This window comes from Pelomonas lactea (assembly GCF_043555885.1).
GTDB classification, from domain to species: Bacteria; Pseudomonadota; Gammaproteobacteria; order Burkholderiales; family Burkholderiaceae_C; genus Pelomonas; species Pelomonas lactea.
This window is the reverse complement of sequence record NZ_JBIGHX010000009.1, coordinates 55,537-168,989: the sequence shown is the minus strand read 5'-3', so window position 1 is coordinate 168,989 and position 113,453 is coordinate 55,537. Positions and strand designations below refer to the sequence as shown.

The 113,453-nt window shown below is 67.8% G+C and carries 96 protein-coding genes, 2 pseudogenes and 1 riboswitch (2 of these 99 only partly in view); of the genes and pseudogenes, 47 read left to right on the top strand and 51 right to left on the bottom strand.

Annotation, left to right across the window (positions count from 1 at the left end; genetic code table 11):
- Positions 1–456: the 5' portion of a PEP-CTERM sorting domain-containing protein gene (locus tag ACG04Q_RS21845; RefSeq protein ID WP_394513583.1), read on the bottom strand. Its footprint begins 390 nt before the window's first position; only the first 456 of its 846 coding nucleotides appear in the window; the start codon lies at positions 454–456; its stop codon lies off the left edge, out of view.
- 160 nt (positions 457–616) lie between these two features.
- Positions 617–1,609, bottom strand: a complete 993-nt coding sequence (locus ACG04Q_RS21840; protein ID WP_394513582.1) for a helix-turn-helix transcriptional regulator — start codon at positions 1,607–1,609, stop codon at positions 617–619.
- 62 nt (positions 1,610–1,671) lie between these two features.
- Here ACG04Q_RS21840 and ACG04Q_RS21835 point away from each other — a divergent pair, with 62 nt between their 5' ends.
- The 3 genes from ACG04Q_RS21835 to ACG04Q_RS21825 all read left to right on the top strand — a co-directional run bounded on the left by ACG04Q_RS21835 (position 1,672) and on the right by ACG04Q_RS21825 (position 3,970).
- Positions 1,672–2,388, top strand: coding sequence for an AzlC family ABC transporter permease (locus ACG04Q_RS21835; RefSeq protein ID WP_394513580.1), 717 nt, complete (start codon positions 1,672–1,674; stop codon positions 2,386–2,388).
- On the top strand, positions 2,385–2,714 hold the full coding sequence (locus ACG04Q_RS21830) for an AzlD domain-containing protein (RefSeq protein WP_394513579.1): 330 nt from the start codon (positions 2,385–2,387) through the stop codon (positions 2,712–2,714). Before ACG04Q_RS21835 ends, ACG04Q_RS21830 begins: the two co-directional genes overlap by 4 nt.
- Before the next feature lie 62 nt (positions 2,715–2,776).
- The gene (locus ACG04Q_RS21825) at positions 2,777–3,970 is read left to right on the top strand and encodes a phosphoglycerate kinase (RefSeq protein ID WP_394513578.1); all 1,194 of its coding nucleotides are present in this window, start codon (positions 2,777–2,779) and stop codon (positions 3,968–3,970) included.
- 90 nt (positions 3,971–4,060) lie between these two features.
- Here ACG04Q_RS21825 and ACG04Q_RS21820 read toward each other — a convergent pair whose 3' ends face one another.
- Together ACG04Q_RS21820 and ACG04Q_RS21815 are read right to left on the bottom strand one after the other, a co-directional pair.
- Positions 4,061–4,681, bottom strand: coding sequence for a hypothetical protein (locus ACG04Q_RS21820; protein WP_394513576.1), 621 nt, complete (start codon positions 4,679–4,681; stop codon positions 4,061–4,063).
- Entirely contained in the window at positions 4,668–5,438 is a 771-nt protein-coding gene (locus tag ACG04Q_RS21815; protein ID WP_394513574.1) for an N-acetylmuramidase family protein, read from the bottom strand. The genes ACG04Q_RS21820 and ACG04Q_RS21815 overlap by 14 nt, the downstream gene beginning before the upstream one ends.
- 117 nt (positions 5,439–5,555) lie before the next feature.
- On the opposite strand from ACG04Q_RS21815, the gene ACG04Q_RS21810 reads away from it, so the two are divergent.
- The 4 genes from ACG04Q_RS21810 to ACG04Q_RS21795 all read left to right on the top strand — a co-directional run bounded on the left by ACG04Q_RS21810 (position 5,556) and on the right by ACG04Q_RS21795 (position 11,506).
- A complete protein-coding gene (locus ACG04Q_RS21810) occupies positions 5,556–6,812 on the top strand; it encodes a GGDEF domain-containing protein (RefSeq protein ID WP_394513572.1) in 1,257 nt (418 codons plus the stop codon).
- A 76-nt stretch (positions 6,813–6,888) separates the two neighbouring features.
- Positions 6,889–9,207 (top strand): NADP-dependent malic enzyme, encoded by a 2,319-nt coding sequence (locus ACG04Q_RS21805; protein WP_394513571.1) that lies wholly within the window; start codon positions 6,889–6,891, stop codon positions 9,205–9,207.
- Between the two features lie 84 nt (positions 9,208–9,291).
- On the top strand, positions 9,292–10,680 hold the full coding sequence (locus tag ACG04Q_RS21800) for a M20/M25/M40 family metallo-hydrolase (RefSeq protein ID WP_394513569.1): 1,389 nt from the start codon (positions 9,292–9,294) through the stop codon (positions 10,678–10,680).
- Between the two features lie 85 nt (positions 10,681–10,765).
- The gene (locus tag ACG04Q_RS21795) at positions 10,766–11,506 is read left to right on the top strand and encodes a hypothetical protein (RefSeq protein WP_394513567.1); all 741 of its coding nucleotides are present in this window, start codon (positions 10,766–10,768) and stop codon (positions 11,504–11,506) included.
- On the opposite strand, the gene ACG04Q_RS21790 is transcribed toward ACG04Q_RS21795, so the two are convergent.
- Positions 11,503–12,435 carry a DMT family transporter gene (locus ACG04Q_RS21790; RefSeq protein ID WP_394513565.1) on the bottom strand — a complete coding sequence of 311 codons (933 nt, stop codon included), beginning with the start codon at positions 12,433–12,435 and terminating at the stop codon, positions 11,503–11,505. The two genes, ACG04Q_RS21795 and ACG04Q_RS21790, sit on opposite strands and share 4 nt — an antisense overlap.
- 40 nt (positions 12,436–12,475) lie before the next feature.
- Between ACG04Q_RS21790 and ACG04Q_RS21785 the strand changes: the two genes are divergently transcribed.
- The 3 genes from ACG04Q_RS21785 (at position 12,476) to pyk (ending at position 15,050) form a co-directional block, all read left to right on the top strand.
- Positions 12,476–13,048, top strand: coding sequence for a helix-turn-helix domain-containing protein (locus ACG04Q_RS21785; protein WP_394513564.1), 573 nt, complete (start codon positions 12,476–12,478; stop codon positions 13,046–13,048).
- A 16-nt stretch (positions 13,049–13,064) separates the two neighbouring features.
- Complete coding sequence (locus tag ACG04Q_RS21780) at positions 13,065–13,535, top strand: GNAT family N-acetyltransferase (protein WP_394513562.1); 471 nt, start codon at positions 13,065–13,067, stop codon at positions 13,533–13,535.
- A gap of 84 nt (positions 13,536–13,619) precedes the next feature.
- Positions 13,620–15,050 carry a pyruvate kinase gene (gene pyk / locus ACG04Q_RS21775; RefSeq protein ID WP_394513560.1) on the top strand — a complete coding sequence of 477 codons (1,431 nt, stop codon included), beginning with the start codon at positions 13,620–13,622 and terminating at the stop codon, positions 15,048–15,050.
- A gap of 32 nt (positions 15,051–15,082) precedes the next feature.
- Here the strand turns inward: pyk and ACG04Q_RS21770 are convergent, their stop codons facing one another.
- The 6 genes from ACG04Q_RS21770 to ACG04Q_RS21745 are packed head-to-tail and all read right to left on the bottom strand — an operon-like array spanning position 15,083 to position 23,107.
- Positions 15,083–15,505 (bottom strand): Cd(II)/Pb(II)-responsive transcriptional regulator, encoded by a 423-nt coding sequence (locus ACG04Q_RS21770; RefSeq protein WP_394513558.1) that lies wholly within the window; start codon positions 15,503–15,505, stop codon positions 15,083–15,085.
- Between the two features lie 31 nt (positions 15,506–15,536).
- Entirely contained in the window at positions 15,537–16,787 is a 1,251-nt protein-coding gene (locus ACG04Q_RS21765; protein WP_394513556.1) for an Nramp family divalent metal transporter, read from the bottom strand.
- A gap of 59 nt (positions 16,788–16,846) precedes the next feature.
- Positions 16,847–17,848, bottom strand: a complete 1,002-nt coding sequence (locus ACG04Q_RS21760) for an MBL fold metallo-hydrolase (protein ID WP_394513554.1) — start codon at positions 17,846–17,848, stop codon at positions 16,847–16,849.
- Positions 17,845–18,312: a group I truncated hemoglobin gene (locus ACG04Q_RS21755; protein WP_394513552.1), complete on the bottom strand. Its 468-nt coding sequence runs from the start codon at positions 18,310–18,312 to the stop codon at positions 17,845–17,847. The genes ACG04Q_RS21760 and ACG04Q_RS21755 overlap by 4 nt, the downstream gene beginning before the upstream one ends.
- 46 nt (positions 18,313–18,358) lie before the next feature.
- Complete coding sequence (cphA, locus tag ACG04Q_RS21750; RefSeq protein ID WP_394513550.1) at positions 18,359–20,920, bottom strand: cyanophycin synthetase; 2,562 nt, start codon at positions 20,918–20,920, stop codon at positions 18,359–18,361.
- A gap of 12 nt (positions 20,921–20,932) precedes the next feature.
- Positions 20,933–23,107: a cyanophycin synthetase gene (locus ACG04Q_RS21745; RefSeq protein ID WP_394513549.1), complete on the bottom strand. Its 2,175-nt coding sequence runs from the start codon at positions 23,105–23,107 to the stop codon at positions 20,933–20,935.
- 89 nt (positions 23,108–23,196) lie between these two features.
- On the opposite strand from ACG04Q_RS21745, the gene ACG04Q_RS21740 reads away from it, so the two are divergent.
- The 5 genes from ACG04Q_RS21740 (at position 23,197) to ACG04Q_RS21720 (ending at position 28,363) form a co-directional block, all read left to right on the top strand.
- A complete protein-coding gene (locus tag ACG04Q_RS21740) occupies positions 23,197–25,440 on the top strand; it encodes a cyanophycin metabolism-associated ABC transporter (RefSeq protein ID WP_394513547.1) in 2,244 nt (747 codons plus the stop codon).
- Positions 25,437–25,910: a cyanophycin metabolism-associated DUF1854 family protein gene (locus ACG04Q_RS21735; RefSeq protein ID WP_394513546.1), complete on the top strand. Its 474-nt coding sequence runs from the start codon at positions 25,437–25,439 to the stop codon at positions 25,908–25,910. Before ACG04Q_RS21740 ends, ACG04Q_RS21735 begins: the two co-directional genes overlap by 4 nt.
- A 28-nt stretch (positions 25,911–25,938) precedes the next feature.
- Complete coding sequence (locus ACG04Q_RS21730) at positions 25,939–26,724, top strand: MliC family protein (protein WP_394513545.1); 786 nt, start codon at positions 25,939–25,941, stop codon at positions 26,722–26,724.
- Between the two features lie 90 nt (positions 26,725–26,814).
- Positions 26,815–27,168: a carboxymuconolactone decarboxylase family protein gene (locus ACG04Q_RS21725; protein ID WP_394513543.1), complete on the top strand. Its 354-nt coding sequence runs from the start codon at positions 26,815–26,817 to the stop codon at positions 27,166–27,168.
- Positions 27,169–27,217: 49 nt separating this feature from the next.
- Positions 27,218–28,363 (top strand): methionine aminotransferase, encoded by a 1,146-nt coding sequence (locus tag ACG04Q_RS21720; RefSeq protein WP_394513541.1) that lies wholly within the window; start codon positions 27,218–27,220, stop codon positions 28,361–28,363.
- On the opposite strand, the gene ACG04Q_RS21715 is transcribed toward ACG04Q_RS21720, so the two are convergent.
- Positions 28,360–29,673, bottom strand: coding sequence for an alpha/beta hydrolase family protein (locus ACG04Q_RS21715; RefSeq protein ID WP_394513539.1), 1,314 nt, complete (start codon positions 29,671–29,673; stop codon positions 28,360–28,362). The genes ACG04Q_RS21720 and ACG04Q_RS21715 overlap by 4 nt on opposite strands.
- 220 nt (positions 29,674–29,893) lie before the next feature.
- On the opposite strand from ACG04Q_RS21715, the gene ACG04Q_RS21710 reads away from it, so the two are divergent.
- Positions 29,894–30,580: a type IV pili methyl-accepting chemotaxis transducer N-terminal domain-containing protein gene (locus ACG04Q_RS21710; RefSeq protein WP_394513538.1), complete on the top strand. Its 687-nt coding sequence runs from the start codon at positions 29,894–29,896 to the stop codon at positions 30,578–30,580.
- A gap of 6 nt (positions 30,581–30,586) precedes the next feature.
- Here the strand turns inward: ACG04Q_RS21710 and ACG04Q_RS21705 are convergent, their stop codons facing one another.
- Positions 30,587–30,961, bottom strand: a complete 375-nt coding sequence (locus tag ACG04Q_RS21705) for a MerR family transcriptional regulator (protein WP_394513536.1) — start codon at positions 30,959–30,961, stop codon at positions 30,587–30,589.
- 78 nt (positions 30,962–31,039) lie between these two features.
- On the opposite strand from ACG04Q_RS21705, the gene ACG04Q_RS21700 reads away from it, so the two are divergent.
- The 4 genes from ACG04Q_RS21700 to ACG04Q_RS21685 all read left to right on the top strand — a co-directional run bounded on the left by ACG04Q_RS21700 (position 31,040) and on the right by ACG04Q_RS21685 (position 34,798).
- Positions 31,040–31,486, top strand: coding sequence for a hypothetical protein (locus ACG04Q_RS21700; protein WP_394513535.1), 447 nt, complete (start codon positions 31,040–31,042; stop codon positions 31,484–31,486).
- A 59-nt stretch (positions 31,487–31,545) separates the two neighbouring features.
- Positions 31,546–33,408, top strand: a complete 1,863-nt coding sequence (gene ilvD, locus ACG04Q_RS21695) for a dihydroxy-acid dehydratase (RefSeq protein WP_394513533.1) — start codon at positions 31,546–31,548, stop codon at positions 33,406–33,408.
- 36 nt (positions 33,409–33,444) lie between these two features.
- Positions 33,445–33,894 (top strand): hypothetical protein, encoded by a 450-nt coding sequence (locus ACG04Q_RS21690; RefSeq protein WP_394513531.1) that lies wholly within the window; start codon positions 33,445–33,447, stop codon positions 33,892–33,894.
- 118 nt (positions 33,895–34,012) lie between these two features.
- Positions 34,013–34,798, top strand: coding sequence for a S1C family serine protease (locus ACG04Q_RS21685; RefSeq protein WP_394513529.1), 786 nt, complete (start codon positions 34,013–34,015; stop codon positions 34,796–34,798).
- A gap of 21 nt (positions 34,799–34,819) precedes the next feature.
- Here the strand turns inward: ACG04Q_RS21685 and ACG04Q_RS21680 are convergent, their stop codons facing one another.
- The 8 genes from ACG04Q_RS21680 to ACG04Q_RS21645 all read right to left on the bottom strand — a co-directional run bounded on the left by ACG04Q_RS21680 (position 34,820) and on the right by ACG04Q_RS21645 (position 44,611).
- The gene (locus ACG04Q_RS21680; RefSeq protein ID WP_394513527.1) at positions 34,820–35,653 is read right to left on the bottom strand and encodes an AraC family transcriptional regulator; all 834 of its coding nucleotides are present in this window, start codon (positions 35,651–35,653) and stop codon (positions 34,820–34,822) included.
- Positions 35,654–35,669: 16 nt separating this feature from the next.
- The gene (locus tag ACG04Q_RS21675; RefSeq protein WP_394513525.1) at positions 35,670–36,146 is read right to left on the bottom strand and encodes a cupin domain-containing protein; all 477 of its coding nucleotides are present in this window, start codon (positions 36,144–36,146) and stop codon (positions 35,670–35,672) included.
- 107 nt (positions 36,147–36,253) lie between these two features.
- The gene (locus ACG04Q_RS21670; RefSeq protein ID WP_394513734.1) at positions 36,254–37,513 is read right to left on the bottom strand and encodes a Zn-dependent hydrolase; all 1,260 of its coding nucleotides are present in this window, start codon (positions 37,511–37,513) and stop codon (positions 36,254–36,256) included.
- 17 nt (positions 37,514–37,530) lie between these two features.
- Positions 37,531–38,982, bottom strand: coding sequence for a dihydropyrimidinase (gene hydA, locus ACG04Q_RS21665; RefSeq protein ID WP_394513522.1), 1,452 nt, complete (start codon positions 38,980–38,982; stop codon positions 37,531–37,533).
- A complete protein-coding gene (locus ACG04Q_RS21660; RefSeq protein WP_394513520.1) occupies positions 38,979–40,409 on the bottom strand; it encodes an NCS1 family nucleobase:cation symporter-1 in 1,431 nt (476 codons plus the stop codon). Before ACG04Q_RS21660 ends, hydA begins: the two co-directional genes overlap by 4 nt.
- 18 nt (positions 40,410–40,427) lie before the next feature.
- Positions 40,428–41,927: a CoA-acylating methylmalonate-semialdehyde dehydrogenase gene (locus ACG04Q_RS21655; protein ID WP_394513518.1), complete on the bottom strand. Its 1,500-nt coding sequence runs from the start codon at positions 41,925–41,927 to the stop codon at positions 40,428–40,430.
- Positions 41,928–41,937: 10 nt separating this feature from the next.
- Positions 41,938–43,245: an NAD-dependent dihydropyrimidine dehydrogenase subunit PreA gene (gene preA, locus ACG04Q_RS21650; RefSeq protein WP_394513516.1), complete on the bottom strand. Its 1,308-nt coding sequence runs from the start codon at positions 43,243–43,245 to the stop codon at positions 41,938–41,940.
- Entirely contained in the window at positions 43,238–44,611 is a 1,374-nt protein-coding gene (locus tag ACG04Q_RS21645; RefSeq protein WP_394513514.1) for an NAD(P)-dependent oxidoreductase, read from the bottom strand. Before ACG04Q_RS21645 ends, preA begins: the two co-directional genes overlap by 8 nt.
- A 106-nt stretch (positions 44,612–44,717) precedes the next feature.
- On the opposite strand from ACG04Q_RS21645, the gene ACG04Q_RS21640 reads away from it, so the two are divergent.
- The 3 genes from ACG04Q_RS21640 (at position 44,718) to ACG04Q_RS21630 (ending at position 46,582) form a co-directional block, all read left to right on the top strand.
- The gene (locus tag ACG04Q_RS21640; protein ID WP_394513512.1) at positions 44,718–45,356 is read left to right on the top strand and encodes a TetR/AcrR family transcriptional regulator; all 639 of its coding nucleotides are present in this window, start codon (positions 44,718–44,720) and stop codon (positions 45,354–45,356) included.
- Between the two features lie 36 nt (positions 45,357–45,392).
- Entirely contained in the window at positions 45,393–45,686 is a 294-nt protein-coding gene (locus ACG04Q_RS21635) for an antibiotic biosynthesis monooxygenase family protein (RefSeq protein WP_394513510.1), read from the top strand.
- Between the two features lie 149 nt (positions 45,687–45,835).
- On the top strand, positions 45,836–46,582 hold the full coding sequence (locus tag ACG04Q_RS21630) for a hypothetical protein (RefSeq protein WP_394513508.1): 747 nt from the start codon (positions 45,836–45,838) through the stop codon (positions 46,580–46,582).
- Position 46,583: 1 nt separating this feature from the next.
- Here the strand turns inward: ACG04Q_RS21630 and ACG04Q_RS21625 are convergent, their stop codons facing one another.
- Genes ACG04Q_RS21625 through ACG04Q_RS21605 form a run of 5 tightly spaced genes read right to left on the bottom strand, consistent with a single transcriptional unit; the run spans position 46,584 to position 51,365 of the window.
- Entirely contained in the window at positions 46,584–47,363 is a 780-nt protein-coding gene (locus ACG04Q_RS21625) for an ABC transporter permease (RefSeq protein WP_394513506.1), read from the bottom strand.
- Complete coding sequence (locus tag ACG04Q_RS21620; RefSeq protein WP_394513504.1) at positions 47,360–49,459, bottom strand: ATP-binding cassette domain-containing protein; 2,100 nt, start codon at positions 49,457–49,459, stop codon at positions 47,360–47,362. The genes ACG04Q_RS21625 and ACG04Q_RS21620 overlap by 4 nt, the downstream gene beginning before the upstream one ends.
- A gap of 12 nt (positions 49,460–49,471) precedes the next feature.
- Positions 49,472–50,140, bottom strand: coding sequence for an ABC transporter permease (locus tag ACG04Q_RS21615; RefSeq protein WP_394513502.1), 669 nt, complete (start codon positions 50,138–50,140; stop codon positions 49,472–49,474).
- Positions 50,137–51,021: an ABC transporter ATP-binding protein gene (locus tag ACG04Q_RS21610; protein ID WP_394513500.1), complete on the bottom strand. Its 885-nt coding sequence runs from the start codon at positions 51,019–51,021 to the stop codon at positions 50,137–50,139. Before ACG04Q_RS21610 ends, ACG04Q_RS21615 begins: the two co-directional genes overlap by 4 nt.
- Positions 51,018–51,365 (bottom strand): GntR family transcriptional regulator, encoded by a 348-nt coding sequence (locus ACG04Q_RS21605; protein WP_394513498.1) that lies wholly within the window; start codon positions 51,363–51,365, stop codon positions 51,018–51,020. The genes ACG04Q_RS21610 and ACG04Q_RS21605 overlap by 4 nt, the downstream gene beginning before the upstream one ends.
- A 113-nt stretch (positions 51,366–51,478) precedes the next feature.
- On the opposite strand from ACG04Q_RS21605, the gene ACG04Q_RS21600 reads away from it, so the two are divergent.
- Positions 51,479–52,012 carry a DUF2262 domain-containing protein gene (locus ACG04Q_RS21600; protein ID WP_394513496.1) on the top strand — a complete coding sequence of 178 codons (534 nt, stop codon included), beginning with the start codon at positions 51,479–51,481 and terminating at the stop codon, positions 52,010–52,012.
- On the opposite strand, the gene ACG04Q_RS21595 is transcribed toward ACG04Q_RS21600, so the two are convergent.
- Complete coding sequence (locus ACG04Q_RS21595) at positions 52,009–53,211, bottom strand: HD-GYP domain-containing protein (protein ID WP_394513494.1); 1,203 nt, start codon at positions 53,209–53,211, stop codon at positions 52,009–52,011. The genes ACG04Q_RS21600 and ACG04Q_RS21595 overlap by 4 nt on opposite strands.
- Before the next feature lie 85 nt (positions 53,212–53,296).
- Positions 53,297–53,367, top strand: a riboswitch (S-adenosyl-L-homocysteine riboswitch).
- An 18-nt stretch (positions 53,368–53,385) separates the two neighbouring features.
- Here ACG04Q_RS21595 and metH point away from each other — a divergent pair.
- Together metH and ACG04Q_RS21585 are read left to right on the top strand one after the other, a co-directional pair.
- On the top strand, positions 53,386–56,079 hold the full coding sequence (metH, locus tag ACG04Q_RS21590; protein WP_394513492.1) for a methionine synthase: 2,694 nt from the start codon (positions 53,386–53,388) through the stop codon (positions 56,077–56,079).
- 114 nt (positions 56,080–56,193) lie between these two features.
- A complete protein-coding gene (locus tag ACG04Q_RS21585; protein ID WP_394513490.1) occupies positions 56,194–56,772 on the top strand; it encodes a glycine zipper 2TM domain-containing protein in 579 nt (192 codons plus the stop codon).
- A gap of 7 nt (positions 56,773–56,779) precedes the next feature.
- On the opposite strand, the gene ACG04Q_RS21580 is transcribed toward ACG04Q_RS21585, so the two are convergent.
- The 3 genes and pseudogenes from ACG04Q_RS21580 to ACG04Q_RS21570 form a co-directional block, all read right to left on the bottom strand.
- On the bottom strand, positions 56,780–57,436 hold the full coding sequence (locus ACG04Q_RS21580; protein ID WP_394513488.1) for a pyridoxamine 5'-phosphate oxidase family protein: 657 nt from the start codon (positions 57,434–57,436) through the stop codon (positions 56,780–56,782).
- Between the two features lie 90 nt (positions 57,437–57,526).
- Positions 57,527–58,126, bottom strand: a pseudogene (locus ACG04Q_RS21575) (ATP-binding protein); the annotation flags it as partial.
- Positions 58,127–58,128: 2 nt separating this feature from the next.
- Positions 58,129–58,557, bottom strand: a complete 429-nt coding sequence (locus ACG04Q_RS21570; RefSeq protein WP_394513740.1) for a hypothetical protein — start codon at positions 58,555–58,557, stop codon at positions 58,129–58,131.
- Here ACG04Q_RS21570 and ACG04Q_RS21565 point away from each other — a divergent pair.
- From ACG04Q_RS21565 to ACG04Q_RS21555, 3 genes are read left to right on the top strand one after another with little or no spacing between them, the layout of a single operon-like run.
- Positions 58,441–59,385: a tyrosine-type recombinase/integrase gene (locus ACG04Q_RS21565; RefSeq protein ID WP_394513733.1), complete on the top strand. Its 945-nt coding sequence runs from the start codon at positions 58,441–58,443 to the stop codon at positions 59,383–59,385. The two genes, ACG04Q_RS21570 and ACG04Q_RS21565, sit on opposite strands and share 117 nt — an antisense overlap.
- The gene (locus tag ACG04Q_RS21560; RefSeq protein ID WP_394513487.1) at positions 59,382–61,070 is read left to right on the top strand and encodes a hypothetical protein; all 1,689 of its coding nucleotides are present in this window, start codon (positions 59,382–59,384) and stop codon (positions 61,068–61,070) included. The genes ACG04Q_RS21565 and ACG04Q_RS21560 overlap by 4 nt, the downstream gene beginning before the upstream one ends.
- Before the next feature lie 3 nt (positions 61,071–61,073).
- Entirely contained in the window at positions 61,074–62,888 is a 1,815-nt protein-coding gene (locus ACG04Q_RS21555; protein WP_394513485.1) for a site-specific integrase, read from the top strand.
- 810 nt (positions 62,889–63,698) lie between these two features.
- Here ACG04Q_RS21555 and ACG04Q_RS21550 read toward each other — a convergent pair.
- Entirely contained in the window at positions 63,699–64,085 is a 387-nt protein-coding gene (locus ACG04Q_RS21550) for a DUF2946 domain-containing protein (RefSeq protein ID WP_394513483.1), read from the bottom strand.
- Positions 64,086–64,352: 267 nt separating this feature from the next.
- Here ACG04Q_RS21550 and ACG04Q_RS21545 point away from each other — a divergent pair, with 267 nt between their 5' ends.
- Positions 64,353–65,513, top strand: coding sequence for an IS30 family transposase (locus ACG04Q_RS21545; RefSeq protein ID WP_394513481.1), 1,161 nt, complete (start codon positions 64,353–64,355; stop codon positions 65,511–65,513).
- Between the two features lie 64 nt (positions 65,514–65,577).
- Here ACG04Q_RS21545 and ACG04Q_RS21540 read toward each other — a convergent pair whose 3' ends face one another.
- The 4 genes from ACG04Q_RS21540 to ACG04Q_RS21525 all read right to left on the bottom strand — a co-directional run bounded on the left by ACG04Q_RS21540 (position 65,578) and on the right by ACG04Q_RS21525 (position 68,624).
- A complete protein-coding gene (locus ACG04Q_RS21540) occupies positions 65,578–66,000 on the bottom strand; it encodes a hypothetical protein (RefSeq protein WP_394513479.1) in 423 nt (140 codons plus the stop codon).
- A 62-nt stretch (positions 66,001–66,062) separates the two neighbouring features.
- A complete protein-coding gene (locus ACG04Q_RS21535; protein WP_394513477.1) occupies positions 66,063–67,016 on the bottom strand; it encodes a hypothetical protein in 954 nt (317 codons plus the stop codon).
- A gap of 124 nt (positions 67,017–67,140) precedes the next feature.
- Positions 67,141–68,049, bottom strand: a complete 909-nt coding sequence (locus ACG04Q_RS21530; protein ID WP_394513475.1) for a DUF4407 domain-containing protein — start codon at positions 68,047–68,049, stop codon at positions 67,141–67,143.
- A 17-nt stretch (positions 68,050–68,066) separates the two neighbouring features.
- On the bottom strand, positions 68,067–68,624 hold the full coding sequence (locus ACG04Q_RS21525; protein WP_394513739.1) for a hypothetical protein: 558 nt from the start codon (positions 68,622–68,624) through the stop codon (positions 68,067–68,069).
- Between ACG04Q_RS21525 and ACG04Q_RS21520 the strand changes: the two genes are divergently transcribed.
- The 3 genes from ACG04Q_RS21520 (at position 68,557) to ACG04Q_RS21510 (ending at position 74,446) form a co-directional block, all read left to right on the top strand.
- Positions 68,557–70,119, top strand: a complete 1,563-nt coding sequence (locus ACG04Q_RS21520; protein ID WP_394513732.1) for a type IV secretory system conjugative DNA transfer family protein — start codon at positions 68,557–68,559, stop codon at positions 70,117–70,119. The genes ACG04Q_RS21525 and ACG04Q_RS21520 overlap by 68 nt on opposite strands.
- Positions 70,120–70,187: 68 nt before the next feature.
- Entirely contained in the window at positions 70,188–71,177 is a 990-nt protein-coding gene (locus ACG04Q_RS21515) for a hypothetical protein (protein ID WP_394513473.1), read from the top strand.
- The gene (locus ACG04Q_RS21510; protein WP_394513472.1) at positions 71,174–74,446 is read left to right on the top strand and encodes a CHAT domain-containing protein; all 3,273 of its coding nucleotides are present in this window, start codon (positions 71,174–71,176) and stop codon (positions 74,444–74,446) included. The genes ACG04Q_RS21515 and ACG04Q_RS21510 overlap by 4 nt, the downstream gene beginning before the upstream one ends.
- Positions 74,447–74,474: 28 nt before the next feature.
- On the opposite strand, the gene ACG04Q_RS21505 is transcribed toward ACG04Q_RS21510, so the two are convergent.
- The 5 genes from ACG04Q_RS21505 to ACG04Q_RS21485 all read right to left on the bottom strand — a co-directional run bounded on the left by ACG04Q_RS21505 (position 74,475) and on the right by ACG04Q_RS21485 (position 77,886).
- On the bottom strand, positions 74,475–75,239 hold the full coding sequence (locus ACG04Q_RS21505; RefSeq protein ID WP_394513471.1) for a hypothetical protein: 765 nt from the start codon (positions 75,237–75,239) through the stop codon (positions 74,475–74,477).
- Positions 75,226–75,696, bottom strand: a complete 471-nt coding sequence (locus tag ACG04Q_RS21500; protein WP_394513470.1) for a hypothetical protein — start codon at positions 75,694–75,696, stop codon at positions 75,226–75,228. The genes ACG04Q_RS21505 and ACG04Q_RS21500 overlap by 14 nt, the downstream gene beginning before the upstream one ends.
- A gap of 1,019 nt (positions 75,697–76,715) precedes the next feature.
- Complete coding sequence (locus ACG04Q_RS21495; RefSeq protein ID WP_394513468.1) at positions 76,716–76,844, bottom strand: hypothetical protein; 129 nt, start codon at positions 76,842–76,844, stop codon at positions 76,716–76,718.
- A 326-nt stretch (positions 76,845–77,170) separates the two neighbouring features.
- A complete protein-coding gene (locus tag ACG04Q_RS21490) occupies positions 77,171–77,518 on the bottom strand; it encodes a hypothetical protein (RefSeq protein WP_394513466.1) in 348 nt (115 codons plus the stop codon).
- Positions 77,515–77,886: a hypothetical protein gene (locus tag ACG04Q_RS21485; RefSeq protein WP_394513464.1), complete on the bottom strand. Its 372-nt coding sequence runs from the start codon at positions 77,884–77,886 to the stop codon at positions 77,515–77,517. The genes ACG04Q_RS21490 and ACG04Q_RS21485 overlap by 4 nt, the downstream gene beginning before the upstream one ends.
- A gap of 50 nt (positions 77,887–77,936) precedes the next feature.
- Here ACG04Q_RS21485 and ACG04Q_RS21480 point away from each other — a divergent pair, with 50 nt between their 5' ends.
- The 3 genes from ACG04Q_RS21480 to ACG04Q_RS21470 all read left to right on the top strand — a co-directional run bounded on the left by ACG04Q_RS21480 (position 77,937) and on the right by ACG04Q_RS21470 (position 81,991).
- Positions 77,937–78,275, top strand: a complete 339-nt coding sequence (locus tag ACG04Q_RS21480; RefSeq protein WP_394513462.1) for a S1/P1 nuclease — start codon at positions 77,937–77,939, stop codon at positions 78,273–78,275.
- A gap of 290 nt (positions 78,276–78,565) precedes the next feature.
- On the top strand, positions 78,566–78,916 hold the full coding sequence (locus ACG04Q_RS21475; RefSeq protein ID WP_394513460.1) for a hypothetical protein: 351 nt from the start codon (positions 78,566–78,568) through the stop codon (positions 78,914–78,916).
- Positions 78,917–79,048: 132 nt separating this feature from the next.
- Positions 79,049–81,991, top strand: coding sequence for a hypothetical protein (locus ACG04Q_RS21470; protein WP_394513458.1), 2,943 nt, complete (start codon positions 79,049–79,051; stop codon positions 81,989–81,991).
- Here ACG04Q_RS21470 and ACG04Q_RS21465 read toward each other — a convergent pair.
- The 10 genes from ACG04Q_RS21465 to imuA all read right to left on the bottom strand — a co-directional run bounded on the left by ACG04Q_RS21465 (position 81,976) and on the right by imuA (position 95,166).
- Positions 81,976–83,430 carry a pyridoxal phosphate-dependent aminotransferase gene (locus tag ACG04Q_RS21465; protein WP_394513457.1) on the bottom strand — a complete coding sequence of 485 codons (1,455 nt, stop codon included), beginning with the start codon at positions 83,428–83,430 and terminating at the stop codon, positions 81,976–81,978. The two genes, ACG04Q_RS21470 and ACG04Q_RS21465, sit on opposite strands and share 16 nt — an antisense overlap.
- Positions 83,427–83,984: an NADPH-dependent FMN reductase gene (locus ACG04Q_RS21460; RefSeq protein WP_394513455.1), complete on the bottom strand. Its 558-nt coding sequence runs from the start codon at positions 83,982–83,984 to the stop codon at positions 83,427–83,429. Before ACG04Q_RS21460 ends, ACG04Q_RS21465 begins: the two co-directional genes overlap by 4 nt.
- A gap of 11 nt (positions 83,985–83,995) precedes the next feature.
- Entirely contained in the window at positions 83,996–85,072 is a 1,077-nt protein-coding gene (locus ACG04Q_RS21455) for a PLP-dependent cysteine synthase family protein (protein ID WP_394513454.1), read from the bottom strand.
- On the bottom strand, positions 85,069–86,061 hold the full coding sequence (locus ACG04Q_RS21450; RefSeq protein WP_394513453.1) for a formylglycine-generating enzyme family protein: 993 nt from the start codon (positions 86,059–86,061) through the stop codon (positions 85,069–85,071). The genes ACG04Q_RS21455 and ACG04Q_RS21450 overlap by 4 nt, the downstream gene beginning before the upstream one ends.
- Positions 86,045–87,799, bottom strand: a complete 1,755-nt coding sequence (locus tag ACG04Q_RS21445; RefSeq protein WP_394513452.1) for a WD40 repeat domain-containing protein — start codon at positions 87,797–87,799, stop codon at positions 86,045–86,047. Before ACG04Q_RS21445 ends, ACG04Q_RS21450 begins: the two co-directional genes overlap by 17 nt.
- Before the next feature lie 72 nt (positions 87,800–87,871).
- Positions 87,872–88,468: a GTP cyclohydrolase II RibA gene (gene ribA / locus ACG04Q_RS21440; protein WP_394513731.1), complete on the bottom strand. Its 597-nt coding sequence runs from the start codon at positions 88,466–88,468 to the stop codon at positions 87,872–87,874.
- A gap of 470 nt (positions 88,469–88,938) precedes the next feature.
- Positions 88,939–89,703 (bottom strand): S1/P1 nuclease, encoded by a 765-nt coding sequence (locus ACG04Q_RS21435; protein ID WP_394513451.1) that lies wholly within the window; start codon positions 89,701–89,703, stop codon positions 88,939–88,941.
- 278 nt (positions 89,704–89,981) lie between these two features.
- Positions 89,982–93,071: an error-prone DNA polymerase gene (locus ACG04Q_RS21430; protein WP_394513449.1), complete on the bottom strand. Its 3,090-nt coding sequence runs from the start codon at positions 93,069–93,071 to the stop codon at positions 89,982–89,984.
- Positions 93,072–93,080: 9 nt separating this feature from the next.
- Positions 93,081–94,397 carry a Y-family DNA polymerase gene (locus ACG04Q_RS21425; protein ID WP_394513448.1) on the bottom strand — a complete coding sequence of 439 codons (1,317 nt, stop codon included), beginning with the start codon at positions 94,395–94,397 and terminating at the stop codon, positions 93,081–93,083.
- Complete coding sequence (imuA, locus tag ACG04Q_RS21420) at positions 94,327–95,166, bottom strand: translesion DNA synthesis-associated protein ImuA (RefSeq protein ID WP_394513446.1); 840 nt, start codon at positions 95,164–95,166, stop codon at positions 94,327–94,329. Before imuA ends, ACG04Q_RS21425 begins: the two co-directional genes overlap by 71 nt.
- A gap of 157 nt (positions 95,167–95,323) precedes the next feature.
- Here imuA and ACG04Q_RS21415 point away from each other — a divergent pair, with 157 nt between their 5' ends.
- The 3 genes from ACG04Q_RS21415 (at position 95,324) to ACG04Q_RS21405 (ending at position 101,637) form a co-directional block, all read left to right on the top strand.
- Entirely contained in the window at positions 95,324–96,283 is a 960-nt protein-coding gene (locus tag ACG04Q_RS21415; protein WP_394513444.1) for an SOS response-associated peptidase family protein, read from the top strand.
- 20 nt (positions 96,284–96,303) lie between these two features.
- A complete protein-coding gene (locus tag ACG04Q_RS21410) occupies positions 96,304–96,957 on the top strand; it encodes a zinc-finger-containing protein (RefSeq protein WP_394513442.1) in 654 nt (217 codons plus the stop codon).
- Positions 96,958–97,239: 282 nt separating this feature from the next.
- Positions 97,240–101,637, top strand: coding sequence for an NACHT domain-containing protein (locus ACG04Q_RS21405; RefSeq protein ID WP_394513441.1), 4,398 nt, complete (start codon positions 97,240–97,242; stop codon positions 101,635–101,637).
- 524 nt (positions 101,638–102,161) lie between these two features.
- On the opposite strand, the pseudogene ACG04Q_RS21400 reads toward ACG04Q_RS21405, so the two are convergent.
- Positions 102,162–103,079 (bottom strand): annotated as a pseudogene (locus ACG04Q_RS21400) (YifB family Mg chelatase-like AAA ATPase); the annotation flags it as partial.
- Positions 103,080–103,365: 286 nt separating this feature from the next.
- Here ACG04Q_RS21400 and ACG04Q_RS21395 point away from each other — a divergent pair.
- From ACG04Q_RS21395 to ACG04Q_RS21360, 8 genes are all read left to right on the top strand, one after another.
- Positions 103,366–104,094: a TorF family putative porin gene (locus ACG04Q_RS21395; RefSeq protein WP_394513439.1), complete on the top strand. Its 729-nt coding sequence runs from the start codon at positions 103,366–103,368 to the stop codon at positions 104,092–104,094.
- 19 nt (positions 104,095–104,113) lie between these two features.
- Positions 104,114–104,452 (top strand): P-II family nitrogen regulator, encoded by a 339-nt coding sequence (glnK, locus tag ACG04Q_RS21390; protein ID WP_056192325.1) that lies wholly within the window; start codon positions 104,114–104,116, stop codon positions 104,450–104,452.
- 35 nt (positions 104,453–104,487) lie between these two features.
- Positions 104,488–106,011 (top strand): ammonium transporter, encoded by a 1,524-nt coding sequence (gene amt, locus ACG04Q_RS21385; protein WP_394513437.1) that lies wholly within the window; start codon positions 104,488–104,490, stop codon positions 106,009–106,011.
- 127 nt (positions 106,012–106,138) lie between these two features.
- Entirely contained in the window at positions 106,139–107,275 is a 1,137-nt protein-coding gene (locus tag ACG04Q_RS21380) for a GGDEF domain-containing protein (protein WP_394513435.1), read from the top strand.
- A gap of 55 nt (positions 107,276–107,330) precedes the next feature.
- Positions 107,331–108,599 (top strand): glutamate--cysteine ligase, encoded by a 1,269-nt coding sequence (gene gshA, locus ACG04Q_RS21375; RefSeq protein ID WP_394513433.1) that lies wholly within the window; start codon positions 107,331–107,333, stop codon positions 108,597–108,599.
- Between the two features lie 203 nt (positions 108,600–108,802).
- Complete coding sequence (locus tag ACG04Q_RS21370) at positions 108,803–110,650, top strand: potassium transporter Kup (protein WP_394513730.1); 1,848 nt, start codon at positions 108,803–108,805, stop codon at positions 110,648–110,650.
- A gap of 266 nt (positions 110,651–110,916) precedes the next feature.
- Positions 110,917–112,275: a GH1 family beta-glucosidase gene (locus ACG04Q_RS21365; protein ID WP_394513431.1), complete on the top strand. Its 1,359-nt coding sequence runs from the start codon at positions 110,917–110,919 to the stop codon at positions 112,273–112,275.
- A 247-nt stretch (positions 112,276–112,522) separates the two neighbouring features.
- Positions 112,523–113,453, top strand: partial view of an HD-GYP domain-containing protein gene (locus ACG04Q_RS21360; protein WP_394513430.1) — the 5' portion only. 365 nt of this gene lie beyond the right edge of the window; the window shows 931 of its 1,296 coding nt (coding positions 1–931); it begins with the start codon at positions 112,523–112,525; its stop codon lies off the right edge, out of view.

Genomic DNA, 113,453 nt, shown 5'->3' with positions numbered 1-113,453 from the left:
CGGCGCATAAGGCTGCTCCGGGCTGCTCGCGAAGAAGTAGCTCTTGAGTTGCGCCTTCGTGTCGATGCCGTAGCCCGGGTCGTTGTCGCCGAGCACGCTGTAGAGGTGGATCTGCGTGACCGCTGGCGTGCTGCCGTTGACGAACATGGCCGGCGCTGCGCTGAAGCTGCCGCCCGAGTAGGTCGCGCCGGCGGCGCCGCCCCGCCGGGCGAGCTCCCAGCCGACGGTGTTGCCGCTCAGGAAGTTCGACGCGGTCGGCCCCGTCGCGCTGCCCTGGCCCGTCCAGGTCATGGCACCGGCGGATTCGCCGTTGAAGAACTCGTAGTCGACACCCAGGTCGGACGACCAGTCCGCGCGGGCCGACAGGAAGCTGCTCGGATAGCCCCCGGCGACCGTCCAGCCGTAGAAGCGGCTCTGCGCCGACGCACTGCCGATGGCGACGACGGCGCTCAGCATGCCGGCCAGGACGGCAGGGCCGCGACGGGAAGGTTGCCGACCTTGCGGCGAGAAGGATCTGGACATCGGGCGCGCTCCCAGCTGGCTGCGGATGGCGGCGAGTGTCCGAGGCGCGGCCGGCCCACGCATGATGCAACTGCACCAGGGCGCACCCCCGGCATCAGGGGTGTTCGCGCAAAGCGGTGATGAGGCCGGCCCGGTGGCTGACCTGCAGCTTGGTGTAGACGTGGCTCAGGTGGTTGCGCACGGTCGCCGGGGCGATGTCCAGCGCCTGCGCGATGGCCGTGTTGGACTCGCCGGCCGCGAAGCGCCGCGCGATCTCGCGCTCGCGCGGGCTCAGCGCGTCCGTCTCGCGGCGGGTGGCCAGGCGCAGCAGCCAGCCGTAGCCGTCGGGGTCAGGCTCCGCGTGCAGCGTGAGGGGGCGGCCGGGCAGGGGCCAGGCTTCGCCGCGGGCGAGCGCGCGCAGCGCCTGCGGCGGCACGTGCGTGTTCTGCGGTGCGGCGCCCGCCCACATGCGCGCGCAGTATGACGGCGTGGTCTGCACGTAGCCGCCTTGCGCATTGATGCGGGCCATGCAGAGCCGGTCCAGCCCGGCGGCCGGCAGGCGCAGCAGGGCCATGCGGCGGCAGGCGGCATAGGTTTCGGCGACGCAGGGGCCCAGACGTTGCAGCCGCGCGAGTTCCTCGGGCGTGCCGCGCTGCCCGGGCGTGCTGCGCACGAGGATGATGACGGTCAGGAACTGCGGGTCGTCACCCGGCAGGGCGATGCACAGCGTGTGCTGGATGCCGAAGCGCTGGAGGTGGGCATGCAGCGGCGCGAAGTCCGGCCCGGCGAGCAGCGGGTCGTCCTTGTCATGGCAGCGCGCCACACCCGGCGCGGCGACCAGGCGCGGTGCGAGCAGATCCAGGTGGGCGACGCGTTGCCAGCTGGCCATCAGGGCGGGCAGGTCGGCGAAGCCCGTGAAATGCGCATCCAGGAAGGCGGGCTCCGCCACATGCGACGTGACCAGCATGCCGGCATCGAAGGCGAAGTGCTCGTGCAGCCACGCGAAGGCGCTGCGGGCATAGGCCACCGGATCGCCCAGCAGGCCCTGCCGGTACAGCGGCAGCGGCGAGGCGGGATCGTCGACCGGCAATGGGTGGAGGCGGGCCATGGCGGCCGATTGTGCAAGCCCGGTTCTCCGGCGGGGTGGCCGGCCGCGCGGAGAATGGGGGCATGCAGTTTCTCGAACGAGGGCGCGCGCTGGCGGCCGATGCCGATTTCCGCCAGGGCGCGCGCGACATGGCCTCACCCTCCCTGGGGCTGGCCGCCTGGGGGCTGGTGACCGGCGTCACCATGGTGAAGAGCGGGCTCAGCGTGCCGCTGGCCATGGGCATGTCGCTGCTGGTGTTCGCCGGCAGCGCGCAGCTCTCCGCCCTGCCGCTGATCGCCGCCGGCGCGCCGCTGTGGGTGCTGCTGGCCACGGCGTTCTGCGTGAACCTGCGCTTCGTCATCTTCAGCGCGCAGTGGCGCCACTACTTCGGCCACCTGCCGCGCGCGCGCCGGTTGATGACGACCTATTTCGCGGCCGACCTGAACTTCGTCTACTTCGTGAAGCGCTACCCGGACCCGGTGCCCACGCCTGCCCAGCAGCGCTACTTCTGGGGCGGCGTGGCGGTCAACTGGCCCACCTGGCAGCTCACCGCCTTCACCGGCATCCTGCTGGCCGACCGCATCCCGCCGCACTGGGGCATCGGCTTTGCCGGCGTCATGGCGCTGCTGGGGCTGTCGTACTCGCTGTTGACCGAGAAGTCGCTGTGGTGGGTGGCGATCACCGCGGGCGCGGTGTCCATCGCCACCTATTCGCTGCCGCTGAAGCTGAACATCCTGTGCGCCATCGTCGCGGCGGGCGCCGTCGGCTGGTGGCTGGACAGTCGCAGGAGCCGGCCATGAGCGAAGCCATGACCTGGGTGGCGCTGCTGGGGCTGGGCGCCGTGACGCTGGTGACGCGCGGCTTCTTCATGATCAGCGACAAGCCGCTGCCCATCCCCGGCTGGCTGCGCGAACTGCTGAAGGTGGCCCCGCTGGCGGCGCTGATGGCCGTGGTGGCGCCCGAGATCTTCATGACGCAGGGCCATGCCATCACCACCTGGCAGGACGCCCGCTGGCCCGCCGCGCTGGCCGCGACGGCCTACTACTTCTGGCGCCGCGACATCCTCGGCACCATCCTCGTCGGCATGGCGGTCATGCTGCCTTTGAAGCTGGGCCTCGGCTGGTAACCGCGCCGGAACGCGGGGCGGAGAGAATGCCGGCAGTTTTTCACCAACTGCACCGCCCGACCATGAACGTCATCCGCTTCTCCGACCTGATCGCCGCCGGCAAGGTGGCCGGCCAGCGCGTCTTCATCCGCGCCGACCTGAACGTGCCGCAGGACGACCACGGCAAGATCACCGAGGACACCCGCATCCGCGCGTCGCTGCCCGCCATCAAGGCCGCGCTGGACGCCGGCGCCGCCGTCATGGTCACGTCCCACCTGGGCCGCCCGACCGAGGGTGAGTTCAAGCCCGAAGACTCGCTGGCCCCGGTGGCCGAGCGCATGGCCGAGCTGCTGGGCCGCCCGGTGCCGTTGAAGGCGAACTGGGTGGACGGCGTGGACGTCGCCCCGGGCGAGCTGGTGCTGCTGGAGAACTGCCGCGTCAACAAGGGCGAGAAGAAGTGCGACGAGGCCCTGTCGAAGAAGCTGGCCGCGCTGTGCGACATCTTTGTGCACGACGCCTTCGGCACCGCCCACCGCGCCGAGGCCACGACGTACGGCATCGCCAAGTTCGCCAAGATCGCTTGCGCCGGCCCGCTGCTGGCTGCCGAGATCGACGCCATCTCCAAGGCACTGGCCAACCCGAAGCGCCCGCTGGTGGCCATCGTCGCCGGCTCCAAGGTGTCCACCAAGCTGACCATCCTGCAGTCGCTGTCCAAGAACGTCGACGGCCTTATCGTCGGCGGCGGCATCGCCAACACCTTCATGCTGGCCGCCGGTCTCAAGATCGGCAAGTCGCTGGCCGAGCCGGACCTGGTGGGCGACGCCAAGGCCGTCATCGACGCCATGGCTGCCCGCGGCGCCGCGGTGCCGATTCCTGAAGACGTCGTCACCGCCAAGCGCTTTGCCGCCGATGCCGAAGCCACCGTCAAGGCCGCCGCCGATGTGGCCGACGACGACCTGATCCTGGACATCGGCCCCAAGACTGCCGCCAAGCTGGCCGAGCAGCTGAAGGCCGCCGGCACCATCGTCTGGAACGGCCCGGTGGGCGTGTTCGAGTTCGACGCCTTCGCCCAGGGCACCGAGACGCTGGCCCGCGCCATCGCCGACAGCAGCGCCTTCAGCATCGCCGGCGGTGGCGACACGCTGGCGGCCATCGCCAAGTACGGCATCGAGAAGGACGTGGGCTACATCTCCACCGGCGGCGGCGCCTTCCTGGAAGTGCTGGAAGGCAAGACGCTGCCGGCGTTCGAGATCCTCAGCCAGCGCGCAGCAGGCTGATCCAGGGCTGGCCAGCGCGCAGCGGGCTGATACAGGGCCGGCCAGCGCGCAGCGGGCTGATACAGGGCCGGCCAGCGGGCTGCTGGCTGATCAGCGCGGCGCCGCCAGCGCCGCCGTCGTGCCGGGCTGCAGCCAGCCCGCGACGCGCTTGCCCTTGACTGGGTACTCCACGCGTACCCAGCCGTCCTGCTCGGCCAGCACGCCCACGACGTCGCCCTTGACGACGTAGGCGCGGCGCGGCTTGGCGGACTGGGGCGTGTCGAAGAACGGCGCCTTGTCCGCGGTGATGCGGTGCAACGCCGTCCAGCCGGCCGGCGCCACCAGGTCCAGCGCCAGCCCGGTGGCGATCTGCGGCATCAGCACCAGCCCGCAGCCGTCGTGCTGCGTGCCCTCGGGCAGCGTCAGCGTGACGCCCTCCTTGTCGAACTTCAGCCGCCCGGGCAGCTGCACGCTGCTCCAGCTGCGGATGGCCGCCTCGCCGCCGGCCGACAGCTGGCCGCTGAGCGAGAACGCGCAGCGCTTGACGACGCCCTCACCCTGCTCCTCGACGTAGTGCCCCGTCACCGCGCCCTGCGGTGAGACGGCCACCATCAGGCCTTCGTACTGGCCGGCCACGGGTTTGCCGGCCTGGGCCGCGCCCAGCAGCGGCAGCAGTGCCAGGCCCAGCGCGAGCGCGCCGCGGCGTAGCCGCCCGGGCTCAGGTGCCGCCATGCTTGCGGTAGGCCTTCTCGATGCGTTTGTCGTAGTCACCATAGTCCTTGCCGTTGTAGCGGCTCGCCATGCCGGCGTAGTCCTTGTCCAGCATGGCCTTCACCATGCCCGGGCTCTTCTTGCAGTAGCCGACGAAGGCCATCAGCTGGCCCTTCTCGCCGGCCTTCATGGCCGCGACGAAGGCCTCGGCCGACGCATAGCCGCAACTCTTGTAGTTGAAGCCCATGACCTGGAACATGCCCCAGGAGCAGGCCTGCAGGGCGGCGTCGCGGTCCAGCGCGATGGCGGCCTCCAGCGTGGCCCAGGCGGTGGCCTGGTCCTTGTTGTTCTGCTGCCATTCGGGGCCGGCCTTCTTCACGTACTTGTAGGACAGCAGCGGGTGGTCCGCGTCGTAGGCCTTGTTCGTCAGCTTGCGGAACACATGCCCCTCGTAGGCGATGACGGGCAGGCCCGCCGGGCCCATGCCGCTGCGGCCGCCCGACTCCACGTCGGCGAACGCGTGCACCAGCGCGACGGAGATGTCCGCGCCCAGCAGCTTGGCGGCCGCTTCGAAGTCCTGCGCCGTCAGCGTCGACTTGCGGGCCGGCTGGGCCTTGACCTTGGGGCGGTGTGCCTTGTGGCGCTTGGGCGCCTGGGCCGGGCGCGCGTTGTTCGCGGGCCCGGGGGGCTTGGTGGCGCCCAGGCACAGCGTGCCGGTGTCGATCTTGAAGCTGCCCAGCACGGTGCACAGCGGGCCGGGAAGGCGATATTCAGCCATCGCGTTTCTCCTCAGGGGCCTCAGTATCCGCGCAGCGGCCCGCCGTGTGATGAAGTTCCCGGTGCGCGCCTGGCGCCGGCATGGACGCCCGGCCAAGGCGGCGTCCACAATGACCGCATGGTTCTGCGCTGGCTGCTCGCCCTGCTCGTCGTCGTGACGCTGCTGGGCCTGTTCGCGAACGAGCACTGGATGACGCGCCGCCTCGTGCTGGACGGCCGTGGCCCCGACCAGCGGCTGGAGGTGGTGGACGACAGCGGCAGCGGCGGCGCCAGCCACGCGCAGCTGAGCACCGCGCCCGACGGCACGCACACGCTGCGCTGCGAGATCAAGCCGGGCTTCGAATGGCCGTTCTGCGATCTGCAGATCGAGTCCGTCGGCGGCGACCTGAACCTGACCCGCTTCAGCAGCCTGCGGCTGTGGGTGAGCGTTGCGGGCCCGCAGAAGGACGGGGTGCCGGCGCAGCTGCGCATCTTTCTGCGCAGCTTCCACCCGGACTATCCGGGCAGCGGTGGCGGCGAGGATCTCAAGCCGCACGAGGTCATCTTCGCGCCGGCCGGGCTGGCCATGCCGGTGGAGCTGCGGCTGTCGCAGTTCATGGTCAGTTCCTGGTGGGCGCAGACCCACCCGCTGCCCGTGCCGCTGATGGGGCCGCAGCTGGACCGCGTGCGCGCCATCAGCTTCAGCACCGGCGGGCAGGTGTTGCCGGGGGCGCACGTCATCCGGCTGCAGCGGGCCGAGCTCATCGGCAACTGGGTGGCGCCCGAGACCTTCCGGCTCGGGCTGGTGGGGCTGTGGATGTTCAGCCTGCTGGGCTATCTGGTGTGGGAGAGCTGGGCGGTGAGGGCGCGTCTGCGTCGGTCCATGCGGCGCTCCAAGGCGCTGGAGAAGATGGCGCTGCGCGACCCGCTGACGCAGGTGGCCAACCGGGAGGGCCTGAGCCGTGCGCTGGAGTTGCTGACGCGGGCCCAGGGCGAGCTGGGCTTTCCGATGTCCGTCGTGTTCGTCGACGCGGACCACTTCAAGCGCATCAACGACCAGCATGGCCACGACGTCGGCGACCAGGTGCTGGCGCTGCTCGCGCAGACGCTGCGCGCCAATCTGCCGCGCGACGACCTCGTGGCGCGCTGGGGCGGTGAGGAATTCGTGCTGGTCATGCCGCAGACGCCGGCCGAGGAGGCGGTGGCCGTGGCCGAGCGGCTGCGCGCGGTGCTGGCCCGCACGCCTTGGCCGGCGGGTCTGGCAGTGACCGCCAGCTGGGGCGTGGCCGAGGCGCGCGACGAGGCGGGCCTGGAGGCGGCCATGCGCGACGCGGACCAGGCCATGTACCGCGCCAAGCACGCCGGGCGCGACCGGGTGATATCGGCTTCGGCATAGATCGCCAAGAAACCGGCATCAAGTGGCGTTGAAACGCGGCGTAACCTCATGGGTTCCCTCCGCGAAACACACCGCCATGGAAAAGAACAACGCTCCCTTGTCGCCTGCCGAAGCCGCGCTGCGCGACGCCGCCCGTGAGTACCACCGCGCCCCGACGCGCGGCAAGATCTCGGTCACCCCGACCAAGGCCTTGAGCAACCAGCGCGACCTGTCGCTGGCCTACTCGCCGGGCGTGGCCTATCCCTGCCTGGACATCGAGCAAGACCCGGCGCTGGCCGCCGACTTCACGTCGCGCGGCAACCTCGTCGGCGTCATCACCAACGGCACCGCCGTGCTGGGCCTGGGTGACATCGGCCCGCTGGCCGCCAAGCCGGTCATGGAAGGCAAGGGCTGCCTGTTCAAGAAGTTCGCCGGCATCGACGTCTTCGACATCGAACTGGCCGAGCGCGATCCCGACAAGCTCATCGACATCATCGCGGCGATGGAGCCCACGCTGGGCGGCATCAACCTCGAGGACATCAAGGCGCCCGAGTGCTTCTACATCGAGCGCGAGCTGTCCAAGCGGATGAACATCCCCGTCTTCCACGACGACCAGCACGGCACGGCCATCATCTCGTCGGCCGCGCTGCTGAACGGGCTGGAGCTGGTGGGCAAGGACATCGGCGCGGTCAAGGTGGCCGTGTCGGGCGCCGGCGCGGCGGCCATCGCCTGCCTGGACGTGATGGTGGGCCTGGGCGTGAAGCGCGAGCACGTGTTCGTCTGTGACTCGCGCGGCGTCATCCAGAGCGAGCGTGAGGACGCCCGGAGCGGCAAGCTGGACGAGTCCAAGCAGCGCTACTGCCAGGTCACCACCGCGCGCACGCTGGCGGATGTCGTCAGCGGCGCCGACGTGTTCCTGGGCTGCTCGGCGGCCGGTGTGCTGACGGCCGAGATGGTCAAGACCATGGGCACGCAGCCCATCATCCTGGCGCTGGCCAACCCCGAACCCGAGATCCGCCCCGAGCTGGCCAAGGCCGTGCGGCCGGACTGCATCGTGGCCACCGGCCGGTCGGACTACCCCAACCAGGTCAACAACGTCCTGTGCTTCCCCTACATCTTCCGCGGCGCGCTGGACTGCGGCGCCACCAAGATCACCGAGGGCATGAAGCTGGCCTGCGTGCGCGAGATCGCCGCACTCGCCAAGGCCGAGACCTCGGATGAGGTGGCCGCCGCCTACGCCGGCCAGGAGCTGGCGTTCGGCCCCGACTACCTGATCCCCAAGCCCTTCGACGCGCGCCTGATCCTGCGCATCGCGCCCGCCGTGGCTGCCGCCGCCGCGGCCGATGGCGTGGCCACGCGCCCGGTGGAAGACCTGGCCGCCTACCGCCAGTCGCTGGAGCGCTTCGTCTACCAGACCGGCATGTTCATGCGGCCGGTGTTCTCGGCTGCCAAGGCCGCGCCGGCCCGCGTCATTTATGCCGAGGGCGAAGACGAGCGCGTGCTGCGCGCGGTGCAGGTGGCGCTGGACGAGGGCCTGGCCAAGCCCACGCTGATCGGCCGCCCCGCGGTGCTGGCAGCGCGCATCCAGCGCGCCGGCCTGCGCCTGAAGCTGGGTGACGACGTGGCCGTCATCGACCCCGAGGACGATCCGCGCTTCCGCCAGTACTGGGAGGCCTACCACGCCCGCATGAAGCGCAACGGCGTGACGCCGGAGATGGCCAAGTCCGCCGTGCGGCGCAGCAACACCGCCATCGGCGCGCTGGCCATCGAGCTGGGCGACGCCGACGCGATGATCTGCGGCCTGGTCGGCAAGTTCGACCGCCACCTGGAGCAGGTGCGTGACCTCGTCGGCCTGGCACCAGGTGCGCGCCAGTTCGCCGCGATGAACGCGCTCATCCTCGACCAGATGACGCTGTTCATCACCGACACCTTCGTCAACGACTCGCCCGACGCCGAGGAGCTGGCCGACATCGCCGCGATGGCCGCCGAGGAGGTGCGTCGTTTCGGCCTGCCGCCCAAGCTGGCGTTCGTCAGCCACTCGATGTTCGGCTCCAGCACGCGGCCGTCGGCCGTGAAGATGCGGCGCGCGCACGAGCTGTTCAGCGCCGCCCACCCCGAGGTGGAATGCGACGGCGAGATGCACGGCGACGCGGCGTTGTCGGAGAGCGTGCGCCAGGCCTTCCTGCCGGACAGCAAGCTCACCGGCGCGGCCAACCTGCTGGTGCTGCCGACGCTGGATGCCGCCAACATCCTGTTCAACGTGCTGAAGATCAGCGCCAGCCAGGGCGTCACCATCGGCCCCATGCTGCTGGGCGCCGCCAAGCCGGTGCACATCCTGACGCCGTCGGCCACGGTGCGCCGCATCGTCAACATGACGGCGCTGGCGGTGGCGGACGTGCGCGAGGCGCGCGGGTAGTCCCGGCTGGCGAGCGCTCCCGCGCTGCGCCAGCATGCGGGGCCGCCGGCGCAGACCGGCGATCTGCTCACGCAGGGAGTGCCCATGAAACGATTCGCCCTCGCGCTGCTGTCGGCGCTTCACGTCGCGGCCTGGGCCCAGGCCGACGAGCCGCTGCTGCGCAGCGTCTACCGGGAGCTGGTGGAGATCAACACCACGCCGTCGGCGGGCGACTGCACGGTGGCCGCCCGGGCCATGGCCGCACGGCTCAAGGCCGGCGGCTTTCGCGATGACGAGATGCAGCTCATCGTGCCGCCGGGCGGCGAGAAGCACGGCAACCTCGTCGCGCGGCTCAAGGGCACCGGCGCGCAGCGGCCGCTGCTGCAGCTGGCGCATGTCGACGTGGTGGAGGCGCGGCGCGAGGACTGGACGCGCGACCCCTTCAAGCTCGTGGAGGAGGGCGGCTACTTCTACGCCCGCGGCAGCTCGGACGACAAGTCCATGGCGGCCATCTACGTGGCCAACATGGTGCGCTTTCGCCAGGAGGGATTCCGGCCCGCGCGCGACCTCATCCTCGCGCTCACCTGCGGCGAGGAGACGGTGCCGGGGCCCTTCAACGGCGTCGAGTACCTGCTGCAGCATCACCGCGCGCTGATCGATGCGGAGCTGGCGCTCAACGAAGGCGGCGGCGGCGCGCTGACCGCCGAGGGGCGCCCGCTGTTCCACCGTGTGCAGGCCGGCGAGAAGGTGTTCCAGAGCTTCCAGCTGGAGGTCGTCAACAAGGGTGGCCACAGCTCGGTGCCCGAGCCCGACAACGCCATCTACCGCCTCGCCGACGGGCTGGCGCGGCTGGCGCGCTTCAGCTTTCCGTTCAAGCTGTCGCCGGTGACGCGGGCCTATTTCGAGCACCTGTCAAAGACCGAGAAACCCGAGGTGGCCGCCGACATCCGCGCCATCCTGCGCGACCCGCCCGACCCCGACGCGCAGGCGCGGCTGTGGCAGTTCAGCGCCAGCTACAACGCCAGCGTGCGCACCACCTGCGTCGCCACGCAGCTGGACGCCGGGCATGCCGTCAACGCGCTGCCGCAGCGCGCCAAGGCGATGGTGAACTGCCGCATCCTGCCTGGCGAGCGTGTCGACGAGGTGCAGGCGACGCTGGAACGCGTGGTGGCCGATGCGCGCATCCGCATCACGCCCGTCGGCCAGGCCACGGAGGCGCCGATGCCGCCGATGAAGGAGTCGCTGCTGGCGGCCATCCAGGCCGTCAACGAGGAGCTCTGGCCCGGCGTGCCGGTGGTGCTGAGCCTGACGGCCGGCGCCACGGACGGCCGCTTCCTGAACCAGAGCGGCATCTGGACCTACGGCGTCACGGGCCTGTTCCACCCGCCGGGCGGCTCCAACGCCCATGGCCTCAACGAGCGGCTGCGCGTGCAGTCGCTGCTGGAGGGGGCGGAGTTCCAGTACCGGCTGGTCAAGCGCCTCGCGGCGCCTTGAGGTCGGCCGCGCGGGCGGTCCCGTGGGAGGCGGCGGGCGATCAGCGACCGGCCGTGAACCGGCGCCTTCCTGATACCGTGTCGGCGTGAGCACCGTCGCCCCTTTCATCCGCTGTCTGCTGACGGCCTTGTTGGCCGTCTGCCCGGCCCTCCGGGCGGGTGCCGCCGACCTGGTGCTGTACTACGAGGAGCGGCCGCCGCTGATGAGCCGGCACGACCAGCGGCTCACCGGCTTGCAGGGAGCGCCAGCCATGGCCGTGCTGCAGCGCGCCGGCCTGGCGGTTGAACTGCGCGAGGCGCCGGTGGCGCGGCAGGTGGCCATGATCACGCGCAACCTTGAGCCGGCCTGCGCACTGGGCCTGTACCGCACAGCGGAGCGGGAGAAGCTCGGCAAGTACGCCAGGCTGCCGGTCTACAGCAGCCCACCGCAGAGCCTGATGATCCGCAAGGATGGCCGGCTCAAGGACGTGCAGCGCTTCGCGGCGCTCGTCCAGTCGCCGGGCGTCTCGCTGGTGCTGCGCCTGGGCTATTCCTACGGCGCCGAAACCGACAAGGCGCTGGCCGAGAGCAGCGCCAGGATCGTCCGCTCGTCGGACCACAGCCTGGCCCGTGCCCGGCTGGTGTTGCTGGGCATGGCCGACGCCACCCTCTTCACCGAGGAGGAGGGCGAGGCCCTGATCAAGCAGCTGGGCGAGGCCGGCGCTGCACTGGAACTGCGCCGCCTGCCCGACGCGCCACCCGGGGAGGGCCGCTTCTTCTTCTGCAGCAAGTCCGTGCCGGACCGGCAGCTGCGGGCCATCGACGAGGCGATGGGCGCGCCGCGTTAGCCGGGCGTCTGGTGGCCCAGCGGCGGGCGTCGCGGCCACAGCGGGGTCGCGCCGAATTGCGCGAGCGCCACGCCGGCCAGGATGAGCACCGCCGCCAGGATCTTGTGCAGCGTGAAGCTCTCACCACCCCACAGCCAGGCCGCCAGCCCCGCCACCAGCGGCATCAGGTAGATCAGCGGCGCCGTGCGCGCCACGCCGCGCCGCTCGTTGGCCCAGCCCCAGGCCAGCCAGCCGATGAAGCCGCCACCGGCGACCTGCCAGACCGTGCCCGTCCAGACCCAGGCGGGCTGCGCGGCCCAGTCCAGCGCGAGCAGCGCCGGGGCGCACCAGGCCAGCATGGGCAGCGTGCACACCAGGCTGCCGTAGCCCAGCACGGTGACGCCGCCGTGGTGCTGGATCAGCGGCTTGCTGGCCACCGTGTAGTAGCTGAAGAGCGCCGCGGCGGCCAGCAGCATCAGGTCGCCCAGGCCAGCGTGCCAGTCGGCGGCCAGCAGCTTGTCGGCCATGAACAGCAGCGCCCCCGCCGCCGCGGCGGCGACCCCGGCCACCTGGCCCGGCGACAGCCGCTCCACGCCGCTGAACCGCAGGATCAGCAGCGTGAACACCGGCCCGCAGGCCAGCAGCACGCTGGCGCTGAAGGCGGTGGAGCCCTGCATGCCGTAGTTCGACAGCATCAGGTGCAGGCCCTGGCCTAGCAGCGTTAGGCGCACCAGCGGCCACACCTCGTCGCGGTCCAGCCGCGGCCAGCGGGTGCCGAACCGCCAGCAGAGCAGCGCGACCGCGCACAGCGGCACCAGCAGGTAGCGCAGGCCCAGGAAGCCGGCGGGTCCGACCTGCTGGAACAAGGCCTTGGACAGCGGAAAGTTCAGGCCCCAGACCAGCACGACGGCCAGCGCGGCGGCGAAGGGGGCGGTCTGGCGGTCGGTCATTGCGGTAGCATCTTCTCATATGAGAGAAGAATTCTCTGAAGTGAGCGAAGAAGGCCAGTTCGAGCGCCAGCTGGCCGAGCGCCTGGCCGCGCTGCGCACGGCGGCCGGCTGGTCGCTGGACGAGCTGGCCACGCGCAGCGGCGTCAGCCGCGCGACGCTGTCGCGGCTGGAGCGGGCCGAGACCAGCCCGACCGCGACGCTGCTGTCGCGCCTGGCGCGCGCGCACGGGCTGCCGTTGAGCCGTCTGCTGGCCGAGGCCGAGGCGCTGCCGGTGAGGCTGCTGCGCGCGGCGGACCAGCCGCGCTGGCACGACCAGCAGAGCGGCTTCGAGCGCCGCATGCGCTGCCCGCCGCTGGCCGGCTTCGCGACCGAGGTCATCGAGGCGGTGCTCGCGCCCGGCGCCGAGCTGGCCTACGACGAGCCCACCGTCGCGCGGCTGGAGCACCACCTGTGCCTGCAGGACGGGCAGCTGCGGCTGACGCTGCAGGGCCAGGTGTTCGAGCTGGGCGCCGGCGACTCGCTGAGCTTCCGCTGCCTGGGGCGCAGCGTCTTCACCAACCCCGGGGCCGGGTCAGCGCGCTATCTGCTCGCGATGACGGTGCCCGCGCTGTAACTGGTCTCTAACCCTCATGACGTCAGACCCATCCCTGCGCCTGGTCCCGCTGGATCCCGGCCACCCCGGCGCGCAGGCGCTGATCGCGCAATCAGAAGCGCTGATGAGCGCGCTGTACCCGGCCGAGAGCAACCATTTCGAGCCGGCCGACGGCCTGCGCCCGCCGCATGGCAGCTTCATCGGTGCCTGGCGCGGCGAGCGGCTCGTCGGCTGCGGCGGCGTGAAGCGCTTCCCGGCCGACGGGTATGGGGAGATCAAGCGCCTGTTCGTGCTGGACAGCGAACGCGGCCGCGGTGTCGCGCGGCAGCTGATGGCGCGGTTAGAGGCCGAGCTGGTGGGGCATGGCCTGCGCCTGGCGCGGCTGGAGACCGGCATCCACCAGCCCGAGGCGCTGGGCCTGTACCGGCGGCTGGGCTATGCCGAGCGCGGGCCGTTCGGCGGCTACGCGCTCGACCCGCTGAGTGTTTTCTTCGAGAAGTCGCTGTAGCCCACTTCGCACCGAAACACGGCGAAACTTCCCGCAGGTCCTGCGGCCCATAATTCCGCGCCCCCTGACAAGTTGAGACAAGCCATGACCCGCGCCACCAAGATCGTCGCCACCCTCGGCCCCGCTTCCAACACGCCGGAGGTGCTGGAGAAGATGATCCGCGCCGGCGTCGACGTCGTGCGGTTGAACTTCTCGCACGGCAAGGCGCAGGACCACATTGATCGCGCAAACATGGTCCGCGCCGCGGCCGAGCGTGTTGGCAAGTCGGTGGCCATCATGGCCGACCTGCAGGGCCCCAAGATCCGCGTCGGCAAGTTCGAGAACGGCAAGATCGAGCTGGTGCCCGGTGCCAAGTTCGTGCTCGACGCCGACCGCACCGAACTCGGCAACCAGGACATCGCCAGCCTGGACTACAAGGAACTGCCGCGCGACGTGAAGCCCGGCGACACGCTGCTGCTGAACGACGGCCTGCTGGTGCTGACCGTGGACCACGTGCGCGGCGCGCAGGTGCACACCACCGTCAAGCTGGGCGGCGAGCTGTCCAACAACAAGGGCATCAACAAGCAGGGTGGCGGCCTGACCGCCCCGGCGCTGACGGGCAAGGACATGGAGGACATCAAGACCGCGATGTCCTTCCAGTGCGAGTACCTGGCTGTCAGCTTCCCGAAGAACGCCACCGACATGGAGATGGCGCGCCAGCTGGCCAACGTGGCCGGCGAGCCCTACCGCCACAAGCCGGCCATGATCGCCAAGATCGAGCGCTATGAGGCCATCCCCCACCTGGAGGCCATCCTGAAGGCGTCCGACGGCATCATGGTCGCCCGCGGCGACCTGGCCGTGGAGGTGGGCAACGCCGCGGTGCCGGCGCTGCAGAAGCGCATGATCAAGATGGCCCGCGAGCTGGACAAGGTGTCCATCACGGCCACGCAGATGATGGAGTCCATGATCGTGAACCCGGTGCCCACGCGCGCCGAGGTCAGCGACGTGGCCAACGCCGTGCTGGACGGCACCGACGCCGTCATGCTGTCCGCCGAGACGGCCGCCGGCAAGTTCCCGATCGAGACCGTCGAGCAGATGGCCGCCATCGCGCTGGAGGCCGAGCGCGCCGAGTTCGTCACGCTGGACACCGACTTCGCCGGCCGCCAGTTCGGCCGCATCGACCAGTCCATCGCGATGGGCGCGCTGTTCACGGCGCACCACCTGGGCTGCAAGGCCATCCTGGCGCTGACGGAGTCGGGCTCCACCGCGCTGTGGATGAGCCGCCACCGCATCAACGTGCCCATCTTCGGTCTGACCAGCCAGCTCGTCAGCCAGCGTCGCATGGGCCTGTACCGCAACGTCACGCCGCTGCTGATGCCCGAGTTCGAGGACCGCGACGAGGCGCTGGCCGCGGCCGAGAAGATCCTCGTCGAGCGCGGCGTGCTGATGCCCGGCGACACCTATGCCATCACCTGCGGCGAGCCCATGGGCTACCCCGGCGGCACCAACATGCTGAAGGTCTGCAGGGTGGGTTGACCCCCGGCGCCCACGCCGTTGTCGCGTGGGCTTCAGTGGCTGTGGCCGATGTGGCTCTTGGCGGGCAGCCCGGCACCGGGTTCGGCCAGGCCCTCGAGGATGGCGCAGGCCGGCTCGTCGCCCTGGCAGCGGGCGCGCAGCGCGCGCAGCTCCCTCTCCAGATCCTGCAGGGCCGCGATGCGCGCGGCGACATGACCGATGTGCTCGTCCAGCAGTGCGTGCGCTTCGGCGCCATGCGCGCCGCCCTGCAGCGCCAGCAGCACGCGCACCTCGGCCAGGTTCATGTCCAGCGAGCGGCAGCGGCGGATGAAGTGCAGCCGCTCAACGTCCGCCGGGCCGTAGATGCGGTAGCCGGCGTCCGTGCGCGGTGGCGCCGCGAGCAGGCCCTCGCGCTCGTAGTGGCGGATGGTGTCGACGGCCGTGCCGGTCAGGCGGGCGAGTTCCCCGATGCGCATGCGGGCATTGTGGCCTCTGCGTGCGGGGGCCTCAGGCGATGATCAGCGCCAGCACCGTCAGCGCCATGACGGCGGTGGCCAGCCAGCCCATCAGGCGCAGCCGCAGGCCGATGGCATGCCCGCCCATGATGGCGGGGCGCGATGCCAGCACCATCATCGCCACCATGATGGGCACGGCCGTCACGCCGTTGAACACGGCGGACCAGAACAGCTCCTTGACCGGGTCCATGGGCGTGAAGCACAGCGCCACGCCGCCCAGCGTCGCCGCGGCGATGACGCCGTAGAAGCCGCGCCCCTCGCCACGCTCCAGCTTCAGGCTCAGCGAGCCGCGCCAGCCGGCCACCTCGGCCACCGCGTAGGCGGCCGAGCCCGCCAGCACCGGCACGGCCAGCATGCCCGTGCCGATGATGCCCAGCGCGAACAGCAGCGCGGCGTGCTCGCCGGCCACCGGCCGCAGCGCCTCCACGGCCTGGGCCGAGGTCTGGATGTCCGTCACGCCGGCCGCGTGCAGCGTCGCGGCGGTGGACAGCATGATGAAGAAGGCGATGAGGTTGGAGAACGCCATGCCGATGTTGGTGTCGATCTTGATGCGGCGCAGGTGCTGCCTCACCTCCTGCGGTGTGTGCGCCTCGCCGGCGCCGGTCGCACGGTCTTCCACTTCCTGGCTGGCCTGCCAGAAGAACAGGTAGGGGCTGATGGTGGTGCCGAACACGGCCACCAGCATCAGCAGCGTGTCGCGATTCCATTGCAGGTCGGGGTGCAGCGTGCGCGCCAGCACCTCGCCCCAGTCCAGCCCGATGACGACGATGACACCCACGTAGGCCAGCAGTGCCAGCGTCAGCCACTTGAGCCAGCGCACATAGCTCTGGTAGGGCAGGAACACCTGCATGACCGCGCTGGCCAGGCCGAAGCTCAGCGCGTAGACATGGGCCGAGCCGCCCAGCAGCAGCTTCACGGCCTCGGCCATGGCGGCGATGTCGGCGGCGATGTTCAGCGTGTTGGCCGCCAGCAGCAGGCCCACCAGCGCCAGCAGCAGCGGCCGCGGGAAGGCGCGCTTGAAGTTGGCGGCCAGCCCCTGGCCGGTCACGTAGCCGATGCGCGCGCTGACGATCTGGATCGCCGTCATCAGCGGCAGCGTGATGACCAGGCTCCACAGCATGGAGAAGCCGAACTGCGCGCCGGCCTGCGAGTAGGTGGCGATGCCGCTGGGGTCGTCGTCCGCCGCGCCGGTGATGAGGCCGGGGCCGAGCTGGCGCAGGTAGAGGCGGAGGCGGTTGAGCATGCCGACAGCCTAGCCGTGCCGCGCGGCCGCAGGTGTCGGACGGCTTGCCGCGAGCTGAGTCAGGGCCCGCGGCGTGGCGCGATGGGGTGCGTCTCGCCGATGGCGAGCGTGAAGAACTCGTCCTCCGCCAGCCCCAGCGCGGCGCGCTGGCGGGCCAGCTGGCGCGGCGGCTCGTCCAGCGCTTCGTCGGTCAGCTCGAAGGTGCCCCAGTGCACGCCCAGCGAGCGCCGGGCGCCCAGGTCGGCGTGGATCTTCAGCGCCTCCTCGACGTTGATGTGCTGCTCCTTCATGAACCAGCGCGGCTCGTAGGCGCCGATCGGGATCAGCGCGATGTCGAAGCCGCCGTCGCGCTGCCGCTCGGCGAAGCGCTCGCGGATGTCGGCGAAGTCGCGTGAGTAGCCGGTGTCGCCGGCGAAGAACAGCTGGCAGTCCGGCGCGAACACGGCGAAGCCGCCCCACAGCGTCTTCATGCGGTCGGCCAGGCCGCGCGCCGACCAGTGCTGCGCCGGCACCAGCGCGATGTCCACGCCGTCCAGCCTGTGTTGCTGCCACCAGTCCAGCTCGACGACCCGTTCCACGCCGCGACGGCGGAACCAGTCGGCCAGCCCCAGCGGCACGACGAACAGCGGGCTGCCGCCGGGCTGCACCGCCAGCGCGCGGCAGGAGGCGAGGTCCAGGTGGTCGTAGTGGTTGTGCGACACCAGCACGGCGTCGACGCGCGGCAGGTCCGCCAGCGCGACGCCGGGCGGCTGCTCGCGCCGCGGGCCGGCAAACGAGAACGGCGACGCGCGCTCCGAGAAGATCGGGTCGGTCAGCAGGTTCAGGCCGCCCAGCCGCGCCAGCACGGTCGCATGGCCTATCCATGTGACGGCCGGTGCGGTGCCGGTGTGGAGGGCGGCAAGGTCGGCCGGCTGCGTGGGGATGGGATCGACCGGCCGCCGCGGCAGGCCCTGGCGCGCGGCGTTCCAGCGCCAGCGCAGCACGTCGGCCAGCGACTTGGGCTCGAAGTCGCCGTGGTTGTTCTGGAAGCCGCCGTCGCGGTGGTGGGCGGGGCGGCTCACCGGGTGACGATGTCGCGGTGCGACGGTGCCAGGCGCGCCAGCAGGCGGTTCTGCGTTGCGAAAGGCACGCCGGCCCGGTCCATGGCGCGCTGCAGGTGCTCCACCAGCGCGTTGAAGTCGCCCTTGCCGACACCCAGGTGCGCGTGCGCGTCCTTCATGCCGACACCGTCGTAGACGCAGGGGCCGCCGGCCACCACGCAGAAGTAGTCGGCCAGCACGCGCTGCAGGTGCTTCGCGTTGATGCCGTCGAAGAAGGGCGCCAGGCGCGGGTCGGCCAGCATGCTGGCATAGAAGTCGTTCGTGAAGGCCTGGATGGCGTCGCGGCCGCCCAGCGCCTGGTAGAGCTTGTCGTCGGCCGGCACCGCAGCGGCGCCGGCCACCACCACGGTGGGGCCGGTCTGCGCGCCTGCCAGTGGCGTCAGCAGCCCCAGCATCAGGGCGGCGGGCAGGAGGTGGCGCTTCATGCGGCCAGTCTAGTGCCGGCTAGCCACCCCTGCAGACACGGGCTCTTCAGCCCTCGGCGATGCGCCTGGCCAGGTGGGCCAGCGCTTCCTCGACCTGGTCCACCAGCACCAGGCACAGGTCGCCCGGCTGCAGACGCCCCAACGCCCGGTCGATGGCCGTGAACTCGCCGACGATCTCCTCGACGTGCGTCGTGCGCGACGCGCCTTCCAGGCCGGCGCGCAGGAGTGCCACGACCTCGCCGGCCGCGCGGCCGCGTTGGCAGGCGTCTTCGTAGAGGATGACGTCGTCGAAGGCGGCGCCGAGGATCTCGGTCTGCACGCGGATGTCCTCGTCACGCCGGTCGCCGGCGCCGCTGATGACGACCGAGCGCTTCTTGGCCGGCATCGCGGCCACGGCATCGACCAGTGCCTTCATCGCGTCGCCGTTGTGGCCGTAGTCGGCAATGACGGTGGCGCCACGGTAGTCCATGACGTTGAAGCGGCCGGGCGCGTTGTCGGCGTCGTTGGCGAAGCTGCCGACGCCGCGGCGGATGGTGTCCCAGTCCAGCCCCACGCCCCAGGCGGCGGCCACGGCGGCCATCGCGTTCTCGACCTGGAAGCCGATGACGCCACCGCGCGTCAGCGGGATGTCGCGCAGCGGGATGCTTTCGCGCCACACGCCCTGCGCGGCGACGAGCTGGTCGCCATCCACGTAGACGCAGCGCTTGCCCTGTGCGCGATGCGTGGCCATCAGCGGGTGGTGGCGGTCGGCCGCGAAGTAGATGACCTGGCCGGGGCAGACCGCCGCCATGCCGGCCGTCAGCGGGTCGGTGGCGTTCAGCACCGCGTAGCCGGTGGGCGCCACGTTCTGCACGATGACGCGCTTGACCAGCACCAGGTCTTCCGCCGTGTGCAGGAAGTTCATGCCCAGGTGGTCGCCCGCGCCGATGTTGGTGACGACGGCCACCTGGCAGCGGTCGAAGCCCAGGCCTTCGCGCAGGATGCCGCCGCGGGCGGTTTCCAGCACGGCGGCTTCCACGTCGGGGTGCATCAGCACGTTGCGCGCGCTCTTGGGGCCGGAGCAGTCGCCGCTGTCGATCTGGCGGCCGTCCACGTACACGCCGTCGGTGTTGGTCATGCCGACCTTCAACCCGCAGCTGGCGAACATGTGCGCGATCAGCCGCGTGACGGTGGTCTTGCCGTTGGTGCCGGTGACGGCAACGACCGGGATACGGCCGTCCTCGGCCTTGTTCCCGGTGCCGAACAGGTGGCCGATGATGGCCTCGCCGACGTTGCGGCCCTTGCCGAAGCTGGGGCTCAGGTGCATGCGCAGGCCCGGCGCGGCGTTGACCTCGACGATGCCGCCGTTGATCTCCTCCAGCGGCCGCAGCACGCTCTCGGCCACCACGTCCACGCCGCAAACGTGCAGACCCACCACCTGCGCCGCCGCGATGGCGCGTGCGGCCACCTCGGGGTGCACGTCGTCCGTCACGTCGGTGGCGGTGCCGCCGGTGGACAGGTTGGCGTTGTTGCGCAGGATGACGCGCTGGCCCTTCTCGGGCACCGACTCGGGCGCCAGGCCTTGCTGGGTCAGGCGCGCGACGGCGATGTCGTCGAAGCGGATCTTGGTCAGCGACGTGGCATGGCCATCGCCGCGGCGCGGGTCGGCGTTGACCTTGTCGACCAGCTGCTTGACGGTGAGCACGCCGTCGCCGATGACGTGGGGCGGGTCGCGGCGCGCGGCGGCGATGAGCTTGTCGCCGATCACCAGCAGCCGGTAGTCACCACCGGGCAGGAACTTCTCGACCATGACCTGGCCGATCTCGTCCGCCGCCTTGTAGGCCAGCGCGATGCCCTCGCGTGTCGTCACGTTGACGGTGACGCCCTTGCCCTGGTTGCCGTCCTGCGGCTTCACGACGACCGGCAGGCCGATCTCCTGGGCGACGGCCCAGGCGTCGTCCACCGAATCGACGGGCCGGCCGATGGGCACCGGCACGCCGGCGGCCTGCAGCAGGCGCTTGCAGAGGTCCTTGTCCTGGGCGATGGATTCGCTGACCGCGCTGGTCGCGTCTACCTCGGCGGCCCAGATGCGGCGCTGCTTGGCGCCCCAGCCGAACTGCACCAGGCTGCCCTGCGTCAGGCGACGATAGGGAATGCCGCGGGCGATGGCCGCGTTGACGATGGAGCCGGTGGAGGGGCCGAGGCGGATGTCTTCGTCCAGCTCGCGCAGCGCGCCGATGACGGCATCGGCATCGAACTCGCCGCCGTCCAGCGCGGCGGTGACCAGCTTGACCGCCTGCTCGAAAGCCAGCCGGCCGACGTCTTCCTCGCTGTACTCGATGACGATCTGGTAGGTGCCGGCCTCGGGCGTGACATGCGTCTGGCTGAAGGTGACCGGGCAGCCGGCCTGGGCCTGCAGTGCCAGCGTGGCCTGCTCCAGCACCTGGGCCAGCGAGGTGTCGGCGCGCAGTTCGCCGATGGTGGGGAAGAGCTGGCGCAGGCGCGGCTCGAAGCCGGGCAGGCGCTCCAGCGAGCGCTCGGCCTCGTTGCAATGCACGACGGCCTCGATGGTCGTGTGGCGGCTCCACATGTTGGGGCCGCGCAGCGCGCGGGTGCGGGAAACGTCCATGGTCTTGTCGTCTTATGCCAGGTGGAGGTCGGGAACGAAGGTGTCGAGGCCGGCGGCGATGAGCTCGGGCGAGATGCCCAGCGCCCAGGCCGCGGCGACGGCGGCCAGCAGCGTTGCGGCGTCGGTCGCCTCGCTGCCGAAGCGGCGCAGCAGCGCGTCGATGTTGGCGCCGGGCGTCTCGGCCGGGCCTTGGGCCAGCACGGCGGCGCCGCCGCGCAGGAAGACGGCGCGGCCGCCGCGCTCGCGGTGCTGGCGGATGGCGTCCAGGCCGCCGTCCTCGGCGTAGAAGACGACCTCGCCGTCGCTGAGCTCGGCCATGTCGACGAGGCGCGGGTGGGCGGCGTGCAGCACGCTGGCGCCGTCGCTGAGCACCACGTCGACCTGCGTGCGCAGCACCTTGTAGAGCTGGTCGGCGTCCTGCACGTCGAACTCGGCCAGCGCCTCGATGCCGTCCATGTCGGTGACGACCCCGACCGCGGCGCGGTCATAGGCCAGGCCGTCGCGCAGGATGGAGGCGGGGCTGTTCTCGACGACGACGGCATTGACGCCGCGGTTCATCAGCAGGCGGTGCGCGGCGTCCCAGCGGGCGCTGTCCTTCTTCTCGACGCAGCGCGTGCCCAGGAACAGGCCGTCCTTGCAGGCCAGGCCCACATGGCGGCCGTTCAGGTGCAGCAGCCAGGCGACGAGGCGCGCGATTTGGCGCCCGCCGCGCGAGCCGGCCACGCCGACGATGGGGATGCGGCCGTTCTCGTCTTCGGCAAACAGGTGGTCGATGATGGCCTGGCCCACCGGCTGCGGCGCGCCGCCGGCGGGCTTCAGGTGCATCAGCAGGCCCGGGCCGGCATTCACCTCGACGATGGCGCCGCCGGTCTCGGACAGTGGCTTGGCGATGTCCTCGGTGACGAGGTCCACGCCGGCGATGTCCAGCCCCACGGTGCGTGCGGCCAGCGACACGGCATGCGCCACCTCGGGGTGCACCTCGGCCGTGCAGTCGATGGCGACGTTGCCGTTGCGCTGGATCAGCACGCTCTTGCCCGCGGGCGGCACGCTGTCGGGTGCGAAGCCCTGGCGCTGCAGGTCCAGCAGCACGACGGGGTCTTCGCCCAGCTGGATGCGGTTCAGCGGGAAGTCCTCGGTCAGGCCGCGGCGCGGGTCGGTGTTGATCTGGCTGTCGATGAGCTCGGTGATGGTCTGCTTGCCGTCGCCATGCACCCAGGCCGCCTCGCCGCGCGCGGCCGCCACGACCTGGCCGCCGACCACCAGCACGCGGTGCTCGTTGCCGCGGATATAGCTCTCCACCAGCACCGAGGAGCCCTCGGCGTCGGCCAGCTTGAAGGCAGCCTCGCAGTCGGCCTCGGTGGTGATGTCCAGCGTGACGCCGCGGCCGTGATTGCCGTCGCTCGGCTTGATGACGACCGGCAGGCCAATGTCCTGCGCGGCGGCCCAGGCGGCAGCGGCGGTCTTGACCTCCTCGCCGGCCGGCACCGGCACGCCGACGGCCTTCAGCAGCGTCTTGGTCAGGTCCTTGTCGCCGGCGATCCCTTCGGCGATGGCGCTGGTCATGTCGGTCTCGGCCGTCCAGATGCGGCGCTGGCGGGCGCCGTGGCCCAGCTGCACCAGGTTGCCGTCGTTCAGGCGGATGTGGGGGATGCGCCGATCCGTGGCCGCGGCCACGATGGCGGCGGTGGAGGGGCCGAGGTAGCAGTCGTCGAGCTTGTCGCGCACGCGGGCTGTCGCCGCGGGCACGTCGAAGGGCTCGTCGTTGATCATGGCCATGATGAGCGCGTGGCCCTCGGCCAGGGCGGCGCGGGCCACCTGCTCGTCACGCGCCCGGAACACCATGCGGTAGACGCCGCGCTGGCTGGTGCTGCGCGTCTGGCCGAAGCCGGTGGGCATGCCCGCAAGGTTGAGCAGCTCTATGACGATGTGCTCCAGCACATGGCCCATCCAGGTGCCGTCGCGCAGGCGCTCGATGAAGCCGCCGCGTTCGCCGACGCCGCAGTGGTGCTCGATGAGGGCGGGCAGGGCGGCCGTCAGGCGGTCGTTGAAGCCGGGCAGCAGGTTGGAGGGAAAGTCCTCCAGCTCGCCCAGGTCCAGCCAGACCTCCAGCACGGGCCGGTAGGTCCACATGTTGGGGCCGCGCAGGTAGTTGATGCGCAGCAGGCGGATGTCTTCTTTTTTGCTCATGAGGTGATGGGTAGGCGCGGCAGGCGCTCGGAATTGTGCGCCGAAGTCATCGGGGAGAATCTCCCCGGCCTTCAAGAGCGAAGAACAACATGTCAGATCCAACTCCCGTCCCATCACCGCATCCTCAAACGGCCGCCCTGCACGGGCGACTTCTTGCTGGCGAGAACGTGGTGGCCACGCTGGAGGTTGACCTGGACGCCCAGGGGCGCTTCGCCCAGGGGCTGATCGCGTTGACTACTGCACGCCTGCTGGCCTTCGAGCCGGCCAGCGGGGCCTGGGTCGACTTCGCGCTGGCGCCGGGCCAGACGCTCAAGCTCAGTGACCATGGCGGTCTGGCCTTCCTGGAGCTGTTCGACGCCCAGCGCCGCCTGGCGCGCTGGCGCTTCACGCTGGCCAGCAATCCGGCCGCCGTCAAGCTGGTGGACGCGTTCGACCGCGAGCTGCAGCGCCTGGCGGGCCGGCCGGCACCCGAGCCGCAGGAGGAGGTCGACGATTTCGACTTCGGCGAGTCCAGCGCGCCGCCCAGCACCTGGGTGCTGCTGCGGCTGTGGCGGTTTGCGCGGCCCTACCAGGGCCAGTTGCTGCTGGGCTTCGCGCTGATGCTGGGCGCCACGGGCGCAACGCTGGTATCGCCCTACCTGACGATGCCGCTGATGGACCGGGTGCTGATTCCGTTCCAGAACGGCCAGGCCATCGACCCCGCGCTGGTGGCGATGCTGCTGGCCGGCCTGCTGGGCGCGGCGCTGGTGTCCTGGGCGCTGGGCTGGGCCAAGACCTATCTGCTGTCGCTGGTGTCCGAGCGCATCGCGGCCGACCTGCGCACGGCCACCTTCGAACACCTGCTGGGGCTGTCGCTGGAGTACTTCGGCAGCAAGCGCACCGGCGACCTGATGGCGCGCATCGGCTCCGAGACCGACCGCATCAGCGTGTTCCTGTCCCTGCACGCGCTGGACTTCATCACCGACGTGCTGATGCTGGGCATGACGTCGGTCATCCTGTTCAGCATCCACCCCGGCCTGGCCTTGGCGACGCTGGTGCCGCTGCCCTTCATCGCGTGGCTGATCCACCTCGTGCGCGACCGGCTGCGCACCGGCTTCGAGAAGATCGACCGCGTCTGGGGCGAGGTCACGAACATCCTGGCCGACACCATCCCCGGCATTCGCGTCGTCAAGGCCTTCGCGCAGGAGCGCCGCGAGGCGACGCGCTTCAAGGAGGCCAATGCCAAGAACCTGCAGGTCAACGACCGGCTGAACAAGACCTGGAGCCTGTTCACGCCCACTGTCGCGCTGCTGACCGAGATGGGGCTGCTGGTCGTCTGGGGCATCGGCATCTGGCTGATCGCGCACCAGAGCATCACGGTGGGCGTGCTGACGGCCTTCCTGGCCTATATCGGCCGCTTCTACGCGCGGCTGGACTCGATGAGCCGCATCGTGTCGGTCACGCAGAAGGCGGCGGCCGGCGCCAAGCGCATCTTCGACATCCTGGACCACGTTTCCAACGTGCCGGACCCGGTCAACCCGCAGACCTTCGACAAGCCGGTGACAGGCGCCATCTCCATGCAGGGCGTCAACTTCCGCTACGGCTCGCGCTCGGTCATCCGCAGCCTGAACCTGGACATCCGCCCCGGCGAGATGGTGGGCCTGGTGGGGCACAGCGGTTCGGGCAAGAGCACGCTGGTGAACCTGATCTGCCGCTTCTACGACGTGACCGAGGGGGCCATCAAGGTCGACGGCGTGGACCTGCGCCGCGTCAAGGTGGCCGACTACCGCAGCCACATCGGCCTGGTGCTGCAGGAGCCCTTCCTGTTCTTCGGCACCATCGCCGAGAACATCGCCTATGGCAAGCCGCACGCGACGCGCGACGAGATCGTCGCCGCCGCGCGCGCGGCGCATGCCCACGAGTTCATCCTGCGCCTGCCGCACGGCTACGACAGCCTGGTGGGCGAGCGCGGCCAGGGCCTGTCCGGCGGCGAACGCCAGCGCATCTCCATCGCCCGCGCGCTGCTGATCGACCCCGCCATCCTCATCCTCGACGAGGCCACGTCGGCCGTGGACACCGAGACCGAGAAGGAAATCCAGCGTGCGCTGGACAACCTCGTGAAGGGTCGCACCACCATCGCCATTGCCCACCGGCTGTCCACGCTGCGCAAGGCCGACCGCCTGGTCGTCATGGACCGCGGCGAGATCGTCGAGCTGGGCCCGCATGACGAGCTGATCGCCAAACAGGGCCACTACTGGCGCCTGTGGGAGGCCCAGGCCCGGCGCGTGGACCAGGAAGACCTGGAAGACCACGCCGTCGCCCCCAACCCCAACGCGCACACGGTGAACGCATGAGCGATCTGCCTTTTCGTGACCTCGCCGTGGACGCCCACGGCAAGCTGGTGCTGACCGACCTGGACGGCGGCACCCACGTGGGCGTGACGCCCGTGCGTGCCCACCCGATCTCGGCGCCCGACGAGGGCGTGTCGCTCATCGGCGTGCACGGCCACGAGCTGGCCTGGGTGGCGCGCCTGTCCGCGCTGCCTGACGCGTTCCGCCGCGTGCTGGAGGCGGAGTTGGCCGCGCGCGAGTTCCACCCTGTGCTGCAGCGGCTGATCTCGGTGAACACCTTCGCCACGCCCAGCACCTGGCGCATCCAGACCGACCGCGGCGAGGTGGACTTCGTGCTGAAGAGCGAGGAAGACATCCGCCGGCTGGAGGAGGGGCGGCTGCTCATCACATCCACGCACGGCGTGCAGTTGCAGGTGCCGGACCGCTGGGCGCTGGACAAGCAGTCCAAGCGGCTGCTGGAACGCTTCCTCTGATTCGCCGGCCTGCTGCCGGGAGACGCTGATGAAAAGCCTGCTCGGTGCCACCCTGATCTGTCTGTCGGCGTTGACGCACGCTGCGCCGCCCGCCTGCGATGCGCGCTGGCAGCGCGACGTCCAGGCGCGGCTGGGCGGCGACGGCCACGGGCCCGACCAGGGCTCGGTGGAATGGCAGCGCGTTGTCGAACACCAGCTGGGCCTGCGCGACCTGCCGGCGCGTGGCACGCCGGCCTGGTGTGTCCGCGTGCAGCAGGCGCTGGACGAGGCGCGCCGCGCGCCCAGCTGCCGCACCCGCCAGGCGCGCGGCAGCGTGGAGGCGCTGGTGTGCGAACGCGCCGGCCTGGCGCTGCTGGACGCACGCGTGGCCCAGGCCTTCGCGGCTGCGAAGCGCCAGGCCGTCAACGAGCATCCGCCGCTGCTGGCCGCAGAGCAGCACGGCTGGCAGCGCGAGCGGCACGACTGCTGGAAGGCCGGCCCCGATGCCGAGGCCCGAGCCGCCTGCGTGCGCGAGTCATCGGCCCGCCGGCTGCTGGAGCTGCAGGCCCGCTACCGGCTGGTGCCGGTGTCCGCCACGGCGCGCTGGCGCTGTGACGACGGCAGCGAGGTGGCGGTCAGCTTCTTCAACGCCACCGAGCCGCCCAGCCTCATTGCCGAGCGCGGCGACCAGACCTCGCTGATGACGCAGCAGCCCGGCGCCAGCGGCAGCCGCTACCAGGGGCGCAATGAGAGCTACTGGGAGCACCAGGGCGAGGCCCGCGTCGTCTGGGGTTGGCAGGCGCCGGAGCAGCGCTGCACCGCTGCCGCACGCTGAGTGACCGGCGCCGCGGCTTGCGGCAGGTCAAGGCGAGGCGCCGCCCGCAGCGCCACCATGGCGCCATCACATGTTTCGATGGAGCGCCGCATGAGCACCGGATACCGCGCCCTGGCCGCCGACATTTCCTCCACGCTGACGCAATTGCGGGCCGATGTGCCCGATGTGATGCGCGGCTTCGGCTCGCTGTCGCAGGCGGCCATGCGCCCGGGCGCGCTGGATGCCAAGGCCAAGGAACTCATCGCCATGGCGCTGGGCGTGGCCGCGCGCTGTGACGCCTGCCTCGCCTTCCATGCGCAGGCGCTCGTCAAGCTGGGCTGCACGCGCGCGGAGCTGGAGGAAGCGCTGGCCGTGTGCGTCTACATGGGTGGCGGCCCGTCGCTGATGTACGCGGCCCGCGCGCTGGACGCCTTCGAGGAGTGCGCCGGCGTGGCCGCCGCCTGATCGTCGGCGCGGGGGCGGGCGCTGGGCGCGCTTGCACAATCGCGCCACCATGCGTGCATTGCCACCGAAGCTGCCCAACACGGGCACCACCATCTTCACCGTCATGTCGGCGCTGGCGGCCGAGCATGGCGCCGTCAACCTCGGCCAGGGCTTCCCGGACTTCGGCGCCGACCCAGGCCTGCTGCAGGCCGTCACCGACGCGATGGCCGCCGGCCACAACCAGTACCCGCCGATGACCGGCGTGCCGGCCCTGCGCGAGGCCGTGGCGGCCAAGCTCAACACGCTGTACGGCGCCGCCTACGACGCCGGCAGCGACATCACCATCACCGCCGGCGGAACGCAGGGCCTCATCACGGCGCTGCACGCCTGCGTCGGCGCCGGGGATGAGGTCGTCATCATCGAGCCCGCCTACGACAGCTACGACCCCGCCATCCGCCTGGCCGGCGCCGTGCCTGTGGGTGTGCCGATGACGGCGGATTACCGCATCGACTGGGCCGCCGTGCGCGCCGCCGTCACGCCGCGCACGCGCGCCATCGTCATCAACACGCCGCACAACCCCAGCGGCCGTGTGGCCACGCGCGAGGACCTGCTGGAGCTGCAGCGCATCGCCGATCAGCACGACCTGTTCGTCGTCAGCGACGAGGTCTACGAGCACATGGTGTTCGATGGCGCACCGCACGAGAGCGTGGCGCGCTACCCGGCGCTGCGCGAGCGCAGCTTCCTCGTCAGCAGCTTCGGCAAGACCTTCCACGTGACGGGCTGGAAGGTCGGCTTCGTCGCCGCGCCGCCGGTGCTGTCCGCCGCGTTCCGCCGGCTGCACCAGTACACCGTGTTCACGGTGCACACGCCCACCCAGCACGCGCTGGCCGCCTACCTGGCCGACCCGTCGCCGTGGCAGGGCCTGAGCGGCTTCTACCAGGCCAAGCGCGACGCCTTCCGCGCCGCGCTGGCGGCCACGCCGCTGAAGCTGCTGCCCTGCGAGGGCACATACTTCCAGACGGTGGACTACAGCGCCGTGTCGGACCTCAGCGAGCTGGACTTCGCCCGCTGGCTGACCACCGAGATCGGCGTCGCGGCCATCCCGCTGTCGGTCTTCTACCAGCAGCCGCAGCAGCGCCGGCATGTGCGCTTCTGCTTTGCGAAGCGCGACGAGACGCTGGCCGAGGCCGCGCGCCGGCTGGCGAGGCTCGGCTAGGGCAGGACCACGAACCGGCCGCTGCCCGGCAGGCGGCCGTGCAGCAGCCAGTCTGCCGTGATGTCGAACAGGCCGGGCGAGTAAGCGGGCACGCGGCGGCCGTCGGGCAGCGGCAGGGGCTCGATGAGGCCGTGGTCGGCCCGCGGGAAGACGACGACCGACACGTCGCGGCCCTCGCGCTGCAGCCCGCGCAAGACCTCTTGCGTGCCGGCGTTGGGCGCCTGGCGGTCGCTGCCGCCCAGCAGCCACAGCTGGCGCGTGCGCAGCGATTCGAGCAGCGGCCGCGGGTCGTGGTCGAAGCTCAGCCCCTGCGCCATCGCGGCGCCATGCTGGCGCAGCTCGGCGCTGCTGAACTTCAGGAACACGCCGGTGTACGAGCGCGGCTGCAGCGCCGCCAGCCATGGCGCGCCGGCATGGGCGGCCTTGAACGCGTCCAGCTCGGCATAGCCGTCCTGCAACCCGGAGCGCACGATGCGCTCGGTCAGCGCGGTGAGCGTGCGGGCCTGCTGCCGTGCGTCGGCATCGAAGCCGGCGTCGCGCAGCTGCTGGTCCACCAGTTCGCGGTCCTGCGCGATGGGCCCCTCGGCCATCGCGAACGCCGCGACGACGAAGTCCAGCGGCGCTTGCGACGCGACGATGGGGGCCACCCAGCCGCCCTGGCTGGCGCCGATGACGCCCAGCCGCGGCTGGCCCGGCGTGAGCTTCCGGGCGGCCTGCAGCGCGGCCAGCGTGTCGCGCGCGCGGACGTGGAAGTCCGACGACGGCGCACCGGCCGAGCGACCGGTGCCGCGCTTGTCGTATGCGAACACCGCCACGCCGCGGCGCGCGAGCTCGTGGGGCCAGACGCTGTCGTCGGTGGACGGGTCGTTGTTGGAGCCCTCGATCCACACCGCCAGCGCACGTGGCCGGCCGCCGGGCGGCAGCACCAGCTTGCCGTGCAGGCGCAGGCCGTCGCTGATGAAGTCGGTCTCCTGCTCGACCGTGGCGAGGCGGGTGCCGGTCAAGGCGTGCTCGCCGCTGCCCAGCGTCAGCCGGCCGTCCGCGCAGGGGGCGAAGTAGATCTCGGCGTCATCCCCGCGGAACCGGCCGTCGGGCCCCTCCTGCAGCGCGCCGAAGCGGCCCTCCGCCGCCGTGTAGCGCAGCGTGCGCGGGCGGCCGTCCTCGCCGGTGATGGTCAGCACCCGGCCGCGGGGCAGTGCGTAGGCGCCGAGCAGGCAGCGCAGATCGGGGGCCAGCGTGGTCTGCGGCATTGCGTCCAGCGGTGGGGCGGGCGAGGCGGCGGCCAGGACGGCCAGAAGCAGAGGCAGCATGGGCGCTCCAGGAGAGAAAGCGTGGGGCGCCATGCTGCTGCGGCCGCGGCCCGACCGCGAGCGGCATGCGACACGCTGCACGATGGTGGGCACCAGCTGCAGCGCGCCGTCGCGCACCGGCGCCCGGCCACTGGCATGCCCCGTGCTAACCCTGATCATGTGACGGCTGCGGGCCCCGCGGGGCAGTCGCCAGTCGTGAACCAGATCACGGAGACCCACCATGCTGCACCTGTCGCGTGCCCCCGCCGATGCACCAAAGCGAGCGATGCCCGCTGCGCGTGCGCAGACGGCCGGCGAGTTGTTCGGCAAGACCATCAACCTGTCCGGCCGGCGCCGCTTCACGTCGCAGCGCGTGGTGCTGTACGCCGTGCTGGCCGCGCAGGGCCGCGAGGGCGCGCTGGCCACGGCCCGCGAGGCGCTGGCGACCTTCGGCGAGGCCCACGGCGCGCTGCTGGCCGGCGAGCTGGCGCCGCAGGCGCTGGGCGAGGCGCTGACCGAGGCCTACTTCGGTGCCGAGCGTTCGAACGAGCGCATCACGACCTTCATCGACCAGGCCCGCCGCGCGCTGGATGCGATCGCGGCCGATGCCTTCAACGCTGCGACGCTGCTGGAGGAGCTGGTGGAGGCCGCCACGCCGTTGCTGGCCACGCTGAACCGGCTCACGCAGCTCTATGAAGACCTGGCGCGCCAGCACGCCGCGGCCGCCAAGCGGCAGCTCACCAGCGTCATGGGCGACATCGAGCAGATCGCCAAGCACGCGCGCATCGTGTCGTTCAACGCGCAGGTGGTGGCGGCGCGCGCCGGCGCGTCAGGCCGTGAGTTCGCGGTCGTGTCGGGCGAGTTGACCAGCATCACCGGCCGGCTCGATGGCCTGGTGCGCGAGGCGGTGCGCAGCGCCGTGGCCTGAGCGTGCTCAGGCCAGCGGCCGCAGCGGGCAGCTGGCACCGGTCTGGGGCGTCTCGGCCAGCCGCGTGGCCAGTTCGCCACGCAGCCCCTGCAGCGCGGCGATGCGGGCGTCGATGTCGGCCAGCTTGCGCGCCAGCGTGGCCCGCAGCGCGGGGCCGGCGTCCTCGCCCTGCGTGAGCAGGGGCAGGTCGGCCGCAATCTCGGCCAGCGTGAAGCCCAGTTGCTGTGCGGTACGCACATAGCCCAGCCATTGCACGGCTTCCTCGGGATAGTCGCGGTAGCCGTTGGCGCTGCGGCGCGCCTGCAGCAAGCCGCGCTTCTCGTAGAAGCGCAGGCTGTCGCGGGAGAGGCCGGTGCGCTCGCTCAGGGTGCCGATCTGCATGGGGTGTCAAAAAAGCCTTGACCCTGGAGCGTAGTCCAGGGGTGAGGCTGCGCACCTTCGTCACATCAATCTGCGCCCATGCCCGCTTTCACCCCCGCCCAGTTCCGCCGCGTCGTGCAGGCCAGCGCCGCGTACGACCTTGTCGTCACCGCACCGTTCGCCACGCCGTGGACCTTCGCCATCGCCTTTGGGCACCTCAGCGCCGTCAACCAGGCGCTGGGCGGGCAGCCGCTGCCGGGGTTCGCGCCGCTGCAGCTGTTGTTCGCGCTGCTGATGGGCAGCGTCGTGCTGGTGTGGAGCGTGCTGCGGCTGCGCGGGCCGACGACGCAGCTCGGCCGCCACGACGCCGCGGCGCGCGCGCTGTTCAGCCTGTGGATGGCCTGGGCCTGGGCGCAGACGGGCGAGCCCGTGCTGCTGCTGTTCCTGCTGCCCGAGCTGAGCTGGGCGGTGGTGCAGGCCTGGCGCGTCGCCGGTGCGGAGCATTCGGCAAGGGGCAACCGAGCTTTCGGCAGGGTTTCGGAATAACCCTGGCGCCGGCTCCGCCGGACAATCGCGGCTTCCCTGCATCCGCACCGACTGCTGCCATGCCCACGCCTTACCGCTCCAAGACCTCCACCGCCGGCCGCAACATGGCGGGCGCCCGCTCGCTGTGGCGCGCCACCGGCATGAAGGACGACGACTTCGCGAAGCCCATCATCGCCATCGCCAACTCCTTCACCCAGTTCGTGCCCGGCCACGTGCACCTGAAGGACCTGGGCCAGCTGGTGGCCCGTGAGATCGAGCGCGTGGGCGGTGTGGCCAAGGAGTTCAACACCATCGCCGTGGACGACGGCATCGCCATGGGCCACGACGGCATGCTGTACTCGCTGCCCAGCCGCGACATCATTGCCGACTCGGTCGAGTACATGGTCAACGCCCACTGCGCCGACGCGCTGGTGTGCATCTCCAACTGCGACAAGATCACCCCCGGCATGCTGATGGCCGCGATGCGGCTGAACATCCCCGTCGTGTTCGTGTCCGGCGGCCCGATGGAAGCCGGCAAGGTGCGTCTGGCGGTGCCCGGCACCGCCAAGATCGAGATCAAGAAGCTGGACCTGATCGACGCCATGGTCATGGCCGCCGACAGCAAGGTCAGCGACGCCGACCTGGCCGAGGTCGAGCGCTCGGCCTGCCCCACCTGCGGCAGCTGCTCGGGCATGTTCACCGCCAACTCCATGAACTGCCTGACCGAGGCGCTGGGCCTCTCGCTGCCGGGCAACGGCACGGTGGTGGCCACGCACGCCGACCGCGAAGCACTGTTCAAGCAGGCCGGCCGCACGGCGGTCGAGCTGTGCAAGCGTTTCTACGAGCAGGACGACGCGAGCGTGCTGCCGCGCGCGATCGGCAAGAAGGCGTTTGAAAACGCGATGACGCTGGACATCGCGATGGGCGGCTCCACCAACACCATCCTGCACATCCTGGCCGCGGCGCAGGAGGCCGGCATCGACTTCGACATGAGTGACATCGACCGCCTCTCGCGCAGCGTGCCGCAGCTGTGCAAGGTGGCGCCCAACACCAACAAGTACCACATCGAGGACGTGCACCGCGCCGGCGGCATCATGGCCATCCTGGGTGAGCTGGACCGCGCGGGCAAGCTGCACACCGACGCGCCCACCGTGCACGCCAAGACCATGAAGGACGCGCTGGACCAGTGGGACATCGCCCGCAACCCGAGCGACGCGGTCAAGACCTTCTACATGGCCGGCCCGGCCGGCATCCCGACGCAGACCGCCTTCAGCCAGAACACCCGCTGGCCCAGCCTGGACACCGACCGCGCCGAGGGCTGCATCCGCTCCATCGAGCACGCCTTCAGCAAGGAAGGCGGCTTGGCCGTGCTGCGCGGCAACATCGCGCTGGACGGCTGCGTCGTGAAGACCGCCGGCGTGGACGACAGCCTGCTGGTGTTCGAAGGCCCGGCGCATGTCGTCGAAAGCCAGGACGAAGCCGTGGCCAACATCCTGGACGACAAGGTCAAGGCCGGCGACGTCGTGGTGGTGCGCTACGAGGGCCCCAAGGGCGGCCCGGGCATGCAGGAAATGCTCTACCCGACCAGCTACATCAAGAGCAAGGGCCTGGGCAAGGCCTGCGCGCTGCTGACCGACGGCCGTTTCTCCGGCGGCACCTCGGGCCTGTCCATCGGCCACTGCTCGCCCGAGGCGGCAGCCGGCGGCGCGATCGGCCTGGTGCGCAACGGCGACCGCATCCGCATCGACATCCCCAACCGCACGATCGACGTGCTGGTCAGCGACGAAGAGCTGGCCAAGCGCCGCGCCGAGCAGGACGCCAAGGGCTGGAAGCCGGTCGAGGCGCGTCCGCGCAAGGTGTCGGCCGCGCTGAAGGCCTACGCACTGCTGGCGACGTCGGCGGACAAGGGCGCGGTGCGCGACCTGAGCCAGCTGGAAGGCTGAGCATCGGCTGCGCTCCAGCGGCCAGGCTGACAGTTCATGTCGTCTGAACGGAACCGCCCGGCAGCACCGCTTGAAGCGGTGCAGGCACCGGTGGATGGTGCCGGGCTGTATCTCGGGTATCGGTCGACGCGGGTGTCGGTGCCGGCCACGGGGGCGCTGGTCGAGTTCCGTTACGTCACCGAACCGCCTCATGGTGACGCGCTGTTGGAGATGCGCCTGGGAGAGAGAGTCTTTCCGGGGCTCATCTGGGGCTCGATGACCTGGTGGTCCCCGGACGGCCGCTACCTCGCGATGGATTGGGCGGGTGCGTTGCCCCGGGAGCTGCGCCGAACCTGCGTGCTTGTTGATCTGCACCAGTGGCGCTACGTCGCGCTCGAGGGCTTCAGGCCGATCTCGATCGATGCCGAGGGCCTTCATGGCCACTCAATTGGCGGTGCGGCGCAGACGGTTCGAATGGATGGCGTGACCGGCTGGCACATGTGCTGACCGACGCGAGGCGGCTTTCGAGCGCCTCGCGGCGCGGGTTGCAGTAGGCTCGCCAGCCGAGTCACTCCGCAGCCCCGCCATGAATCCCCAGCCGATCCGCCCCGCTTCGCCTGACGCCATGACCGAGCGCAGTGTGGCGCGCCGCGACGTGCTGGCGGCGTTGGCCGCCCTGGCCTGCAGCGGCACCACGGCCGTGGTGGCTGAACCGCTGCCCAGCCTCATCGCCCGGGTCAAGCGCTCCGTCGTCGCGGTCGGCAGCTATGGCTTGATGGACACGCCGCGCTTCGGCTTCCGCGCCGCGGGCTTCGCGGTAGCGGACGGCCTGCACGTGCTGACCAACGCGCACGTGGTGCCGGAGGAAACGCCCGGGCGCATCGACCGCAGCATTGCGGTGCAGGTGTGGCTGGGCGACGACCAGTGGCAGCTGCGCAGCGCGACGCTGCTGGGCCGGGACCTGCGCAACGACCTCGCGCTGCTGGCCATCGACGGGCCGGTCGTGCCGGCCCTGAAGCTGGCGGCGCAGGACGCGGCGGAGGGCACGGCGATTGCGCTGATGGGCTTTCCCATCGGCAATGCGCTGGGCCAGGTGCACGCCACGCACCGCGGCATCGTGTCGGCCTGGACGGCCATCGCCACGCCGGCCGGCAGTCCGGCTGGCCTGAATGCGCGCACCGTGCGCCAGTTGCGCGACGGCGCCTTCAAGGTCATGCAGCTGGACGCCATTGCCTACCCCGGCAACAGCGGCGGCCCGGTGCTGGACATCGAGACCGGCGAGGTCGTGGGCGTGCTGCAGGGCGGCGCCATCAAGGGCACCAAGGAGGCGGCGCTGAGCGCGCCGACGGGCATCAGCTACGCGGTGCCGGCCAGCGCCGCGGCCGCGCTGCTGGCCGAGTACCGACGCTGACGCTGCGCCGCGGGCCGCCCGTCATTCCTGGAAGCCGAAGCGGCGCTCCGGCGCCTGCAGCTCCAGCGCGCGGAAGGCCGATGGCGCCATGCCGGTGAACTCGCGGAAGTCCCGCGCCAGGTGCTGGTGGTCGTGATAGCCGGCGTCCAGCGCGAGGTCCAGCCAGCGGGCCTGCGGGCTGACGTTGGCCAGGCGCACCAGCCGGTCGAAGCGGGCCACGCGGCCGAACAGGCGCGGGTTCACGCCGGTGCGCGCGGCGAACTGGCGGCGCAGCTGGCGCACGTCCAGCCCGTGCGTCAGCGCGAGTGTCTCCAGCCCCGGGCCGCCGGCATCGGCCAGCAACAGCCCCGCGACGCGGTCGGCCGCGGCGGCGGCCCGGCGCGGGGCCAGCGTCTGCGGCAGCAGCCAGGCCTCGGCCAGCGCGATCAGCGCGGCGGGGTCGTCGTGCTGGGCCAGGCGGTCCACCAGCGCGCGGAAGCCGGGCGGGAACACCTGCTCGGCATCCACCCAGGCGTCGGTCAGCTCGTCCAGCGGCAGGCCGGTCAGCCGGTACAGCGCGCCGGGCTCGAACTCGATCTGGTAGACCGAGAAGTCCAGCCCGCCCTGGCGCAGCGTGGCCACGGTGGGCTGGCCGATCAGCGCGGCCCGGGGCTTGCGCTGGGCCGGGGCGCCGGGCGCGATGGCGACCTGCTCGGCGTCGCGCAGGTAGAAGGCCAGCGCCGCCGCCGGGCGCGGCCAGTACGGCTTGACCGGCACGGGCGTGCTCGCGTCGAAGCGCAGGCGAATCACCTGATGCTGCCGCACCCAGCCCCGCAGGGCCGGCGTCGGCGGAAGGAACTGGAAGACCGGGGTCATGCGGGCAGGGCAGAGGTCAGGACGCGAGCGGCGGGCCGACGACGCGCATGCCGTGGGCCGCGAACAGAGTGTGCGCCGCTTCGGGCGTTGGCGGGCCATCCAGCCGCGCCAGCGCGGCGAAGAAGTCTTCCATGCGGCCGGCCGGCGTGTAGAGAAAGCGCAGCCGGCCGGTGGGGCTGAGCTGGCGGAAGGTGTGCGGCAGGCCGCGCGGCAGGAACAGGCTGTCGCCCGCGCGCAGCAGGAACTGCTCGCCGTCGCACTGGAAGCGGTACTCGCCGTCCTCGACGAGGAAGACTTCGTCCTGGTCCGGGTGCAGGTGCAGCGGCGGCCCACCGGGGGCATGGCCCTGCCAGCTCATGACGCTGAGGGCCTCGCCCGTGGCGGCGCCGGGCACGTTCAGCATCCATCGGTCCGGCCCGACCTGCAGCGGCGGGCCGGCATGGCTGTGGCCGGCGGGGACGAGGGTGGCGGCGGCGGTCGGGGTGTCGTGCATGGGGCGCTCCGGGTTGTCGGGAGCCGCCAGCATGGCGACAAACCGCCGGGCGCGCTGGTATGGATCGGACATCGGCGGCCCGGGCCGCGTGGCGTGCCCGAGCCGTGTCAGGCCGCCGTGCCAGCCACGCCCAGCATCGCCTGCAGCAGCACGTTGCAGCCGGCCTCGATGTGCTCGGGCTTGGCGTCCTCGATCTCGTTGTGGCTGATGCCGTCCTTGCAGGGGATGAAGATCATGCCGGCCGGCGCCAGGCGGGCCATGTAGACGGCGTCGTGGCCGGCGCCGGAGACGGCGGGCATGTTGGAGTAGCCCAGCGCGTCGGCGGCCTTCTGCACGGCGGCGATGCAGTCCGGGTGGAAGGGCTGCGCGGGGTAGTGACTGACGGGCGTGATCTCGATGGTGAGGCCCGACTCGGCCGCGAGCTTGGCGGCCACGGCGCGGATGTCGGCGTCCATCGCGTCGCACAGCGCATCGGTCGCATTGCGCAGGTCGATGCTGAACTTGACGCGGCCCGGGATCACGTTGCGGCTGTTGGGGTGCACCTGCACCATGCCCACCGTGCCGCGCCCGTGCGGTGGGTGGCGGTGGGCACAGGCCACCACCTCCTGCATCAGCGTCGTCGCGACCTGCAGCGCGTCGCGGCGCAGCGCCATCGGCGTGGGGCCAGCGTGGGCCTCCATGCCGGTGACGACGCAGTCGTACCAGCGGATGCCCAGCACGCCCGTCACGACGCCGATGGTCTTGTCGTGATCCTCCAGCACGGGGCCTTGCTCGATGTGGGTCTCGAAGTAGGCGCCGATGGGGTGGTCGCCGGGCTCCTGGTCGCCGATGTAGCCGATGCGCGCCAGCTCGCCCTGGACCGTCTTGCCCTCGGTGTCGGTCGCCGCGTAGGCGTGCTCCAGCGTGAAGGCCTTCGCGAACACGCCCGAGCCCATCATGACGGGCACGAAGCGCGAGCCTTCCTCGTTGGTCCAGAAGGCCACCTCGATCGGGGCTTCGGTCGCTATGCCGTGGTCGTTCAGCGTGCGCACGACCTCGATGCCGGCCAGAACGCCGTAGTTGCCATCGAACTTGCCGCCGGTGGGCTGGGTGTCGATGTGGCTGCCGGTCATGACGGGCGGCAGGCTGTTGTTGCGGCCCGGCCGGCGCATGAAGCCGTTGCCGATCTGGTCGATGGTGACCGTCATGCCCGCCTCGCGCGCCCAGCGCGTGACGAGGTCGCGGCCCTGCTTGTCGAGGTCGGTGAGCGTCAGGCGGCAGACGCCGCCTTTCTCGGTGGCGCCGATCTGCGCCAGCTCCATCAGCGAGTCCCACAGGCGCTGGCCGTTGATGCGGAGGTTCTTCGTGTCGACGGTCTTGGCGGGCATGTCCATGGCAAGTCCTTTCAGCGGGCGACGGCGGTCGGCTGCAGGTCGGCGGCGCGCTTGATGGCGGCATCGAACTGCGGGCCGAACGGCGGGCGCTTCAGGTAGCGGCCGGTGCCGGGCTCGGCGCGCAGGTCGCCGCGGGCGAACACGACGCGGCCCTGCGCGATCGTGTGGCTGGGAACGCCGCGCACGGTGCGGCCCTCGAAGATGTTGAAGTCGTTCTTGGAGAACTGCGTCCTGGCGCTCAGCGTCTTGATGCCGGCCGGGTCCCACAGCACGAGGTCGGCGTCGGCGCCCTCGGTGATGACGCCCTTGCGCGGGTACATGTTGAACAGCTTGGCGGCGTTGGCGGACGTGATGGCGACGAACTCGCTGGGCGTCAGGCGCCCGGAGTTCACGCCGGCATCCCACAGCACGGCCATGCGCTCCTCAACGCCGCCGCAGCCGTTGGGGATCTTGGCGAAGTTGTCCTTGCCCGCGGCCTTCTGGCTCGCGCAGAAGGTGCAGTGGTCGGTGGCGGTGGTGTGCAGCTGGCCGCTCTGCAGGCCGCGCCACAGGAACTCCTGGTGGATCTTGGGCCGGAACGGCGGGCTCATCACGTAGGCGGCGGCCTTCGCGAAGTCGGGGTCGCGATAGACGCTGTCGTCGATGAGCAGGTGGCCGGCCAGCACCTCGCCGTAGACCCGCTGGCCACGGGCGCGCGCACGGGCGATGGCTTCGGCACTCTCGATGCAACTCACGTGCACGATGTAGATGGGCACGCCCAGCACGTCGGCGATGGCAATCGCGCGGTTGGCGGCTTCGCCCTCCACCATCGGCGGGCGGCTCATCGGGTGGCCCTCGGGGCCGGTGATGCCCATCTTGGCGACCTCGGCCTGCAGCAGGTAGACGAGCTCGCCGTTCTCGGCGTGCACGGTCGGCATGGCGCCGAGTTCGAGCGCACGCTTGAAGCTGTTCACCAGCGTCTCGTCGTCGCACATGATGGCGTTCTTGTAGGCCATGAAGTGCTTGAAGCTGTTCACGCCCTCCTCACGCACCAGCGTGCCCATGTCGTCGCTGACGGATTGGTCCCACCAGGTCACGGCGACGTGGAAGGCGTAGTCGCTCGCGGCCTTCTCGGCCCAGCCGCGCCAGGTGCGGTAGGCGTCCATCAGCGGCTGCTGCGGGTTGGGGATGACGAAGTCGATGATGCTGGTCGTGCCGCCGGCCAGGGCCGCGGCGGTGCCGGTGAAGAAGTCGTCCTGCGTCACCGTGCCCATGAAGGGCAGCTGCATGTGGGTGTGCGGGTCGATGCCGCCGGGCAGCAGGTACTGGCCGGTGCCGTCGAGCGTGGTGGTGCCGGCGGGCGCTTCCTTCACGGCGCGCTCGCCGAGGGCGGCAATGCGGCCGTCGATGCACAGCACGTCGGTGCGCGATTCGGCGTCGGCGTTGACGACGACGGCGCCGCGGATCAGGAGGGGAGGGGTCATGCAGCAACTCCTTGGGCCGCGACTCGGCGCGGCATGCTGAGGATGTAGACGGTGCCGGCCACGGCGAGGCTGAAGAACCAGCCAAAGTCGAACAGGGTGACGAGGCCCGCAGGCACCGAGGCCTTGTCGACGACGCCGGACACGGCGAGATAGCCCGGCAGGCAGGGCAGCACGCCCACCAGCAGCGCGATGATGGCGCGCAGGTTCCAGCCGCCGCTGTACTCGTAGGCGCCGCCGCGGCGGTAGAGGTCGTCGTGGCGCAGCTCGGTGCGGCGCAGCAGGTAGTAGTCGCTGAGCAGGATGCCGGCGATGGCGCCCAGCAGCGTGCCGTAGCCGCCCAGCCAGGTGAACAAGTAGCCGCCGGAGGTGGCCAGCAGCTTCCAGGGCATGAACAGCAGGCCGATCACCGCGGCGATCAGGCCGCCCATGCGGAAGCTGATCTTGCTGGGCGCGAGCTGGGAGAAGTCGTAGCTCGGCGACACGAGGTTGGCCGCGACGTTGGTGGTCAGGTTGGCCAGCAGGATGACGAGCAGGCCGAGGCCGGCGGCGACGGGGCCCATCTTGGCCAGCAGCGCGTCGGGGAACAGCTCGGCCTTGCCGTACAGGATGGCACTGGCCGAGAAGCCGATGACGCCGACCATGGAGAACAGCGCCATCGGCACGGGCAGGCCCAGCGCCTGGCCGACGGTCTGGTCGCGCTGGCTGCGGGCGAAGCGCGTGAAGTCGGGGATGTTCAGCGCCAGCGTGGCCCAGAAGCCGACGAGGCCGGTCAGCGCCGCCCAGACCTTGGGGCCGCCCGGCACCTCCTTGGCCGGCAGGCCCAAGAGCTGCGCGGCGGGCACCATCGTCACGAGGGCCACGACCAGGGCCAGCGATGCGCCGATCATCAGCGGCGCCGCGATGACCTCCAGCAGCCGGATGGACTCGGTGCCCTTCCAGATGAAGACGATGTGCACCGCCCAGAACGCGATGAAGCAGGCGAGCTGCGAGCTGCTGATGGTCTCGCCCGGCGCGGGGGCGGCCAGGCCCAGGCCCAGCACGTTCAGGAAGCTGTGCAGCGCCAGCGCGCCGAAGTAGCAGTTGATGGAGAACCAGCCGCAGGCCACCAGGCCGCGCAGCACCGCCGGCAGGCTGGCGCCCTTCACGCCGAAGGACGCGCGGGCCAGCACCGGGAACGGAATGCCGTGCTTGGGGCCGACGCGGCCGATGAGGATCATGGGCACCAGCACGATGAGGTTGGCCAGCAGCACCAACCCCACCGCCTGCTGCCAGCTGAAGCCCTGGTCCAGCATGGAGCTGGCCATCGTGTAGGTCGGCACGCACACCACCATGCCCACCCACAGCGCCGCAAAGTCCTGCCAGCGCCACGTTCGCTGAGACGCCGTCGTCGGTACGAGATCGTGGTTGCTCAGCGTCGGGTCGGTCATGGGGCGTTTCCGTGGAAGTCAGGTGTTCTGCGGGAAAGCAAATTGCGGGCCTTTGGGCGTGCTGTCGGGCCAGCGTTGCATGACGGCCTTGTGCTTCGTGTAGAAGCGCACCGCCTCGGGCCCGTAGGCATGGTGGTCGCCGAACAGGCTGCGCTTCCAGCCGCCGAAGCTGTTGAAGGCCATGGGCACCGGCAGCGGCACGTTGACACCCACCATGCCGACCTGGATGTGGTGCACGAACTCGCGCGCCACGTGGCCATCGCGGGTGAAGATGGCCACGCCGTTGGCGTATTCGTTGGCTTCGATCAGCGCGATGGCCGCCGCAAGATCGGGCACGCGCACGACGCACAGCACGGGGCCGAAGATCTCCTCGGTGTAGCAGCTCATGTCGGCGCTGACGCCGTCCAGGATCGTGCCGCCGACGAAGAAGCCGTTTTCATGGCCGGGCACCTTGTAGCCGCGGCCATCGACGACAGCCTTCGCGCCGGCCGCCACGCCTTCGCCGATCAGCCGCTCCACGCGCTGCTGAGACGCCCGCGTGATCAGCGGGCCCATCTCGGCGCCGGCCTCGTGGCCTTCGCCGATCTTGAGCGCCTTGACCTTGGGCGCGAGAGCCGCGACGAGCTTGTCGCCCACGTCGCCCACGGCCACGCAGACCGAGATGGCCATGCAGCGCTCGCCGGCCGAGCCGTAGGCCGCGCCCATCAGCGCGTCCACCGCGCCGTCGAGGTCGGCGTCGGGCATGACGACCATGTGGTTCTTCGCACCGCCCAGCGCCTGCACCCGCTTGCCATGCGCCGAGCCGACCTTGTAGATGTGCTCGGCCACCGGCGTGGAGCCGACGAAGCTGACTGCCGCGATGCCGGGGTGGGCCAGGATGGCGTCCACGATGTCCTTGTCGCCCTGCACAACGCTGAACACGCCGTCCGGCAGGCCGGCTTCCTTCAGCCACTGCGCTATCAGCAGTGACGACGACGGGTCGCGCTCGCTGGGCTTGAGGATGAAGGCGTTGCCGCAGCCGATGGCGATGGGGTACATCCACATCGGGACCATGGCCGGGAAGTTGAACGGCGTGATGCCGGCCACCACGCCCAGCGGCTGGCGCAGGCTCCAGGCGTCCATGCCGCGCGCGATCTGCTCGGTGTACTCGCCCTTCAGCAGCTGCGGCATGGCGGTGGCGAACTCCACCACCTCGATGCCGCGCGCCACCTCGCCCAGCGCGTCGGGCAGCGTCTTGCCGTGTTCGCGCACGATGGCTTCGGCCAGCAACTCCTTGCGGTCCTGCAGCAGCGTGAGGAACTTGAACAGCACGCGGGCGCGGGCCAGCGGCGGCGTCTGGCTCCAGGCCTTGGCGGCCTGCGTGGCGCTGGCGACGGCGGCGTCCAGGTCGGCCACGCTGCCCAGCAGCAGCTGGCCTTGCACCTCGCCGGTGGCGGGGTTGTGGATGGCTTGCTGGCGTTCACCGCTGCTGCGATGGGCGGCGCCGGCAATCCAGTGGCCGACTTCGTAGGGGCTCATGACGATTCCTTCAGGCGCACCCGACCCGCATGGGGTTGTTGGGGTGCTCGGTCCAGTTCAGGGAGCTGCCGTCGATGACGCGACCGGTGCGGGCATCGGTCTCGCCGACTTGCAACTTGCGCATAGTGATGGTGCCAGGGACCGGGCAGATCGACACGCAGAGATTGCAACCGACGCACTCGGCCTCGTTGACCTCGAAGTGGCGTTGGCCGTCCTTGGTGGCCCAGATGGCCTGGTGCGAGGTGTCCTCGCAGACGACATGGCAGCGGCCGCACTGGATGCAGCTGTCCTGGGCTATGACGGCTTTCTCGACGTGGTTCAGGTTGAGCTGGTTCCAGTTCTTCACGGTGGGCACGGCGCGGCCGCGGAAGTCGTCCAGCGTGCGGTAGCCCTTCTCGTCCATGAAGTTGGACAGGCCCGAGCACATGTCCTGCACGATCTTGAAGCCGTAGACCATGGCCGCGGTGCAGACCTGCACGGTGCCGCAGCCCATCGCGATGAACTCGGCCGCGTCGCGCCAGGTGCTGACGCCGCCGATGCCGCTCAGCGGCAGGCCGGCCGTGGCGGGATCGCGCGCGATCTCGGCCACCATGTTCAGCGCGATGGGCTTGACGGCCGGGCCGCAGTAGCCGCCGTGCGAGCCCCAGCCGTCGGTGACGGGGCTCATCGTCATGCGGTCCAGGTCCACGCCCATGACCGAGTTGATCGTGTTGATGAGGCTCACCGCATCGGCGCCGCCCGCCTTGGCCGCGCGCGCGGGGATGCGCACGTCGGTGATGTTGGGTGTGAGCTTCACGATGACGGGCATCTTCGTGTGCGTCTTGCACCACTCGGTGATCTGCTGGATGTACTCCGGCACCTGGCCCACGGCCGAGCCCATGCCGCGCTCGCTCATGCCGTGCGGGCAGCCGAAGTTCAGCTCCACGCCGTCGGCGCCGGTGTCGGCCACGCGCGCGAGGATGTTGCGCCAGGCCAGCTCGTTGACCGGCACCATCAGGCTCACCACCATGGCCCGGTCCGGGAAGTCGCGCTTCACGCGGGCGATCTCGTCGAGGTTGGTCTGCAGCGGCCGGTCGGAGATGAGCTCGATGTTGTTGAAGCCGATCACGCGGCGGTCCTGGCTCCACAGCGTCGCGTAGCGCGGGCCGTTGACGTTGACGACCGGCGGGTCCTCGCCCAGCGTCTTCCAGACGACGCCGCCCCAGCCCGCCTCGAAGGCGCGGCGCACGTTGATCTCCTTGTCGGTCGGCGGCGCGGATGCGAGCCAGAACGGGTTGGGGCTCTTGATGCCGAGGAAGTCGGTGCTCAGGTCAGCCATGGGCGGCCTCCTTGTCGAGATGGCGGGCGCTGGCGTGCTGCAGCGCGTGGTCGATGCTGGCGGCGGCGCGCTTGCCGTGCTCCACGGCCTCCACGGTCAGGTCGCGGCCGCCCGCGCGGCAGTCGCCGCCGGCCCACACGCGGGCCAGGCTGGTGCGGCCGTCGGCGTCGGTCCGGATGCGGCCGCCCTGCAGCTCGATGGCGGCGCCGATGGGCTGGGCGTCGAAGGTCTGGCCGATGGCGCGCAGCACCAGGTCGGCCTCGATGACGAACTGCTCGCCGGTGTCGACGAGCTTGCCGCCTTCCAGCCGCGTCGCCGCGAAGCGCATGCCGCGCACCATGCCGCCTTCGGCCTCCACGGCCAGCGGCCGGGCCCAGCAGCGGATCGTCACGCCGTTCGTCTGCGCCCAGTGCTGCTCGTGCGTGGAGGCCGACAGGCCGTCCGGCCCGCGGCGGTACACCATCGTCACCTGCTCGGCGCCCAGCAGCTTGCTCTGCACGGCCGCGTCCACGGCCGTCATGCCGCCGCCGATGACGACCACCTTGCGGCCCACCGGCACCTGGGCCGGGTCGCTCTGGCGCAGCTCGGCGATGAAGTCCACCGCATCACGAAGGCCCGGCAGTTCGGGCTCGGCGATGCCCAGCGCGTTGACGCCCTGCAGGCCCAGGCCCAGGAACACCGCGTCGTACTCGGCCAGCAGGCCGTCCAGCGTGATGTCGCGGCCCAATCGACAGTTCAGCCGCGGCGTGATGCCACCGATGGACAGCAGCCAGTCAATCTCGCGCTGTGCGAAGCCGCCGGCGACCTTGTAGGTGGCGAGGCCGTATTCGTTGAGGCCGCCCAGCTTTGGTGCGGCGTCGAACAGCACGACGTCGTGTCCGCGCCACGCCAGGCCGTGCGCGGCAGCCAGACCGGCCGGGCCGGCACCGACGACGGCGACCCGTTTGCCGGTCGGCTGGCCGCGCTCGAACAGCGGCCGGGCTCCGGGAGTGGCGAAGTGACCCTCAACCGCGAAGCGCTGCAGCAGCCCGATCTCCACCGGCTTGCTCTCGTTGGTGTTGCGCACGCAGGCCTGCTCGCACAGCACCTCGGTCGGGCAGACGCGGGCACACATACCGCCCAGCGGGTTGGCCATCAGGATGGCTTCGGCCGCGCCGCGCACGTTGTCCTGCGCCACGCGCTGGATGAACGCCGGGATGTCGATACCCGTGGGGCAGGCCGTCTGGCAGGGCGCGGCGTAGCAGTAGTAGCAGCGCTCGGCCTCGATCAAGGCCTGCGTGCGGTTCAGCGGCGGATGCGCATCGGCGAAGTTGCGCGCGTAGTCGTCAGCGGCCAGGCGGCCGGGCTTCAGATCGGCAGGGTCCACGGGAATCTCCGAGGGGAAAACCGCCAAACATTACTACCCCGTAAAAATTGACGCAGGCGTAAAAACCCGCAGCAAGCGCTTGGTGCGTAACGTCAGAATCCGGTGCATGACCGTGACTGTTCCCGCGACGCGCACGCCGCGTGCCGCCACCCTGCGCAAGCAGGAGGCCATCCTCACCGAAGCCGAACGCCAATTTGCCCGATTCGGATTTGAAGGCGTCAGCCTCGACAGCATTGCCGCCGCGCTGGAGCTGTCGCGCCAGAACCTGCTGTACCACTGGCCCAGCAAGGAAGAGCTCTACCGCGCCGTGCTGGACAGCGTCATGGGCGAGTGGATGGCCAACATGTCGGCCATCGCCGACGCCGACGAACCCGAGGCCGCCATCCACACCTACGTGGACGTGAAGCTGCGCTTCAGCCGCGAGCGGCCCAGCGGCAATGCGGTGTTCACCCGCGAGATCATGGCCGGCGCGCCGCGCTACCAGGACGTGCTGAAGGCGCAGGTGATGCCGCTGCTGCACGCCGACGTGGAGCGCTTCGAGCACTGGGCCGACCAGGGCCTGATCCGCCGGCTGGACTTCACGCACCTGATGTTCCTGATCTGGTCGTCCACGCAGGCCTATGCCGACCTGGGCCCGCAGTTCTCGCTCTACATGGGCAAGCCGCAGCTCGACGACGACGACTTCGAGCGCGCCCGCCGGCTCATCACCGACCTGATCTGGCGCAGTCTGAAAGTGGCCGACTGAAGCGCCGGGCGCGCGTTGCGTGGCAGAGTCGCAGACATGATTCTCGAAATCGCCGACCTCTGCATCCAGCCCGGCCAGCAGGCCGCCTTCGAAGCCGCGCTGCGCGACGGCATCGCCAACGCGTTGTCGAAGTCCAAGGGCTTCATCCGCATCAGCGTTCAGCACGGCGTCGAGTCGCCTGAGCGCTATGTGCTGCTCATCGAATGGCAGACGCTGGAGGACCACACGGAGGGCTTCCGCAACGGCCCGCTGTTCGCCGTCTGGCGCAGCCACATCGGCAGCTTCTTCGCCGGCCCGCCGGTGGTGGAGCACTTCCAGACCGTCGCCTGACGCCTCGGCACCAGCCCGCGCAGGGCAGCGCCTCGGCCGTCGGCTGAACCGGGCGACCTGCGGGCCGCCACGTCCGCCCCATACGCCCCTTACGGCCTATACGCCCTGTCTTTTGGCAGGCCGGCGGGCGCCGTGCAGCATCGGCAGCCATGCGAACGCTGATCCTGACCGTCTCCGCCGTTGGCTTTGCGCTGTGTGCCGGGCTGCTGGCGCTGTCGTGGTTCGCGCCGCTGCAGGTGGAGCGCTGGGCGCGCGAGGCCATCGAGCACGACGTGCAGCGCCGGGTGGAGGCGCGCTGGCAGAGCCTGCAGCAGCCGGCGCTGCCGAAGGCCGCCGAGCGGCAGCTGCGCGAGCACGCCGAGGAGGTGGACCGCGCCCGCCGTGCGCTGGTGGCGCTGACCGTGGCCGAGATGCAGGACCCTGACTGCCCCTGCCGCCGCAAGCTGCGGGAGTTCACGCGCGGCGCGCTGGAGGATCGGATAGCCCGGCTGGGCAGCGTCACCGAGAAGCTGCGCCAGCTGGCGCAGGCCAAGTACGCCGAGGTGTCCGCCGCGCTGCTGCGCGAGCTGCGCATCTTCTCGGCCTGCAACGCGGCGGTGTTCGCGCTGCTGGGCGTCGTCGCCTTCATGCGCCGGCGCGCCACGCTGCAGCTGCTGGCCCCCACCCTCGTGTTGCTGGGCGCGGCGGCCGTGGTGGCCTGCGGCTACCTGTTCTCGCAGAACTGGCTGCAGACGGTGCTGCTCAGCGACTACGTCGGCTGGGCCTACGCGCCGTGGCTGGCCGTGGCCATCGCGGCGCTGGCCGACGTGGTGTGGAACCGGGCGCGTGTCTGCACGGTGCTGGTGAACGCCGCGCTGCTGGCCGTGGGTGCCGCGGCGGCCGCGGTGGCGTGCTGAGTCAGCCCCGGCGCCTGAGTCGCCACAGCGTCACGCCGCTGCACAGCACCGTGAAACCCAGCAGCACCGCGAACGCCATCTCCACGGAGATCCAGCGGAACTTGGCGACGCCGCCGGCGGCGAAGACGAGCTGGTTCAGGTGGAACTGCGGCCAGAACGGGGCCTGGAAGTGCAGCGATGCTGGAAGCGGGAAGAACAGGCCCGACAGGTACATGCCCGGCAGGTACAGCAGGTTGGCGTAGGCCGGTGCCGCCGAGCCGCTGGCCAGCGACCCCACCATCAGCCCCAGCGCGCAGAACGGGATGGCGCCGGCCACCAGCACCGCGCTCATCGCGGCGAGCTGGGCGGGGCTCAGCTGGGTCTGGCCGCCCGCGGCGGTGAGCAGCAGCAGGGGCAGGTAGGCCAGCAGGCCGCACACCACGCCCGCCACGATCTTGGCCAGCAGCCAGGCGCCGGGCGGCGCGGGCTGGGCGCGCTTGAGCGTCAGCAGCCCTTGCTCGCGCTCCAGTGCCAGCGACGGGCAGGTGGCGAACACGGCCGACATCGTCACCGCCAGCTGCGAGAAGCCGGCGAACATGAAGCGCGCGGCGTCGGGGTCGCGGGCCGTCATCTCGCCGGCCACGGCGAACGCGAACAGCGCGTACAGCGCCACCGGCAACAGAAACATCGGCAGCGCGAAGGCCGGCGTGCGCAGCAGGCGCACGAGCTCCAGCCGCATCTCGACGGCATAGGGCGACGCACGGCGCACGGGCGCCGCGTGGGCGTGGGTCAGCGTGTTCATGCGGCCTCCCGTGTCAGTTCGTGGAACGCGTCGTTGAGCCCGGCCTGCTTCACTTCCAGGCGCGAGAGCTGCGGGTCGGCGGCGAGCAGCCGGCGCACCACCGATTCGGCGTCGGTGGCGACGATGGCGAGCTGGTCGTGGTCGCCGCTCACGTCCAGCACGCCGGGCCAGCGCCGTACCTCGACGCCAGGCAGCGTCGTCACGCAGCGGATGTGCCGGCGCGACACCAGCGCGCGCATCTCGCCCACGCTGCCCTGCGCGATGACGCGGCCCTTGGCCAGCACGGCCACGCGCGTGGCCAGCGCCTCGGCTTCTTCGAGGTAGTGCGTGGTCAGCAGGATGGAACAACCCTCGTGCAGCAGCGCGCGGATGTGGGCCCACATGGCCTCGCGCGCCTGCAGGTCCAGGCCCACGGTGGGCTCGTCCAGGAACAGCAGCTGCGGCCGGCCGCAGATCGCCAGCGCGAACTGCACCTGGCGCTTTTGGCCGCCGGAGAGCTGGCCGTAGCGCCGGTCGGCCAGCGCGACGATGCCGGCGCGTTCCAGCGTCTGCGGCACGGTCAGCGGCTGCGGGTAGTAGCTGCAGGACAGGGCCACCAGCTCGTGGACCTTGAGGTCCTTCGGCAGCTCGACGTCCTGCATCATGACGCCCAGCCCCTGGCGCCTTTCGATCTCCTGCGGCGAGCCGCCCAGCAGCGTCACGGTGCCGGCGTCGGCATCCTGCAGCCCCAGCCACAGTGCGATGGCGGTGGACTTGCCGGCGCCGTTGGGGCCCAGCAGCGCCAGCAGCTCGCCGCGCTTGAGCTGCAGGTCGACGCTGTTCAGCGCCTGCAGCGGGCCGTAGTGCCTGGACACGCCGCACAGCGAGGCGACGATGTCGTCGTCGTTGCGCGCCGGCGCTTCGGCCGGCGCGGCGGTCCCGCGGCGCGGGTAGGCGCGGCCATTGAGCAGCCGGCCAATCGGCGTCGGGCGCACCAGCCACTGGTAGCTGAGCAGCAGCGGCGCCAGCGTGGTGGCGACGATGAATGGGTACTTCAGACCCCAGTGCAGCGGCCAGTCGCCCACCCACACCTGCAGCGCGGCCACCAGCGGCAGGTGCACGAGGTAGATCCAGTACGACGCGTCCGCGACGTAGCGGATGGCCGGGTGGTGGCCCGACAGGAAACGCAGCGCTGCGCCGGTGACGGCGAACGTCCAGCACCAGGCGGACGCGACGAAGGCCAGCGCGAACACGAACCTGGGTGTGTCGGGCATGGCGAACGGCGGCTGCGTCTTCAGCACGTACAGGCAGGTGGCCGACGACGCCATGGCCAGCAGCCCGTGCAGCAGCCAGCGGGCACGCAGCGCGGCCAGCGCACCCGGCGCACGCTGCACCAGCCAGCCGAATGCGAACGCCGTGCCGAAGCCGACGGTGGCAGGCAGCTGCGGCAGCAGCGACTGGTCGGGCGTGGGAATGCCGCCCGGCGGGAACCACGCCGGCATCGCCAGCAGCACGGCCGCCAGTGGCAGGCCCAGCGTCAACGCACCAGCCGGCCAGCGCACGGCGCCGGTCGTTAAGCGGTCGACGAGGCCGCGCAACCCCTGGCTCCGGTCCAGCCGCACCACGGCGCCGCGCAGCAGCAGCGCGCCGGCGTACAGCCACAGCAGCTGGTACAGGAACCACAGGTGCGTCAGCGGGAACGCGCCCGGTTGCTTGGGCATCTCGGGCATCGCCGGCGGCGCGCCGTGGAAGACCTTCTGCAGGCCCAGGTGCCAGACGAACGCGATGGCCGGGAACAGCAGCACCCAGCCCACCACCAGCGGCACCGCGATGCGCTGGCCGCGGTTGGCCCAGAAGCCGCGCGTGCCCAGCCGCTGGTGCAGCTGCCGCGCGAAGTAGCCGGCGATGAAGAAGAACAGCGTCATGCGGAAGCTGTGCGCGACGAAGCTCGCGTCCGCGAGGAACGGGCTGGGCGAGCGGTCGTTCATCGCCCACAGGCCCGGCGGCAGGCCGGGGATGAAGGACAGCGCCGCGTGAAAGGCCACGCCCAGCAACAGGGCAAAGCTCCGCACTGCGTCGAGGGCGTGCAGCCTCTCGCCGTTGAGTTGGGTGGTCATGAAGAATCCCTCCTAGAGGATGTCTCGCCGTCGCGCGGCGAAGAGCAGCGGCAGGGTGAGCGCCAGCAGCGTGGCGGCCAGTTCGGCGGCCAGCAGCCACCAGAACGGCGCGCCCCAGACCGGCTCGGGCTTGAGCATGTGTTCGCCCAGCCCCGGTATGCGGCCCACGCCCATCATGAAGAGCGAGACCGACATGTTCGTCAGGATGATGAGACCGCCCATCGCGGCCTCCGACGCGATGTGCAGCGCGCCGCACAGCACCACCGAGAAGTTCAGCAGCAGGAACGCGCACAGCAGCACGGCGTAGGGCAGCAGGCCGTCGGCGATGCCGGGCAGGGCTGCAACGAGGCCCAGCGCCGCCGCGCTCAGCACGCCCCAGGGCAGCAGGAAGCACGTCAGCAGCCCCAGCAGTTTGGCGCGCACGTAGTCGGCCGGCGACAGCGGCAGGCTGAGCATGAACAGCAGCGACCTGTCCTTGCGCTCCGACGACACGCCGAACAGCGCCAGCATGACGCCCAAGGCGATGACGGCCGTCAGCCAGACGATGAAGCCGATGTTGAAACCCACCTCGCCGGTGGCCGCCATCAGCAGGCCGGCCAGGCCCGCAGCGGTGCCGCCTGCGAGCAGCCAGCGGTAGGTGTGGAGCTCCTTGGCGATGAGCTGGCGCGTGAGCGGCGTCATGACGCGTGGGCCTCCTGGGTTTGCCGGCTGTGCATGACGGTGGCGACGAAGATCTCCTCCAGGCTCATGCGTTGCGTAGCCTGCAGCGGCAGGCCCAGACGGGCGACGAAGTCGTCCGAGAAGCCGTCGACGGTCAGCGTGGCCAGCGCGCCGTCGCGCTCGCAGCCGACGATCTCGGGCAGGTCGGGCAGGGCGCCGGCCACGCGCAGCTGCACGCGCCGCCAGCGCTCCAGGAAGTCCTCCTTGTCGTCCGACGCGACGACGCGGCCGCGGTCGATGAAGGTCAGCCGGTCGGAGATGCGCTCCACGTCCAGCGTGTTGTGCGACGAGAACAGGATGGACCGCTCGTCGTCGCGCAGCACGTCCATGAACTCGGCCAGCAGCTCGTGGCGGGCGACGGGGTCCATGCCCGATGTGGGCTCGTCCAGCACCAGCAGGCGCGGGCGGCGGGCCAGCGCCAGCAGCAGCAGCGCCTTGGCCTGCTCGCCGCTGGACAGTCGCCGCGCCGTCTGCCCGGCGTGCAGGCCGAAGCGCTTGAGCAGCGTGGCGGCGTAGCTGGCGTCCCAGCCGGGGTAGATGGACGCGACGAAGTCCATGTGCCAGGCCAGCGTGGCGTGCGGCATCAGCCGCATGTCGTCGCTGACGAAGCCGACCTGCGCCTTCGCGGCGGCCTGCTCGCGCGGCATGGCGTGGCCCAGCAGGCGGATCTCGCCGGCGTCGGCGGCGAGCAGCCCTATCAGCAGCCGAATCGTCGTGCTTTTGCCGGCGCCGTTGGGGCCGACGAGGCCCATGATCTGGCCGGGCGCCAGGTCCAGCGACACGTCCTCCAGCGTGAAGAAGCGGAACGCCTTGCGCACGCGGTTCATTTCGATGGCCTTCATTCGGCGGCCTCCTTGTCGTTCAGCGCGTTGCGCAGGCGTTCAACCAGTTCGGGTTCCGCGATGCCCAGCGTGCGGGCGATGCGGCCGGCGGCGGCGAGGTGGGCGTCCAGCTCGGCGCGGTGCACGGCCTGCGCGGCGTCCTGCGCGTCGGCGATGAAGGAGCCCTTGCCATGGCGGGTCACGATGACGCCCTCCGATTCCAGGTCCTGGTAGGCGCGCTTGACGGTGATGACGCTGACGCGCAGGTCCGCCGCCAGCGCGCGGATGGACGGCAGCTCCTGCCCCGCCGGCCAGTCCCCCGCGGCCACGCGCTGGCGGATCTGCTCGACGATCTGCAGATACATCGGCCGTGCGTCCGTCTGGGAGATGAAGAGGCTACTGTGCATATTGTGTATACACAGAATATATGCACAGTCGGGGGAATGCAAGCGGTTGCGCTGCAATACTCGCTGCCCTCATGAACTGGAACCGCCTTCGTCTCGCGTTGAAGCAGGTGCTGCATTGGCTTGCGCCCCAGCGGTCGGCGGAGCCGCTGGCCGTCAGCCACCCGGTGCTGGGCGAACTGGCCGGGACGGCGGACGAACTGCATGGCAGCACCGCGCTGGGCGCCCGTTCGCTCAAGCTGACCGTCCGGCGCGACGACCAGGCGATGGAGACCACATTGGCGCTGGCGGAGCAGGTCATCGCGCACCTGCCGGCCCTGCACGAGCGCAGCCTGCGCCGGATCGCCGACGGGTTTCTCGTTAGCTACAACGACGACTGGCGCGTGGGCCAGACGGTGGATGCCGACGGCCGACGGGTCCGTTTCGAGAACCCCGCGCTGTCAGCCGAGGCGTTCTGTGTCCAGTTCGCGCTGACCACGGTCGAAGCCGGCGGTTGCGACGTCGTGGCGCTCTGGTACGACTGCGGTGAGCTGTTCTGGGGCCACGGTTTCTGCGTCACGTCGTTCGACGGCGTGGCCGGCGAGCTGCACGCCGAGATGCTCGGCTAGAGCTTCAGCAGCGCGTCCAGGTTGATGCGCAGCTTCAGCTCCGCCGGCGCCAGGCTGGCGGCAATGGCCTGCGAGGCCAGCCGCGTGTCGCGTGGCACCGGGTTGCTCAGCGGGCTGCCGCTCTTGCCGATCAACGCGGCCACCAGCGGCTCGTTGGCGCTGAAGCCCCGTTTCACGACCATGCCCACCTCGCCGTTGGCCAGCCGAACGAGGCTGCCGGGCGGGTACAGGCCCACGGCCTTGATGAGGGCGGCGCCGGCCTCGTCGGGCTGGCCCAGCTCGTCCAGGAACACGGCCCGCGCGGCGGCGGCGCCGCTCATGGCCTGGCGGCTGCGGCGCGGCGACAGCCGGGCGCCGAAGATGTCGATGCGGCGCAGCAGCCGCGCCAGCTTCTCGCCGTCGCCGCGCGGCGCCAGCGGGCCGGCGCCGGCGTCGTGGTGCAGCCGCACGGCGGTCAGCCAGGCCTCGTTGGTGATGCCGGCCTGCGCCAGCCGGGCTGCCGCCCGGTCGCCATGGGCTTGCAGGGATTGGCGCTGCGCCGGGCTGGCCGGGCCGGTCTGGTTGGCCATGCGGTCGTGCACGTCGCTGGCGCCATAGTTCATCGTCAGCGCGGCGCCCTGCAGCGCCTCGCGCAGCGGCGCCGGCAACTGCAGCTGCTGGGCCACCAGGTCGCACAGCAGCAGGGTCAGCAGCGCGTGGCGGGCGCTGTAGTCCTCGTACGCCTGGCTGCTCTCGAACACCAGCAGCATCAGCGTCGCGTCGGGCTGGGCATGCAGCCGCTTCAGCGCCGCGTCGCGCAGCTGCGCCACGCGGCCGGGCAGGTCTGCCGGGGCAGCCTCGCGCAGCAGCGCGTGCGTGTGCAGCAGCAGGTCCGACCAGGCCTCGCGCGGCCCCAGCTCGACCTTGGTGGGGGCCGGCGTGTCCAGCCGGAAGCTGGCGTCGGCCTTGGCGATGTCGGCCAGCGGCACGCCCTGCATGACCAGTGTGTCCAGCCGGTGGGCGCGGGCGCGCTGGTATTCCATCGTGTCGGCCGAATTGACCCACGCGCCGCCGTCGATGAGGCCACGCACCTGTGGCGAGTCGCGCAGCGTCTGGCCGCGCGCGAACAGCAGCTGGCCGCCGGCGTCGTACAGGTCGTAGGGCAGTGTCATGCCCACGCGCAGCGTGCGCGCCGGGAGGGGAATGAGGTCGAGGGCCATGAAGCGCGGAATTCTGAAGCGGCTTCGGCGGGCGCAAGCCGATCTTGAGCCACGGCGAAGGGGTGGCTGCGTAGAATTCCCGGCTTCATCCGAGGAGCGCTGCGACGGGTTTTCACCTGCCAGGCTCGGATTCCTCCCCAACGGCGCTCATCGAACCTCCGAACGAGTCCGTCGATGACCATCGCCCCGCCCCCCCTGAAGCTCTCCGGCCTGGAGCCCGTCGCCATCGGCGCCGGCACGCTGTTCGTCAACATCGGCGAACGTACCAACGTCACCGGCTCCAAGGCCTTCGCCCGCATGATCCTGGCCGGCCAGTTCGAGCAGGCGCTGGCCGTGGCCCGCCAGCAGGTCGAGAACGGCGCGCAGGTCATCGACGTCAACATGGACGAGGCCATGCTGGACAGCCAGGCGGCCATGGTGCGCTTCCTGAACCTGATGGCCAGCGAGCCCGAGATCGCCCGCGTGCCGGTGATGATCGACTCGTCCAAGTGGAGCGTCATCGAGGCGGGCTTGAAGTGCATCCAGGGCAAGGGCATCGTCAACTCCATCTCGCTCAAGGAAGGCGAGGCCGAGTTCAAGCGCCAGGCCAGGCTGGTCAAGCGCTACGGCGCCGCGGCCGTGGTGATGGCGTTCGACGAGCAGGGCCAGGCCGACACCTTCGCCCGCAAGACCGAGATCTGCGCGCGCGCCTACCGCATGCTGGTGGACGAGGTGGACTTCCCCCCCGAGGACATCATCTTCGACCCCAACATCTTTGCCATCGCCACCGGCATCGAGGAGCACGACAACTACGCCGTGGACTTCATCGAGGCCACGCGCTGGATCAAGCAGAACCTGCCCGGCGCCAAGGTGTCGGGCGGCGTGAGCAACGTGTCCTTCAGCTTCCGCGGCAACGAGCCGGTGCGCGAGGCCATCCACACCGTGTTCCTGTACCACGCCATCCAGGCGGGCATGGACATGGGCATCGTCAACGCCGGCATGGTGGGCGTGTACGACGACCTGGACGCCGAACTGCGCGAGCGCGTGGAAGACGTGGTGCTGAACCGCCGCCCCGACGCCGGCGAGCGCCTCATCGAGATTGCCGACCGCGCCAAGAGCGCCGGCAAGGACGACTCCGCCCGCCTGGCCTGGCGCGCGGGTGACGTGAACGCCCGCCTGAGCCACGCGCTGGTGCACGGCATCACCGACTTCATCGTCGACGACACCGAAGAAGCCTGGCAAGCCATCAAGGCCACCGGCGGCCGGCCGCTGCACGTCATCGAAGGCCCGCTGATGGCCGGCATGAACGTCGTCGGCGACCTGTTCGGCCAGGGCAAGATGTTCCTGCCGCAGGTGGTCAAGAGCGCCCGCGTGATGAAGAGCGCCGTGGCCCACCTCGTGCCCTACATCGAGGAAGAGAAGCGCCAGCTGGAAGCCGCCGGCGGCGACGTGAAGCCCAAGGGCAAGATCGTCATGGCCACGGTCAAGGGCGACGTGCACGACATCGGCAAGAACATCGTCACGGTGGTCCTGCAGTGCAACAACTACGAGGTCGTCAACATGGGCGTCATGGTGCCGGCCCAGGAGATCCTCAAGAAGGCCAAGGACGAGGGCGCGGACATCATCGGCCTGTCCGGCCTGATCACGCCCAGCCTGGAAGAGATGCAGCACGTGGCGGCCGAGATGCAGCGCGACGACTACTTCGCGTCGCGCCACATGCCGCTGCTGATCGGCGGCGCGACGACCAGCCGCGTGCACACGGCCGTGAAGATCTCGCCGCACTACGAGGGCCCGGTGGTTTACGTGCCCGACGCCTCGCGCGCCGTGGGCGTGTGCTCCGAGTTGCTCAGCGACGAGCGCGCCGCCGCCTACATCGCGGAGCTCAAGGCCGACATCGAGAAGACCCGCGCGCTGCACGCCAGCAAGAAGCAGACGCCCCTGGTCACGCTGGCTGCCGCCCGCGCCAACGCTGCGCCGCTGGATCTGAGCCGCGTGCCGCCCGCCCCGAAGTTCACCGGCCGCCGCGTGCTGAAGAACCTGGACCTGGCCGAACTGGCGAAGTACATCGACTGGGGCCCCTTCTTCCAGACCTGGGACCTGGCTGGGCCTTACCCCGCCATCCTGGACGACGCCGTGGTGGGCACCGAGGCGCGCAAGGTGTTTGCCGACGCGCAGGCCATGCTGAAGAAGATCATCGACGGTCGCTGGCTGCAGGCGCATGCCGTGTTCGGCCTGTACCCGGCCGCGCGCGCGGGTGACGACATCGCCATCCACAGCGAGCCGCCGATGACGTGGCACGGCCTGCGCATGCAGTCGGAGCGGCCCGTCGTGGACGGCCAGAAGCGCCCGAACCGCTGCCTGTCCGACTTCGTCGCCGAGAGCGGCGACCACGTCGGCCTGTTCGCCGTGACGGCCGGCCTGGGCGTGGACAAGAAGGAGGCCGAGTTCCTCGCCACGCACGATGACTACTCGGCCATCATGCTGAAGGCGCTGGCTGATCGACTCGCCGAGGCGGCCGCCGAGTGGCTGCACGAGCGGGTGCGCCGCGAGTTCTGGGGCTATGCCGCGGACGAGGCGCTGAGCAACGACGAGCTGATCGCCGAGAAGTACAGCGGCATCCGCCCCGCGCCGGGGTACCCGGCCTGCCCGGACCACCTCGCCAAGGCCGACCTGTTCAAGGTGCTGGCCCCCGACGAGATCGGCATGGGCCTGACTGACAGCATGGCCATGACGCCGGCCGCCAGCGTAAGCGGTTTCTACCTGGCCCACCCCGACGCGGCGTATTTCAACGTCGGTCGCATCGGCGACGACCAGCTGGCCGACTGGGCCGCCCGCTGCGGCCTCAGCGAGACCGATGCGCGCCGCGCGCTGGCGCCGCTGCTGGGCTGATACGAACGCAACATCCGGATACCACGCCGGCATTCGGTCAGCCGCTTGTCCTACAAGCGGCGGCTCATCTGGCGCGTGAACATGGGGTGTCCAACAACAACGACGGAGTCCCCCATGTCCACCTCCCCCAGCGTCAAGTCCACCCAGATCGTTGCCGGCGTCGCCGTCGTGCTCGCGCTGCTCGGCGGCGCCTACGCGGTGGGCCGCTCGCAGACCATCAGCAGCCCGCCACCCATGGACGCTGCCGTGGAGCCGGCGCGTGTGGAGCCGCAGCGCCTGGCCGCCGCCGACACGCCGCGTGAGGCGCCCCGCGAGGCGGCGCGCCCGGTCGTCGCCAAGCCCGCAGTGACGCCGTCGGTATGCCAGGGTTGCGGCCGTGTGACCGACGTGCACACCGAGGCGCGCCGTGGCGAGTCCAGCGGCGTGGGCGCGGTGGGTGGCGCCGTCGTGGGCGGCCTGCTCGGCAACATGGTGGGTGGCGGCAATGGCAAGAAGCTGGCCACCGTGGCCGGTGCCGTGGGCGGCGGCTATGCCGGCAACGAGATCGAGAAGAACCAGAAGGGCTACACCGTCTGGGTGGTGCAGATCGAGGAGCGCGACGGCCGCACCCGCCGCTTCGAGCGCCGCACCGACCCGGGCCTGCGCGTGGGTGACGAGGTGCGGCTGACCGAGAACGGCTTCACCCGCCTGTGACGGGCGCTCAGTACATCGTCTTGCGGTAGGCGTCCTCGAGCGCGTCGTCCAGCCTGCGCATCTCGGCTTCGGCCGGCGCGCCGGTGGTCTCGTCCAGGATGATCTTCACCAGCGAGGGCATGTCGCGCCGGTTCTGGAAGTGCGCGGGATCCCACAAATGCGAGCGCCGGAACGCCTTGGCGCAATGCATGAACACCTCGGTCACCCGCACCACGATGGCCAGCGTGGGAATGCGGTCCTGCACCGCCATGCTGCGCAGCAGGGACGGCTCGGTGACCAGCGTGGCCTGGCCGTTCACGCGCAGCGTCTCGTCATAGCCGGGAATGATGAAGATCAGCCCCACGCTGGGGTTGGCCAGGATGTTGGAGAGGCTGTCCAACCGGTTGTTGCCGGGGCGGTCGGGAATGGCCAGCGTGCGCTCGTCCAGCACCTTGACGAAGCCGGGCGGGTCGCCGCGCGGACTCACGTCGGCCCGACCATCGCGGTGCTGGGTGCCGATGCACAGGAAGGGCGAGCGATGCACGAAGTCCTGTGCATGCCTGCCCAGCCGGTCCTGGCATTTCTGCAGCGCCAGCGCGTGCGTGGGTTCAAACAGGCCGCGCAGGGCCGCTTCGTCGGCGATGACGTGCGCGGGGTCGATGGAATAAGGCGTCGTGGCGTCCAAGTGCTTTGCCTCCCTGTGTCAGGCCCGCGGCATGCGGGCGCGCGGATTTCAGTCGTTCGCTGCGTGGCTGTCGAGCCGCCTTTTTCGGGCTCAGGCCGCCGGCGCGCCGGGCAGGCCGCGGCGCAGCTGGATGGCTTCGGCCACTTGGGCCGCGCCTATCGGCTCGATGCCGGCCAGGTCGGCCACCGTGCGGGCCACGCGCAGCACGCGATGGAAGCTGCGGGCTGACCAGCCCAACCGCTCCGCCGAGCGTTCCAGCAGCGCCTTGGCGGCGGGCTCCAGCGTGGCCTGCGTGGCCAGATCCTGTGCCTGCAACTGCGCGTTGGCGCAACCCTGCCGCGTGAGGGCGCGTTCGCGGGCCGTTGCCACGCGCTGCGCCACGACGGCGCTGGATTCCCCGGCGGCCAGGTCTTGCAATTCGCGCGGCGGGATGACCGGAACTTCGATGACCACGTCCAGCCGGTCCAGGAAGGGGCCGCTGAGCCGGCCCTGGTAGCGGGCCACCTGGTCGGGCGTGCAGCGGCAGGCGCGCAGCGGGTTGCCGAGGTGGCCGCATGGGCAGGGGTTCATCGCGGCGACGAGTTGGAAGCGCGCCGGAAACTCGGCCTGCCGCGCGGCGCGCGAGATCAGGATGCGCCCGGTCTCCAGCGGTTCGCGCAGCGCCTCCAGTGCGGCGCGAGGGAACTCCGGCATTAGGTAACAGAAACTGTCTGTATGCACGCGAGGTGCATTTTGCCGCCGTAATCTTCAAACGTTGACTTGGAGACCGCATGCCAGGCACCCCTTTCATCCGAGCGGCCCTCGTTTCTCCGCGCCAGGATCTGGGCAGCATTGAAGAGGCGTTTGACCGAAGCGGCGTCCCAGCCGTCGCGGGCTTTCAGCCAAGGTACTTCAACGTACCGCGTGTTGCCATCGTCGTGGACCATTCGGGACATCCTGTGTGGATGCCGACACTCTTTCTCGCGGATGTTGCCCTGCGAGGGCGGAGCGTCAAAGGCGACACCGTGCGCTCCTACGTTGAAGCTCTCCTGGTCTGGCTTCGCTTTCTCGACGGGCGAGGCTGCCGGCTTGAAGAGGCCGATGAGCAGATATTCGCTGTCTTTCGTAGTGAGCTTGTCCATGCTCCTCGAAAGCCCAGCGGAGCGCCCTACGCAAGTTCCACTGCAAACCATCGCATTTCGGTCGTCGCCAACCTCTATCTCTGGGCGCATGAACGAGGGGTCTTGCGCACGCCACTCGGGCTGTTCTTGGTTGCGCGGGCGGAGGCGAATCGTGGCCGAAGCAGGCTGGCTCCAGGGATCCACTACCGCCGCGACTCACTCGCGCCAGTCGTCATGCGGCGCATGCCCAGGGTTCTCTCGTATGAAGAGATTCAACGCCTGTTCATCGTCGCGCGACCGCCGTTTCGGCTGATGTTCAAGTGGGCCCTGGTGACAGGCTTGCGACGATTCGAGATCTGCGACCTTCGTCTTGATCAGCTACCTGGCCCCGACAGAATTGCGGTGTCCCGGGACGGTTTCGTACAGGTCGACATCCTGAGGAAGGGATCCAGGGAGGTGACGGTGCAAGTGCCGGTGCCGTTGGCCGAAGAGACGAACTGGTACGTGCTCGCGGACAGGCCGTCGCACGCTTCGGAGGCGCGGGTCTTTCTGGGTCGTCATGGCGCGCCTGTCCAGCGCTCCTGCCTGAGCAGGGAGTTCCGCAGATGCGCCGATCTCCTCGGAACTGGCGCGACCCTTCACCACCTTCGACACACCTTCGCGGTGAACGTCCTCAGCATCCTTGAGCGAAGCGAATCGGTCGACGACCCCATGAACTCGATCAAGACGCTGCAGGTGCTGATGGGGCACGCGTCCATCGAGTCCACCGAGATCTACCTACGGTCCATCGAGGCTTCGAGCGAGGCGGTGATGGAAGCGCTGTCCTATCTCTATGGAGCGACCCTGTGAGTCCGGTCAAGGCCTCCGAGCGGCCGATAGATGGCAGCAGGTCTTCCAGGCCGCCCAAAGGCGAACATAGGCCATTCGCCTTCGATGAGCTTGGGCTGAGCGGCGAACTGGCCTCGGCGTTGGGTTCGGCCCATCTGGCCAGCTTTGGGCATACCGCGTGGAGCAGCCAGACCATGGCTTGGCGTTGCGTAAGGAAGCTTGCCGCCTTCCTCCACGCGCGAGGCTATGCGCTCAAGGTACCTTTGCCCTCCACCGTCGCAACCGAGTTTCGAGACTGGCTTGGGAGTCTCGGCCATGCCGCAACCACCTGCCAATCCGTTCTAAATCGGATCCTTGCGATTTTCGGGTGGATCGAACGCAACGCTCCTGCGCTGCTCGCACCCGGGACGCGCATCAAGGTCCTCGGGTTCCGTGTGGAACCGTCGCCGCCCAGGGAGGCCTTGAGCGAAGAAGCCGTCAAGCGGATTCTGGAGTGCTGCTACGCGGACATCGAGGCTACCGAAGCATCCCTCACGCTGGGGCAGCGTTTGCTCGCGCGCACGCCATTGACGTCCGAAGAATCCGAGCGGTGTGACCTCATCGCCGAGCTTCTCGCGATGGCCGGTGGAGGCATGCCGTCGCAGCGAGCGGTCCATGCCGCCGGAGGAAACCTGAGTCGCCGGGTTGGCGTTGCCGGCGGCCTGCGCGGGCTGTCCAGGCAGATTTGGATGTGCCCCGAGGCAATGGTGCCGTTCTACGTGGCGATCGTCGTGCAGACGAGCGGCAATCCCCAGAGCATCTTGACGATGAGTCGGAACTGCATCGCAGCACATCCTCTGAGAACGGACCTAGAGCGGGTGGTGTGGGAGAAACCTCGATCTGGCAAGGAGCAGCATGCCGAGGCGCCGGTCGGCCGGAAGTGGAGCGCCCCCAGCCTGATTCGCAGGTTGCTTGCACTCAACGCGAACCTCCTGCCGGCCACGCCCCCACAGCACCGAGAACGACTGTTCCTTGCGTACCCACTGGTCGGTAAAAGCCCGGCGATCCCTTCCTCAAGCCTATTGCACATCCTGGTCAACGAGTTCGCCGAGCGCCACGGGCTTCCACGGTTTCAGTTGCGCGATTTCCGCGCCGCCAGCGCCGACGCGCACCACCGAGCGGGTGGTTCCATGCGCATCGCGCAGAAGCGGCTGAACCACGAGTCAGTGGCCACCACGATGCGCTACACCCGGCTTGACATGCGGCAGGCTGAACATGAATCACGCATCCGGCACTTCCAGGGCCTATTGGTGCGTGAAAGCATGCAGCCGCGAGCCGATGCTCCCAAAGGTTCTGCCCGGAGCGGACCGGTCAAGAACCCAGCGGAAACCGTCTTCGGATTCCGATGCGGCGATCCGTTCGGCGGCATTGCCCAGGGGAGCCGGAGCGGCGAGCTTTGCCTTCAGTTCCAGCGCTGCGCCACGTGCCCGGGCGCCATCATTCCTCTGGACAACCCCCAGGTCGTTGCACGACTCCTGGCCGCGTTTGACGCGCTCGCCGAGGGCAGACAGCGTGCCCTCGCGGAAGGGTGGCAGGCGCGGTACGAGATGTTGTATGAGCCGACGCGCGTCATCCTCGCCGAAGACATCCTGCCCGCGGTTTCGAAAGCCGTGCGAGGCCGCGCCGAGCAACTTGTCAAAGGCCGCCAGATACCTCACCTGGAGTAGTCGATGTTCAAAGACGTGGTCCTGGAGGCAGGCGCTCACCACTGGCGGCTCGCCGCAAGCGCTCTCTATCCCGATGCCGAGCCGATCATCAACTGGCGGAAGCTGTTGCCCGTCGACAAGGGGACCAAGCATCAGAGGGCGTACCTGACGAAGAGCTCGAAGGAGTTCCTGGAAGCCCTGATTGACATGCCGAGCGCGCAGCGACGAGGCACCCTCAGTCATGCCACCGTGGAGAACTGGTGGCGCTGGCTCCGCCGGCTGGTTGTCTGGATGGTCGAGCGGGACCTCTGGCGGTTCTCCCAACTGGGCCCCGAAGCCATGCTCGAGTTCCTGAGAGAGCGCTCCGTCGCTGCCGACGGAAGCGGCGAGCGACTGAGAAACGGAAATGTCTTCGTCGTGCTCATGCGCTGGCTGTGGGATCTGCGGTTCGACTACACGGCGTCGCTGCGCGTCAATCCGTCCGACTTGATGTACGAGATCGATCGTCTGTTTCCACCCAAGCAAAGGCACGGCTGGAAGGCGGTCGACGAGGCAGTCGCGCTGCCCCTCCTACGAGACGCCATATGGTGGTTGAAGGTGCATGGCACGACGTTGCAGGCGACGCTGCGCAAACGCGCGCTGCTTGAGCGTGGCTTCGTCGGAATCACAGCCGATGCCCGTTCCAAGGCGCGCACTCAAGCCTATCGTGCGTTCGCTGCGGAGCCAGAATTCGCGGACATGGCCCGTGACCTTGGCATGGAGGGCGCTCGACCCTACTACGCCCTGCGACGTGCGGTGAACTGCACCGAGGGTGCCTGTCTGATCATCCTGCTCTTCATGGTTGGATTCCGGTGCCGCGAACTGGTCAGCATGGATAGCGATGCGATGGTGCGCGAGGACTCAGAAGCGGGTGAGCCGCTCTATCGCCTTCGAGGAGTGGCGGCGAAGAAGGGTGGCGAAGCCCGGACCTGGGTCGCGTCTGGACCCGTCGTTGATGCCGTCGAATACTTGGTGAGCATGCATGTAGACGCTCGGACATTCGCAGGCCAAAAGGCGCTGCTGATCGGTAGGCGCGGAGGCAATCCCGTCGTCGCCGGTAGCGCGGCGAAGCGGATCAGCACTCACTCGATTGGGCCTCGCATGCTGTGCTTTGCCAACTCGGCTTTCCGTGACGATCGGCCGAGATTGAAGCACCTGCACCCGCATTCGGCCCGCAAGACCTTCGCGCGGTTCGTCGTGCTGAGGGACAAGCGGGCATTGGAATCGCTGGCCTACCACTATGGCCACACGCATCGCCTCATCACGGATGGCTGCTATGTCGGCTCGGACATCGAACTGGCTCAGATGGTCAATGAGGAGAGCCGACGGGACTTGGCGGCAGGGCTAACCGATATCCTGAGCTCCTCGGTGATCGCAGGAAAGGCTGCTGGCAATCTTCAGAAATTCGCAGGGAGTGGAACCTCGAAGCTGCGGGGTCGCAAAGCACTTGAGTCACTCGTTGATCGACTCATCGGGCAGGGCGTGCAACTGGCTCCCTGTGACTGGGGGTATTGTGTCTACTCTCAGGCGCTGTCCGCGTGCCGGGGCGACGCCTTGGGGCCGAACGAGGCCAACCGGTCGGCAGAAGTCTGCTCGAGCTGCGCGAACTTCGTCGTCACCGACAAGCACAGAGGATGGTGGACAGAGCGCGCTGAACGCGATGCACAATTTCTCGACACGAAGGGCCTGCCGGCTCAGACGGTCGCGTGGGTGCAAAGGCGGCTGGATGGCACGCATCAGGTACTGCGATCACTGAACGCCGGGAGACTGCATGCCACGTCCCAGAACCAGTCCGAGTAAGGAGGCGGCGCTGTCGGTGCGCGAGCGCTTCGAAGCTGCCGCTCATGAGTACCGCCGAGAAAACCCCGCGGGCCGACTGTCAATCGCCGCGATCTGCAGACTTGCAGGCCTGAATCGAGCCAACCTCTACGCGTCCCACCCCGACCTGGTCGCTGGGGTTCGGGCTTCGTCGAAGCGCAGACTGCCGAATGACGGGCTGCAGCCTGGGAAAACAGTCTTGGCCAAGTCTGCACGCAAGGACGAGGAGGCACGCTTGAAGGCGCTTCTCTACGTTTGCCTTGAACTGCGAGCCGAAGTCGAGAATCTTCGCGCGCTTCGCGAGGCTGACAAAGCGTGTTCGACGACGAGAAAGCGATCGAAGCCGTAGATGCGGTAGGCTTCGAGCGCACTTGCATCAAGTGCAGCTGTAGTGCAGGCCCCGATGATCTTGCCGCCTCCAGCGCTGGCACGGCGGCGCTAGAGTTGCCAAATGTCCGAGGCGCTCCAAACTTACCTCGCCACGCAGCGCCCTATAGTCGGCACGACAACCAGCGCGACCAGGGCGCGCAGTGCCGCGCCCGTCTCCTGCCAGTAGAGGGCCTCGAGTTGACTGGCGCGCCTCATGCGACCCACCCGCTGCGATACAGCAGCCAGGCCACCACGGCCAGCGTCGCGCCGATGTTGAAGTGCGTCATTGCGCGCAACGCGCGCTCGATCCATGACATGGACTTGCTCCTGAAGCTCGCGCGCGCCGCCATGTGCGGCCGCGGGCGATCAACGAATGGGCGCTGGTCGAGCGCAACGCGCCCGCGACTCAGCGCTCTTCGAAGCTCAGGCGTTCAGGGGAGGTGCGCGCGGTTGAGCGCTGGCCCAGGCGAACAGCGTCCGTGGCGCGGCCAGGAACAGTTCGGGGACATGAAGGGCGAGTGTGTCCAGCATCAAGCCAGCCGGCGCTGCGGGTGGCAGACCCAGCACGGTCGTATGCGTGGAGCAGTAGGGGCAGTGCTTCATGGCCTGCCCGCCAGAACCTTGATCGGTCGACTTGCCCGGCTCATCGAGCTTGATCAGCTTGGCGCCGGTGGCACTGCAGATCTCGGCCCATCCTGACGGCACATCACCGTGGAAGGCATGTGACAACGTCGGCGCGAGCGCGCTCAGCAGGATCGCGAAACACGCGATCCATGACGTGAGGCCTCTGAGGCGACGGCCAATCAGCATGGCTCCCATTCTAGGTGGAGCCTTCATGTGCAGAATCCGATGCAGCGCGATGTCCGAATCGCGTGCCCCACTTTCACCGGGACTTGGACTCTGCAATGCAGATCATTGATAGCTTTGTGACCATCACCCGCGGTGTGATCGAACGTGATGGCCTCGAGGGCTACCGCTGAAGAATTGCCGGGCGCGGTACGACGGCAGCTTCAGGCGGCGGATTCAATCGGTCGGCGCAACACACTTACCACTGCTAATGCAGAAGGAGTGTTGCAGATGAAGTACCGGACGCGGACGTACTACACCGCCGCGCAAAAGGCATTGATGTGGGAGCGCTGGAAGGACGGCTGGACGCTTCATGAGATCGGCAAGCTGTTTGATCGGCCGCACAACTCGATCCAGGGCATCCTGTCGAAGACGGGCGGTATTCGACCGCCTGAGCGTCGCCGCTGCGCGACAGCGCTGACGCTGGCAGAACGAGAAGAAATCTCACGTGCGCTGACGCTTGGCCAGTCGATGCGTTCAATTGCTGCTCGCCTCGGCAGAGCGCCGTCGACCATCAGTCGGGAGATTGGTCGCAACGGTGGCCAGCACGGCTATCGAGCAACCTTGGCAGACCAGGCTGCATGGGAGCGCGCCCTGCGGCCGAAGCTCTGCAAGCTGGCCAAGAACCGAGCGCTGGCTCGTGTCGTGTCGGACATGCTTCGGATGCTGTGGTCGCCCGAGCAGATCGCTGGCTGGCTCAAGCATACTTATCCGAACGACCAGCGCCTTCACGTGTCACACGAGACGATCTACCGCAGCCTGTTCATTCAAGCGCGCGGCGCCTTGAAGAAGGAGCTGCTGGAGCATTTGCGGCGCACGCGCGGCATGCGGCGCTCTCGTTCGTACACCCAGAAGACAGCGATCCATGGCCAGATCGTCGACGCGGTCTCGATCAGCGAGCGGCCTGCGTCAGCCGAGGACCGCGCGGTACCTGGGCATTGGGAAGGTGACCTGGTCTTCGGCAGCGGCAACAGCCAGATCGCGACGCTGGTCGAGCGTCAGACGCGATACGTGATGCTGGTGAAACTAGACGGCAAGGACTCGCAGACGGTTGTCAATGCGCTCATCAAGCATGCCCGCAAGCTGCCGCAGGAGCTCTACAAATCTCTCACCTGGGACCGAGGTACCGAGATGCATGGGCACAAGCGATTCACGCTGGCCACCGACATCCAGGTCTACTTCTGTGACCCACAAAGCCCTTGGCAGCGGGGCAGCAACGAGAACACCAATGGATTGCTCAGGCAGTACCTGCCCAAGGGCATCGACATCTCGGGCTACTCGCAGCACCAGCTCAACGCGATCGCTAGACAATTGAACGAGAGGCCGCGCAAGACGCTCGGCTTCCAAACGCCCGCTGAGCGATTCAGCGAATGTGTTGCGATGACCGGTTGAATCCGCCGCTGGGGGCAGCCGTTCGGATTCGGCAGTCTGGCCTCGTTCCGCGAGCTCCAATGAACTAGATGCCCCCCCCCATGTCGCCGCCGTAGTGACCTGCGTCTGAGTGGCCCGAGCTGCCACCTCCGTGCGAAGAATCGTGTGACGCCGCATCTTGTGCGCCTCCATCTAAGTGGTTGTTGACCCAGTCACCGAGGTTCGTGGCTATGCTGTGCCCAGCGTCCATCGCCAGATTGCACGCACGTTCGAACAGGTCGGCGCCAGCCGCTGTGCCGACCTGGCTGCCGAGTTCGTAGGCGGCTGCGCCCGCTGCGGCAGTTGCGATCTGCCCCGGTCCCCAGGCAAAGGGAACGCCGGACTCGCCCACAGTGGCAGCGGCAAACGGTGCAGCCGCAGTCGCGCCAGTCAGGAAGCCTACGTAGTGGCCGACCTCAGGCGCGCTTTCTGCGCAATGGTCATAGTAGTAATCGAGAGGGTTGGTCATGATGGTCCTTCAGAAGAGATTGCGTGGAGGTGAATGTCTGGGAAGGGAACGCGAGGCTTGAATCACCGATTGAAGATGTTGTTCGTTGTTTGATTGGGTATCAGGGGGCTGCCGCTACGGATCGCTGCAGTGCCTCGAGCGCTACGGAACTGCCCCTTAAGGAGGTGCTCAATGTTGTTGACAAGCTCTGCCGAGCCCAAAGCTCGCAGCACGATGACCTTCTCTAGCCCATCGGCGTCACAGAACACCACCCGGAGGCTGCGAAGTCCGAAGCACGCTTCAAGGACGCCAGCGAAGCTGTCCACTTCGAGGATCTGGTCGTGTAGGACGATGCAGGTGCCGTGCCGCCATCCACTTCCGTGGCCAACGATCAGTCGATTCGTGAGACCATCGTGTTCGCTGTCCCGCTCCACTACGAGGAACATGCGCAGCACCGGGACCCACAGAATGGCCACCGCGCCCAACAAGCAGACGAAGGCAACGCCTTCTGCCACCGCGGCCAGAAACGCCCATTCGTGCATATGTAGCGCAATGCCGACGACCGCCAGCACCAAGAACGTCAGAAGCTGTGGGGCAGCGAAGCGCGCGGTGCGCCGCGACACGATCGTTTCGGCTCGGTGCGGCGTACCCGGAACCTCCATATGGCCACCGGAGGCCGCCACTGCCAAGCCGGCGGCTACCAGGGCCAAGGCGAAGTTGTGGAGAGCTGCCAGGGGGTAGGCGTCGGGAACCCACTGGAGGGCCAACTCCACCAGGAGGTGACTGCCGACATGCAAAGGTGCAACCGAGCGCTGCAGCACTAGGCTGAGCACGGCGCAGGTTGCGAAGAAGATTCCGATGGGCAACGCAGTCCAAACCACACGACGGCGCCATACGTCCTCTTTCGGAGACTTGTACTTTGGCTCGCTATTGGGCTTGACGGCGGTGTCCTGCGGCGCCGTGGGCGTCACCCTGAACTTGTTCAGGTATTGCCCGACCGCCTCCAAGCTAGGCTCCGGGACTTGGGGAAGGGACATGTACTTCTCCTTTGCGTATCAGGTCTTGTTCAGTGCCCTACGGCGCTAGTTGGCTAGTTGTATCGTGCGCCGCGCCCAAGTCGGTTAGGCCAGAGCGGTGCTAGATGGCGCGGCTTAAGCGGTCTCAATTCAGGGCGCGGCCGCGTCGCTCCGACGCCTGTGGCCGCGTGAGGTCGTGCGGCTCACATAGCACGGCGCGTTGGCGGCGAGCCTGCTCGAGGCGGACTTCGTTGCGCATCTGATCGAGCTGCTCCTGCAAGGTTCGCCCGCCGGCCAGTTTTGCCAGGACGAGGGCGGCCTCGATGAGCATCACAGCCAAGAAGAGCGCTGCCCAAACGAGTGCCGTGCCGGGATGCTCGAGCACGAAGCCGTGCAACGCGGTCCACCGGTGCAGCAACCCTGCGTCGGCCGCCGCGTCAGGCGAGGCCCGCAGAGCCTGCACTGCCTGCTCGGCCTTGGCTTGGGCAGTGGCCAGCGCGGTTCGCGCCTCATCCAGTTCATCCCGACGCATGGAGACCTGCTCCTTCAGATGTCGGCAGACTTCGCCGCAGCCACGAGGCCCACCGCCGCGACCGGTGGCTTCGTCATCCATGGCACGCAGTGCTGCTTGCCAGGCAGTCGTTGCTTGCTCCACAGGCTCCTGACGGCCCCGCAACTCGACAGCCTGCTCTTGCTGCAGAGCAGTGACCTTCTGCTCGCGCAGGCGGGCGTCGATGTCTGCGCGGAAGATGACGACGTCGACCGCAAGCGCGCCAAGTGCCGACATCAACACCGTCAGCAGGAGGCGCGCGGTCAGGGTGGCCCAGTGCCGCGGCGAAAGGACGAGCACCAGCTCCACCAACAACACGACGTAGCCAAGCCCCGCCGCGACGCCCAACGCGGCAAGCTGCGACAGCCCGAACACGCCGGTGGCCAGCACGTAAGACGAAACGAGCCAGACCAGAACCGGCAGTTGAATTGCCAGGATGAGCACCAGCCGCCGCTGCCGCGCTGTGGGGTCGTGCAGCGGTCCCTGGGAAGAGAGCATGTTCATGATGACGCCCTCTCGGTTCAGCGCAGCCACTGCGCGTTGATGGCGCCCCGCAGCGCGCGCTGAAAGCCGGCACGGTAATCGACGACCAGCGGCTCGATCCAACCCTGGTGCTCGCCCGCCAGCTCACGCTGTTGCTTGATCGTCTCGATGTCACGGCGCCATGCGTTGGACTGAGCGCGCATGCGTTCGCAGCCCAGTGCGCTGCCCTGCTGCCCCACGGCGAGTTGCTGTAGCTCAGACTCGTCCAGCCACGCAATGCGTGCCTGCACCATGTGATCGAAGACCAGCCGAGCGCGCGCACGGATGCGCGCGCAGCCCTGATCCAGACCTTCGTGGTCGGGAACGCGCGTACCGTCCCGGAAGCCCAGGGCCTCATAGTCGGCGTCGCACAGGTCCTTGAACATCGGGTCGTCCTGCAGGGCGGCGGAAACCGGACGACGCGGAGCACTTTCGGGCTGCTCGGTGGCACGCAGCATCACGACGTTGCCGGCCTGCGGCCGCTCGGGCATGGCTGCCAGGGGCGGGTTGACAGCAGCAGCGATGGCCTTGAGGCCCTTGCTGGTGAGCCGGGTCATTAGATCAAGCATGGTGAGTACCTCGATGGTTTGTTGGAGACGTCGGCTCATTGGGTTGCCGCATCGCTATTGCACGTCGAGAACCTCCCAAACGCTTTGGGAACCACCTGATGCAAGCTGGTCAGCTTTTGACCGGCGTCCAAGAAGCATGCAGCCACCTCCACCTTCTCAACATGGGCTGCTCCTGGCCTGGCAGCAACGTCAGCAAAGACCGCCTGGCTTCCTTGCGCGGCCGTTGTCCCACCCTACCGGTCACCCCTCAGGCGAGATTCACGACGGGCAAGAGGGCCACCTTGTCGTCGTGGCCCGCAGCGGCACGGGCAAAAATCGCTCATGCGTAATGCCGTGGCTGCTTACTCATGACGGCGCGGCGCTTGTCGTTGACATAAAGGGCGAGAACGCGCTGGTATGCGCACGCCACCGGCGCGAACTTGGCCAACAGGTCCACGTGTTCAACCCTTTTGGACTGCAGGCCATGGCGTTTGCTGAACGAGGCTTCACGCCCGCGCGCTGCAATCCCATCGACGAACTGGACCCGGAGCACGAGGACTTCGCCGACGACTGCATGACTCTTGCTGAGGACCTCGCCGGCCCGGCGCCGCCCAACCTACCAGATCCGTTCTGGCGCTCCGGCGCCCTGGGTCTCATCGCTGCGGCCATCGCCTGGGTCGCCTGGGCTGCTCGCTATGTGGCCGGAGTCCCTCCCGAAGACCGCAGCCTGGGTGGTGTATGGCGCCTGCTGTGCGCGCACGATCTGACCTACCGACTTGCAGTCATCCTGGACACCCACGCGCAACACGCCCGCTTCACGCCCTACATCCATGAGGAGTTCGGCAACCTCCTCGAGGCCGAGGAGAAGGTGCGCATGTCCATTCGTAGCGAGGCCCTTAGCTTGATGCGCGTTTTCAGCAGCCCTCGCATCCAGCAGGCCACTTCGGCGAGTGACTTCAAGATCGCCACGCTGTCCGACCCAGAGGCTCGGGACTCGATCTTCGTTGTGATGCCCGCCGAGCGCCTAGCTAGCCACGCCGCGGTGCTGCGTGTGCTTCTTGGCCGCGCACTGATGGCAATCGCCCGGCGCCAGACGCGCCCCACGCAACCCACCCTCATCGTTCTAGACGAACTGGCGCAGATCGGTCCCCTACCAGCCGTGAAGGTAGCCGTGACCCTGCTGCGCGGCTTCGGTGCGAAGGTTGCAATCTGCTTGCAGAGCGTCGCCCAGCTGCGCGGCATGTGGCCCACCGACTACGCCACCATCTTGGAGAACTCAGCGCTCCTCAACTTCGGCAACGCGTCTGAAGCGGCCGCTCACGAAGTGGCTCAGCAACTGGGTGATATCGACGCGACAAAGCTCTTCGCGCTTGGCGACGAAGAGATGGCGGTCCACCTTCCCGGTCATCGAACCTTTGTCGCCCGCAAGTTGGACTACCTCAGCGACGCCTTGTTCAAGGGTCGCTTCGATCCTAGCCCCTACTACACAGCGCGTCGCCGCTGACCCGCCCTTGCAAGTGCGGTTGCGCCATTGGAAGATGAGCGCATACGACAAGATGGCAAGAGGGGCTGATGGCAAGGGTTGCGATCGTGGAACTCAGGGAGAAGGTCGAGTTGCTCAAGAAGCATCCGGATCTGATGGCGTCCAATCGGGACACAAGCAAGCAACCAGATGACCCCGAGATATGCGCATGGATCCAGAAACGCGCAGCTGCGCCCAGCGCCCTCCATCCTTCTGACCTGAGCAGGTGCAAAAGTTTGCAAGAACTGCCTGCAGAGCATGCGCGCTCGTTTCTGATCGCCTTCTTCAGTCCTATGAATAGGCCGGCAGACCTCGACCCAAAGGCAGACCTGGGACAACGCTGGCTGGACGCTCTCAAGGAGTCCGCTGACGCCTTTGGCGCGGTGCTTCGTCTGCGTGGGGGCCGTTGCGGTGGCCTCGCAGAAGGCGCGCGTTGGGACGAGTTCTTCAACCCCAAAAGGCACCGGGCCGACGAAGTTGGGCAGGACAGGATCGAGCTTATTCGCTTGAGGCACCAGCGCCCGCGTGCGTCCAAAGGGGATGATCGACTGTTGCCGCCGGGTGCACCCCACCCGTTTCCGGAATCGGCTGACCCAGACGAAATAGTTTATGAGGGTGATCAGATCGCCTTTCGCATTTCGCTGCAGCAGGTGCTGAAGGGGAATAGCCGCTTCTGCCATTTCATGGCAGTGCAGGAGGTCGAAGATGCGGGGAAGCGAAAATTCCTGCCGCTGGTGCCGTATCCGGCTCCCTACGGCCAAATGATGCCGGCGACCCATCTGCCGGCGAGCTGCGTCAGCATCCCTGCCGACCCCACCCTTCATGCGCTCACGGTGCCCCCCAAAATGGGCCGACAGCGGCGCGTGATAGTCATCGTCTCAGCTTCCCCTATCGATTTGGAGGGCATGCCCAAAGACGCGTCTGACAATGCCGAGCTCCAGGACAGCTTCATGGATCTCCTGGCCGCGCGCCTTTCCAAGCCGGGCATGATTTTTTCGCTGATGCGCTTCGAGTACCAAGTGTGGCCCAAGAGACGGTGAGTTCCGCGATGGGGCCGCCTCCTGGCAGCCTGCGCTGGTTTCGCCATTTGCTTTTCGAATCGCTCGACTTCGAGGCCAATCTTCGGCCTGCAGAACTCGCACTGATCTCACGCTTGACGCCCTGGCAAGCCCGCTGGGCGCGCTGGCTGTTCTCGCCAGTGAAGAACCGGGACCGCTGGTGGGCCAGATGGTGGTTCACGGCGAAAAGCATTCCCTTCGTGTTCGCAATACCGGCATTGAGCAAGACAGTCGACCAGGGCTACCCGCCAGAGGCCCTGGCTATGTCAAGCCTTCGCCACCGCTGCTTGGCGCAAGGTGGCAGCCGCCCACCGCCAGCAGCCCTGGCGACGACAGCTTTCATCTTTACAGAGATGGGCCATCACGAGACGGCTAGATCGCTCTTCAAGCGTCTGCTTGAGCCGAGCGGCGGAGGTCGCTTCCTACGCTGGCTGGCGTTCCGACAGGTTGCAACTATTCCTGGCAGCCTGGTGTCCCAGGGTGAGTTAGTTGCCGCGCACGCGTTTCAGACCTGGGTGCATGAGCAATCGAAGGACCGGTACGGATGCAATCACCTGTATTCGCTGCACGCATTGCACGAACTGGCCGAGCTGAGCATTCAGATGGGCCAGTGGGAGGCCGGGCTCAAGCTGCTGCGCCAAGAACTGGATCTGCGCTCCGCGAACGGCTGCTCGCGCAGCATCGAGGCATTGCGGGCACACGCTTCCATGGCCAAGACGTTGCGCGACTCGGGCAACCCGGACGCCGCCTTGGATCACGCCGAGTTCGTTCTGGAGACGTTGCGCAAGCGGCGCAAAACTCGCCCCGATGAGAGAGAGATTCGCGCGTGTGTCCAAATGCTGCTGACGCGAATCCGTGCCGGCCGTGTGGACGAGTCCACCCAGGCGCAGTGGGAGCAACTCAGCGTGGACCGCGACCGGGCCAAGCTGAACGGATACGCAGGCATTGCCACCAGCCTCCTTCCGCTAAGTCTTGAACTCAATGCCCGTGCCGTGAGGCTCGGCGGCACTGAGCCAGCGTACCGGTTGATCGATGCGCTTCTTAGTAGGCCAAACGTCATCAGCGGAGACGCCGATTTGGTCTCAGCCTTGTTGAGCAGCGCTTCTGCGATCAGGGATGTTGGCGAGGTGTCCCGGGCGCAGAACATTGAACTGCAGGTGCTGGAGGCGCTCTCCGCACCGACCGAGCGGATCGCGACCTATGTCCACCACGGATGGTTCATGTCCAGCCGTTTGGGCCGCGCGCTCTTTAAGAAAATGCGGGATTACGAACGCAATGTCTTCTCCAGCCGGCACTCACTCGAGGTCGTTTGCGATCAAGTTCCGGTGTTGCGGCGCCTTCAGTTTGGTCAACACATCATCTCGCGCTGGTCGCAGGATTCGCAGGTGCGCCTGGAGCTACAGCGAGTTCTACCTGCCGTCCGCGCTATAACTTTGGTTGGGCTGGACGAACTCGAGCTCGAGCGCGGGGGATCACGGGGCTGGATAGCAGAAGGCTTCCGCTCTTTCCACGAAGCTTGGGTCTCGCTGTGCGAGCGTTGCTGGCACGAAGAAGTACTGTCGGGAATCGCACCCCTTCATGGCATGGAAACGTGGATCTATTGCGTCGGGCCAGGCCTAGCCGCCGGTGCAGATGAGATACCTCAGGCCCGCGATGACTATGTCGAAGCTCGACGCCAAATGACGGCAGTCCGAATGCGCGTTGACGACGACTCGGCGGGCCCTCCTCCTCTGTCCGTTCTGAAAGACCTTGACCCGGCTGACCTTGGTACGCCTCACGAGGTCTTCCGTGCTGCGCGTGGCGCGCTGGCAATGGAGGATCGTGCTTTTGCAGCCATGCAGTGGTTGCAGGCGATGACGCCACAGCAGTTGGTCGCCGCAGCTGGCCCGAGTTGCATCGTGCTGCTAGACGTGATTAACGGCACCATACGGGCCAATGTGCTGCGCGCGAAACAAGCGCTCCAGACCATTTCACTCGGGGCCCTGGAGACCTTGCGGGCTGATATGGCCGTCTCCACAGTCGGCTATCGCGAGGCGCAAGCGGGGCTGCGCGATGTGATCTACGCAACTCGCCTGACGCCTTCGGCTCTAGCGTCCGTTGAAGCCGAACTCGAGCCCGAGGAGGCAATTGAGGCCTTGCGCGGCCACATAAGAACCACGATCTGGTCACCGCTTGTACAAGCGCTCGGAGCAGCGGTCAATGTGGACCTGGTGACCGGGACCGGTCTGCACGCGCTGCCGTTGGCGCTTGGCAAGCCACAGGGTTGGAAGGTCCGCCACTTCTGTGGGCTTGCGGCATACGTGCGTTTGCGCATGCCGCAAGACGTTGGGGCGCCAGTGCAGCCCTGGCTGCCGAGCCAAATTTCTATCTTCACCGACGAGGCTGAGGCCGGCGGAAGGCCCATTCCATTCGTCAACGTGGAGGCGAGCATCGTAGGCAAGTTGTTCGCCGAAGCACGCCGCGAGCACGCCTCAGTCCGAGCCGCCCGCCATTTGGGTACTCCTTCTACGGAACTGCGTCCTTGCCTTCAAATCGCGACGCATGGCACGGTGATGGAGACGCGCAGTGGTGGCACGACAAGTCAGCACGGCGCATTGCGGATTGACGATGCTGCTGGACAGATTCTCGACGCCGCGGCTGTGATGGCTCTTAGCGGTGACATCCGTGAAGTGTTCATTTCGGCGTGCGTCGCCGGCATGGTAGGCAGCTCTGAAACGGGCGATCCGCTGGGCGTAGTCAGCTCCTTGCAACTTAAAGGAGCTCAGACGGTCGTCGCCTGCTTGGCTCCTGTTTCCGATTTCTGGATGCCTCTGCTTGTGGGTGGCTACTGGGCATTGCGCCTGGAAGGAACAGACCCGCAATCGGCGCTAACGATCGCCAAGCTGCAGCTTGTGGAGCGCGACTGGCCCGAAGGATTCAGGCAGGTTGCGAAAGAGGCCTACAGAGAGGGGATGCAGGCCATCCTCGCTGACACCGCTGCGAAGACCGTCGAGAAGCGCAAAGGGTTAGAAAGACTACTTGCTGGATGGCCAACCTCTTCGGAATTTAGATCTCGCTGGTTCGAAAGCGATGAACTGGCCGATCCGGGAAATTCGAACAAAGAATCCCTAGATCCCATGGATGCTGGATTTCAAGCAAGCGTCATCAAGGACGTGCTTGAGCAGATCTTTGACAACCGAGAGGAGCCCTGGCAGGCGACCGCTCGGAAGGCGATAGAACACCTCAACGCGTATACGGTCTGCTACGGCTAAACCTTAAGTGACTGGGCCCACAGTCAACCTATAGTAACCTCGCCCCGGAGTCTGCCGATGCGAGTGAGAACATCAGCTGGGCATCATCGTTCTTGATGGCAAGCTCGTTGAAGCGTTGCTCCAGCGTCCGGAGTTTGTACTGAACAACTTTATCGCTCCGTATCAATCCAATGAGTTCGTCAGGCGCATTGCCTGCCACCAGCTCGCACAGCTCCCTGGATATGTTCTGCTTCAGCATCACCACTTGATTTGACGCGGACGGCTCGGCGAGCAAGTCAAGGTAGCTCGAAATAATGCCGAGGCGTTTGACAAATTCAACTCGTGCGTCGCTAAATTTCGCCGCTTCATTCTCAAGAACCAGCGTTCTATCTTGTGCTTCGTAGGCTTTCAGACGAAGTCGTTCTGCGCGCGCAACTGACGCAGTCTGCAAGCCGCTGGCGAGCCACCTGCCGCCACCTCGCGTCAATGAAACGAGAATGAAGGCCAATGGGGTAGCAAGCATGACGCGCCCCATACTGTTCTCAAAGGCGGTCTGGACTTCATCAGTTTCGCGTCGAAAACGTCTACCGCATTCTGTGAAAACGCTATCGAAACCTTTTTCGACGGTTGTTCCGATTTTGTTCCACCAGCGATCGCCTGAAGGAACAGGTTCGGGGCATGCCTCGATTCTGGCCAATGCGGCAATTCGTATATCGTCGTAGTGGGATTGCCAACAAGTAATCCAAATGAGGACGATGCCCAGCCCGATCCAGAATGTTGGCCAAGGAGATGGAGTCGAATTATTGGGATACATAGCGGACTGACTCATAACCGCCACCCATAACGTACGAAACTTGTTGCAGAAGTGCCGCATCGTTGCCGCCTAGATAGGCGATCGCTTGGCACATGCGTTCGTAGATCAGCTTCGCATCGGCTCGGATCTCTCCGAGCTTGGTATCGACTTCCGTGAGTCTCGAGCTCAATTCGAGTCGTTCTATCGGATCGCGACTCTCCAAAAGCCTCTCGCCGAACCGCCTCTGCTGGTCCAGATAGTGTTGGGCTTGGTCGGCATATTGCTTAAGCACTTCCGTGCATTGATGCTCAACGGCATCGACACGTCGCACGACAATCGCCTCAATCAAATCGCGGACAACACCGGCGCGCAGCTTCGCGATGCCATGCAGATGCGCAAGCGCTTCAGCCTGGTAGCGCGCCTTGGCTGCCATTGCCAAAGCCTGGACCAGCACCTGAGCGGGCACGATAGGTGACATGCTGAACTCCCCCAGCTTTGTTTGAATCGATCCAGCCGCGTAGTGCCTGCAGCCAACGCAACCCGGCGATGCACCGGTCTGCGCGGTCTCTCACGATGGACGTCGATGAGGAGGCTTGTGCCAGATGCCTACCGGGAGGTCAAGCCTCCAATGCGGGGTGCCTGATTGCCCAAACGACCGGCATCGGCAGTGTTCTACGGCTGTGCGCGAGCCAGGTCACGGACCACACCCGGTTGGGTCACTACGTGGCCCCGCTGGCCAAAGTCGGCCGTTCGCGCGATAGGTTGAAAGCGAGGCCGGCGGTCCGTGCCAAGGATGGGCATGGAGGAATAAGTTGGCGACGCGATCGCGCGAAGCGCCGGCAGTCTTAGCCCCCCCCCCCTCCGCACTCGCGGGGGAGGGCGGCTTCAATTTGACTCCCGCCCTTCTCAGGAAACCTCGTCTTGATATATAAGCGTGACACTGCTCAACGCGACGAACGCTCACCGGGCACATGCTCGCGCCCTCTTCTTTCTCCCGATCAACTGCCGTTTTCAGCAAGAGGAGTTGTCATGGATAAGTCGACGAGGGACGCGATAGCGTTCAATGCAACCGCTGCAGGCTTGGGAGCCGCAGTCGGTACTGCCACCAAGCATGCGACTACGTACCACATGGCACGAGGTCAGATGGCCGCCAACATTGGCTCAGCTGTTGGAGCCGCAGCCGCGACTGGCGCGGGCGTCGGTGGATCAGTGGCAGCCGGTGTCGGCGTGGTGACTGCTAAGGTTGCTGCGGTTGCAGCGGTTGGAGTTGCCGCGGCGCCAGTGGTCCTGGCTGCAGGAGCGATCGGAGCGATTGGCTATGGCCTCTTTAGGCTCTTTGAGGATTGATGAAGTCGCATCGGCTATAGCGCCGTGCAAGAGCGCGGACTCATCCATATTTCGAGCATCAACTGCTGGCAGCTGGAAAGCGCTCAGGCGTTAGCGCCCGGTCCGACGTGCGAGCAGGCATTCGGTCGCATAAACATCTGACCGTCCAAGTCAACCATTAGCGCCGGCCGGGTTTACCTGAAGGCCTTCATTCAGTTCTCGCCGGCTCGGCCCGCAGGCAGCGAATTTGGGCAGCACCGACGTTGCGGCCAGCATCGCCGCCACCACCAGGGCGACCATCAACTCATGGGTCTCAAAGGGTCGCGCAATCGGTCTCACCCAGACCCGCCGGGGCTTCCGCCTGCCCAGGTGGCAGTTCGCCCCGATCTTCTGGGCTGTGATCCCGAGGCCATCGAAGGCGCTGGGCACCACCGAAGGGTGGGCCCTCTTGTCGTTCCTGGAGACCCCGCTGGGCGGCCTCAACGGGAGGACGCCCAGGACGGCCATCGAGCAAGGACTAACGGATCGCGTGCTTGAACTGGCTGCGGTAGAGGGCACCTGACGCCTCCGCATCAAGCACTCGGATCCCTAGCACGCCCCGACGTTCGAACTCCTCGCACCTCGTCTCAGATGCCGCCCTCGAAATCCTTGAGCAATGCTGCTGGCAGCTGCGAATCGAAGTCGTCCGAGACGGTGAGGTGCTCCTTCAAGAATCCCAGGCGCCGACCCTGCCGTATGCAGGCCTTAAGTCTCGCCAACTTCGACGCACGACCGAGTTCTCTAGGGGCCGCGCGCGACTTTGTTCGCTTCATCTTCTTTAGCTCAAGCAAGGTCCTGAACGGATAGCGGTTCGCCGCTGGCAACCAGAATCGCTCGCGACCCACGGCCGGCATGCTGTCCCACTCGGCCAGCTCCTTGTCGGACTCCAGGGGCGGCTGCACAAAATCCGCTGGCGTCAGCGAGGGCTTGGTCATCGCTGTCGCCTCGGAATCACGCGCCAAAGCAGATCAATCTCCACGGGAGCAATGTGATCCGGGGTCAGCCCGCAATCGAACCGTTGGCCCGTCTTGTCGAGCAGCTCGATGTGGCGCCCTGCGGCGGAGCGGTGAAGCCACACCTCACGGATCTCGCGCGATGTCCAGTGACCGGACGCAGATGCCGACGCAGGCATCATGCAGATCAGCCCCGTCACGCGAGCGGCCTCCATCGACACCAGGATATCGGCTAGGTCGTACTCCCAGGCGATGCACAGGGTCTGCGTGACGCTGTGTTCAGGTTCGCCCTGGTCGCCGACTTCCATCGACAACATGAACCACGGCGCATTCAGGGTCAGCTCGACCATGCGCCAATGTTGAACGCCGGGACGCTCAAGCGTCGGAGGGATTCCTGAACATGCTTGACGACGACTGCACCTACCGGTCGAGCAGGGATTGCCGGGACGGGGCGTGCGTCATCGAGGCACTGATGGAGCAGACCCTCATCCTTCGATCCAGCGGCACCTCGCCCAGCGAAAGGCTTGTCGCCCTCAAGTGGGTTGTGCACCTCGTCGGTGACGTTCACCAGCCCCTGCACGCTGGACTCGCGGCCGACAAGGGCGGCAACGGCGTCCAACTGCGCGCGTTTGGCAAGGGCTCCAACCTGCACGCGCTCTGGGACAGTGGTCTGATCGATCACCGCCTCGACGGCATGACTGCGCATTCCGGCCTGACTGACCACCTGTGCCGGTGCTGACTGACCACAAAAGCACGTACACGCTTGTAGTGACCGGTACCAGAGCCCAGGCAGGCTGCGTGGCGCCAGGATGTGTACTTTCCCGTAGACAACCAAGCCGAGGGTCGCGGGTTTGAGACTTCGTGGCACGAAACTCGGCTGTGCAGGCGCACTACCCGCTGGTACGGTCTCAACAGCGTAGTCGAGTCGACAGCGCAAACGCCGCATGCGTCGTTTTCATGGCCGTGGCAAACCGAGCCAAGCGCCTCTTGCTCGCCGATTTCGCATCTCGTTCGTTGACCGTGGGCAACATGACCAGCCTGAAGCTGCAGTCATCGCGCCGATGGCACGTTTGCAGCGCAAGCAGCCGGTCGCGTCGATCGGGCGGGCTCACGCTGATCGTCATCAAGCCGACGTTCCGTCCCGCGGCCGGCACCGCCACGGGCGGTACTTGGTCGGAAAAGCGGGGCGCGGCGCACCGGACTGTTGCGCCAGCGCTCCGGGATCCCGGCGGCGGCGCCAATGCCGGGCTGCGCCGCAAAGGCGGGTTCCCCGTCATGGACACGCCGCGATGGGACAACTCCCTCCGCAGATGGTTCGCCCACCTTGCGCGAACCCCGCAGAAAGTCAGGCAGACAGCGCCCGCCAGGGAGATTCCATGATGTCGGGCCCGTGCTTGACATGAGACGATGTCCGACCGTTGTAGGCGGGTGTGCCGGCGATGAGCATGTCGTGGAGTCCGGTTCGATCTCGCCAGCAGTTCGCGATCAGAAGAGTCAGGGGGTGATGCGCGAATGGAACCCGACCTCATTGTCAAGTACCTGTTCAGCGAGTACACGCCCTACCTGAAGCGAATCGACGCCGTATCGAGGGACGCCTGGGGTAAGCTGATCTTTCCCGAGAACCCCGGCACGCTGGACTACAACCACTTCAACAAGCTGAAGACCCAGAGCAAGCCGACCACGCCGCTGGTCCGGGACGCTCTTCGCGACGAGCGAACCCAACGCCGGATCGCATCTGGGCTGTCTTGTCAGGACCTGTTCTCCGTTGAGAGTTTCGAACAGCTGGAAGCTGCGCTCAGGCCAAACCTGGTCGTCGAGTCCGCGGCCAGGGAGAAGCACAACGGTGCCCTAATACTGCCCGCGCCTTTCGCTGACGGTGCGAATTGCATCGGAAGCGCCGAAGAATCCGCCATCAACTCGTTGATGTTCTGGATCAACGAGCCAAGCGCGGTCACGTGCTGGACGGATGCTCCGGCCGTCGGATCGTTATTCATAGCGTATGCGCTGGGCGGTACCTACCTCCCGAACAAGGGAAAGAAGGATGTATATCTAATCTGCCCGTTCGCGGGGTATACCGACGCGGGCTACCCTGACGAGGACGACGAACTGCCCTTCGAACGATCACTGAAGGAGTTGAGAGCGCATTTCGAATTGGCGCCGGAGTCCTCGGCGGACAGGCTGTGGCGGTCCCTGGAGAGCCGCAACGCGCTCCTCGTCGTCGTCCACGCCGATCTGATGTCGGACTCCGGCGAGAGCGGTCTGAAGGCACTACTCCGGTCGGCGGCAAGCCGCGAGAAGTCTACGGCCCGTTTGCTACTCATGGGCAAGCCAGCCTATCGCGTTTCCAATTGCAGGAACTTCAATCTGCAGGTGGCCGTCAGCAAAGAAGCCGAGAGCAACGCATTCTTCGAGCGGCAATGGAAGCGGTATTGCGGTCTTCGTGGCCACGTCCCGGCAGATGAACATGGCACCAGACTCCAGCGTGCCCAGTCCTACTACACCGCAGATAAGACCCTGGCCACACGACCCGCTTCCGTACGCATGCTGGCGTTCCTGGCATCCAACTACGAGTCGTTCAGCTACTTCGATCCGACCGCCGGCTGGGCCGAGCTGGCGAACATGCCCGCAGACCTTCTCCCCGTCGACATCCGTCTGCATGTGGATGAAGTTAATGCGCAACTCCGAAGCCTTGGGAAAGACCATGTCATTCGAGCAGTCGAATGGTGCAGCACAGCACTCTACTGGCTGACGCAGAAGGCGGCTGAAGAGCTGATTCGTACCGGAAACGGCATGAAGTGGGAAACCTTCAGATCGGCGGTGAACGAGGTGCACGGTCGACTCATTACGACCGAGTCCGCAGAACCATCATCGGGCATCGAAGGCCACCGGACGAGCGAGAACTACAAGATGGATCTGGCAACTCGCGCCCTGGTCCAAGAACGCTGGATGCGCCGGGATCCTCTCGGGCGGGCCGAGGCACACTTCGTCATCGCTAAGCGTCTGTACGAGCACTGCAACGACAAGGCCTTGCTGACTGCGGAGTTTCCCTTCGAACCGCACTGGGGCCGATCGAGACTGCACTTCCTTGCCGAATGCGTGAGGCACCTGATTCGGTCCTGCGCGCCGCCGGAGCACTGCAAGTCAGACCGTCCTGGCCACAAGCTGTGGGCCGCGCTTGCGATGGAATTCCCGAAGAAGCCGACGCAGCTGGCAGGCGGGGCCTGCGGTTGCGACCCGTACGAGGTGGTCAACTTCTGCTTCGAAAAAATCTTCTGGCACGAACTGAACGGCAATCGCCAGACTGCCGACATGCTCAACCGTAAGCTGGCTCTCCAGCACGGGCTCTATCAGCTGACGGGCGAGCTGCTCGAGCTCATGAGCAAATCCCACCAGCTCGGCCGTCCCCACGATGGCCTGCACCCGGATCATCATGCGCGCTACCACCGAGAGGTGGTCTATGCACGGCTGGACCTCGGGCAACTCCAGGAGTCGCTTCACAGCTGCAATCAGCTGGTGCGTCTGTCCGGTAACGGGATGGAGACTACAACCGTCAACGTAGAGCATCACGTCGACCGCATCGTCGTGCTCACGGCCATGAATCGCCTAGAAGAAGCCGAGCGCGTGCTTGCCAGGGTCGAGGCTTTCGTGAATGGGATGAAGGTCAGGCCCGAGAAGATCGATATTCGCCTGAAAGCACGTAGGGGCCATCTGCAGTACCTACGTCGCGAATTCACATCGGCCATAGAGACCTACGAGAAGATAGCGACGGACGACCCTGCCGCGATCACGCGCGACGTGGCGCACGCCTACATCGCGACGCTCGGAGCACTGGGCACGGACGAGTACCTGCAAAGAGCGCTGACCGTCTGTCTGCAAAGCCTCTTCCATCACTCGAGTAGTGGGCAGCATCACACCGCGTTGGGTTTCCGGATTGCGTTTGCGCATCTGCTGCGCAAGACAAGGATGCTGGACGCGGCGGAAGCGACGCTCGACCAGGTGCAATACGACATCCTGAAGGAAGGATGCTCGGAGCGCACTTACCTCGCATTCCTGCTGGAGGCGGGCCGCATCGTGGCCGAGGATCCACGACGCGTCGCAAGGGCGTACGCAGCCTACCTACGGCCCTGTCTGGACCGCGCGGTGTCCCTGGGCTACGTCCGGACCGCGGAAACCGCGCTGGAAAAGGCCAGGCGTTGTCTGGAAGCCCTGCGCGACCTATTGTCATCGCTGCCGGGCGAGCCGTCGGAACACGTCAGGATGATGCTGTTCGATGCGCGCGGGTCAAAGCTCATTTCGCGCCGGCCTGTCGTCGATCCGCGCTACGCGTTCGGTTCCGCGCAGGTGGAGGCATGGCTGCCGCGCCTGTCTTCCGCCGGCGCCATTGAAAGGGAACTGGAGGAGTTGGCGTCGATGGAACGCAAGCTCGAAGGTGCCGCAGATCAACTGGAAGGCTGAGAAGCCTCCTGACCTGTGGAACCGATTGGTCTCGTCATCGGGACATCGACCGTGGCGTTCGCGGCCATCGCCATCGGCGTCGGGGTTTGAGTGACGGCCGCCCCGCGCAGGTAGTGACGCCTTAGAAGGTCCACACCTCGGGCAAAGCTGGCCATCGGCAGGGTCAATCCGAGACGCACGAAGTAGTTGCCCGAGGTGCGCTCGCTGACGCGGAAACACGACTCCGTCAGGACGCCGATACCCATTTCATGGGCCAGCAAGGCCTGGTCGATCATCTCGTCGGCCGCATGCATGCCGGGCAACGTCAGCGCCACGTTGAACCCGGCTTGCCGCTTCAGGGCTCGGGTCGCGTGCGCACCGAAGCCGGCGACGACCGTCTGATGGTTGGCTTCGATCACCATGCGCCGGTCGGACAGCTCGGCCGGATAGGCCGCGAGCACCTCGGCAAGCACCTGCGCCAGCGGCTTGGCGCTCCTTGGCGTGGGGAACTCGCGCCCCAGTCGATCCGCGATGTCGGCGGCCAAACCGGCATTGCGTCCACTGTCCTGCGGCTCATGCAGCGCCAGGACGGCAAGCCGCGACATCGCAAGGGTGAGCGTCGAGAAGACCACCGGATTGAGCCACCAGGACCGTGTCAGGTGCATGAGCAGATCCCGATTGCTTGCGTTGGCGACTATGAAGCCGGTGCGCATCCCTGCCAGGCTCTCGGACTTGGAGAAGGAATCCACGATGAAGCAAAGGCCGGCTTCCATCAGGGTGGCGGTCGCCCGGGCGAGCCCCCGCGGATCGTCCCAGGGCAGCATGCAGACCCGATCGACTAGCAGGACGGTGCCGGTGGCCAGGCACGCAGCGGCCAGCTTCGCGATGTCCGCGTCACCGTAGCGTTCACCGATTGGATTGTTCGGCGTGACCAGACACACCAATGCTGGGCGCCTGCGCTCAATGTCACTGACGACTTGCGCGATGTCCGGCAGATAGGTGGTCTGGCTCTCCACCTCCGACAAGACCTCGACGCAGGGCAATCCGAAGGTCACGCAAAGCTGCGCATAAAGAGGGAACGCCGGGCCGACGATCAGAACCTCCCGGCGCGGGGAGGCGGCGGCCCGAAACAGCAGTTCGAAGACCAGCCGCGCGCCCTCGGTCGTCCCGTTTACTAGAAGAACCTGGGGGTCGCAGGCGCCCCCGGCAAGCCTGCGTTCCACGTGTGCCAACGCATCGGTGATGGCCAGCATGCCGGCGGATCGGCCGTAGCTGCGATAGGTCAGCCCGCTGTCGAGTTCCGCGTGCAGGCACCTGACGACCGAAGGACAGGCATCCAGCCAGTTCGCGCCGGCGGACATCTGCAGGAACTCGCGCCCGGGACCTGCCTGCGCCGCAGCCTGCCCGAAGAGCTCGAATGAGCGATACATCCGCGAGAACGGCCTGGCCTCTCCCATCATGCGGCCTCTGATGCAAGGGCTAGTTGGCGATAGGCCTGCACGGCCTGGGCGAACGCGAGGAAGTCGGATGCAAAGGCTTGCAGCCTCGCCTCCAGTGCCGGGTCAGGCTTGCCGAGCGAGAGGTCGCCCTTCGTGACCATCACCGTCTTCGGATAGCAGACGGTGCCCTGCTCGAACATCATGCTGAGCATGAGGTCGCCCACCGCGAGGTGGCTGCGCAAGGATCCCGCCGACACTAGGATGCCGACCGGCATCCTGGCGAGCGACTTGCAAAACAGTTCCGTGATGGCCTTTGCAGGGCTGCTGGCGGTGTAGCAGTAGACCGGCACTGCCAGGATGACGCCGTCGGCCGCACGCAGGGAGGCATCGACCTCGCTGTATTCCTCGGGCAGCGCCGAGACACCTTTGTTGTCGACCCAGACCGGGGGCAACGACCGGATGTCGATCCAGTCGACCTCGTGCCCGACCGCCGCCAGCATGCGGCGCAGAGCCTGGGAGCCGACGCGCCCGACCGAGTCATCGCTCGCCGACAGTGAAAGCATGCAGATCTTCATTTCGTTTCCCTTCAGGGTGTTGATGAAAGCAGGAGATCGGTGCAGTGGCCCGGGTCGAACGTCAGCGGCGCGCCATCGGCTCGCGTCAGGCTCTCCGCCTTGGACCACTCATTGGGCGTCGCGGCGCTGGGCAAGATCGTGACTACGTTGCCCGTCGGCCCCAGACGTCTAGCCAGTTCGCGCGCTGCCAACCAGTTCGCAGCGCCCGAACTGCCGACCCGGTACCCGGTGCTCTGGTGCAGTTCGCGCATCGCCAGCAGCGCCCGTGGGTACCCGATCTGATAGTGTCCCGACAGCCGGTGCTCGTCAGCTTCGACGAACGGCTGCTTGCGCCCGCACCCGAGCCCGCCGGAGCCGAGGAACTTGGGATTTCCGTTCGGCGCCAGGGCGCTGGCGTAGGGCAGTTCCCGGGGGCTGGTGGCAAACACCTGCAGGTGCGGTAAATGAGCCCGCAATGCGGCCTGCACGCCCATCAGCGTCCCTCCGGTACCGATCGAGGCGATCCACGCACAAGGACCATCGCTGGCCCCACTAGGCAACTGAGCCGCGATCTCCACGCCCGTCGTGATGCGATGCATCCGCAGGTTGGCCTGGTTGTGGTGCTGGTTGAGGAAGCTGCATTCCGGGTTGGCCGCAGCCAGTCGCCGCGCGGCTTCCATGACACCCCAGAACCCTTGCTCCGAGGGCGAGACCACGACCTCGGTGCCGAGTTCGCGCAGTTCGTGTAGCAGCGTCTCGGGACTTGATGCCGACAGGACGAGCGTCAAGCGGATATCGAGTGCCGCACACAGTCGCGCTAGCGAGACTCCGAGCCCGCCACCGGTGTATTCAAGGACGTGCAACGCCCGGGACGAGGAGACCCGCTCCTTGAGTAGTTGATGGAGCATCGCGAAGGCAGTGCGGTCCTTGACGGTTCCGCCAGCGCGGTTCATGAACTCGCACTTCGCCCAGATCGTGGCTTCGCCGGGCCCACCGGGCAAAGCGACGAGAGGCGTGTTCACGACATTCGCGAGCCGCTCCCGCAGAGGCGGATAGCGGTCCAGGACGTCCTGGTCGGTCGCGGAGTTGAAAGCGGCGGCCGGGCTCATGCGGTCTCCGCCAATCGGAAGCCCATCGCATAGATGCGTTTGGGGAAGTAGCCGTGTCGCCGCTTGCAGCGCGCGAGGTCACGAAGGCGGGTGAAGCAGCCGCCGCGGGCCACGCGGTATTGGCCCCAGGCGCGGTGAAGCTCGTCCTCGACCGCTCGGCCACCAGCGTAGGGGTAGTAGTCGTTCGCAACGTACTCTTCGACGTTGCCGGCCAGGTCGCACGCGCCGAAGTAGCTGTTGCCCCTGGGGAAAGCACCGACCGGCGTGCTCGACAGCAGGCCGGCTTCCGCGGTGTTCGCGTGGTCGACCTCGAACGCGTCGCCCCAGGGATACTCGAAGCGCGCCGGTCCCGCCGCGGCATGCTCCCATTCGGCTTCCGAAGGCAGCCGAAACTCTCTGCCTGTGCGGGAGGCAAGCCACGTGCAATAGGCGTCGGCCGCCGCGGCCGAAACGGTGTACACGGGGTGGTTGGCGCGTTCGTGGGGATAGCGACCGAGCTCCCATGACGTGGGGATCTCGTTGTATCCAGTTGCGGCCAGAAAGTCGCGGTACTCGAAGTTGGTGACCGGGTACCTGGCGATGCGATACGCCGCCAGCGCGACCCGATGACTCGGGCACTCCTTGGCGATCCAGTCCGGCAGCACCCCGGTGTCCAGCAGTTGCCCCTGCACGGCACCGACACGATCGACATCGAGGCCGATCACCACGTCGGCCGCAGCGATGTCGATCATCGTCGGCTCGAATGTTCGGATCCGGGGGTCGCCGACGAGGCCGAGCACCAGGCCGGCGGCAAGCCGATCTTCCATCTTGAGCGCCGGGTCCTCGACACGCGCGGCGAGGTCTTCCGCGTCGACACCCACCAGCCGGCGGATCGCGGCCGCGGGTGCCTCGTGCCGCGTCGGCACATAGTGCTCCGGATAGCCCATAGCCCTTCGGTCACTGCAGGCGTTGATGCAGTCACCCGGGACGGCCTTAAGGATGTGTGACATAGACTTCTCCGTCGTACGAGGAGGCCGTGAAGCCGCCGCGGGATGACACGATCGACGAAATGCCCGCGAGGGTGGCGCGGTGGTCGACGACCCATGCCCGTTGACACCGGTCGAACACGGCGATCCGCCCGTTGTAGGCGGCGGTGGCGACATGGCGTCCGTCTGCCGAGGCTGCGACGCACTTGACGGAGTGGGTGTGCGGCGTGGCGATCGCCTCGTCGAGGCCGCCGTCCAGCCTCCAGAAGCGAAGGACCCGGTCTCGGCTGACGCTGACGAAGCCTCCATCGGCCAGCGCCGCGCAGCCGTTGGCGATCTTGTCGTGCGCGTTGTCGATCTTCCGGATGAGCGACGCGTCACGGGCGCGGTGGAACGCCGCTGCGCCATCGGCACCGACGGAAAACAGGACGCCTGCGCAGGCGGCCACACCCTTCACCGCGTTGGCATGCAGCTGAACGACCTGCTCCAGCCCAAGCTGACCGTCGGCGCGAGGCGACAAGACTAGGCCTTCACCCGTGTAGGCACCCACGACGACCTTGGCGATGCCGTCGACCACATGGACTGCGGCACAGTTCAGCGGCGACCGGTGCTTGTGGATCACCCGGCCGGAGAGGGCGTCGAACAGTTCCCCCGTCTGGCCGCCGGTCAGCACCGCGCCGTCACAGGACACGAGGAAGTTGCAGAGGCTACCCGGGTTGGAGATCGGAACGCCGTTGCTGCGCACGACGCCGGCGTCTCCGACGGTGATGACGCGATCGCCGGCAAGGCAGACGGCGTTGATGCCATTCGTGTCCTCCACGCCGGAGAGGTCCCATTCGCCAGTCCCAATGCGGAACGTTGCGAACGACGAACCGAAGGTGCCGAACACTAGGCAGTCGCCCCTAAATGCAACGGCGCGCGCCCAAACCACGGTGGGCAGGCGGCTGCATCGCAGGAGGTCGAGCTGAAAGCCCCCATTGACGCGCCAGACCTTGACGGTGCCGTCGTAGCTCACGGTGACGAGCAGCCCACGCGCTTCGGCCCACAGCAGGCGCTTGATGCCAGCATCGTGTGCAGGCAGTTTGACGATCCGCTCCTGTGCCGCGATGGCAATTTCGCCTTGGTCGTTGCCGGCGATGATGGTGCCGTCGCCGCAGATCACGAAGGTGTCGGTCTCGATGCCGCCCAGGTCGATCTGCTGTGTCTGTAGACCGGTTTCCGGATCCCAGCGACGAACTGTTGAGTCGTCGCTGCTCGAGATGGCGGACTTTCCGTCGGGCGACCATGCAACGCTGATCACGTCGGCTTCATGGCCCCTGAGCTCGCAAAGCAGCTGGCCATGGCGGTCGAAGATTCGGACCGCACGGTCGCGCGAACCGGTCACGATCCGATCCGCTCCTGTGTCGAAGACGGCCATCTCGACGTCGTCGTCGTGATCGGGCAGCACGGACCGCAACTTGAGACTGGGAATGTCCCAGACCCGCGCCGTATGGTCACTGCTGGACGAAAGCCCGTACCTGCCGCACTGCGACAAGCTGACGTGGTTCACGAGATGTTCGTGCCACCCGACAGCAATCGGCGCCTTAGTCGCGGCGTCGCGCAGGATGACCTTGTTGTCGTAACCACCCGTCAAGATATGGCTGTCGTTGGCTGCGATGCCGCTGATGGGGGATCGGTGTGCCATCGCCAGGGAGCCACCGAGCCCCTGCAGGCCCATGCTGGATCGCTGGGTGATCGGATGTGCGTTTGAATTCATCGTCATATCCCCAAATGAGATTGATCGGAAGCGATCTGAAGCGACGGATCGCAGTCGTGACGGTTGGCCGTCAGAAAGTCAGGCATTCGCCTTCGACTTGGGCATCAGCGACGAAGCGGGCAACACATGGCCGGCTGCAAGCTTTGCCTGAAGGTATCGGCGGTTCGCCGCCGTCGCGAAGACGCCAGTCGGGATACAGGCCTCTACCTGGATGCCGTAGTACTCGAGCGCTACAGCCTTCTCCGGGTTGTTGGTCAGGAGCCGAATCGCCAGGCCTGGCAGCAGGACGTCGATGATCTGGGCGGCAACGAGGTAGTCGCGCTCGTCGTCGCGGAAGCCCAGCGCACGGTTGGCGGCGAAGGTGTCGAGGCCACCGTCCTGCATGGCATAGGCATCGATCTTTTGCGTGAGGCCGATGCCCCGCCCCTCCTGGTTCAGATAGATGAGGACCCCGCCGCGTCGCGTGAACAAGTCGATCGATTCGCGCAGTTGCGGTCCACAATCGCAGCGTTCGGAACCCAACATGTCTCCCGTCACGCACGACGAGTGGATGCGCACCAACGGCGCCTGCGTACCGTCCTGTGCAGCGAAACGGAGCGCGAAGTGGCCGTCACGACGGTCGGCCAGCGAATCGAACGTGCACATGGCGGGCGTCGCTCCGTTAGCCAACGGCATCGCGACCGTGCGACGCAGCGATGCGCGCGGAAAGGCAGTCGGACACGTGGAGAAGCGTTCGCTCTGATCGTCGAGTTGGCGGGAATGCATGGGCGGCTCCCCAGGTTTTGAAGTCTCCCAGCCTAGGGATGCCGCTGGCGCCGTCAACCGACTGAAGGGCGTGTGCTTTCACGCGCCCGATCAGTGACTTTGGCAAACTGTTCTGAATGAAGAGCCTAAGGCTCCAGCGCTTTGCGTGCCGGTGCGCAGAAAGAGCCGGGCTGTTTCGACTAGGCCGATGAAACGCGCGCCGAGCTTTTTCGCGCGGCGGATCGATGTAGTAGGCCGTAGCGGGTCGGTATGAAGGATTCAGTCAATGCCGCCGACCTCCAATGACCGGTGCTGGCGCAAGCGGTCGTTCAGGGCCATGGCTGCGACTGACTAAGTTCAGCCTAAAGCCGACTATGACTGATTGGCGAATGCAGTAGGCGTCAACGCAGGGCGTCGTTGAGCGTGGCGGCCAGGCGCTGCGCGGCACTCTTGAGCCGGGCCACCAGGACGGGATCCCACTGGTCGATGTAGCTCTGCTCGATGAAGCGTCCATCTGGGTAGAAGCCCGGACTGCTGACGACCTTGCAGGACTCGATGGCCCACGCGGCAGGTTGGGGGGCGGCCGGCGCTGCGGCGCCATAAGTTGATGCATCTACGCGCAGCGCGTCGATGCCAGCGGCACGATTGCGGATCAGCGCGCCGTCCCAGAGCGAGTGCAGGTTAGTGCCCCGGCCGAAGGCTCGGACTTGGTACAGGTTGCCACCCTTGTCTCCCTTAAACCCGGCATGCAGCGGTTGGTGGATGTCGCCGGCAAGGTGGATGACCCACTTGAGCGCGGTCAGACGCTGCGCATCTGAAGCCCCGGACTTGAGTATGGTGACCTGCTCGCGGACAGCTTCGACTGCGCATTGGCCGTCTTCACAGTCGCGACCGCGTTCGTAAGAGCAGTCACCCGGCGGCGGATTGACGTAGTGCCACGGTGCCGTCTCAGGCGACCGGATCTGGTCGGCCCAGGTGGAAACCGACGCCATGGTGGCGCCGGGCTCGGCAGCAAGCAGCCGAGTGACCTCGGCGCGGGCCGCTGGCGTCAGTTGGGCTTCAGCCATCTCGCCGATGAGGCGGTGTCCCTCCGCGCCCCAGGCGTGAGCGGAGGATGCCGCAAGCAGCGAAAGCAGCAGGACATTGGCGGAGAACAGGATTCGCATGGGCTTCGGTGAATTGCTGTGACACATTCAAACAGAACCAAGGTGTGCGGGAACAGGTGGGCAGAAGCATCTTGCAGACTCAGCGCCTCCAGCCGAGCACGTATTCAAGGGTGCGATGACGGCATCGGCGCGCCTGTACTTCAATTCCCCTGGCCGTGCTGTTGGAGAAGGTTGCCGCAGAGGCCGCTAGTCTGGCCTGAAATGCGGCGATCCGTGACTACTGAAGGCGCTGGCATCGCACCTGTACGGCGTCCCCCGAGCGCCGCCGAAATCCGCGACTAACGAAAATCCCTGCTGCTCGTCTCCAGTTCACCGAGCAACGAGGTGAGATCCTCGATGTGCCTCGCGATCAGGCTGCAAGCGTCGCCTTGCCGTTGCCAGCGTCCCTTGACGCCCAGCAATCGGGACTGCAGCAGTTCCTGAGGTTGCGCTTCGCGAACGCTGGGCCACACGATGACCTGCACGTTGCCAGTCTCGTCCTCCAGGCTGACGAAGACCACACCCTTCGCGGTTTCCGGCTGCTGTCGCAGCGTCACGATCCCGCAGTACTCCACGGCCTGACCGTCGTCCGTGTTCATCAGTTCCTTGGCGGTGGCGAACCGACGGTCGTCGAGCTTCGGGCGGAGCAACTGCAGCGGGTGGCTTCGCAGCGTCAGTCCAAAGGTGCGGTAGTCCCAGATCACTTCTTCGCCCTCGGCGGCTGCTGGAAGTTCCAGCACAGGCTCGTTCACCGGCGCGTCGCGCAGCAACTCGGGTAGCCTGCGAAGTGCAGCAGCGTCCCACACTTGCTGTCGCCGGTGACCGCTGAGACTGCGCAGCGCATCGCTTGCCGCGAGCTGCTGCATGTCCAGGTGCTCCAGCCTCGCCAACCGTGCCAGCTCCTCCGCACTCTCGAAGTAGGTGCTGGCGCGCGCTGCCTTGATGCGCTGTGCTGAGGTTTCCTTGAAGCCCTTCACGAGGCGCAGGCCCAGCCGCACCGCCGGCTCGTGTTCGATGTTCTCCAGCGTGCAGTCCCAGTCGCTGTGCAGCACGTCGATCGGGCGCACGTCGACACCATGGCGCTTGGCGTCCTGCACGAGCTGGCTCGGCGAATAGAAGCCCATGGGTTGCGAGTTCAGGATCGCGCACAAGAACTCGGCCGGATAGTGGCACTTCACCCAGCAGGTGGCGTACACGATGATGGCGAAACTGGCCGCATGGCTCTCGGGGAACCCGTAGCTACTAAAGCCCTTCATCTGCTCGAACACGTTGCGAGCGAAGGCCTCGGTGTAGCCGTTGGCCATCATGCCGCCGATGATCTTGGGTTCGTACTTGTCCAGGCTGCCGGTGCGCCGCCAGGCCGCCATGGCGCGACGCAAGCCATCTGCCTCGCCCGGTGTGAACCCCGCACACAGGATGGCGAGCTGCATGCACTGCTCCTGGAACAGTGGCACCCCCAGCGTGCGTCCCAATGCCTTCTCGATCTCCGGACTGGGGTAGGTCACGGCAACACGCCCACTGCGACGGTCCAGGTAAGGATGAACAGAGCCGCCCTGGATCGGGCCCGGCCGGACGATGGCCACCTGGACCACGAGGTCGTAGAAGCGCCGTGGCAGGTGGCGCGGCAGCATGCTCATCTGAGCGCGGCTCTCCACCTGGAAGGTGCCGACGGTGTCGGCCCTGCAGACCATGTCGTAGGTGGCCGGGTCTTCGGGCGGGATGTCCTGCATCTCCATCACGTGACCGCGGCGCTCGCCGATCAGGTCTAGCGCCTTGCGCAGCATCGTCAGCGCGCCCAGAGCCAGCACGTCGACCTTCAGCAAGCCCATCAGGTCCAGATCGTCCTTGTCCCACTGGATGATGCTGCGGTCTGGCATGGCCGCGTTTTCGATGGGCACTAGGCGGCTGAGCGGTCCGCTGGTCAGCACGAAGCCGCCGGTGTGCTGGCCCAGGTGTCTGGGGAACGACAGCAGCTGGCCCGTCAGGTCGCGCAGTTGGCGCACAAGCAGACTGTCTTTGTCGAGGCCAGCCTCCGCAACCAGCTCGTCCGTCAGCGCCAGCTCCCAGGCGCTGGTGCCCTTGCGCAGCACCTCCATAGCTTCATCCGAGATACCGAGCGCCTTGCCCACGTCGCGCAGGGTGCTGCGAGGGCGGTAGCTCGCGACGGTGGACGTCAGCGCGGCACGGTCCCGGCCATACTTGCCGTACAGGTACTGGATAACCTCCTCACGCCGCTCGTGCTCGAAATCCACGTCGATGTCCGGCGGCTCGCCGCGCTCCTTGCTGATGAAACGCTCGAACAGCATGGAGCTGCGCAGTGGGTCAACCTCGGTGACGCCGGTGCAGTAGCAGACGACGGAGTTCGCGGCTGAACCCCGGCCCTGGCACAGGATGCCTTTGCTGCGCGCAAACGCGACAATGTCGTAGACCGTCAGGAAGTAGTGCTCGTAGCGCAGCTCGGCGATCAGGGACAGTTCATGCTCGATCTGGGTCTGGGCCTCCGCGGGAATGCCGGTCGGCCAGCGCCGGCCTGCACCCTCGTAGACGATGCGACGCAGATAGCTCTGCGGTGTCTCGCCCACCGGCACTACTTCCTCGGGGTACTGGTACTTCAGCTCGTCGAGGCTGAAGTTGCAGCGGTTGGCGACGCGTTGAGTCTCCAGCATCAGCTCGGGCGGGCAGCGCTCGGCAATGCGCCGTCGTGTGCGCAGGTGCTGCTCGGCGTTCTGGCGCAGCTTCAGGCCGCATGCCGTGATGGGCATGCGCAGCCGTGTTGCCGTCAGCACGTCCTGCAGCGGCTTGCGAGAGCGCACGTGCATGTGGACGTCGCCGACCGCAACGATGGGCACGGCCGTCAGTTCGCTGCATTCGCGCAGCTTGTGGAGCTGCACCTCGTCGTCCAGGCGGCGCAGCTGCTCCCAACCGAGCCAGCAACAGCCGATCCAGTGCCGCAGCAACCACCGCGCGATGACCTCCATCTGTGCCCGGTCGCAGCGGCGGTCCGGCACCGCAATGACGACGCAGTCGGCCAGCGTCCTGCTGTCGATCTCGTCCAGGTCCAGGAAGTAGCTGCCCTTCTCGGAGCGCCGGCGCAGGTGAGTGATGAACTCGCAGAGGTTGCCGTAGCCGTTGCGGTTGGTGGCCAGCACGACGAAGCTGAACGGTGTGTCCGAGCGAACCTCGAACTGCGACCCGACCAGCAGCTTGATACCCACCTCTTTGGCGGCCGTGTGCGCTCGCACGATGCCGGCCATGCTGCATTCGTCGGCGATCGCGATGGCGCTGTAGCCCAGCGCCTTGGCGCGCTGCACCAACTCTTCAGGTTTGCTGGCGCCGCGCAGGAACGTGAAGTTCGATACGCAGCGCAGCTCGGCATAGGGCGGAATCACGGTGGCGCCTCAGCCGAAGATGCCGTGCAAGAACCAGCCAGTGCCGTCGTCGAGCTTGGCCTGGAAGATCCACAGCAGACCGGCATGCCGGGATTCGGCCAGCCAGTAGTCCCGCATCACGAGTCGCCCGGAGCCAGCCACCTCGTCGCGGTCCCACCAGCCGCCTTCGACGCATTGCGGTCCTGCGAGCAGCTGCAGCTCGCCCTGGTAGACCGGCCGGTTGTTGCGCACAGCAAGCTTCAGCGGCTCGCGAAGCGTCCAGGTGGGTTGAGGGAGTTCGGTGCTGACCTCAGCCTGGCGCGGCAGGGGCTCGGCGGCGGGCTGCCAGTGCGCCATCCATTCCTGGCGGTGGTCGGCATGCACGACACAGCGACGCACCGCCTCGGGCCCCAGCCTCGCTGCCATGCGCTCCAGCACCAGCTGCGGTGACTCGGTGACGTCGGTGTCGTCCAGCAGCAGGGAGCCATTGCTGCCCGCCTGTTCGTGGACTTCGTTCGCGGTCAGCTCAATGTCGCCGACCGGCGCGAGGAGTTCGACCTTGGCCAGGTGCTCGGCGAGCAGCCGGCACAGATGCTCGACGTCACGGCTCGGTTCGGCCGTCCCGATCGTGAGCTGGCCGCCCGTGCCGGCTTCGCGGGATCGCATCGTGTCGTGCCACCAATGCAGCGTCAACGCGGTCGCTCCGGCATGCCGGGCTGCCAGCCAGCCGCACATCTGCACCAGCAGTCGTCGTGCGCCCTGCAGCAGCGCCGGAGCATGCTCGACGCGGAAGGGCAGCTCCAGCCGGCCTTTGAACTGCTCGGGCAGCACCTCCCACACATAGCCGTCGGGCTCGTACCCGTAGGCGCGGTCCAGCGCCTGACGCAGCTCCTTGCCGAAGCGCCGGGCCAGGCCGGCGCGCGGCAGGGCGCGCACCTGGCCCAGCGTGCGACAGCCGGTCTGCGCCAGCGTCGTCGCGTGCGGGCAGATCGCACTCAGGCTTTCCATGGGCAGTGCGTCCAGGATGTCCTGGAGCGGCCGGCGGATGCCGTCCTCCCGGTTGTTGCGCGCCAGCGCCAGGGCGGCCAGGCTCGTGGGCGCCCAGGCAACTTTCTGTACCGAGAGCTCGGCGGCTTCGGCGACCACACGGTCACGTAGCGCACGCTTGCCACCGAACAGGCGTGTGCTGCTTTCGACCTCCATCAAGACGGCATCCTCGACGATGGCGACACGGGGCGTGAACTGCAACGCCCAGGTGGCCACGGCCTGGAGGGCGTCAGGGCTTGGAGGACTCGGCGAACTCGGGTCGTTGGCGCACGGCGGCAACAGCAGGGCTGACCACAACATGGCTGGGCTCGATGGGCATGAGGCGGCTGGGGTAGCGCAGCCTCGGGGTCATGATCTTGCTGAGGCCACCGGGCATGGAGGTCAGGCGCAGCGTCTGCTCCAGCGGCACGCCCTTGCGCTTGAGCACGTCGACGGTGATCTGCCAGTCCGTGTCCACGCGCACCAGAACACGGAGTGGTGCCGCAGAGGAGTCTTGCGCGACGACTTCGGGGCGGCACAGGAAGACCGGCCCCTTGCAGCGACTGGCCAGGACCTGGAGTCGCCGGATCTGCTCGGCGCGCACCAGGGGCAACCAGGCGATGACGGCGCCGAAGCTGCCACCCTTGACGAGCTGCTCGGTGGCCCACAGTCGGTCGCGCGGCGTGTCCACGTCGATCCAGACGAGCTGGCGCTCGTCGATACCCTCGTGGCGCAGTCCAGGGGCATGCGGCGCGAGCGGCGGGCCCACCAGCGCGACGCTCCGGCCGGCGGAGGTTTGCTGCGCGATGGCATGCGACAGCAGGCGCAGCTCAACGATGGAGAGCTGGCGAACCAGCACCTCGGTCAACGATCCGCAAGGCCAGCCGCCCCCGGGGAGCTCGACGTCCAGCGTTGCAAATCCAGTCGGCAGCACCTCTGCCACCGGCCCGCCCAGCTGATCGCCGCGCCACAGAGCCGCCTCGACCTCGTGAGGGAGCGACGCAGGCGCACTGACGCCGGCGTTTTGAGTGGGAGAGGGCAGGCTGTGAGGCGGCGACGCCCCGTCCAGCCCGGCGGAGACGGGCAACATCGGAGTAGGCAAAATACTGTATGAGCATACAGTATATGCAACCGTGTTCGGCGTCTAGTCGGGCATGACGCTGACTTGCGGGAGGAGTTGGCGGCCGCTGGAGTTGTGTGCGCCGGCGTGCGATAACTGGCCCATCGACTCGCAGGGACGTTCGCCCATGTGCTACTCCGCCCAGATCCGTGCCGACTACCGGGACTACACGCGCCTGTTCGGCGCCCATCTCAGCATCAAGGAATTCGTGCGGGTCTTCTACGGCCGCCAGGTGGCCAAGCTCAAGATCCCCAAGGCCCTGGAAGAGGCGTTCGAGCGGGACGCCACGACGCCTGAGGAACTGGAGATCAAGGAGCTGATCGTTGCCTACAAAGCGGACCGGGCCATGGCGCTGGAGCAGGAGCTGTTTGCCCAGCGCAAGCGCCTGGCCGACGCCGAGCGGTCCTTGCAGACCAAGCAGACGAAGGCCGCGCTGGACAGCCTGCGCATCGCGCCGTCGAAGATTTCCAAGGCTCGGCTCGACCTGGACGACCTGCGCCGGACCGAACTGCTGGACCGCGACTCGCGCATCTTCCCAGGCGTCTACGCGCCGGTGATGGTCGTGCGTGACGGCCAACGCGTCGTCCTGCCCATGCGCTATCAATGCCGGCCGGCCGGGAAGCCTGCCGACTACGACGTCAAGTTCCCCGGCACTTACAACGCCCGCAGGGACAACCTCGAGGGGTTCTGGCGGGGCCAGTTCGGCCACACGCACGGCATCCTGCTCGTCGACACCTTCTTCGAGAACGTCAAGCGCCACGACATGGAGCACCGGCCGCTGGCGCCGGACGAGAAGCCGGAGAACGTGGTCCTGCAGTTCAACCCCAACCCGCCGGAGCTGATGTACATCGCCTGCCTGTGGTCGCACTGGAAGAAGGACGGCGAGCCAGACCTGCTGTCGTTTGCTGCGATCACGGATGAGCCACCGCCAGAGGTCGCAGCCGCTGGCCACGATCGCATGATCGTCCGCATCAGACCTGAGCATGTCGATGCTTGGCTGAACCCGGATCCGAGCAACCTCAAGGCGCTTTACGACATCTTCGATGACCGGACGCCGGCGTTCTACGAGCACCGGCAGGCCGCGTAGGCAGGCAGCGCAGGCGCGGGATGGGCAAGTACAAGCAAGCTGCCGCCAGCCAGGCCGGGCTTGGCGGACTCGGTGCGGGGAACGTCGTGTCGCTTGACGGTGGCAAGCGCCTGCGGATGGATGACCGGGTCGACTTCTGGCCAGGCACGCAGGCTTGGCAGACGGTGGTCGACGGCCCGGATGGTCCTGCCAGTGGCATCAGTATGACGAGCCTGTTGGCATACCTGAAACGGATCCGGGAGGCCGAGGGGCGGCCTGTCGGGCCGCCACCGCCGCGGGCCGCTGATCGCAAGGTGATCTGCAACTACTGCGGCCGGCCTGCTGAGCTGCATGACGGGCTTGCGGTCTACCCTGACCGCAAGGATCTGCAGGACCGGCAGTTCTGGGTGTGCTGGTCGTGCGACGCGTGGGTGGGATGCAAGAGCGGCACGGACGAGCCCTTCGGCGAGCTGGCGAACGAAGAACTGCGTGCCGTGCGGATCACGGCGCACAAGGCCTTCGACCCGGTTTGGGAGCACGGGCTTATGACCAAGCACGAGGCCTACGCTTGGCTGTCGGATGCGCTGGGCATTCCAAGGAAAGAGTGCCAGATCGGGTTGATGAAGCTGGAGGACTGCGCGCGGGTCAACCAAGTCGTGTGGGAGCGATTCGGCCAGGTTTCTAGCGGCGCTTGAACCAAAGCAGAAGGTGAGCAGTCATTGTTGGTCCGCACCGATGCTCTGAAATCCGGCTGGGCAATAGATCGGGAGGCGGCTTTGCAGCGAGAGCAGGCATACACGCCAGGTGAATAGCTCGCCGTTAAGCTGCCCTTGGGAATGCAATCGCAGACTTGGTTTCGTCGCTCAAGGAACCATCAGCGACCTGCTTGACACACCGTGTGGAAGAGCGGCTCGCTGTGGGATGGGTGACTGCGGCGGGCGCAACTAGCCAGTTGGGCAGCTGCTTAAACTGAAGCTATGGAACGAAGATTTGGCGTCAACGCCAGCGAAGCGGCATCGGAAGCGTCCATCGACAGCCGCGGGAATGTCTACCTCGGCCAAACCATCGGATGGTCCACGCTGCTGGAGTCCCAGCGCGTCCTGCTGGTCGCCGAGGCGGGGGCGGGCAAGACGCATGAGTGCGAAGCGCAGGCCGATGACCTCTTCAAGCGCGGTGAGGCAGCCTTCTTCCTACGGCTGGAGACGGTGGCTGCCAGCGGGATTCGATCGTCGCTCAACGGGGAGCAGTTCAAGAAGCGATTCGACGACTGGCGGGCGTCCTCCGCCCAGATCGCCTTCTTTTTCTTCGACTCCATCGACGAGCTGCAACTGGTACACGGAGACTTTCGCAATGCGCTCAAGCGCGTGCACGAGGAGCTGGAAGGGGCGCTGGGTCGGGCGACAGTCATAGTGACCTCGCGCCCCGTCGACATAGACCGACGGGCGTTCGCGGACATGCTGCCGGTGCCCAAGGTAGCCATCGATCAAGGACACGGCGAATCGTTCGTCCGGATGGCGCTGGATGGGCCGACCGACGAAGACAAGGATCGACCCCCGCCCTTCCGGGAAGTGACGCTGCTGCCGTTCTCCGACGATGAGATCGCCGAGTTTGCCCGCGGCCAAGGCGTCAAGAACCCCGAGAAACTGCTGGAGGAGATCCACGTCCGGCACGCGGAAGACTTCGCGCGCCGCCCGCAAGATCTGATCGAACTGTGCGACAGCTGGCGGGATCACGGAAAGATCCGCTCGCACTACGAGCAGCTGAAGAGTCACATCAAGGCGAGGCTGCGCGCGCGCCCCAAGCGCAAGGAGCCGGCGGAGCTGACCCTTGACCGGGCGCGCACCGGCGTACAGAGGCTGGCGCTCGCGGCCATCCTTAGTCGTCGTCTGACGATTCGCCACAGCGCTGGAGCGGATGTCGATGGCTCGGGCGACGCGCCGCTTGTGCCAGATGACCTGCTCTCAGACTTCACGTCCAGGGAGATCGAGACGCTGCTACAGCGCCCGATCTTCGCGGAGGGCGGGTATGGCCGGGTGCGTTTTCACCACCGGTCGGTGCTCGAGTTCTTGGCGGCCGCTGAGATCGACTACCTGGTCGGCTCGGGCGCGCTTGCTGTTTCGGCAGCCAAACGGATGCTGTTCAGTTTTTCGGACGCCCAAGTGCTTCTGCCGAAGCCGTCCATGCGGCCGGTGGCCGGCTGGCTCGCCAAGATGCGTCCGGAGTTCTTCGACACGGTGTTGAAGGTCGAACCCAGCACGTTGCTGCTGTACGGCGATCCCGAGTCGCTCAGCGAGGATCAGTGCGCGCAAGCGCTGCGAGCCTACGTCCAACGCCATGGGGCCGGGCAATGGCGTGGCCTGGAAGTGCCAAGCCTTCAGGTGGAACGGCTTGCTCGCCAGCCGCTGCACCAGGTCATCCTGGAGGCTTGGTCGGCGGGAATCGAGAACCCTGAAGTCCGCCAAATCCTGTTGCGGCTGATTGCGGTAGGTCGGTACAAACAGTGCGCCGATCTGGCGGTGTCGGTCGCCGAGAGCAAGGCCGGCGACGACAGGGAGCGGTTTGAGGCCTTGAACGTGCTGGTCGAGTTGGATGACTATCGCGTCGATGCGCTGATCGAGGCTCTGGCGTCATCCCAGCCGGGCTGGGGCCATCGCATCGGCCGGTGGGTCGCTCAGAATTTCTACCCGAAGAACGTGACGGAGGATCAGCTCGTTCGGCTGCTGACCGCCATCCCGCGCGCATCGAGACGAGACGACTTCTTTCCGAGCGGCATAGCGGCCATGCTCGAGCGCGTTTCTGTCAGCCGCGAGAGGCTGGAATCCTTGCTGCCCGGGGTGCTTACGCTGACCCGCAGTTCGGTCGTAGTGGACAAGAATGAGGACAGCCTCAACGATCGCAAGGGGCGGCTGCAAGCGTCCTACATCCTGCGAGGCCTGAGTGTGCGCCTCCTGCAGGATGGAAGTCGGGCGCCCGACCTGATCGATGCGGCCGTGCTGGGCTTCAGGGCCGCTGGCTACTCGTCGCTGGACAACGACCGCAAGCGCAGGCTGGTCGAGCTGATCGGCGAGCTGCCGGCTCAGCAGCGTCGTGCCGTCTTCGAATCAGACTTGGCATGCGTCGCCCGCCTTGAGCCGCGCCGATCAGGCCAGATGGTGCTAGCTCGCCTGATGTTTCAGGGGCCGCTGCAGTACAGCATGGAGAAGGATGGACCCTGGGTGCTGCGTGACCTTGCCAATGCCGCCACCGAGAAGGCGCGGCGGTCGCTGCTGCTTCGCATGACGACGTACCTGGCGCACACCGACCTACCGGCAGAGATGAAGCCTGTGCGCGAAGCTGTGAAGGATTCGCGCGCACTTACGGCAGAGTTGGAAGAGCTCATCAAGGCAAACGTGCCGACGCGCCAGGTGCTTGAGGCGCAAGAGCAAGAGCGCAAGCGCTCAGAGCGCCATGCGATCAAGCAGGCCGGCTACCGGGCGGAATGGACCGCCTTCTGGAAGGAGCTCGCAGAACGGCCGGCGCTGGCACTGGCGCCCGGCCGGGTGAACGGCACGCTTTGGAATCTGTCGACGGTATTGAGCAAGCGCTCGCGCGGCCGTGACAGGGTGCGCTGGGATCGCGAGTTCCTCGAGGAGTGCTTCACAGGGCCGGTGACCGAAGCCGTGCGCAAAAGCCTGATGGCGTACTGGCGGAACATGAAGCCTACGCTGCCGTCCGAGCGGAAGGAGAAGAACACCTACTTGGTGGTCTGGACGTATGGACTGATGGGGCTGTACGCCGAAGCAGAGGATCCCCGCTGGACGCGCTCTGTTAGCGCTTCAGAGGCCGATCTGGCCGTGCGGTACGCGTTGGTGGAGCTGAACGGTCTTCCCGATTGGCTTGCGGCCCTGGCGGATGCCCACCGTCAAGTCGTCGAGCAAGTGCTTGGCGGCGAAATTGAAAGTGAGCTCAAGGGAAAGGGCGGCGACGGCGGCTGGCACTCGATGTTGCTGCAGAGCCTGCGATACGGCCGCATCGAGGTCGCCCGGGTGTTGGAACGCAACTTGGTCCTATGGCTCCGCGGCCCTGGCAGAAAGCTGATGCGCGGCCGTCACGACTCCGTAGCGGAAGCAAAGCTGGATCAAGTTGTGGGCGTGCTGCTGGTCCATGGCAGCCCGGAGACGAAGCGCTGGCTGATGGAGCTGGCCACACGCGAGGTCATTGCGGCGAAGCACGGGCCGTTCTTATTCTTTTGGCTACCTGTGTTGATGCGACTCAATCCACGGCGGGGCGCCGCCCTGCTCTTGCGTGCGCTCAGCATCCTGCCAGTCGAACGCAGGGGCGTTGCCGTGACAGCCATCGGCAGCCTGTTCAGCGAGCGGCGTGCCGAGGGGGGGCTCAATTGGAGCGCGGCGTTGGCGCCGGAGACGCTATTGCGCCTGAACCAAGAAATAAACCGGCATGTCGTTCCGGCAGCAGATGAACAACATGAGGGAGCCTACTCTCCGGGTCCGCGGGACAACGCCGAGACCGGTCGACGGCTGGTGTTTGACGCCCTGATCAGTGCGACTGGTGCGCAGGCATATCAGGCGAAGCTGGCGTTGTCCACGGATCCGCTGTTCGCCCATGCCAAGGATCGCATCGCGGCCCTGGCGCATGAGCGGCTGGCGGAAGAAACCGACGCCAGCGTGATCTCGATGGAGGAGCTCGCGCGGCTCTTCCAGGGCAATGAACTCGCGCCGATGACGACCACCGATATGGCGCACCTGCTCAGTGACAGGCTTGACGATCTGCAGGACCTCATGAGCATCGACGCAAGTCCCAAGGGCGCCTGGGCCAAGGTGACCGATGAGAACACGCTCCGCCCCGCCATTGCGCGCGAGCTCGACATGATGTCGAAGGGAGCCTACACCGTCGATCAGGAAGGCGTCACTGTGGATGGCAAGGAGACGGACATCCGGTTCCGCGCGCTCTCGCGGTACCAGGCAACCATCGAGCTCAAGATTGGCGAGAAGCCGAGAACCGGGAAGGAACTGCGGGAAACGATCGAAACGCAGTTGGTCAAGAAATACATGGCTGCCCGCAATGCGAAGACGGGCTGCTTGTTGGTGACCGTTGCCAACCCGGAAAAGCGGTGGCACCACCCGGACACCGGTGAGCCCATGGACCGGCACCAGCTTCAGCACATGCTGAACGAGGCGGCGCAGCTCGCACAGCAACGGCTTGGCGGCGAAGCGCGGGTTATGGCGCGCGTGCTGGACCTGACGCCGCGATTGCCGAAAGAGCCTCGTGCGGGAAAGGGCTCGAAGCAGACTGGCAAGCTCAAGGCATCAGCGAAAACGGCCAAAGGCAGCAGAGCCGCGTCGAAGGGGGCTCGGTCTCAGAGGTCCGGCAAGTGATTTAGTAGCTCAGCGGCGGCACCGTCGCGACGGCCTCAAGCATATGGCGCTCGGTTTCGCGCTTCTGCGTGTGCTCCTGAGGTTCCTTGGCGACGCCACCGCTCGACGCTGAGAACTGAAACTGCTGCGGCCCCAGGAACCGCCGAGCATTGAGGCACCGCAAAGCGGTCGTTGATGAATGTCCGCCTTCAGCCTCAAGCAGACGGTCGTCCTTCGGTCGGCCCGCTCGCCCGCTGCTTCAAGACTTTGACATCGCGGGCGCGCGCAGATTGCGATGGCCCCTTGATCAATACTTTGCCAAGCCGACGCGACGGCACGAGTCCTGCTGCCTCATAGGGAAGTCGACCCAGACTTTGATTTCAGTCACCGCCCAGCGCTGACAGCCCATGTCCCCCGATTTGTTGAACGCGAGCCCTGAGCATGCGTAGTCAACCTATCCACAGGCCATCCGTCCCCCTGCACCCCCTCGAACAAAGATCCCCTCAGGAACTCAAAAGACAAACAGCCATAAGTCACCTAAAACCCAGCTCATCAAGGAACAGCACCCCGTGCTGGGCCAGCGAGATTTCGCCAGGTCGGGGTGGCGAGCCACCGCCCACCAGCGCGACGCTGGACGCCGAGTGGTGAGGCGCCCGCACGGGCCGCTGGCCCCAGCGGGCGATGTCGAACTGGCCCGCCAGACTCAGCACGGCGGCGGATTCGAGCGCGGCCTCGTCGTCCAGCGCGGGCAGCAGCCCGGCCAGCCGCTGCGCCAGCATGGACTTGCCCGTGCCGGGCGGGCCCACCATCAGCAGCGAATGGCCGCCGGCGGCCGCGATCTCCAGTGCGCGTTTGGGACCGGCCTGGCCTTTGATGTCTGCCAGGTCGGGCAGGCCCCCGCGGGGTTCACGCGGCAGGGCGGTGGCGCGCGGCAGCGCGTCGCCGTCGGGTTGCAGCGCGGCGACGACGTCCAGCAGGTGCCGCGCCTGTCGCACCGCCAGCCCGTCCACCAGCGCGGCCTCGGCCGCGCTGGCCTCGGGCAGCAGCAGCTCCCGCTCACCGCCGGCCTGGCGCAGCGCCAGCGCCATGGCCAGCGCGCCGCGCACCGGGCGCAACTCGCCCGCCAACGACAGCTCGCCGGCGCATTCGAAGCGGGACAGCCGGGCCGCATCCAGCTGGCCGTTGGCGGCCAGCAGGCCCAGCGCCATCGGCAGGTCGAAGCGGCCACCTTCCTTTGGCAGATCGGCGGGCGCCAGGTTCACGGTGATTCTTTTGTTGGCCGGAAAACCCAGCCCGCTGTTGGCCAGCGCCGCACGCACGCGTTCGCGGGCTTCCTTGACCTCGGTGTCTGCCAGCCCGACGACGGTGAACGACGGCAGGCCGTTGGCGAGGTGCACCTCCACGGTGACCGGCGCGGCGGCCAGCCCGTCCAGGGCGCGGCTGTGGACCGTGGCGAGGCTCATCGATAGCTTGAGGTCATGGATGAAGGCCCGGCCATGCAGCGTGACGGCGGCGGGCGGGCCAGTCTAGTCGCCGGTCCCGGGCTTGCTGTCGCGGAGTATTCCCCACGGATGCACCGACGCTGTGCGCAGCACCCGCTTCTGGTGCCAAATTGGTGCGGCCGCCCGCATTGCGGGTGCGGCTTGCCCAGATTTGTGCGGGGCGCCCGAGGCGTGACGCTTGGCACGGAAGCTGCAATGAATCGTCGGACTGCCCTCCCTCATCATTTTTCTAAACAGGAGCCCCGCCATGAAGTTGTCCCCTTCGCTGATCGCACTCGCGCTGTCCGCGGTCGTCCTGCCCGCGTTCGCCGATGAGCCGGCGCCGGACCCGTTGTCCTTCAACGTGGGCGCTGTCAGCGAGTACCGCTATCGCGGCATCAGCCAGACTCGCCTGAAGCCGGCTCTGCAAGGCGGTGTCGACTATGCGGCGCCCAATGGCTTCTACGTCGGCGCCTGGGCGTCGACGATCAAGTGGATCAAGGACGCCGGTGGCGATTCCAAGGTCGAGGTGGACCTGTACGGTGGCTACAAGACCGAAGTCTCCAAGGGCCTGACGCTGGACGTGGGTCTGCTGCAGTACGTGTACTCCGGCAACAAGCTCAACCCCAGCGCCAACACGCTGGAGATCTACGGTGCGCTGAGCTTCGGCCCGGTGACGGCCAAGTACTCGCACAGCACCACCAACCTGTTCGGCTTCGCCGACAGCAAGGGCTCGGGCTATTTCGACGTGACGGCCACGTTCGACCTGGGCGACGGCATGACGCTGGCGCCGCACGTCGGTCACCAGACCGTGCATCGCAACAGCGCCGCGTCGTACACCGACTACTCGCTGACGCTGGCCAAGGACTTCTCGGGCCTGGTGGTCAGCGCGGCGGTCATCGGCACGGATGCCAAGAAGTCGGTCTACACCAGCGCTGTCGGCGACAAGTTCCTCGGCAAGACGTCGGTGGTCGTCGGCCTGAAGAAGACCTTCTAAGAACTCACTGGAGCGCGACATGAAACTGATCACTGCCGTCATCAAGCCGTTCAAGCTCGACGAGGTGCGCGAAGCCCTGAGCGCCATCGGCGTGCAGGGGCTGACGGTCACCGAGGTCAAGGGCTTCGGCCGCCAGAAGGGCCACACGGAGCTGTATCGCGGCGCCGAGTACGTCGTGGACTTCCTGCCCAAGGTCAAGATCGAAGCGGCCGTGAATGACGACGTCGTCGAGCGCGTCATCGAGGCCATCGAGTCCTCGGCCCGCACCGGCAAGATCGGCGACGGCAAGATTTTCGTGTCGCCGCTGGACCAGGTCGTCCGCATCCGCACCGGCGAAACCGGCAACGACGCGCTCTGAAGCGCGCTCATAACAACCGTTTGGAGAAACCTCAAATGAAGAAACTCCTCGCCGGCCTCGCGCTTGCCGCCGGCCTGCTCGCGCCAGCCGCCTGGGCCCAGGATGCGGCCTCGGCGCCGGCCGCCGTGGCGGCCTCCGCCGCCCCTGCTGCCGCCGATGCGGCGTCCGCGCCCGCCGCCGCTGCGCCGGCCGAAGCCGCCTCCGCGGCTGCGGCTCCCGCCCCGGTGCCGAACAAGGGCGACACGTCGTGGATGATGCTGTCCACGCTGCTGGTCATCCTGATGACCGTGCCGGGCCTGGCGCTGTTCTACGGTGGCCTGGTGCGCAGCAAGAACATGCTGTCGGTGCTGATGCAGGTGATGGTGGGCTTCTCGCTGATCGTCGTGCTGTGGTTCCTGTATGGCTACAGCTTCGCGTTCACCGAGGGCAACAAGTTCATCGGCGGCACGGATCGTCTCTTCATGAAGGGCATCTGGGACAACGTCGCCGGCACCTTCGCCCTCGGCGCCACCTTCAGCAAGGGTGTGCCGATGTACGAGATCGTGTTCGCGGCCTTCCAGGCGACCTTCGCCGGCATCACCGCCTGCCTGATCATTGGTGCCTTCGCCGAGCGCATCAAGTTCTCGGCCGTGCTGGCCTTCCTGACGCTGTGGTTCACGTTCAGCTACCTGCCGATCGCCCACATGGTGTGGTTCTGGGCGGGCCCGGACGCCTACACGGCCGCCGACGTCGTCGACGCGACGAACGCCAAGGCTGGCCTGATCTGGCAGTGGGGCGCGCTGGACTTCGCCGGCGGCACCGTGGTGCACATCAACGCGGCCGTCGCCGGCCTGGTGGGTGCCTTCATGGTGGGCAAGCGCGTCGGCTACGGCCGCGAAGCCTTCACGCCGCACAGCCTGACGCTGACGATGGTCGGTGCCTCGCTGCTGTGGGTGGGCTGGTTCGGCTTCAACGCCGGCTCCGCACTGGAAGCCAACGGCTTCGCCGCACTGGCCTTCATCAACACCTTCGCTGCCACGGCCGCTGCCGTGCTGGCTTGGTGCGTGGGTGAAGCGCTGCTCAAGGGCAAGGCCTCCATGCTGGGTGCCGCCTCGGGTGCCGTCGCCGGCCTCGTGGCCATCACGCCCGCCGCCGGCAACGTCGGCATCGGTGGCGCGCTGGTCATCGGCCTGGTTGCCGGCTTCGCCTGCCTGTGGGGCGTGTCTGGCCTGAAGAAGCTGCTGGGCGCGGACGATTCGCTGGACGTGTTCGGCGTCCATGGTGTCGGTGGCATCGTCGGCGCGCTGCTGACCGGTGTGTTCGCTTCGCCCAACCTCGGCGGCCCGAGCGCCATGGGTGACTGGGTCACCGCCACGATGATCACGCCCGCTGACTTCTCCATCGCCGGCCAGGTCTGGATCCAGACCAAGGCTGTGCTGCTGACCATCGTCTGGTCGGGCGTCGTCTCCTTCGTCGCCTACAAGCTGGTGGACCTGACCATCGGCCTGCGTGTGACGGAAGAGGAGGAGCGCGAAGGCCTGGACATCTCGTCGCACGGCGAGACGGCATATCACAAGTGATCCCTCGCCCGGCCCGCGGCGCTGAAAGCGCGCGGGTTTGAACCGTCAGACCTACTTCACGCCGAGCCGCCCTCCGGGGCGGCTTTTTCGTTTCTGGCGACACGGCGCGCCGCTATGCTGGCCCGCCATGGACGTGATCACCCTGCTCGCGGCGGTGCTGGTCAATGCATTGCTGATGCTGCTGGCGCTGGCGGTCTGCGTCGGCGTGCGCGCGCGAGGCGGCCTGCAGGCCTGGCAGCTGATGCTGCTGGGCCAGGCACTGGGCTTCGGCATGCTGATCGCCGCCACGCGTCTGGTGCCGCTGGTGACGGCGACGCTGGGCGTGATGGCCTTGAGCGCGTCGGCGTCCGCGATGGTGCTGACCTCGGCGCGCTTCCTCGGCGTGTCGGTGTCCCGCCGCGGCCTGTGGCTGCCGCCGCTGCTGCTGGGCGTGGTGCACGTCTTCCTGTTCCCGAACCTGAAGCAGACCACCGGCGTCACCAACCTCACCATCGGCCTGCAGATCGGCTGGGCCAGCTGGTTGCTGCTGACCGGCGTGGGCCGCGCGCGTTGGCGCTGGCTGTGCGGCCTGGCGGCGCTGGGCAACTCGCTGCTGACGGTGGCGCGTGGCGTGCTGGTGCTGGGCTGGCCGGAGATCTACCCGCGCTTCCTGGTGCCGCACCCGCTGAACATCGCCCACCTGATGCTGCTCAATGCGAGCCTGGTGCTGGGCACCATGGGCTTCCTGCTGGCGCACCGTGACGCGGCGGAGCAGGCGCTGGTGCGGCTGGCGTCGCTGGATACGCTGACCGGCCTGTTCAACCGCCGCGAGTGGATGCAGCGCGCCAGCCGTGCCCTCGGTGCCGTGGGCAGTGCGGCCGGCGATGCCGCCGTGCTGCTGATGCTGGACCTGGACCACTTCAAGCGCATCAACGACGAGCGCGGCCACCCGGTGGGCGACGAGGTGCTCAAGCTCGCTGGCGAGGTGCTGCGCGGCGAGCTGCGCGCCAGCGACCTCGTGGGCCGCTACGGCGGCGAGGAGTTCTGCCTGCTGCTGCGCCAGTGCGACCCCGAGGCCTTCGGCCGGCTGGACGCGCGGCTGCACCAGGCGCTGCGGCGCCGCTGCGAGGCCAGCCTGGGCTTCGCGGTCGATTTCAGCGCCGGGGCGGTGCGGCTGCAGCCGGGCGAATCGCTGGCCGCGGCCATCCAGCGCGCCGACGACCAGCTCTACCGTGCCAAGCACGCCGGCCGCGGCCGCACCTGCTGCGCCAACGGTGTCTTGTGATCCCGCCGGGCGCCCCCATGTGGCCGGCCTCTGTCGAGTTTGAGATCATCCGGCCATGGTTCCCCATCTGATCACCGCACTGAACGGCCCCATCAACGAACTGGAGGCCCGCGTCCTGGAATCCATGCCGGCCACCGAGCGCTGGTTCCGCCTGGAGTGGATGGAGCACACGCCCACCTTCTACGCGTCGGTGGACCTGCGCAACGCCGGCTTCAAGCTGGCGCCGGTGGACACCAACCTGTTCCCCGGCGGCTTCAACCTGCTGACCGACCAGATGCTGCCCCAGGCCGTGCAGGCGGCCATGGCGGCCATCGAGAAGATCTGCCCCGAGGCCCGCAACCTGCTCGTCATCCCCGAGACCGGCGCGCGCTGCAGCTTCTATCTGGAGAACCTGGCCACGCTGGCGCGCATCTTCACGCAGGCCGGGCTGAACGTGCGCTTCGGTACGCTGGACACCACCATCACGGCGCCCACCGAGTTGAAGACGGCCAACGGCGCCGGCATCGTCATCGAGCCGCTGGTGCGCAAGCGCGGCCGGCTGACGATCAAGGGCTTCGACCCCTGCACCATCCTGCTCAACAACGACCTGGCAGCCGGCACGCCGCCGCAGCTGATGGGCCTGCACGAGCAGTACCTGCTGCCGCCGCTGCACGCCGGCTGGAGCGTGCGCCGCAAGAGCCAGCACTTCCGTGCCTACGAGGAGGTGGCCAAGCGCTTCGGCAAGCTGCTGGGCATGGACCCCTGGCTCATCACGCCCATGTTCCAGAGCGTGGACATGCACGGCAAGAAGGGGCTGGAAGCGCTGCAGACCGCCGCCGATGCGCAGCTCACCAAGGTGCGCCGCAAGTACAAGGAATACGGCATCAACGAGAAGCCCTTCGTCGTCATCAAGAGCGACGTGGGCAGCTACGGCCGCGCCGTGCTGACCGTGCGCGACGCCAAGGACATCGAAGCACTGGCCCAGCGCCTGCCCGACAACCTGGGCCAGGAGGTGCTGGTGCAGGAGGGGGTGCCCACCCACGAGCGCGTGCACGAGGCTGTCGCCGAGCCGGTGGTCTACACGATGGATCGCTACGTCGTCGGCGGCTACTACCGTGTGCACGCCAGCCGTGGCATCGACGAGAACCTCAATGCCCCCGGCGCCAGCTACGTGCCGCTGGCCTTTGCCGATTCGCCGCACCTGCCACGCCCCGGCGAGAAGCCCGGTGTCAGCGCGCCCAACCGCTTCTACATGTATGGCGTCATCGGCCGACTGGCGATGCTGGCCGCCAGCTACGAGCTGGAGGCGACCGACCCGCAGGCCGAAACCGAAGAAGCGGCTTAGGGCGCACCGGGCGCCACGCCGGCAATATGCCGGCAATACGCCGAGCCCTGCGGGGCGTCAAGCCTCGAAGTTGCGGGTTTGCTGCACTGCACAAATGTCCGAAACCGGGCGCAGAATCCCCACTTTCGAACAACAAGGCCACCGCTGACGCCGGCGGCCCTCTCGCAGTGAGTTCTTCCCACGCGGCCCGCAGCCCCTCGGCGATGGCGGGCCTGACCCTTGGCGCCCTCGGCGTGGTCTATGGCGACATCGGCACCAGCCCGCTCTACGCGCTCAAGGAGGTCTTCCACGGCGGCCATGTCGCCACGACGCCGGACAACATCCTCGGCGTGCTCTCCCTGCTGTTCTGGACGCTGACGGTTGTCGTCTCCGTCAAGTACGTGCTGCTCATCCTGCGCGCCGACAACAACGGCGAGGGTGGCCTCATTGCCATGTTGGCGCTGGCCACCAACGCCGTGAACGACAAGCCGCCGCTGCGCCGCGGGCTGATGCTGGTGGGCCTGTTCGGCACGGCCATCTTCTTCGGCGACGCCGTCATCACGCCGGCCATGACGGTGCTGGGCGCCGTCGAGGGCATTGACGTCTACGAGCCGCAACTGCACGACGCCATCCTGCCCATCACGCTCATCGTCATGGTGGGGCTGTTCTCGGTGCAGCGCTTCGGCACCGGCGGCATCGGCAAGGCCTTCGGGCCCGTCATGCTGGCCTGGTTCGCCAGCCTCACGTTGCTGGGGCTGCCGCACATCTTTGACAACCCGCGCGTGCTGGCGGCCATCAATCCGGTCTACGCACTGAACTTCTGCCTGGAATACCGCTGGGTGGCCTTCGTCGCGCTGGGTGCGGTGGTGCTGGTCGTCACCGGCGGCGAGGCGCTTTACGCCGACCTGGGCCACTTCGGCAAGAAGCCCATCCGCATCGCCTGGTACGGCGTGGTGATGCCGTCGCTGGTCATCAACTACTTCGGCCAGGGCGCCATGCTGCTGGACGACCCGGCGGGCATCAAGAACCCGTTCTTCCTGCTGGCGCCGTCGTGGGCCGAGATCCCGCTGTTCCTGCTCGCCACGCTGGCGGCCATCGTCGCGTCGCAGGCGCTCATCACGGCCGCCTTCTCGGTGACCAAGCAGGCCATCCAGCTGGGCATCATGCCGCGGCTGCGCATCCTGCACACCAGCGTGCGCGACACCGGCCAGATCTACGTGCCCTTCATCAACTGGAGCCTGTTCGCGCTGGTCGTGGTGGCGGTGGTGTTCTTCGGCTCGTCCAGCAAGCTGGCCGGCGCCTACGGGGTGGCCGTCACCATCGACATGACGATCACGACCGTGATGACGTTCTTCGTCATCCGCTTCGGCTGGCGCTACCCGCTGGCGCTGTGCGTCGCGGCCACGGGCATCTTCTTCCTCATCGACGTGACCTTCCTCGCGTCCAACCTGCTCAAGCTGCTGCACGGCGGCTGGTTCCCGCTGCTGATCGGCATCTGCGTGTTCACGCTGATGCTGACGTGGAAGCAGGGCCGCAAGCAACTGTCCGACAAGCTGCGCGAGGACGCCATCGAGCTGACGGCCTTCCTGGAGGCCGTGTTCATCAACCCGCCGACGCGGGTGTCGGGCACCGCCGTGTTCCTGTCGGCCGAGAAGGGCAGCACGCCCAATGCGCTGCTGCACAACCTCAAGCACAACAAGGTGCTGCACGAGCAGAACATCTTCGTCACCGTGAAGCACCACGAGGTGCCGTGGATAGGCTTCGACAAGCGCGTCGAGGTCGAGGCGCTGGGCAACCAGTGCTGGCAGGTGGCACTGCACTTCGGCTTCAAGAACGAGCCCGACGTGCCCGAGGCCCTGCAGCTGCTCAAGAAGCAGGGCGTGCAGCTGGAGGACATGGAGACCAGCTACTTCCTCAGCCGCGACATCGTCATCCCCACCATCGGCTCGGGCATGGCGCTGTGGCGCGAGAAGCTGTTCGCCAGCATGCACCGCAATGCGGCCGCGGCGGCGGACTTCCTGCACCTGCCCACCAACCGCATCGTCGAACTGGGCTCCAAGGTCGAGATCTGAGCCTGACGCCTGCGCACGCGCCGCCGGCCGGCAGGCCGTCCCGCGGCGCGTGGCACCCCCAGCATGCCGTGCTGCGATAGCAAAAGACACCGCTGTCATTTCTTATTGACAGCGTTGTCAGTGATCGTGGATGATGAAGTCGCCGCGCCAGAAAGCGGCGTGGCAGCACCACGTTGGGTGCCGCCTTCCCGCATCGGGGTGGACCGCGGCCCACCCCTGTGCGCATCGTCACCTCCCGCGCCGGCCATGACCGGCTTCCGCACGCCATGAATCCTCTCGATCCCGTCCGCCTCGACCTCGCCGCGCTGGCGCAGTCCTTCCCGCCCGACTTCCTGTGGGGCGTGGCCACCAGCGCCGCGCAGATCGAGGGCGCCGGGGCCGAGGACGGCAAGGGGCCGTCCATCTGGGATCACTTCTGCCGCCAGCCGGGCCGCATCAATGACGGCTCCAACATCGACGTCGCCTGCGACCACTACCACCGCTACAAGGACGACGTGGCGCTGATGAAGCGCCTGGGCCTGGACTGCTACCGCTTCAGCTTCGCGTGGCCGCGCGTGCAGCCGCTGGGGCAGGGTGCCTGGAACGAGGCCGGCTTCGCGTTCTACGACCGCCTCATCGATGAGCTGCTGCAGGCCGGCCTGCAGCCGCACGCCACGCTCTACCACTGGGACCTGCCGCAGGCGTTGGACGAAGGGCTGGGTGGCTGGCTGTCGCGCGAGGTCGTGGCCCGCTTCGCCGACTACGGCGCCGAGGTCGCGCGCCGCTTCGGCGACCGCCTGGCCAGCATCGCCACGCACAACGAGCCCTGGTGCACCGCCACGTTGGGCTACGAGACCGCGCAGTTCGCACCCGGCCACACCAGCCGCGCCGAGAGCCTGCAGGTGGCCCACCACCTGATGCTGTCGCACGGCGATGCCATCGCCGCGATGCGCGCCGAAACGAAGACCAAGCTCGGCATCGTCCTCAACCACACGCCGTCCTTCCCCGCCACGCCCACCGAGGCCGACCGCCGCGCCGCCCGCATTGACGACGGCCTGAACGTGCGCTGGTACATGGACCCCATCTTCCGCGGCGCCTACCCGCAGGACGCGATCGCCTTCGTCGGTGCCGACGCGCCCCAGGTCCAGCCCGGTGACCTTGAACGCATCCGCCAGCCGCTGGACTTCCTCGGCATCAACTTCTACACGCGCAGCCTGTTCGGCGCCGACGGCAAGACCGTCAAGGGCCCCGGCAAGCTGGGCTTCACCGACATGGGCTGGGAGATCGTGCCCGAGGTCTTCGCGCAGCACCTCGTGCGACTGGCGCGCGAATACAACCCGCCGCCCATGTTTATCACCGAGAACGGCATGGCCAACGCCGACCGCGTCGTCGACGGCCGCGTGCCGGACAAGGAGCGCATCGCCTACCTGTCGGCGCACCTGCAGGCGCTGTCCATGGCCATGAACCTGGGGGCCGACGTGCGCGGCTACTTCTACTGGAGCCTGCTCGACAACTTCGAGTGGAACTCCGGCTACGCCAAGCGCTTCGGCCTCATCCACGTCGACTACGAGACGCTGGAACGCCTGCCCAAGGACAGCGCGCACTGGTACCGCGACTTCATCGCCAAGCACCGCGCCCGCCGCTGAAGTTCCGCCGCGCGTCCAGGGGGCGCGCGGACAGGCATTCCTCCGCGTTTGCCCCGAGAAAGGCACGGAATTTCGGTCACGATCAGGCGCTAAGCTCCACCTTGCGCCGCGCCAGGGAATTTTCCCGCATGGTCCCGGACGCAATCGGCCGATTTGACGTATAGAACAGGAGGCCGGCCCGGGTTGTTCGGCAGCGTGCTGTCGCCCGGGTCGAGTCGAGGGGTGCCCGGGCGCGGGTGTTGAGTGAATGCAGGATAGATCAAACGATCCGCTGATCGATGTCAGCCAATTGACCGTGGGGATGTTCATCCACCTGGATCTGGGCTGGATGTCGCATCCGTTTCCGCTGTCAAGCTTCAAGATCGCGTCGGCCGATCAGCTGCTGATCCTGCGCCGGCTGGGCCTGACGCAGGTGCGCTGGAGTCCCGCCAAGAGTGACCTGGCCCTGCAGACCCAGGCCGATCTGCCGCCCGCGACGGTTGTGGAGGCGGACGCTGCCGTCGCAGAACCCAGCGTGCCGACCCCGGAGGAGCTCGCTCGCGAGGCCCACCGCCGCGCGCTGGCGTCCCAGCGCGAGGCACTGCGCCTGTGCGAAGAGCAGTACGGCGAGGCCGCCGCCGGCTTTCGCAGCGTCATGGAGCATGTCCAGACCGAGCCCCACCAGGCACGTTCCGAGGCCGAGAGCCTGACCGCTGCGCTGCTCGACAAGATGCTGGTCGAGGGCGACCTCAACATGCGCCTGCTCAACGAGGCCGCCGGCGACCGTTCCACCGCCCACGCGCTGAACGTCTGCATCATCGCGCTGCTGCTGGGCCGCGCCTTCGGGCTGGGTCGCGACGAGATGATGGACCTGGGCGTCGGCTCGCTGCTGCACGACGTCGGCAAGCTCGAAGTCGCCGCGCGCCTGCGCCACCGCGACGAGAGCTTCACTGCCGCCGAGACCCAGGCCTACCAGCAGCACGTCGCCAAGGGCGTCGCCATCGCGCAGGCCATGGGCCTGTCGCCTGCGCCGCTGCTCATCATTGCGCAGCACCACGAGCATGCCGACGGCAGCGGCTTCCCGCAGCGCATCAACATGGACCGCATGAGCACCGGTGCGCGCATCGTCGCGCTGGTCAACCGCTTCGACGGCCTGTGCAACCCGCTGCTGACCTCCAAGGCCATGACGCCGCACGAGG

Coding starts and splice junctions, on each gene's coding strand:
- ACG04Q_RS21485 (WP_394513464.1), bottom strand. CDS start 77,886: ATGGTCGAGCTGACCCTGAATGCGCCGTGGTTCATGTTGTCGATGGAA.
- ACG04Q_RS21545 (WP_394513481.1), top strand. CDS start 64,353: ATGAAGTACCGGACGCGGACGTACTACACCGCCGCGCAAAAGGCATTG.
- ACG04Q_RS21505 (WP_394513471.1), bottom strand. CDS start 75,239: ATGTATCCCAATAATTCGACTCCATCTCCTTGGCCAACATTCTGGATC.
- ACG04Q_RS21755 (WP_394513552.1), bottom strand. CDS start 18,312: ATGAAGCGCCACCTCCTGCCCGCCGCCCTGATGCTGGGGCTGCTGACG.
- glnK (WP_056192325.1), top strand. CDS start 104,114: ATGAAACTGATCACTGCCGTCATCAAGCCGTTCAAGCTCGACGAGGTG.
- ACG04Q_RS21615 (WP_394513502.1), bottom strand. CDS start 50,140: ATGACGCCGCTCACGCGCCAGCTCATCGCCAAGGAGCTCCACACCTAC.
- ACG04Q_RS21715 (WP_394513539.1), bottom strand. CDS start 29,673: ATGCTGCCTCTGCTTCTGGCCGTCCTGGCCGCCGCCTCGCCCGCCCCA.
- amt (WP_394513437.1), top strand. CDS start 104,488: ATGAAGAAACTCCTCGCCGGCCTCGCGCTTGCCGCCGGCCTGCTCGCG.
- ACG04Q_RS21725 (WP_394513543.1), top strand. CDS start 26,815: ATGAGCACCGGATACCGCGCCCTGGCCGCCGACATTTCCTCCACGCTG.
- ACG04Q_RS21710 (WP_394513538.1), top strand. CDS start 29,894: ATGCTGCACCTGTCGCGTGCCCCCGCCGATGCACCAAAGCGAGCGATG.
- ACG04Q_RS21550 (WP_394513483.1), bottom strand. CDS start 64,085: ATGCTGATTGGCCGTCGCCTCAGAGGCCTCACGTCATGGATCGCGTGT.
- ACG04Q_RS21515 (WP_394513473.1), top strand. CDS start 70,188: ATGGCAAGGGTTGCGATCGTGGAACTCAGGGAGAAGGTCGAGTTGCTC.
- ACG04Q_RS21480 (WP_394513462.1), top strand. CDS start 77,937: ATGCTTGACGACGACTGCACCTACCGGTCGAGCAGGGATTGCCGGGAC.
- ACG04Q_RS21610 (WP_394513500.1), bottom strand. CDS start 51,021: ATGAAGGCCATCGAAATGAACCGCGTGCGCAAGGCGTTCCGCTTCTTC.
- ACG04Q_RS21780 (WP_394513562.1), top strand. CDS start 13,065: ATGACGTCAGACCCATCCCTGCGCCTGGTCCCGCTGGATCCCGGCCAC.
- imuA (WP_394513446.1), bottom strand. CDS start 95,166: ATGTTGCCCGTCTCCGCCGGGCTGGACGGGGCGTCGCCGCCTCACAGC.
- ACG04Q_RS21620 (WP_394513504.1), bottom strand. CDS start 49,459: ATGACCACCCAACTCAACGGCGAGAGGCTGCACGCCCTCGACGCAGTG.
- ACG04Q_RS21640 (WP_394513512.1), top strand. CDS start 44,718: ATGACCGTGACTGTTCCCGCGACGCGCACGCCGCGTGCCGCCACCCTG.
- ACG04Q_RS21490 (WP_394513466.1), bottom strand. CDS start 77,518: ATGACCAAGCCCTCGCTGACGCCAGCGGATTTTGTGCAGCCGCCCCTG.
- ACG04Q_RS21800 (WP_394513569.1), top strand. CDS start 9,292: ATGAAACGATTCGCCCTCGCGCTGCTGTCGGCGCTTCACGTCGCGGCC.
- ACG04Q_RS21815 (WP_394513574.1), bottom strand. CDS start 5,438: ATGGCTGAATATCGCCTTCCCGGCCCGCTGTGCACCGTGCTGGGCAGC.
- ACG04Q_RS21460 (WP_394513455.1), bottom strand. CDS start 83,984: ATGAAGATCTGCATGCTTTCACTGTCGGCGAGCGATGACTCGGTCGGG.
- ACG04Q_RS21730 (WP_394513545.1), top strand. CDS start 25,939: ATGAAAAGCCTGCTCGGTGCCACCCTGATCTGTCTGTCGGCGTTGACG.
- ACG04Q_RS21415 (WP_394513444.1), top strand. CDS start 95,324: ATGTGCTACTCCGCCCAGATCCGTGCCGACTACCGGGACTACACGCGC.
- ACG04Q_RS21840 (WP_394513582.1), bottom strand. CDS start 1,609: ATGGCCCGCCTCCACCCATTGCCGGTCGACGATCCCGCCTCGCCGCTG.
- ACG04Q_RS21700 (WP_394513535.1), top strand. CDS start 31,040: ATGCCCGCTTTCACCCCCGCCCAGTTCCGCCGCGTCGTGCAGGCCAGC.
- ACG04Q_RS21680 (WP_394513527.1), bottom strand. CDS start 35,653: ATGACCCCGGTCTTCCAGTTCCTTCCGCCGACGCCGGCCCTGCGGGGC.
- ACG04Q_RS21670 (WP_394513734.1), bottom strand. CDS start 37,513: ATGCCCGCCAAGACCGTCGACACGAAGAACCTCCGCATCAACGGCCAG.
- ribA (WP_394513731.1), bottom strand. CDS start 88,468: ATGCCGTTGGCTAACGGAGCGACGCCCGCCATGTGCACGTTCGATTCG.
- ACG04Q_RS21595 (WP_394513494.1), bottom strand. CDS start 53,211: ATGGCCCTCGACCTCATTCCCCTCCCGGCGCGCACGCTGCGCGTGGGC.
- ACG04Q_RS21790 (WP_394513565.1), bottom strand. CDS start 12,435: ATGACCGACCGCCAGACCGCCCCCTTCGCCGCCGCGCTGGCCGTCGTG.
- ACG04Q_RS21805 (WP_394513571.1), top strand. CDS start 6,889: ATGGAAAAGAACAACGCTCCCTTGTCGCCTGCCGAAGCCGCGCTGCGC.
- ACG04Q_RS21690 (WP_394513531.1), top strand. CDS start 33,445: ATGTCGTCTGAACGGAACCGCCCGGCAGCACCGCTTGAAGCGGTGCAG.
- ACG04Q_RS21520 (WP_394513732.1), top strand. CDS start 68,557: ATGGCTGCCAGGGGCGGGTTGACAGCAGCAGCGATGGCCTTGAGGCCC.
- ACG04Q_RS21630 (WP_394513508.1), top strand. CDS start 45,836: ATGCGAACGCTGATCCTGACCGTCTCCGCCGTTGGCTTTGCGCTGTGT.
- ilvD (WP_394513533.1), top strand. CDS start 31,546: ATGCCCACGCCTTACCGCTCCAAGACCTCCACCGCCGGCCGCAACATG.
- ACG04Q_RS21465 (WP_394513457.1), bottom strand. CDS start 83,430: ATGATGGGAGAGGCCAGGCCGTTCTCGCGGATGTATCGCTCATTCGAG.
- ACG04Q_RS21765 (WP_394513556.1), bottom strand. CDS start 16,787: ATGCTCAACCGCCTCCGCCTCTACCTGCGCCAGCTCGGCCCCGGCCTC.
- ACG04Q_RS21705 (WP_394513536.1), bottom strand. CDS start 30,961: ATGCAGATCGGCACCCTGAGCGAGCGCACCGGCCTCTCCCGCGACAGC.
- ACG04Q_RS21675 (WP_394513525.1), bottom strand. CDS start 36,146: ATGCACGACACCCCGACCGCCGCCGCCACCCTCGTCCCCGCCGGCCAC.
- ACG04Q_RS21425 (WP_394513448.1), bottom strand. CDS start 94,397: ATGTTGTGGTCAGCCCTGCTGTTGCCGCCGTGCGCCAACGACCCGAGT.
- ACG04Q_RS21525 (WP_394513739.1), bottom strand. CDS start 68,624: ATGACCCGGCTCACCAGCAAGGGCCTCAAGGCCATCGCTGCTGCTGTC.
- ACG04Q_RS21825 (WP_394513578.1), top strand. CDS start 2,777: ATGAACGTCATCCGCTTCTCCGACCTGATCGCCGCCGGCAAGGTGGCC.
- ACG04Q_RS21585 (WP_394513490.1), top strand. CDS start 56,194: ATGTCCACCTCCCCCAGCGTCAAGTCCACCCAGATCGTTGCCGGCGTC.
- ACG04Q_RS21410 (WP_394513442.1), top strand. CDS start 96,304: ATGGGCAAGTACAAGCAAGCTGCCGCCAGCCAGGCCGGGCTTGGCGGA.
- ACG04Q_RS21605 (WP_394513498.1), bottom strand. CDS start 51,365: ATGTATCTGCAGATCGTCGAGCAGATCCGCCAGCGCGTGGCCGCGGGG.
- preA (WP_394513516.1), bottom strand. CDS start 43,245: ATGGCTGACCTGAGCACCGACTTCCTCGGCATCAAGAGCCCCAACCCG.
- metH (WP_394513492.1), top strand. CDS start 53,386: ATGACCATCGCCCCGCCCCCCCTGAAGCTCTCCGGCCTGGAGCCCGTC.
- ACG04Q_RS21835 (WP_394513580.1), top strand. CDS start 1,672: ATGCAGTTTCTCGAACGAGGGCGCGCGCTGGCGGCCGATGCCGATTTC.
- ACG04Q_RS21445 (WP_394513452.1), bottom strand. CDS start 87,799: ATGACGATGAATTCAAACGCACATCCGATCACCCAGCGATCCAGCATG.
- ACG04Q_RS21405 (WP_394513441.1), top strand. CDS start 97,240: ATGGAACGAAGATTTGGCGTCAACGCCAGCGAAGCGGCATCGGAAGCG.
- ACG04Q_RS21530 (WP_394513475.1), bottom strand. CDS start 68,049: ATGAACATGCTCTCTTCCCAGGGACCGCTGCACGACCCCACAGCGCGG.
- ACG04Q_RS21735 (WP_394513546.1), top strand. CDS start 25,437: ATGAGCGATCTGCCTTTTCGTGACCTCGCCGTGGACGCCCACGGCAAG.
- ACG04Q_RS21745 (WP_394513549.1), bottom strand. CDS start 23,107: ATGAGCAAAAAAGAAGACATCCGCCTGCTGCGCATCAACTACCTGCGC.
- pyk (WP_394513560.1), top strand. CDS start 13,620: ATGACCCGCGCCACCAAGATCGTCGCCACCCTCGGCCCCGCTTCCAAC.
- ACG04Q_RS21395 (WP_394513439.1), top strand. CDS start 103,366: ATGAAGTTGTCCCCTTCGCTGATCGCACTCGCGCTGTCCGCGGTCGTC.
- ACG04Q_RS21600 (WP_394513496.1), top strand. CDS start 51,479: ATGAACTGGAACCGCCTTCGTCTCGCGTTGAAGCAGGTGCTGCATTGG.
- ACG04Q_RS21380 (WP_394513435.1), top strand. CDS start 106,139: ATGGACGTGATCACCCTGCTCGCGGCGGTGCTGGTCAATGCATTGCTG.
- ACG04Q_RS21770 (WP_394513558.1), bottom strand. CDS start 15,505: ATGCGCATCGGGGAACTCGCCCGCCTGACCGGCACGGCCGTCGACACC.
- ACG04Q_RS21450 (WP_394513453.1), bottom strand. CDS start 86,061: ATGTCACACATCCTTAAGGCCGTCCCGGGTGACTGCATCAACGCCTGC.
- ACG04Q_RS21685 (WP_394513529.1), top strand. CDS start 34,013: ATGACCGAGCGCAGTGTGGCGCGCCGCGACGTGCTGGCGGCGTTGGCC.
- ACG04Q_RS21455 (WP_394513454.1), bottom strand. CDS start 85,072: ATGAGCCCGGCCGCCGCTTTCAACTCCGCGACCGACCAGGACGTCCTG.
- ACG04Q_RS21540 (WP_394513479.1), bottom strand. CDS start 66,000: ATGACCAACCCTCTCGATTACTACTATGACCATTGCGCAGAAAGCGCG.
- ACG04Q_RS21655 (WP_394513518.1), bottom strand. CDS start 41,927: ATGAGCCCCTACGAAGTCGGCCACTGGATTGCCGGCGCCGCCCATCGC.
- ACG04Q_RS21660 (WP_394513520.1), bottom strand. CDS start 40,409: ATGACCGACCCGACGCTGAGCAACCACGATCTCGTACCGACGACGGCG.
- ACG04Q_RS21740 (WP_394513547.1), top strand. CDS start 23,197: ATGTCAGATCCAACTCCCGTCCCATCACCGCATCCTCAAACGGCCGCC.
- ACG04Q_RS21570 (WP_394513740.1), bottom strand. CDS start 58,557: ATGGACAAGCTCACTACGAAAGACAGCGAATATCTGCTCATCGGCCTC.
- ACG04Q_RS21500 (WP_394513470.1), bottom strand. CDS start 75,696: ATGTCACCTATCGTGCCCGCTCAGGTGCTGGTCCAGGCTTTGGCAATG.
- gshA (WP_394513433.1), top strand. CDS start 107,331: ATGGTTCCCCATCTGATCACCGCACTGAACGGCCCCATCAACGAACTG.
- ACG04Q_RS21635 (WP_394513510.1), top strand. CDS start 45,393: ATGATTCTCGAAATCGCCGACCTCTGCATCCAGCCCGGCCAGCAGGCC.
- ACG04Q_RS21720 (WP_394513541.1), top strand. CDS start 27,218: ATGCGTGCATTGCCACCGAAGCTGCCCAACACGGGCACCACCATCTTC.
- ACG04Q_RS21625 (WP_394513506.1), bottom strand. CDS start 47,363: ATGAACACGCTGACCCACGCCCACGCGGCGCCCGTGCGCCGTGCGTCG.
- ACG04Q_RS21820 (WP_394513576.1), bottom strand. CDS start 4,681: ATGGCGGCACCTGAGCCCGGGCGGCTACGCCGCGGCGCGCTCGCGCTG.
- ACG04Q_RS21370 (WP_394513730.1), top strand. CDS start 108,803: ATGGCGGGCCTGACCCTTGGCGCCCTCGGCGTGGTCTATGGCGACATC.
- ACG04Q_RS21435 (WP_394513451.1), bottom strand. CDS start 89,703: ATGCGAATCCTGTTCTCCGCCAATGTCCTGCTGCTTTCGCTGCTTGCG.
- ACG04Q_RS21555 (WP_394513485.1), top strand. CDS start 61,074: ATGTTCAAAGACGTGGTCCTGGAGGCAGGCGCTCACCACTGGCGGCTC.
- ACG04Q_RS21810 (WP_394513572.1), top strand. CDS start 5,556: ATGGTTCTGCGCTGGCTGCTCGCCCTGCTCGTCGTCGTGACGCTGCTG.
- hydA (WP_394513522.1), bottom strand. CDS start 38,982: ATGACCCCTCCCCTCCTGATCCGCGGCGCCGTCGTCGTCAACGCCGAC.
- ACG04Q_RS21365 (WP_394513431.1), top strand. CDS start 110,917: ATGAATCCTCTCGATCCCGTCCGCCTCGACCTCGCCGCGCTGGCGCAG.
- ACG04Q_RS21495 (WP_394513468.1), bottom strand. CDS start 76,844: ATGGTCGCCCTGGTGGTGGCGGCGATGCTGGCCGCAACGTCGGTGCTG.
- ACG04Q_RS21470 (WP_394513458.1), top strand. CDS start 79,049: ATGGAACCCGACCTCATTGTCAAGTACCTGTTCAGCGAGTACACGCCC.
- cphA (WP_394513550.1), bottom strand. CDS start 20,920: ATGGACGTTTCCCGCACCCGCGCGCTGCGCGGCCCCAACATGTGGAGC.
- ACG04Q_RS21830 (WP_394513579.1), top strand. CDS start 2,385: ATGAGCGAAGCCATGACCTGGGTGGCGCTGCTGGGGCTGGGCGCCGTG.
- ACG04Q_RS21475 (WP_394513460.1), top strand. CDS start 78,566: ATGACCAGCCTGAAGCTGCAGTCATCGCGCCGATGGCACGTTTGCAGC.
- ACG04Q_RS21535 (WP_394513477.1), bottom strand. CDS start 67,016: ATGTCCCTTCCCCAAGTCCCGGAGCCTAGCTTGGAGGCGGTCGGGCAA.